101 protein-coding genes and 1 tRNA gene (1 of these 102 running past the window's edge) are annotated in these 114,125 nt (G+C 64.7%); 51 read left to right on the plus strand and 51 right to left on the minus strand.

What is annotated here, in order from left to right; all coding sequences use genetic code 11:
• Positions 1–1,201: autotransporter-associated beta strand repeat-containing protein (locus tag RA26_RS20245; RefSeq protein WP_039186963.1), on the minus strand; the 1,201-nt coding region annotated here is incomplete at its 3' end.
• A 329-nt stretch (positions 1,202–1,530) separates the two neighbouring features.
• On the opposite strand from RA26_RS20245, the gene RA26_RS20250 reads away from it, so the two are divergent.
• From RA26_RS20250 to RA26_RS20310, 13 genes are all read left to right on the plus strand, one after another.
• Positions 1,531–1,830 (plus strand): PAAR domain-containing protein, encoded by a 300-nt coding sequence (locus tag RA26_RS20250; RefSeq protein ID WP_039186965.1) that lies wholly within the window; start codon positions 1,531–1,533, stop codon positions 1,828–1,830.
• 208 nt (positions 1,831–2,038) lie between these two features.
• Complete coding sequence (locus tag RA26_RS20255) at positions 2,039–2,539, plus strand: DUF6931 family protein (protein ID WP_241482701.1); 501 nt, start codon at positions 2,039–2,041, stop codon at positions 2,537–2,539.
• Between the two features lie 53 nt (positions 2,540–2,592).
• On the plus strand, positions 2,593–3,846 hold the full coding sequence (gene tagH / locus RA26_RS20260; RefSeq protein WP_039186967.1) for a type VI secretion system-associated FHA domain protein TagH: 1,254 nt from the start codon (positions 2,593–2,595) through the stop codon (positions 3,844–3,846).
• 94 nt (positions 3,847–3,940) lie between these two features.
• On the plus strand, positions 3,941–5,293 hold the full coding sequence (locus RA26_RS20265; protein WP_039186969.1) for a type VI secretion system protein TssA: 1,353 nt from the start codon (positions 3,941–3,943) through the stop codon (positions 5,291–5,293).
• Positions 5,294–5,404: 111 nt separating this feature from the next.
• Positions 5,405–5,926 carry a type VI secretion system contractile sheath small subunit gene (tssB, locus tag RA26_RS20270; RefSeq protein ID WP_039186970.1) on the plus strand — a complete coding sequence of 174 codons (522 nt, stop codon included), beginning with the start codon at positions 5,405–5,407 and terminating at the stop codon, positions 5,924–5,926.
• A gap of 36 nt (positions 5,927–5,962) precedes the next feature.
• Positions 5,963–7,456 carry a type VI secretion system contractile sheath large subunit gene (gene tssC, locus RA26_RS20275; RefSeq protein WP_039186971.1) on the plus strand — a complete coding sequence of 498 codons (1,494 nt, stop codon included), beginning with the start codon at positions 5,963–5,965 and terminating at the stop codon, positions 7,454–7,456.
• Between the two features lie 49 nt (positions 7,457–7,505).
• Positions 7,506–8,003 carry an Hcp family type VI secretion system effector gene (locus RA26_RS20280; RefSeq protein WP_039186972.1) on the plus strand — a complete coding sequence of 166 codons (498 nt, stop codon included), beginning with the start codon at positions 7,506–7,508 and terminating at the stop codon, positions 8,001–8,003.
• A 126-nt stretch (positions 8,004–8,129) separates the two neighbouring features.
• The gene (gene tssE, locus RA26_RS20285) at positions 8,130–8,720 is read left to right on the plus strand and encodes a type VI secretion system baseplate subunit TssE (RefSeq protein ID WP_039186973.1); all 591 of its coding nucleotides are present in this window, start codon (positions 8,130–8,132) and stop codon (positions 8,718–8,720) included.
• Positions 8,717–10,639 carry a type VI secretion system baseplate subunit TssF gene (gene tssF / locus RA26_RS20290; protein ID WP_039186974.1) on the plus strand — a complete coding sequence of 641 codons (1,923 nt, stop codon included), beginning with the start codon at positions 8,717–8,719 and terminating at the stop codon, positions 10,637–10,639. The genes tssE and tssF overlap by 4 nt, the downstream gene beginning before the upstream one ends.
• Positions 10,636–11,727: a type VI secretion system baseplate subunit TssG gene (gene tssG / locus RA26_RS20295; protein WP_039186976.1), complete on the plus strand. Its 1,092-nt coding sequence runs from the start codon at positions 10,636–10,638 to the stop codon at positions 11,725–11,727. The genes tssF and tssG overlap by 4 nt, the downstream gene beginning before the upstream one ends.
• A 32-nt stretch (positions 11,728–11,759) precedes the next feature.
• Positions 11,760–14,408 carry a type VI secretion system ATPase TssH gene (gene tssH, locus RA26_RS20300; protein WP_039186977.1) on the plus strand — a complete coding sequence of 883 codons (2,649 nt, stop codon included), beginning with the start codon at positions 11,760–11,762 and terminating at the stop codon, positions 14,406–14,408.
• Between the two features lie 35 nt (positions 14,409–14,443).
• Entirely contained in the window at positions 14,444–15,202 is a 759-nt protein-coding gene (locus RA26_RS20305; RefSeq protein ID WP_039186978.1) for a hypothetical protein, read from the plus strand.
• Positions 15,202–15,582, plus strand: coding sequence for a hypothetical protein (locus RA26_RS20310; RefSeq protein WP_039186979.1), 381 nt, complete (start codon positions 15,202–15,204; stop codon positions 15,580–15,582). Before RA26_RS20305 ends, RA26_RS20310 begins: the two co-directional genes overlap by 1 nt.
• 5 nt (positions 15,583–15,587) lie before the next feature.
• Here RA26_RS20310 and RA26_RS22225 read toward each other — a convergent pair whose 3' ends face one another.
• The 3 genes from RA26_RS22225 to RA26_RS20325 all read right to left on the minus strand — a co-directional run bounded on the left by RA26_RS22225 (position 15,588) and on the right by RA26_RS20325 (position 19,262).
• Positions 15,588–17,369: a hypothetical protein gene (locus RA26_RS22225; protein ID WP_052272509.1), complete on the minus strand. Its 1,782-nt coding sequence runs from the start codon at positions 17,367–17,369 to the stop codon at positions 15,588–15,590.
• A 14-nt stretch (positions 17,370–17,383) separates the two neighbouring features.
• On the minus strand, positions 17,384–18,754 hold the full coding sequence (locus RA26_RS20320; RefSeq protein ID WP_039186980.1) for a hypothetical protein: 1,371 nt from the start codon (positions 18,752–18,754) through the stop codon (positions 17,384–17,386).
• A gap of 97 nt (positions 18,755–18,851) precedes the next feature.
• Positions 18,852–19,262 carry a DUF1036 domain-containing protein gene (locus tag RA26_RS20325; RefSeq protein WP_241482702.1) on the minus strand — a complete coding sequence of 137 codons (411 nt, stop codon included), beginning with the start codon at positions 19,260–19,262 and terminating at the stop codon, positions 18,852–18,854.
• A 152-nt stretch (positions 19,263–19,414) separates the two neighbouring features.
• Between RA26_RS20325 and RA26_RS22810 the strand changes: the two genes are divergently transcribed.
• The 6 genes from RA26_RS22810 (at position 19,415) to RA26_RS20355 (ending at position 23,245) form a co-directional block, all read left to right on the plus strand.
• Entirely contained in the window at positions 19,415–19,909 is a 495-nt protein-coding gene (locus tag RA26_RS22810; RefSeq protein ID WP_152612675.1) for a hypothetical protein, read from the plus strand.
• Positions 19,910–20,011: 102 nt separating this feature from the next.
• Entirely contained in the window at positions 20,012–20,452 is a 441-nt protein-coding gene (locus tag RA26_RS20335) for a hypothetical protein (RefSeq protein WP_039186982.1), read from the plus strand.
• A gap of 57 nt (positions 20,453–20,509) precedes the next feature.
• Positions 20,510–21,163 (plus strand): MotA/TolQ/ExbB proton channel family protein, encoded by a 654-nt coding sequence (locus RA26_RS20340; protein WP_039186984.1) that lies wholly within the window; start codon positions 20,510–20,512, stop codon positions 21,161–21,163.
• On the plus strand, positions 21,163–21,618 hold the full coding sequence (locus RA26_RS20345) for an ExbD/TolR family protein (protein ID WP_039186985.1): 456 nt from the start codon (positions 21,163–21,165) through the stop codon (positions 21,616–21,618). The genes RA26_RS20340 and RA26_RS20345 overlap by 1 nt, the downstream gene beginning before the upstream one ends.
• A gap of 2 nt (positions 21,619–21,620) precedes the next feature.
• Positions 21,621–22,025 carry a hypothetical protein gene (locus tag RA26_RS20350; RefSeq protein ID WP_039186986.1) on the plus strand — a complete coding sequence of 135 codons (405 nt, stop codon included), beginning with the start codon at positions 21,621–21,623 and terminating at the stop codon, positions 22,023–22,025.
• Positions 22,022–23,245, plus strand: a complete 1,224-nt coding sequence (locus RA26_RS20355) for a hypothetical protein (protein WP_039186988.1) — start codon at positions 22,022–22,024, stop codon at positions 23,243–23,245. The genes RA26_RS20350 and RA26_RS20355 overlap by 4 nt, the downstream gene beginning before the upstream one ends.
• A 17-nt stretch (positions 23,246–23,262) precedes the next feature.
• On the opposite strand, the gene RA26_RS20360 is transcribed toward RA26_RS20355, so the two are convergent.
• Positions 23,263–24,165, minus strand: coding sequence for a LysR substrate-binding domain-containing protein (locus tag RA26_RS20360; protein ID WP_039187114.1), 903 nt, complete (start codon positions 24,163–24,165; stop codon positions 23,263–23,265).
• 139 nt (positions 24,166–24,304) lie between these two features.
• On the opposite strand from RA26_RS20360, the gene ugpB reads away from it, so the two are divergent.
• From ugpB to RA26_RS20390, 6 genes are all read left to right on the plus strand, one after another.
• On the plus strand, positions 24,305–25,612 hold the full coding sequence (gene ugpB / locus RA26_RS20365; protein WP_039186989.1) for a sn-glycerol-3-phosphate ABC transporter substrate-binding protein UgpB: 1,308 nt from the start codon (positions 24,305–24,307) through the stop codon (positions 25,610–25,612).
• Between the two features lie 71 nt (positions 25,613–25,683).
• Positions 25,684–26,565: a sn-glycerol-3-phosphate ABC transporter permease UgpA gene (gene ugpA, locus RA26_RS20370; RefSeq protein WP_039186990.1), complete on the plus strand. Its 882-nt coding sequence runs from the start codon at positions 25,684–25,686 to the stop codon at positions 26,563–26,565.
• On the plus strand, positions 26,565–27,416 hold the full coding sequence (ugpE, locus tag RA26_RS20375) for a sn-glycerol-3-phosphate ABC transporter permease UgpE (RefSeq protein ID WP_039186991.1): 852 nt from the start codon (positions 26,565–26,567) through the stop codon (positions 27,414–27,416). Before ugpA ends, ugpE begins: the two co-directional genes overlap by 1 nt.
• A gap of 12 nt (positions 27,417–27,428) precedes the next feature.
• Positions 27,429–28,484: a sn-glycerol-3-phosphate import ATP-binding protein UgpC gene (locus tag RA26_RS20380; RefSeq protein WP_039186992.1), complete on the plus strand. Its 1,056-nt coding sequence runs from the start codon at positions 27,429–27,431 to the stop codon at positions 28,482–28,484.
• Entirely contained in the window at positions 28,484–29,434 is a 951-nt protein-coding gene (locus RA26_RS20385; protein ID WP_039186993.1) for a glycerophosphodiester phosphodiesterase family protein, read from the plus strand. The genes RA26_RS20380 and RA26_RS20385 overlap by 1 nt, the downstream gene beginning before the upstream one ends.
• 1 nt (position 29,435) lies before the next feature.
• Complete coding sequence (locus RA26_RS20390) at positions 29,436–30,320, plus strand: HAD-IIA family hydrolase (RefSeq protein ID WP_039186994.1); 885 nt, start codon at positions 29,436–29,438, stop codon at positions 30,318–30,320.
• 10 nt (positions 30,321–30,330) lie between these two features.
• Here the strand turns inward: RA26_RS20390 and tcuA are convergent, their stop codons facing one another.
• The 6 genes from tcuA to RA26_RS20420 are packed head-to-tail and all read right to left on the minus strand — an operon-like array spanning position 30,331 to position 41,137.
• Positions 30,331–31,806: an FAD-dependent tricarballylate dehydrogenase TcuA gene (gene tcuA / locus RA26_RS20395; RefSeq protein WP_039186995.1), complete on the minus strand. Its 1,476-nt coding sequence runs from the start codon at positions 31,804–31,806 to the stop codon at positions 30,331–30,333.
• Between the two features lie 4 nt (positions 31,807–31,810).
• Complete coding sequence (locus RA26_RS20400) at positions 31,811–33,493, minus strand: thiamine pyrophosphate-binding protein (protein ID WP_039186996.1); 1,683 nt, start codon at positions 33,491–33,493, stop codon at positions 31,811–31,813.
• Between the two features lie 4 nt (positions 33,494–33,497).
• Positions 33,498–35,909 (minus strand): GcvT family protein, encoded by a 2,412-nt coding sequence (locus tag RA26_RS20405; RefSeq protein ID WP_039186998.1) that lies wholly within the window; start codon positions 35,907–35,909, stop codon positions 33,498–33,500.
• Positions 35,902–38,307, minus strand: coding sequence for a GcvT family protein (locus RA26_RS20410; protein ID WP_039186999.1), 2,406 nt, complete (start codon positions 38,305–38,307; stop codon positions 35,902–35,904). The genes RA26_RS20405 and RA26_RS20410 overlap by 8 nt, the downstream gene beginning before the upstream one ends.
• Positions 38,304–39,593: an aspartate aminotransferase family protein gene (locus RA26_RS20415; RefSeq protein WP_039187000.1), complete on the minus strand. Its 1,290-nt coding sequence runs from the start codon at positions 39,591–39,593 to the stop codon at positions 38,304–38,306. Before RA26_RS20415 ends, RA26_RS20410 begins: the two co-directional genes overlap by 4 nt.
• Positions 39,590–41,137 carry a trimethylamine methyltransferase family protein gene (locus RA26_RS20420; protein WP_039187001.1) on the minus strand — a complete coding sequence of 516 codons (1,548 nt, stop codon included), beginning with the start codon at positions 41,135–41,137 and terminating at the stop codon, positions 39,590–39,592. Before RA26_RS20420 ends, RA26_RS20415 begins: the two co-directional genes overlap by 4 nt.
• Positions 41,138–41,242: 105 nt before the next feature.
• Between RA26_RS20420 and RA26_RS20425 the strand changes: the two genes are divergently transcribed.
• The 3 genes from RA26_RS20425 (at position 41,243) to RA26_RS20435 (ending at position 43,883) form a co-directional block, all read left to right on the plus strand.
• Positions 41,243–42,130 (plus strand): LysR substrate-binding domain-containing protein, encoded by an 888-nt coding sequence (locus RA26_RS20425; protein WP_039187002.1) that lies wholly within the window; start codon positions 41,243–41,245, stop codon positions 42,128–42,130.
• Between the two features lie 128 nt (positions 42,131–42,258).
• Positions 42,259–42,939: a D-lyxose/D-mannose family sugar isomerase gene (locus RA26_RS20430; protein ID WP_039187116.1), complete on the plus strand. Its 681-nt coding sequence runs from the start codon at positions 42,259–42,261 to the stop codon at positions 42,937–42,939.
• Positions 42,936–43,883 (plus strand): carbohydrate kinase family protein, encoded by a 948-nt coding sequence (locus RA26_RS20435; protein ID WP_039187003.1) that lies wholly within the window; start codon positions 42,936–42,938, stop codon positions 43,881–43,883. The genes RA26_RS20430 and RA26_RS20435 overlap by 4 nt, the downstream gene beginning before the upstream one ends.
• Positions 43,884–44,331: 448 nt before the next feature.
• On the opposite strand, the gene RA26_RS20440 is transcribed toward RA26_RS20435, so the two are convergent.
• Positions 44,332–45,426: a ParB/RepB/Spo0J family partition protein gene (locus RA26_RS20440; protein ID WP_039187004.1), complete on the minus strand. Its 1,095-nt coding sequence runs from the start codon at positions 45,424–45,426 to the stop codon at positions 44,332–44,334.
• Positions 45,404–46,828: an AAA family ATPase gene (locus tag RA26_RS20445; RefSeq protein WP_039187005.1), complete on the minus strand. Its 1,425-nt coding sequence runs from the start codon at positions 46,826–46,828 to the stop codon at positions 45,404–45,406. Before RA26_RS20445 ends, RA26_RS20440 begins: the two co-directional genes overlap by 23 nt.
• 592 nt (positions 46,829–47,420) lie before the next feature.
• Here RA26_RS20445 and RA26_RS20450 point away from each other — a divergent pair.
• Complete coding sequence (locus RA26_RS20450; RefSeq protein ID WP_039187006.1) at positions 47,421–48,704, plus strand: replication initiation protein; 1,284 nt, start codon at positions 47,421–47,423, stop codon at positions 48,702–48,704.
• 56 nt (positions 48,705–48,760) lie between these two features.
• A complete protein-coding gene (locus tag RA26_RS20455) occupies positions 48,761–49,165 on the plus strand; it encodes an OsmC family protein (protein WP_039187007.1) in 405 nt (134 codons plus the stop codon).
• Between the two features lie 5 nt (positions 49,166–49,170).
• Here RA26_RS20455 and RA26_RS20460 read toward each other — a convergent pair whose 3' ends face one another.
• The 5 genes from RA26_RS20460 to RA26_RS20480 all read right to left on the minus strand — a co-directional run bounded on the left by RA26_RS20460 (position 49,171) and on the right by RA26_RS20480 (position 52,151).
• Positions 49,171–49,992 carry an energy transducer TonB gene (locus tag RA26_RS20460; RefSeq protein ID WP_039187008.1) on the minus strand — a complete coding sequence of 274 codons (822 nt, stop codon included), beginning with the start codon at positions 49,990–49,992 and terminating at the stop codon, positions 49,171–49,173.
• A complete protein-coding gene (locus tag RA26_RS20465; RefSeq protein ID WP_039187009.1) occupies positions 49,989–50,372 on the minus strand; it encodes an ExbD/TolR family protein in 384 nt (127 codons plus the stop codon). Before RA26_RS20465 ends, RA26_RS20460 begins: the two co-directional genes overlap by 4 nt.
• A gap of 10 nt (positions 50,373–50,382) precedes the next feature.
• Complete coding sequence (locus tag RA26_RS20470; protein ID WP_039187010.1) at positions 50,383–50,760, minus strand: ExbD/TolR family protein; 378 nt, start codon at positions 50,758–50,760, stop codon at positions 50,383–50,385.
• Positions 50,761–50,764: 4 nt separating this feature from the next.
• Entirely contained in the window at positions 50,765–51,697 is a 933-nt protein-coding gene (locus tag RA26_RS20475) for a MotA/TolQ/ExbB proton channel family protein (protein ID WP_039187011.1), read from the minus strand.
• Positions 51,698–51,857: 160 nt separating this feature from the next.
• Positions 51,858–52,151 (minus strand): DUF2218 domain-containing protein, encoded by a 294-nt coding sequence (locus RA26_RS20480; RefSeq protein ID WP_039187013.1) that lies wholly within the window; start codon positions 52,149–52,151, stop codon positions 51,858–51,860.
• Between the two features lie 267 nt (positions 52,152–52,418).
• Between RA26_RS20480 and RA26_RS20485 the strand changes: the two genes are divergently transcribed.
• Positions 52,419–54,257: an ABC transporter ATP-binding protein gene (locus RA26_RS20485; RefSeq protein WP_039187014.1), complete on the plus strand. Its 1,839-nt coding sequence runs from the start codon at positions 52,419–52,421 to the stop codon at positions 54,255–54,257.
• Positions 54,258–54,345: 88 nt separating this feature from the next.
• Here RA26_RS20485 and RA26_RS20490 read toward each other — a convergent pair whose 3' ends face one another.
• The 10 genes from RA26_RS20490 to speA all read right to left on the minus strand — a co-directional run bounded on the left by RA26_RS20490 (position 54,346) and on the right by speA (position 68,971).
• A complete protein-coding gene (locus tag RA26_RS20490; RefSeq protein WP_039187015.1) occupies positions 54,346–55,185 on the minus strand; it encodes a sugar phosphate isomerase/epimerase family protein in 840 nt (279 codons plus the stop codon).
• Complete coding sequence (locus RA26_RS20495) at positions 55,182–56,477, minus strand: DUF6005 family protein (RefSeq protein WP_039187016.1); 1,296 nt, start codon at positions 56,475–56,477, stop codon at positions 55,182–55,184. Before RA26_RS20495 ends, RA26_RS20490 begins: the two co-directional genes overlap by 4 nt.
• Entirely contained in the window at positions 56,474–57,706 is a 1,233-nt protein-coding gene (locus RA26_RS20500) for an AMP-binding protein (protein ID WP_039187017.1), read from the minus strand. Before RA26_RS20500 ends, RA26_RS20495 begins: the two co-directional genes overlap by 4 nt.
• A 5-nt stretch (positions 57,707–57,711) precedes the next feature.
• Complete coding sequence (locus tag RA26_RS20505) at positions 57,712–59,424, minus strand: IucA/IucC family protein (RefSeq protein WP_039187020.1); 1,713 nt, start codon at positions 59,422–59,424, stop codon at positions 57,712–57,714.
• The gene (locus tag RA26_RS20510) at positions 59,411–61,180 is read right to left on the minus strand and encodes an IucA/IucC family protein (RefSeq protein WP_052272511.1); all 1,770 of its coding nucleotides are present in this window, start codon (positions 61,178–61,180) and stop codon (positions 59,411–59,413) included. Before RA26_RS20510 ends, RA26_RS20505 begins: the two co-directional genes overlap by 14 nt.
• Before the next feature lie 295 nt (positions 61,181–61,475).
• A complete protein-coding gene (locus tag RA26_RS20515) occupies positions 61,476–63,464 on the minus strand; it encodes a TonB-dependent receptor plug domain-containing protein (protein WP_052272512.1) in 1,989 nt (662 codons plus the stop codon).
• Positions 63,465–63,657: 193 nt separating this feature from the next.
• The gene (gene speB / locus RA26_RS20520; protein ID WP_039187022.1) at positions 63,658–64,518 is read right to left on the minus strand and encodes an agmatinase; all 861 of its coding nucleotides are present in this window, start codon (positions 64,516–64,518) and stop codon (positions 63,658–63,660) included.
• Positions 64,515–65,687 (minus strand): carboxynorspermidine decarboxylase, encoded by a 1,173-nt coding sequence (locus RA26_RS20525; protein ID WP_039187025.1) that lies wholly within the window; start codon positions 65,685–65,687, stop codon positions 64,515–64,517. The genes speB and RA26_RS20525 overlap by 4 nt, the downstream gene beginning before the upstream one ends.
• Before the next feature lie 109 nt (positions 65,688–65,796).
• Positions 65,797–67,008 carry a saccharopine dehydrogenase family protein gene (locus RA26_RS20530; RefSeq protein WP_039187028.1) on the minus strand — a complete coding sequence of 404 codons (1,212 nt, stop codon included), beginning with the start codon at positions 67,006–67,008 and terminating at the stop codon, positions 65,797–65,799.
• A 76-nt stretch (positions 67,009–67,084) separates the two neighbouring features.
• On the minus strand, positions 67,085–68,971 hold the full coding sequence (speA, locus tag RA26_RS20535; protein ID WP_039187031.1) for a biosynthetic arginine decarboxylase: 1,887 nt from the start codon (positions 68,969–68,971) through the stop codon (positions 67,085–67,087).
• A gap of 368 nt (positions 68,972–69,339) precedes the next feature.
• Between speA and RA26_RS20540 the strand changes: the two genes are divergently transcribed.
• Genes RA26_RS20540 through RA26_RS20555 form a run of 4 tightly spaced genes read left to right on the plus strand, consistent with a single transcriptional unit; the run spans position 69,340 to position 72,934 of the window.
• On the plus strand, positions 69,340–70,263 hold the full coding sequence (locus tag RA26_RS20540) for a siderophore ABC transporter substrate-binding protein (RefSeq protein ID WP_039187033.1): 924 nt from the start codon (positions 69,340–69,342) through the stop codon (positions 70,261–70,263).
• On the plus strand, positions 70,256–71,242 hold the full coding sequence (locus RA26_RS20545) for an iron chelate uptake ABC transporter family permease subunit (RefSeq protein ID WP_082015898.1): 987 nt from the start codon (positions 70,256–70,258) through the stop codon (positions 71,240–71,242). Before RA26_RS20540 ends, RA26_RS20545 begins: the two co-directional genes overlap by 8 nt.
• Complete coding sequence (locus tag RA26_RS20550; protein WP_039187036.1) at positions 71,235–72,179, plus strand: iron chelate uptake ABC transporter family permease subunit; 945 nt, start codon at positions 71,235–71,237, stop codon at positions 72,177–72,179. Before RA26_RS20545 ends, RA26_RS20550 begins: the two co-directional genes overlap by 8 nt.
• Entirely contained in the window at positions 72,176–72,934 is a 759-nt protein-coding gene (locus RA26_RS20555) for an iron ABC transporter ATP-binding protein (protein ID WP_039187038.1), read from the plus strand. The genes RA26_RS20550 and RA26_RS20555 overlap by 4 nt, the downstream gene beginning before the upstream one ends.
• A gap of 48 nt (positions 72,935–72,982) precedes the next feature.
• Here RA26_RS20555 and RA26_RS20560 read toward each other — a convergent pair whose 3' ends face one another.
• Genes RA26_RS20560 through RA26_RS20580 form a run of 5 tightly spaced genes read right to left on the minus strand, consistent with a single transcriptional unit; the run spans position 72,983 to position 78,036 of the window.
• Positions 72,983–73,870 (minus strand): glucokinase, encoded by an 888-nt coding sequence (locus RA26_RS20560; RefSeq protein WP_039187041.1) that lies wholly within the window; start codon positions 73,868–73,870, stop codon positions 72,983–72,985.
• Positions 73,867–74,964 carry an ABC transporter ATP-binding protein gene (locus tag RA26_RS20565; RefSeq protein ID WP_039187043.1) on the minus strand — a complete coding sequence of 366 codons (1,098 nt, stop codon included), beginning with the start codon at positions 74,962–74,964 and terminating at the stop codon, positions 73,867–73,869. Before RA26_RS20565 ends, RA26_RS20560 begins: the two co-directional genes overlap by 4 nt.
• Positions 74,965–74,968: 4 nt before the next feature.
• Positions 74,969–75,868 carry a carbohydrate ABC transporter permease gene (locus RA26_RS20570; protein ID WP_019296495.1) on the minus strand — a complete coding sequence of 300 codons (900 nt, stop codon included), beginning with the start codon at positions 75,866–75,868 and terminating at the stop codon, positions 74,969–74,971.
• A complete protein-coding gene (locus RA26_RS20575) occupies positions 75,861–76,733 on the minus strand; it encodes a carbohydrate ABC transporter permease (protein ID WP_039187046.1) in 873 nt (290 codons plus the stop codon). Before RA26_RS20575 ends, RA26_RS20570 begins: the two co-directional genes overlap by 8 nt.
• 58 nt (positions 76,734–76,791) lie before the next feature.
• Entirely contained in the window at positions 76,792–78,036 is a 1,245-nt protein-coding gene (locus RA26_RS20580; protein ID WP_039187048.1) for an ABC transporter substrate-binding protein, read from the minus strand.
• A gap of 228 nt (positions 78,037–78,264) precedes the next feature.
• Between RA26_RS20580 and RA26_RS20585 the strand changes: the two genes are divergently transcribed.
• A complete protein-coding gene (locus tag RA26_RS20585; RefSeq protein ID WP_039187050.1) occupies positions 78,265–78,999 on the plus strand; it encodes a response regulator transcription factor in 735 nt (244 codons plus the stop codon).
• A 5-nt stretch (positions 79,000–79,004) separates the two neighbouring features.
• Complete coding sequence (locus tag RA26_RS20590; protein ID WP_039187053.1) at positions 79,005–80,447, plus strand: sensor histidine kinase; 1,443 nt, start codon at positions 79,005–79,007, stop codon at positions 80,445–80,447.
• 2 nt (positions 80,448–80,449) lie between these two features.
• Here the strand turns inward: RA26_RS20590 and RA26_RS20595 are convergent, their stop codons facing one another.
• The 4 genes from RA26_RS20595 to ehuR all read right to left on the minus strand — a co-directional run bounded on the left by RA26_RS20595 (position 80,450) and on the right by ehuR (position 85,772).
• Positions 80,450–81,823, minus strand: coding sequence for an aspartate aminotransferase family protein (locus tag RA26_RS20595; RefSeq protein WP_039187054.1), 1,374 nt, complete (start codon positions 81,821–81,823; stop codon positions 80,450–80,452).
• A 188-nt stretch (positions 81,824–82,011) separates the two neighbouring features.
• A complete protein-coding gene (doeB, locus tag RA26_RS20600; RefSeq protein WP_039187055.1) occupies positions 82,012–83,004 on the minus strand; it encodes a N(2)-acetyl-L-2,4-diaminobutanoate deacetylase DoeB in 993 nt (330 codons plus the stop codon).
• 3 nt (positions 83,005–83,007) lie between these two features.
• Positions 83,008–84,195, minus strand: a complete 1,188-nt coding sequence (gene doeA / locus RA26_RS20605; RefSeq protein WP_039187057.1) for an ectoine hydrolase DoeA — start codon at positions 84,193–84,195, stop codon at positions 83,008–83,010.
• Positions 84,196–84,377: 182 nt separating this feature from the next.
• Positions 84,378–85,772 (minus strand): MocR-like ectoine utilization transcription factor EhuR, encoded by a 1,395-nt coding sequence (gene ehuR / locus RA26_RS20610; RefSeq protein ID WP_039187059.1) that lies wholly within the window; start codon positions 85,770–85,772, stop codon positions 84,378–84,380.
• Positions 85,773–86,057: 285 nt separating this feature from the next.
• On the opposite strand from ehuR, the gene RA26_RS20615 reads away from it, so the two are divergent.
• The 10 genes from RA26_RS20615 to RA26_RS20660 all read left to right on the plus strand — a co-directional run bounded on the left by RA26_RS20615 (position 86,058) and on the right by RA26_RS20660 (position 95,878).
• Positions 86,058–87,374 (plus strand): serine/threonine protein kinase, encoded by a 1,317-nt coding sequence (locus RA26_RS20615; RefSeq protein ID WP_039187062.1) that lies wholly within the window; start codon positions 86,058–86,060, stop codon positions 87,372–87,374.
• Positions 87,375–87,385: 11 nt separating this feature from the next.
• Complete coding sequence (locus RA26_RS23275) at positions 87,386–88,690, plus strand: FHA domain-containing protein (protein WP_052272513.1); 1,305 nt, start codon at positions 87,386–87,388, stop codon at positions 88,688–88,690.
• A complete protein-coding gene (locus RA26_RS20625; protein ID WP_039187064.1) occupies positions 88,674–89,645 on the plus strand; it encodes a PP2C family protein-serine/threonine phosphatase in 972 nt (323 codons plus the stop codon). Before RA26_RS23275 ends, RA26_RS20625 begins: the two co-directional genes overlap by 17 nt.
• Positions 89,642–90,856 (plus strand): hypothetical protein, encoded by a 1,215-nt coding sequence (locus RA26_RS20630; RefSeq protein ID WP_039187067.1) that lies wholly within the window; start codon positions 89,642–89,644, stop codon positions 90,854–90,856. Before RA26_RS20625 ends, RA26_RS20630 begins: the two co-directional genes overlap by 4 nt.
• Positions 90,857–90,932: 76 nt before the next feature.
• Positions 90,933–92,993 (plus strand): dynamin family protein, encoded by a 2,061-nt coding sequence (locus RA26_RS20635; protein ID WP_039187070.1) that lies wholly within the window; start codon positions 90,933–90,935, stop codon positions 92,991–92,993.
• Positions 92,990–93,952 carry a dynamin family protein gene (locus RA26_RS20640; protein WP_039187073.1) on the plus strand — a complete coding sequence of 321 codons (963 nt, stop codon included), beginning with the start codon at positions 92,990–92,992 and terminating at the stop codon, positions 93,950–93,952. Before RA26_RS20635 ends, RA26_RS20640 begins: the two co-directional genes overlap by 4 nt.
• A gap of 60 nt (positions 93,953–94,012) precedes the next feature.
• Entirely contained in the window at positions 94,013–94,390 is a 378-nt protein-coding gene (locus tag RA26_RS20645; RefSeq protein WP_039187075.1) for a hypothetical protein, read from the plus strand.
• Complete coding sequence (locus tag RA26_RS22235) at positions 94,390–95,157, plus strand: hypothetical protein (protein WP_052272514.1); 768 nt, start codon at positions 94,390–94,392, stop codon at positions 95,155–95,157. The genes RA26_RS20645 and RA26_RS22235 overlap by 1 nt, the downstream gene beginning before the upstream one ends.
• 126 nt (positions 95,158–95,283) lie before the next feature.
• Entirely contained in the window at positions 95,284–95,766 is a 483-nt protein-coding gene (locus RA26_RS20655; RefSeq protein ID WP_039187080.1) for a GNAT family N-acetyltransferase, read from the plus strand.
• 35 nt (positions 95,767–95,801) lie between these two features.
• Positions 95,802–95,878, plus strand: a tRNA-Arg gene (locus tag RA26_RS20660).
• On the opposite strand, the gene RA26_RS23045 is transcribed toward RA26_RS20660, so the two are convergent.
• The 3 genes from RA26_RS23045 to RA26_RS20670 form a co-directional block, all read right to left on the minus strand.
• On the minus strand, positions 95,841–95,984 hold the full coding sequence (locus RA26_RS23045; protein WP_193747648.1) for a hypothetical protein: 144 nt from the start codon (positions 95,982–95,984) through the stop codon (positions 95,841–95,843). The genes RA26_RS20660 and RA26_RS23045 overlap by 38 nt on opposite strands.
• Positions 95,985–96,418: 434 nt before the next feature.
• A complete protein-coding gene (locus RA26_RS20665; RefSeq protein ID WP_039187082.1) occupies positions 96,419–97,111 on the minus strand; it encodes an MOSC domain-containing protein in 693 nt (230 codons plus the stop codon).
• Positions 97,112–97,654 carry a MarR family winged helix-turn-helix transcriptional regulator gene (locus RA26_RS20670; RefSeq protein WP_039187084.1) on the minus strand — a complete coding sequence of 181 codons (543 nt, stop codon included), beginning with the start codon at positions 97,652–97,654 and terminating at the stop codon, positions 97,112–97,114.
• A gap of 85 nt (positions 97,655–97,739) precedes the next feature.
• Here RA26_RS20670 and RA26_RS20675 point away from each other — a divergent pair, with 85 nt between their 5' ends.
• Positions 97,740–98,489, plus strand: a complete 750-nt coding sequence (locus RA26_RS20675; RefSeq protein WP_039187086.1) for a hypothetical protein — start codon at positions 97,740–97,742, stop codon at positions 98,487–98,489.
• Positions 98,490–98,546: 57 nt separating this feature from the next.
• Positions 98,547–99,071, plus strand: coding sequence for a redoxin domain-containing protein (locus tag RA26_RS20680; protein ID WP_039187087.1), 525 nt, complete (start codon positions 98,547–98,549; stop codon positions 99,069–99,071).
• 138 nt (positions 99,072–99,209) lie between these two features.
• On the opposite strand, the gene RA26_RS20685 is transcribed toward RA26_RS20680, so the two are convergent.
• Positions 99,210–99,563, minus strand: coding sequence for a DUF3088 family protein (locus RA26_RS20685; RefSeq protein WP_052272515.1), 354 nt, complete (start codon positions 99,561–99,563; stop codon positions 99,210–99,212).
• Between the two features lie 122 nt (positions 99,564–99,685).
• Here RA26_RS20685 and RA26_RS20690 point away from each other — a divergent pair, with 122 nt between their 5' ends.
• Together RA26_RS20690 and RA26_RS20695 are read left to right on the plus strand one after the other, a co-directional pair.
• Positions 99,686–100,057 (plus strand): PadR family transcriptional regulator, encoded by a 372-nt coding sequence (locus RA26_RS20690; protein WP_206540446.1) that lies wholly within the window; start codon positions 99,686–99,688, stop codon positions 100,055–100,057.
• Positions 100,058–100,279: 222 nt separating this feature from the next.
• Positions 100,280–101,503 carry a MalY/PatB family protein gene (locus RA26_RS20695; RefSeq protein ID WP_052272516.1) on the plus strand — a complete coding sequence of 408 codons (1,224 nt, stop codon included), beginning with the start codon at positions 100,280–100,282 and terminating at the stop codon, positions 101,501–101,503.
• A gap of 414 nt (positions 101,504–101,917) precedes the next feature.
• On the opposite strand, the gene RA26_RS20700 is transcribed toward RA26_RS20695, so the two are convergent.
• The 10 genes from RA26_RS20700 to icmH form a co-directional block, all read right to left on the minus strand.
• Positions 101,918–102,661, minus strand: coding sequence for an SDR family oxidoreductase (locus tag RA26_RS20700; RefSeq protein WP_039187090.1), 744 nt, complete (start codon positions 102,659–102,661; stop codon positions 101,918–101,920).
• 160 nt (positions 102,662–102,821) lie between these two features.
• Complete coding sequence (locus RA26_RS20705; protein ID WP_039187092.1) at positions 102,822–103,367, minus strand: c-type cytochrome; 546 nt, start codon at positions 103,365–103,367, stop codon at positions 102,822–102,824.
• On the minus strand, positions 103,357–104,610 hold the full coding sequence (gene soxC / locus RA26_RS20710; protein WP_039187094.1) for a sulfite dehydrogenase: 1,254 nt from the start codon (positions 104,608–104,610) through the stop codon (positions 103,357–103,359). The genes RA26_RS20705 and soxC overlap by 11 nt, the downstream gene beginning before the upstream one ends.
• 92 nt (positions 104,611–104,702) lie before the next feature.
• Positions 104,703–105,752 carry a permease gene (locus RA26_RS20715; RefSeq protein ID WP_039187096.1) on the minus strand — a complete coding sequence of 350 codons (1,050 nt, stop codon included), beginning with the start codon at positions 105,750–105,752 and terminating at the stop codon, positions 104,703–104,705.
• A 55-nt stretch (positions 105,753–105,807) separates the two neighbouring features.
• Entirely contained in the window at positions 105,808–106,125 is a 318-nt protein-coding gene (locus RA26_RS20720) for an ArsR/SmtB family transcription factor (RefSeq protein WP_039187098.1), read from the minus strand.
• A gap of 649 nt (positions 106,126–106,774) precedes the next feature.
• Positions 106,775–108,853 carry a serine/threonine-protein kinase gene (locus RA26_RS20725; protein ID WP_082015899.1) on the minus strand — a complete coding sequence of 693 codons (2,079 nt, stop codon included), beginning with the start codon at positions 108,851–108,853 and terminating at the stop codon, positions 106,775–106,777.
• Positions 108,850–109,632, minus strand: coding sequence for a PP2C family protein-serine/threonine phosphatase (locus RA26_RS20730; protein ID WP_241482704.1), 783 nt, complete (start codon positions 109,630–109,632; stop codon positions 108,850–108,852). The genes RA26_RS20725 and RA26_RS20730 overlap by 4 nt, the downstream gene beginning before the upstream one ends.
• Positions 109,622–110,296: a type VI secretion system-associated protein TagF gene (gene tagF / locus RA26_RS20735; protein ID WP_039187102.1), complete on the minus strand. Its 675-nt coding sequence runs from the start codon at positions 110,294–110,296 to the stop codon at positions 109,622–109,624. Before tagF ends, RA26_RS20730 begins: the two co-directional genes overlap by 11 nt.
• Before the next feature lie 4 nt (positions 110,297–110,300).
• On the minus strand, positions 110,301–113,933 hold the full coding sequence (tssM, locus tag RA26_RS20740; protein ID WP_039187104.1) for a type VI secretion system membrane subunit TssM: 3,633 nt from the start codon (positions 113,931–113,933) through the stop codon (positions 110,301–110,303).
• Position 113,934: 1 nt separating this feature from the next.
• Positions 113,935–114,125 carry the 3' portion of a type IVB secretion system protein IcmH/DotU gene (gene icmH / locus RA26_RS20745; RefSeq protein WP_039187133.1) on the minus strand. Its footprint extends 1,366 nt past the window's final position, so only the last 191 of its 1,557 coding nucleotides appear in the window; its start codon lies off the right edge, out of view — the gene reads right to left on this strand; the stop codon is at positions 113,935–113,937.

A 114,125-nucleotide genomic window follows, 5' to 3' on the forward strand; every position in this document is an offset into this window, starting at 1 on the left:
CCCCCGCCCCCAGGGTCAGAGACGCCCCGCTTGCGTTGCTGATCGTCTCCGCCTCCAGCGACCCCCCGTCCCCGACAGAGACTACGCCACTGTTGCTCAACGCGCCGCTGCCGCCGGCGGAACTGGACACCGTCACCGCGGATCCGGCTTCCAGAACCAAACCGCCGCTTGCTGACGCATTGGTCAGCCCGCCCACGGTGGACCCGGCTGCACTGTCAAACGTCACCAGCGCATCCGGTGAGACCGATACGGATTGCGAGGCCAGGCTGCCGGTCACAGTCAGGCTGCCGGACTGGACATCCGTTGCCCCCGTGTAAGAGTTTTCCGCCGCCAAGGTGACTTCCCCGCCTGCGACAGCCAGTCCGCCAGTGCCGGAGATTTCACCGTCAACCGAGGAGGTTCCGGAGGTCAGCGTCAGACTGCCGGGGCTGAGCGTCACCGTGCCTGCACCGTTAAGGCGGGCGATGCTCTCATCACCGCCCAGCGAAACAGCGCCCTCGTTGCTGAGTTCAGTTCCTGCCGCCAGCGCGCCGCCATCGGTGGATAGGCTTGCTCCGGACGCCACGCTCACTGTTTCCGATGCCAGACTGCCGGTCACAGTCAGGCTGCCGGATTGCACCGTGGTGCTGCCGGAGTAGGTATTGCTGCCTGAAAGCGTGACATCCCCTTCGCCAATGGCTTCCACCGTCAAAAAACCGCTGCCGTCCTCAAGGGAACCGGAGAAGTCCGCTTCGGTGCCGCTTGCCGCGTTGATGGAGAGCGCTGCCGCGCCAGTACTGTTGATGCCGGCCGCTGCGGAGAAATCAGCATCCAGTGTCAGCTCCGCACTGCCGTCCAGTTGCAGCACCATATCATCAGCCAGCACATCGCCGGCAAAACTGCCGCCGTAGGTCAGGCCGGCATCGGGTCCGTCCAGCACCAGGGTGCCACCGGAAAGCTGGGCCTCGGATTGGATGTCTACCGAATTGGCCGTGTAGCTGGTGGTGGAGCCGTCGCCGTTTCTGAGCAGGATGGTTTCCGGTGCGCTGCCGCCAGAAATTTCAGCCGACGCAGAGCTGGAATCGGGCACTGTGCCAGCGTCCCAGTTTCCGGCTTCCCCCCAATTGGCGGTTCCATTGCCGTTGGTCCAGGTCTGCGACACCGCAGGGCAAGCCATCATCCCTGCGTAGATTGCAGTGGTTCCGAGCAGAAGAATGCGCATGTTTGAATACCGCTTTAAGATAAAAATTCAATCGGGGGTCGCAAGCAGATAGCTTTGTCAAATGCGCGCAAAATGCAATTTAAGCACGAGAAGTCAACTGGACATGGCGGGGAGATTTACAAAATATTCACCCTTCCACACGCAGGAGACGGTTGTTATTCTCCCCGCAGAATCTCCACAAGCTATTATGATAAAAGATGTATTCCAAAGACGGCTCAAAAAGCAGAGCGGCCGGAGAATAACTGCTTCAGCGCACAGGGTCAAAAAAGGCGCAATCTAAAGGCGTTTTACATAGCCCAAAGTCGGCCCGAAACCAACAGGAGAACGCAATGCCAGCGGCAACCCGCAAGGGTGACATAGGATCAGGGCACGGCTGCCATTTCCCGCCCTCCCCGGCCACGGGCTGCTCGGAAGACGTCTTCGTCAACAGCCTCGGCGCTGTGCGTCAAGGCGACGCTTATGCCGACCATGGTTGCGGCGTCTGCCCAGCCCCTGCCCATGGGCGCAGCTTGTCCGGCGGTTCCGGGAGCGTGTTCATCAATGGCAAACCTGCAGGCCGGATCGGCGACGCCATCGATTGCGGCGGTGCAGCTGAGACAGGGTCGGGAAACGTGTCTTTCGGCGGCTGAAACCACCACCCCCAAAAATCGCTGCCGTACGCCTCCCCAAGCGCGGCGGGAACCCCAAACATCCGGATGATCAGACAAATTGACCCCGAACAGCCACGAAAAGACACCCCCGGCAGGGCTGCCATACAGTGGCGGCGACGACGGTGAGAAGACGCAGCCGCCTATATCCGCCTTGCGGTTCGACACGCCTTACGCCCTTTATCAGAGCATGCCTCAACTCAGCCGCCTGATCCAGAACCGGCCCCAGGAGCAGGAGGACGGGCTCGCCTTTCTCATGCGGCTGCGCGCCTCAACCACACCCGAGGATGCCGTGACCTTCACTGCCTTTGCCGCGCAGCCCAAAATGGCAGTCTGGTGGGGCTACGAATGCATGCGGCTCGCAGCTGACCTGATAAGCGAGGATGACCGGCGCATGATGGAACTGGTGGCAACCTGGACAACATATCCGGATGACGAAAACCGCTTCCGTGCCGCCCGGGCGGCACTGTACGCTCCGGTGCGCAGCCCGGCAGTGTTTCTTGGGCTGGCGGTTGCTTGGTCCGGCGGAGCAATCGCGCCGAATGACCCCGCACCGGTGCCGGAACACCGCGCGCCGCGGGCGGTGAATTCCGCGGTGCTGTCCTGCCTGAGCAAGGCCGCCCTGTCAGACCGGCCGGTGCGGCTGGCACGTTTCATCGATTTGGCCGCGCCTCTGTTCCGCACCTACTAAGCCCGCCGAACGCCCGGCACGCGTTTCTGAAACCACCGAATACAGATCAGGCCATGACGCTGACATTGAGACTGGAAAACTTCGACCTGCTGGAAAATGGCGGTCCGGTCTGGATCACCCTGGACGGCCATGGCGCCAGTGCCGGGCGCAACAAGTCGATGGACTGGGTGCTGCCCGACGCAACCCGGCACGTCTCCGGACATCATTTTGACATCAGTTACCGCGATGGCTGCTATTGGCTGACGGACGTGTCGACCAACGGCACATTTCTGCAGGGACAGCCGCACAGGCTGCAAGGCCCGCTGCATCTGCGCGGCGGCGAGCGGCTGATCGCCGGCCATTATGTGATTGCCGTAGAAACCGGCGCCACTGCCCCCATTGCGCAATCGCGGGCCGACGAAGACGCCGATCCCTGGGATCTGGGGGTACTGGCAGGCGCACCGGTGAATCCGCTGCCGCACCGGGCTGCCGGCTCCAGGGCCTTCGACGATGCGGCGCAGCAGTTCCTGCAATTTGCGCCGCCCGCATCTGGCCCGGCTCATCCACCGCAGGCCGCCGGGCGTCCAGCAGCTGGTCCGGACGGCTATTCTCCGGTCGCGCCAGTCCCCATGCCATCCCCAGGGTCGCCGGCGCCCGCACCGCCGCTTGAGGCGCCTGCACCGCTGCCCCGGCCCGTTCCCACAGGCGCCCCCGCTGCCGCACCCGCTCCCGCGGCTGCGCCCGGTCCAGACATTCTGCTCGCCTTCTGCGAGGGAGCCGGACTGGACCCCGGCCTGGCGCAAAGCGCCGACCCGGAACAACTCGCCCGCTCAATGGGCCAGGCGCTGCGCGGGTCGGCCGGAGAAATCATGCGGATGCTGCAGGACCGGGCCAGCGTCAAGCAGTTCACCAAGGGCGGCGAGCGCACCATGCGCAATGCCCAAGGCAACAATCCCCTGAAGTTCCTGCCGGATGCAAACGAAGCGCTGGATGCAATGTTCCTGAACCCGCGTGAAGGCTTCATGGAGGGACCGGAGAGTCTTGCCGCTGCCCTTGCGGATCTCCGCAGCCACCAGCAGGCGGTCTTTGCAGCCCTGCAGCCAGCGCTTGCAGCCGTCTTGCAGGGCCTCGCGCCGGAAGAGATCGAAGCTGCCGCCGGCGGCTCCGCTCTGCTGGGTGGCAGCCGCCGCGGAAAACTGTGGGAGAGCTATGTGGACCGCTGGGACGAGAAAGCAGCGGAAGCCGAACACGGGATGCTGGACGTCTTCCTGAAAGCCTTTGCGCAGGCCTATCACGAGGCCGCGCAGCAAAATGGGAAATTCGACTGAACTGTCACCCTTGACGACATGTTAAAGTTGATTAAGTTCAGCGCAGATTTAAACAAGACAATAACTTCTGGTTGATTTTGGACAGGATTGATTGATGCACAGCAGCGCAATTGCCGCGCCCCTGTCCGTTAGTGCCCCCTGCGGGCCGGACCTGAACGCCAGCTTTGACCCGGAGTACGAGGAATACTATTTCGGCGCGGTCGGGCGCCTGCCCGGCTTCTACATGCAGCCCGGTGTCGAGCGCCCTGACGGCAGCCGTTCCCCGGACCGGATTTTCGACCCCAAGGATGTTGACCACCGCGCGGAGAAACAGGCGCTGGATGCGCTTCTGGCGCGCAGCCGGGATCTGCGCCTGCTGGTGCTGCAAGCGCAATGGGATGCGCTGGCCGGACGCCGCAGCGATCTGGCCGGCACCATCGAGACCATCGCCGACCTGCTGGAGCAGTACCCCGCGGAGGCGCATCCCGCATTGGATGACGGCGGCTCGGAACGCCGGGATGCGATCAATGACCTGAACCAGCCCGCGACAATGGTGCAGCCGCTGATGTTCATGGGGCTGGCAGGCACCACCGAAGTCACCCTGCGCAAGATCCGCGCCGCCAATGGCAGCGCCGCACCGCTGCAGCATGAAACCGATCTGGAGCTCAAACCGCTTCAGGACACCCTTGCCGCGCCTGCCAATGCCAGCAAGGTCAGCGCCTGCCACCAGGATTTCACCCGCATCTCCAACGCGCTGAACCGGATTGAAATTTCCTGCAAGAACAACGCGGAAAGGCCGTTCGCACCCAGCTTCGACCAGCTGCGCGCGGTGGTCTCCGAGATCCTGCAAACACTCGCCGAGGCCCGCCCGGAACTGAAGGCCGCGGAGGCTGACCCCGCTCCGCCAACAGAGACCGCAGCGGAGGAGCCGGCCAAGCCCGCCCTGCAGCCGCCGCCCGTGCTGGCGGCACCTGAGCAAGCGCCGCCGCCAAGCGCAATCGTCAGCCATCTCCACGCAAGGCGCACACTTGAGGCCTGTGAACTCTACTACCGCAAGGCCGAGCCCTCTTCCGCAGCCTTGCTGCTGGTCACCCAGGCGCGCCTGCTGATCGGCAAGCCGCTGGTGGAGGCGCTGCGTGCTTTGCTGCCGGCCCAGGCCGACACCGCCGTTGTGGATTTCGGCGCGCCGACCGGGTTTCTGCTGGGTGCCGGACGGCTCGAGGAGCTGAGCAACGCTCTGCCCGAAGGCGCCGGCACGGTGCCGGAGCTGCCCCAGGACCCCGGTCCGGAAACCAGAATCTCAACCGCGGCCCAGGCGGCCCAGGCAATCCGCTCTGTCGAGGAGTTTTTCCGCCGCAAGGAACGGTCCAGCCCGGTGCCGGTCCTGCTGCAGCGGGCGCAAAGTTACCTGGACAAGGACTTTCAATCACTGATTGAAGAACTTATACCGCAAGAAAAAACATCTTGAAGTAGCAAAATAGACATTTGATCCGATCGAAGGCCCCGCCCCGTTATTGGCATTCCAGCGTCAGCTGAAAGCGCGGGCCCCTTCGATCAGCACGTAACGGGAGTAGCACTCATGGCCTCAGATTCAGGCTCCAGCTTTATCAAACGCAACCGCCCTCCGCGCGTGCAGATCCAGTACGAAGACCCGTTCGACAGCGAGCAGATGATTGAACTGCCCTTTGTCATGGGGGTGATGTCGGATCTGTCGGGCAACAATCCGGGGGTCGAGAAGGACGCGGTCGAGGAGCGCGCCTTTGCCGATGTGACCAAGGACACCATGGATGACTACATGGCGTCGATCCAGCCCGGCATGACCTTCATGGCGGAAAACCGGCTGGGCGGCGGCGGCAACGACAAGATCGGCATCGAGCTCAAGTTCGAAAACATGGGTGACCTGGAACCGGCGGCCATCGCCCGCCAGGTGCCTGCGCTGAAAAAGCTGCTGGAGGCCCGCGAACAGCTGGCCAACCTGCAACGCTACATGGCCTCCAAGCCCAAGGCGCAGGACCACCTCAGGAAGCTGCTCGAGGATCCTGAGCTGATGGCAGCGCTGGCGGAACGCGCAGCACAAGACGAAACCGGCGACGACGCCTGAACGCCGCTTGGGCGATAGACGGGAACGGTGATTACCATGGATAACGAAGCACAGGTACTGGCAGGCGAGGCCCCTGCGGAACTGGATGAGCTGTCGGAGTTTTCCGACATCCTGAAACAGACCATCAAGCCGCGCAGCGACATCGCCGCCCGCGAGGTCGACAACGCGGTGGTAGCGCTGGTGCGCGAAGCGCTGGACGACCAGTCGGTTGTCGCCGATGACGTGATCGACACGGTCGATGCGATGCTGGCGAAACTGGACAAAAAGCTGTCCGACCAGATGAACGCGATCCTCCACAACGAGGAATTCCAGCAGTTCGAAGCCAGCTGGCGCGGCCTGGCCTACACGCTGAACAACGCCGAAACCGACGCTTCGCTGCGGGTGAAGGTGCTGAACGTCTCCAAGAAGGAGCTGCAGGCGATGATGCGCCGCTTCCCCGGCGCCAAATGGGACAAGTCCCCGCTGTTCAACATCGTCTACGAGCAGAATCTCGGCACCCTCGGCGGCAAACCCTTCGGCTGCCTGATCGGCGACTACCACTTCGACCATTCCTCAGCCGACGTGAACCTGCTGAACTCGATGGGCAAGATCTCCGAGGCGTCGCTCGCGCCCTTCATCTCCGGCGCCTCCCCAAACCTGCTGGGGCTGGACGAATGGAATGAAATCGCAGCGCCGCCGGATCTGTCGGAGATCTTCGAGACCCCGGAGTACGCCCAGTGGAACAGCCTGCGCGACAGCGAAAACTCGCGTTTTGTCGCCCTGACCCTGCCCCGCGTGCTGTCGCGCGAGCCTTACAGCCAGAACTCCAACTCGGTGGTTGAGGAGTTCAACTTCGAAGAGGAAACCGACGGCCACGCAGGCAACCAGTACGCCTGGATGAACTCCGCCCACGCGATGGCGGCAAACATCAACCGCGCCTTCAAGGAGCACGGCTGGACCGTCCGCATCCGCGGCGTCACCTCGGGCGGCGAAGTGGCCAACCTGCCGACCCATGTGTTCGACACCGGCGACGGCGCCAAGGATCTGAAGTGCCCGACCGAAGTGTCGATCACCGACCGCCGCGAAGGCGAGCTGAGCAAGGCCGGCCTGATCGGGCTGATCCACCGCCAGCACACCGACAAGGCCGTCTTCATCGGCGCCCAGAGCCTGTACCGGCCGAAAACCTATGTGGATGACCAGGCCACCGCCTCCGACAACATGTCGTCGCGCATCCCCTATATCTTCGCGGTCTCGCGCTTCAGCCATTACCTCAAGGCGATGGTGCGCGACAAAATAGGCCAGAGCCCCGATGTCTCCCAGCTGCAGCGCGACCTGCAGGCTTGGGTGAACAAATACGTGGCCGGCAACCCCGAAAGCGCCAGCGAGATGGAAAAGGCCAAGAAACCGCTGGCTGGCGCCAAGGTCGAAGTTGTCGAGGACGAGCTGAACCCGGGCTACTACCAGGGCAAGTTCTTCCTCAAACCCCATTTTCAGCTGGAAGGCATGGATATCGGCATGAGCCTGGTCTCCAAACTGCCCTCCGGGAAGTAATTCGTTTCCGCTATTTGGAAGCGATGTTTAACGCCTCAAGGAGTTATTCATGGCGATTGATTGTTTTTTGAAACTTGATAACGGCATCGTTGGCGAATGCCAGGACGATAAACACAAGGACTGGATCGACATCCTGTCCTGGGGCTGGTCGATGTCCCAGTCCGGCACCACCCACATGGGCGGCGGCGGCGGCGGCGGCAAGGTCGATGTCCAGGACATCCAGGTCACCAAATACGTCGACAAGGCGACCCACGACCTGATCAAGCGCTGCTGCTCGGGCGAGCACATCAAGTCCGGCCAGCTGGTGGTGCGCAAATCCGGCGGCACCGCGCCCGTGGATTACCTCAAGATTGATTTCGAGGATGTCCTGATCAGCAACTACCAGACCGGCGGCAGCAAGGACGGCCTGGACCGGGTCCAGGAAACCCTGACCCTGAACTTCCGCCGCTTCCAGGTGACCTACACCTTCCAGGAGCAGACCGGCGCCGCAGGCCCGGAAAGCCAGGCGGGCTGGGAAATCGCGGAAAACCGCGAGTGGGCCAAGTAAGCCCGGACCAGACCGGTCCCAAACAAAGGATCCCCGGGCACAGGCTTGCCCGGGAATTCAGCTGGCGGCGCGCCTCCCCTTGCGACCGCCAGCGTCTTGCAATGTTTCCAGATTCCAGGTGCAGCCATGTCGCGGGGTGACGCCGACAATTCCGATACCGCCCGGCGCCCTTGGCAAGCCGGCAGAAAGGCCAAGACCTCTCTGCTGCAGGTCTTCCGCGCCGCCCATCTGGAACATGATGCCCGCCGCAACCGCGGCAAGGCCGGTGACGGCACCGCGCAGTTGACAAAGGCGCGCAAGCAGCGCCGCTTCGGTGTATCCGAAAGCGAGCTGCGCACCCACCTCGAGGCCGATCTGGCGGCGCTGTTGAACACAACCCACCTGGAATCCGCTGTTCCGCTGGATGACGTGCCGCATGTGGCCGGTTCCATCGTGAACTACGGCTTCCGCGATCTCAGCAGCCTGGGCACGCGTGAGCTGAACACCCCCGCCGTTGTCGAGACCCTGCGCCAGTCGCTGCTGCGGTTCGAACCCCGTCTCATCCCCGCCAGCCTGGATGTGCAGATCCACGACGGTGACGGCCGCAAGCACCATCTGGCTGTGGTGGTGTCAGCCGAACTGATGGGCGATCCCGTCGACGTGCCGCTCGACTTCGATGCCGAGGTGGATCTTGGCGCAGGCAAGATGACGCTTTCCAAACTGCGGATGACTGCATGAAACGGGCCCTGCGCGACGCCTACAATCAGGAACTCGGGCTGCTCAAGGAACGCGCGGCGGAGTTCGCCGCGGAATATCCCGGCCTTGCCGACCGGCTGGGCGGCCTCTTGGAGGAAAACCTCGATCCTGCGGTGGCGGGCCTTCTGGAAGGCAGCGCCTTTCTGTCTGCCCGCGTCCAGGTCCGGATGGACGAGGAATACCAGACCTTCACCCGCGAGTTGCTAGAGCAGATCTTTCCCGATGCTCTCGCCCCGACCCCCAGCGTCATGCTGGCCCAGGCCCATGTTCCCGTGGACAGCCCCGACATCGAAAACGGCCTGCATTTCCAGCCCGGCAGTTACATGGACGCGCGCTTCCTTGATGCCCAGCAGCGGGTCTCCTGCCGGTTCGCCCTAACTGCCCCCCTGTCTGTCTGGCCGGTCGCGGTTACCCAGGCCGCCTATCACGCCAGCGCCGGGCCTATTGGCGCTCTTGGCCAGGAAATCGCCAGCGGCACCAAGGCCGGGCTGGTTGCGGAACTCACCCGGCTGGGCGGGGAAGACGCCGGCGCCGCCAGCTTCCGCACTCTGGCAATGGACAGCCTGACCTTGCATTTCACCGCCCCGATGGACCAAGCCGCGGCGCTTTATGAGCAGGTCTTCTGCAACTGCACCCGCATTTCGCTGCGCTGGCTCAATGCGCAGGGCGATCCAGTCTTTGCCCGCCTGTCCCCAAGCCAGCTGCACAAAATCGGATTCGACCCTGACGAGCGGCTGTTTTCCCATCAGAAACGCCTGTTCGGCGGCTTTGCCCGGCTGCGCGAATTCTTTGTTTTCCCGCGGAAGTTCCTGGGCCTGCGCCTCAGCGGCCTGCAGGATGTGCTGCCCCATGTCCGCGGCAGCAAACTGCAGATCATTTTTGAGTTCAGCACCGCCCGCCAGCGGCTTGCAACCGCGATGGAACCGCATCATCTGGCGGTGAACGCCGCCCTGGCAGTTAATCTGTTCGAAGAAATGTCCAGCCAGCTGCATCTCGACCGCAAGCGGCATGAATATGCGGTGGTGCCGAACTCCAGCCCGGTCACCCACTACGAGGTGCATCACGTCAGCCAGGCCTGGGCCCATTACAGCGACCGCAAGGGCAAGACCGAGGTTCATCCGCTCTATGCGCTGCCGCCCGACGGCAAGGACCCGCGCCAGACGCTTTATTACACCACCCGCCGCAAGCCGCGCCGTCAGACACTGAGCGAGCAGCGCAACGGCGCGCCGCGCAACAGCTACCGCGGCACCGAGACCTTCCTCAGCTTCTATCAGCCCGAAGGCCACGACACCCTGAACCGGCTGCAGGTCAAACTGCTCTGCTCCAACCGGCATCTGACCGAATACCTGCCGATCGCAGGCAGCACCGATACCTTCCAGCTGAGCGACGACCTGTCAGTGTCGCTGGCCTGCCTGGCCGGACCCACGCCGCCGCTCGACAGTCTCGCGGACAGGGAAACCGCAGCCAGCCACCGGGCCGGCGCGGGTGACACCTACTGGCGGCTGATTTCCTACCTGTCGCTCGGCACCCACGGGCTGCAAAGCCCTGATGGCGACGGCTCCGCCGCGGCACTGCGCGAGATGCTGTCCCTGTTTGCCGACCTGTCGGATACCGTCAGCGAAGCCCAGATCAGCGGCATCCGGCGGCTCGACTGCACCCCGGTCACCCGCACGGTCGCCGCGCCGGACGGCTATTACACCGCCCGCGGCATAGAAGTGCGCGTCACCTTTGACGAAACCGAGTTCGAAAGCACAGGCATCGTGCCGCTCGGCGCGGTGCTGGACCGTTTCTTCGCGGAATACACAGCCGTCAACAGCTTCACCCAAACCGTTATCGTCAGCCAGCAGCGCGGCGAGATTGCGCGCTTTGCCCCCTGCTCCGGTACCGGAGCGCTGCTATGAACGAAATCCAGCCCGTTTCCCAGGCGGCTGAAACCCTGACCCGGCGGGAACAGCAGCAACAGGCGGCCTCAGGCACTGGCCTTTTTGCCCTGCTGCGCGAGCTGGAGCGCCGTGCCGGCGCATCCGGCAAACCCCGCATCGGCAAGAACAGACGCCTGCGCGATGCCATCGTGCATCTGGGCCAGGACCCCTCGCTGGCCTTTCCGGCCCGCGATCTGGCACGGGTGGACCTGACCAGCAGCACGCCGCGGCTGCGCGCCCAGTTCATGGGCCTGTTCGGCGCTTTCGGCGCGCTGCCACTGAACTGGACAGAGGAGGTGGAATCCTGGTTCGCCGCCGGTGATGAAAGCTTTGTCGCCTTCTGCGACATCTTCACTGCCCGCTTTCAGGAGCTGTTCTTCCGCGCCTGGTCCGACGCCAAGGCGATCACCCAGTTCGACCATCACGACGGTGACCGGTTCCAGGCCTATATCCTGTCACTGCTCGGCTGCGGCACCCCGGCACTGCGCGGCACTGCAGGCCTCAGCGACATGGCGAAACTGCAGCTGGCACCGCTGGCCGCGGGCCGGGTCAAAAGCCCGGTGCGCCTGCGCCAGATGCTGGAGCTGCATTTTGCAGACCGCGCCGCCTTCCGCATTGAGGAACACGTGCCCTGCTGGCTCGACCTGGAACAGGACGCGCTGTGCCTTTTGGGCGAACAGGGCTGCACCTTGGGTGAAAACGCATTTCTCGGCGGCCATGTGCAATCCCTCAGCGCCAAGATCCGCATCCACGTGACCGTCAGCGGACCGGCCTCCTACCAGCGTTTCCTGCCCGGCGGCCCGGATCACGCCAGCCTGCGCGGCATTGTGTTCTGGTACCTCGGCCAGTCGGTCGATGTGGAAACCGCGCTCTGGATGCCGGAACCGGACATCCGCACCGCTGTTCTGGGCCAAAGCACCCAGGTCGGCTGGCTGGCCTGCGTCGGCCCCGCAGAAGAAGCCGCTGCCGCAGGCATCCCGCGGCGGGACGGCCACCTGCAGGTCAGCCGCTACCCGCTGTTCCCCGCCCCCTCTTCAGAAACCGCATTTGAAAGCCAGGCCGCATAAACCGCAGCCGCCCGTATTTGAGGCAAACCGAGATGACTGAAATCACCATTGAAAAATACGCGGGCAAGATGAACCGCGCAGGCTATGACGCCTTCCTGCAGGGCATGCGCCAGGCCCGCAGCGCCCGCAACCGCTATGTCGATCTCAGCCACTGGCTGTTCCATTCCGTCTCCAACCAGAACGCCGACATCTCTGTCACCCTGCGCCAGCTGGACCTAAACCGCGGCCGCATGCTCAAGGATCTGTCGGCGGCCATGGATCGGCTCGACAAGAACGTGACCGAGACTCCCGGCATCAGCGACCACCTGTCGGACGCGCTGAACCACGCCTGGACCTATGCCACGCTGTTCTTCGGCGAAGCGCAGATCCGCACCGGCCATGTGCTGACCGCGCTCCTGAACGACCCCGCCCTGCGCCGCCAGCTGCTGCGCTATTCGCCGCTGTTCGAGAGCATCTCCGCCGAACAGCTGGGCCAGGACAGCCGCACGCTCTGGGCCGGCAGCGAAGAGGAGACCATGCGCCCGATGGACGGCGCCAACCTCTCGACAGCTGAGGACACCGCTGGCGGCAGCCCGGCCAAGGGCGGCAGCACCGCACTGGACCGCTTTGCCAAGGACATGACCGCTGCCGCCGCAGAAATGGACCCGGTCAAGGGCCGCGACGAGGAAATCCGCCAGCTGACCGACGTGCTGCTGCGCCGCCGTCAGAACAACCCGATCCTGACCGGCGAGGCCGGTGTCGGCAAAACCGCCGTGGTCGAAGGCTTTGCCCAGCTGCTCGCCTCGGGCGATGTGCCGCCCAAGCTGCAGGGCACCCGCCTTTTTGAACTCGACATCCAGTCGATGCAGGCCGGCGCCTCGATCAAAGGCGAGTTTGAGCAGCGCCTGAAATCGGTGATCGACGAAGTACAGTCCAGCCCCGAGCCGATCATCCTGTTCATTGACGAGGCCCACACCCTGATCGGCGCAGGCGGCCAGGCCGGCACCGGCGACGCCGCCAACCTGCTGAAACCGGCGCTCGCACGCGGTACCCTGCGCACCATCGCCGCCACCACCTGGAGCGAATACCGCCAGCACATCGAAAAAGACCCGGCGCTGACCCGCCGCTTCCAGCCGGTCAACGTGGATGAACCCTCGGTCGAGATCTGCTGCGACATGCTGCGCGGCATTCTGGAGCCGATGCAAAAGCACCACAATGTGCGCATCTCGGACGAGGCCATCGTCAGCGCCGTCACCCTGTCGCACCGCTACATCCCGGCGCGGCAATTGCCGGACAAGGCAGTCTCGCTCCTGGACACCGCCTGCGCCCGCGTCGCCATCAGCCAATCCGCCGTCCCCGCCCGCATCATGGACACCAAGGCCCGCATCAGCGCATTGGAGGCCGAGCTGGAGGGCAAGACCGCCGCCCGCGACCTGGGCGAACCTGATCCCGAGCGCGAAGAGGAAATCCGCGCAGAAATCACCGCACTCAAAGCCGGCCTGGAAGATATCCAATCCAGCTACACGCGCGAAAAAGAGATAGTGGATCAGGTGCTCGCCCTGCGGGCTTCGCTGCAATCTGCAGCCAACCCGGACAGCAGCGAAGACGCCTCCCGCGAGCCGCTGCGCAGCGAGATGCACACCTTCATGGGCAAACTTGACGCCACCAGCCCCGATGACCGCATGGTCTATGCCCATGTGGACGCCCAGGCGGTTGCGGCTGTGATCTCCGACTGGACCGGTATCCCGGCGGGCCGCATGGTCCAGGATGAGCTGGCAGCGGTGCTGACCCTGCCGGACACGTTGCGTGAACGGGTGATCGGCCAGGACCACGGCCTGCGCACCATCGCCAAACGGATCGAAATCAGCCGCGCAGGCCTTGCCAACCCCAACAAGCCGATCGGCGTCTTCATGCTCTGCGGCCCCTCCGGCACCGGCAAGACCGAAACCGCGCTGGCGCTGGCCGAACAGCTTTACGGCGGCGAGCAAAACGTCATCACCATCAACATGAGCGAGTTTCAGGAGGCCCACACCGTCTCCCTGCTGAAAGGCGCGCCTCCCGGCTATGTCGGCTATGGCGAGGGCGGCCGCCTGACAGAGGCGGTGCGCCGAAAACCCTATTCCGTGGTGCTGCTGGACGAGATCGAAAAGGCCCACCCCGACGTGCATGAGCTGTTCTTCCAGGTCTTCGACAAGGGCGTGATGGAGGACGGCAACGGCCGCCTGATCAACTTCAAGAACACCCTGATCCTGCTCACCTCCAACGTGGGCACGGACGTCATCATGGAGATGGCCGGGAACGCGGACAGCCAGCCCGATCCCGAACAGCTGAACCTCGCCCTGAAACCCAGCCTGCTTGAGGTCTTCCCCCCTGCCCTTTTGGGCCGGATCGTGACGATCCCCTATTTCCCGCTCAGCCGCGCGGTGCTGGGCGGCATCACCCGTCTGAAACTCGCCGCCGTGGCCGAGCGGCTCAAGGGCGCCCACGGCACCGCTCTGACCTATGGCCAGGACGTGCTCGACCATATCACTGCCCAATGCAACGACCCGGACAGCGGCGGGCGGATGATCGACAACGTCATCACCAATTCGATCCTGCCGGACCTCAGCCGCAAACTGCTGCAGGCGCTCAGCTCCGGTCAGGAAATCGCCCGCGTCAGCGTTTCAGCCGGCCCGGACGGCTTTGAATACACCTTGTCCTGAATTTGAACCGCAATCCCTTTGTTGAGAGAGTACCCATGGCAGAAACCCTGGCCACCGGCCGCTGCACCGTCACCACTGACAGCCGCAAGATAACCATCGAGGAAACCCTGCTTTACGTGGCCGAGATCAACGACGAACTGGCCCAGGCCACCGGCGTCGATCTGGTCAGCGCCGCCACTGCGGGCATCGACAGCGCCGGTGCCGTCAGCATCGTGCGCCGCCTCGGGTTGACCGGCCGGGCCTACATCAAACATGTGAACGGCAAGGATTACATCATCATCAAAGGCTACCCCGGCCAGCGCGCCACCCTGCAGGGCACCCGCTATCTCGCCAGCAATCCCAAGGTCGCCAAACTGGTGCTCAGCGGCAAGGATCTGGCCAGGGGCGCCGCCAAAATGACCGGCATCGCCATTGTCGCCTTCACCGCGCTGCGGGTGGTGGAACATGTGTTTGCGGACAATGATCCGCGGCTCACACAGCTGATCGGCACCGTGGCCTCCGATGTGACCAAATTCGCCATCGCGGCGGGCGCCGGCTATCTGGCGGGTGTGGCCGTGGGCACCCTCACCACCATCGCCGCCGGACCGGTCATCGCGGCCATTGCCGTCGGCATCGGCATGTCGATCCTGCTGGACCGGGTGGACCGCAAATTCGGCCTGACGGAAACCCTGGTCCGCGCCATCGAGGACACGGTGGATTCCTTTGAAAACCCGCTGCGCAAGCTGGCCCGCCAGATCAACGCCTGGGAGCGGCACCTGGTCAATCAGGCCCTGCGCAACGCGCTGCCGCACTGATGCCCAGGGCCGCGGCTATCACCATTCTGGGCGGGTTTTCCCTGCTCGGCCTGCTGGCGGCAGGCTGGGGGCTGTCGGATATTTCCGCAGCCCTCACCGCCATGCGGGGCTGCGCTGCAAAAGCAGTGATCGACAACAGCGCCTTCTGGTTCCTCGGGCTCTCCGTGCTGCCGCTGTTCTTGCTGCTCGCCCCCTTGCCCCACCGCTGGCACACCCGTCTGCTGGCCGCCATCACCGCGCTGTTCATCTTGCTGCCCGCAGGCGGCTTGCTTGTATTTCAGCACAGTGCATCAGCAGCGGGCTATGTCTTCACCCCGGATCTCAGCCTGTTCGGCCTGCGTGAATTCTCCGCCCCCCGCCCGCTGGCTTGCAGCGGCTGAGCCCCTTAAAGCCCGCTCAGCACCGCATCAATCTGCGCCTTGTACGCCAGCACCCCGGCGGGCACCGCAGCCGTCTTGCCCCACCCCTGCATCTTGCGGTCGGCCCAGGCAAGCAGATCCGCGATCCGCTTGCCCTCCAGGAACGGATTGGCAGCCACCACTGCCGCGCCCATGACGTCGCCGACACCTAAGGCGGGATCACTGGACAGGGCCCGATGCGCCCCCTCGGCCCCCAGAAAATGCGCCAGATACAGGCGCCCGGCGGTGGTCTGATGCCCCCGCGCCTGCAGGTATTCCTCGTTTTCCCGTGCCAGGTTCCGCACCATTTCCCGGCTGAGATCCGGGTCCAGCCGCAGCGCCAGCAGCTCTGCCCGCGCCAGGCTCTGGGCCAGGTCCGGATAGTAACTGCGCATCATCCGCAACCAGGTGCCCTCAATGAACTGGCCCAGCCCGGTGGCCGTGGACAGCGGGTTTTTGGCATCGGCCCTCCCGGCGCTTTCCACCTGCACAATCCGGCCAACCAGCGCATCCACCGCCTCTATGCCCGCGGCGGCGCCGCCCGCGGCAAAGCTGAAACAGCCAAAACCGCTGTCCGGCCCGGTCCGTGCGGTCACATAACAGCGCATCTGCCCCGACGGGCCGCCGAGACCGGCAAACAGAACCTGGCCGGCCCCCTGCCCTTCCGGGCCGGGGTTGGCGGCAAGCACCAGCGTCAGCCGGTCCTCACCGGAAACCGGGCGCTCCAAATCAAAACGCCTAGACAGCATCACGATCAGCTCGCCGGCCAGATCGGTGGCCAGCCCGTTGCGCAGGGCCGTGGAGTAAAGCGCATCCAGCAGCCGCGGCTGCTGGCCCGGGCCCGCCTGCAAGGGCTTGCGGCCCGACACCTGAAGCAAATCCTCCGCGGCCCAGGGGTCTGCCGCGGCCTGAAACCGGCCCGGGCCGGTTTGCGCCATGCTGGCCAGGTAGCGCTGCGGCCCGTACAGGGACAGTTGCAGCAACTCCCGTCCCGCTTGCCCGAACGGCCTTGGCCGCCAGCGCACCGCCACCAGGCTGCCCGGCGCCAGCGCGCCATCAAACTTCAGCAGCCGCTGCGCCGCCGCGCCGATCTCCTCTGCCTCCTGCCGGGTGAAGCCGTGATCCTCCAAGAGACCGGTCAGGGTCTGGGACGCAGACAGGCGCAGCACCGTTTCCCTGAACAGATACACGCGCGCCTGCGCCGCGCTGACCACGGCGGCGCTGGTGGCCTCCCGAAGCCCGGCCAAAGCCTCTGCGCCCTGCTGGGCCGCCCCCGGCTCTTCCGCCGCAGGCAGCGCCCGCCGCCGATGGGCCTGGAACAGGGCAAAATCATCGCGCGCCGACGGCAGATGCACCATCAGCTGCTGCCCGGCGGCAAACAAATCATCCTGAACAACCGACAACCGGACCGGGCCGGGCGGACCTGCACGCTCTGGCAGAAAACCCGGCGGCCCCGGCAGCGTCCGGCGGCTGCCGCCCTGGCCCTCCTCCTTAAGCCGCAGCAGCATCGGTGCGCGGCGCAGGTTCAGCATCGCCCGGTTTTGCGCCTGCTGCCGGACCGGTTCTGCAGCGGCTGCTTCGCTCTGCGGAATCATGGTCAGGCTGGCGTCCGCCTCAATTCCGCGGTTCTGCGCCCAAAACAATGCCGCCGCAGCCACAGCCGCCAGCGCCGCGCCGCCCGCGCTCAGCCGGGCCGCCAGTCGCCGCCGCCGTCTGGCCGCCGCCTGGGCTTTCGCCCTCTTAAAGGCCGGATCAACCCGAATTCCCATCGCTGCCTGCCTGCCTAGCGGAACACACCGCCCAGGGCAGACCCGGGCGTGATGGTCTGGGCCGGCTGGATTGACGGCGCCTGCGCAGGCGCAGCCCGCCGGGCTTGGGTTTGCCGGCTGCCGCCGCTGTTTGCGTTTGCGCGCGGGGCGGCGGCTACCGGGCGGGTGCAAGCAGCGTCATCCCGGCTGATAATCAGGCGGAACAGCTCTGCCGTTGCCTCCAGACTGGCTGGACCGCCCCCGCCTGCGGCCTCGAAATACCGGCGTGCCGCAGCCTGCGAGCCGCGCCCCCAATCGCCGTCAATCCGGCTGGTATAACACCCCATGCGAGCAAGTTCGCTCTGCAGCGCCTGCGGCAGCAGCGGCGCCGGCGGATCAAACGCGCCGGCCGCAACCAGACTGGCGAACAAATCCGGATCGCCGCTGCGCAGACGCTGCCGCGCAGCCAGGTTGTCATAGGCAATTTCACTGCCCTGCAGATCCGCCGGGTCCTGCGCCGCCGCGAAATCAGCACCGCCCGCCCCCCCGATCACGCCGACGATGACTGAGGGCTGCGGCAATCCTTCCGCCCGCGGCAGCGCGGCGAACTGCGGCGCCGGAAGTGCCAGGGCCGCACCGCCCCCCTGCAGGCCGTTTGCCGGCACGGAAACAGGCCGGACCGCGGCCACCGCACGGGCCGGCGCCGGCGCCCGGGCGGGCATCAGCCGGACCGTATCCGCCGCCGGAGCCTGCGCGCGCCGGGCCGGGACCGCCTTCGCGCTGCCCAGGCCCGCCAGCACCTCCCCGGAACCGTTTCGCACAAAGGCCTGCAAAACATCTGCGGCGGCAGCGCCCTGCGCCTTGGCTGCCGTCTTCATCGCATCACTCAGCCGGCCGCCAGCGGCCGCCGCGGGGCAGGCCTCGCCCGCCCCGGCACTGGTGGCCAGCGTCAGCGTGACCCCCGCCTTTGCAGCTTCGACAGACAGATCCGGCAGCGCCGCAGCCTCCCCTGCGTTGCCTGCGCAATTCTCGACCAGCAGCAGCAAATGCGACAGCCCCGCGGCCGCCAGCGGCTCAAGCCGGGCGGCCAGCTCCAGCCCGTGCCCGTCCGCAAGCAGGCCGCCATCCGGCTGCACCGGACCCGCATAGTACAGCACCAGCCGCCCGGCTCCCTGCAGCCCGTCCAGCGCCTCCGCCGCATCCTTGTGCGCTGCATTGCGCAGCAGAACCGGCGCCGCGCCGCTCCAGCTCCGGATCGCCTCGGCTGCATAATACGCATCGGCAAAGGCCCGTGCCGCACCGCCGCCGGTGTCTCCGATCGCCAGCCCGCGCCAGTCCTGCGCCGCGGCTGCACCGCAACCAAGACCAGCAGCCGCAATCAGGGCCAGGGCGGCCCGGCGGGCCAAGTAATAAGGAACAGGCTGCAATACTTTCAACCTAAACGCGGAGATCAATACCGGCTTCATACCCTAAAGGGAGAGCGCTTTGGAGCAGAATATCCGCCTATTGCGCCCCTGAGCGCAGGAAAAATGTCCAGCTGTCCGCCTGCTGCGTGTCCACTTCATGAAACCGCGCGCCGGTGTAGCCCCGGACCAGGCAGTCCGACTCGCCGCGGATCCGGAACCGGCCGGCATCCACGCACATCGGCGCCGCGCCCTCCAGCAGAACCCGCCCGAACACGTCTTTCGCAAAGACATAGACATACCGCGACCGCAACTTATGGCTGATAAGGTCCGCGCATTGGCTTGGCCCGACAACCCACCAGCCCAGGGTTTCAAAAACATCCCCCTCAGAGACGCCAAGCGCCAGATTGGCAACATCCAAGGTCTGGTTGCAGACAGTGAACGCCGCCCTGGCCGGGCGCACGGCGATCAGGCTGACGGCAAGGCAGGTAAGCAGGAAAAGGCGCATCATTATAGGATTGCTGGAAATTTTCTATTTCCCCTACAGTAATCCCATCCGCGCGGCAGCGAAAGTGAGATAAACGCAACATTTTTTGGCCCCGACCGGAGGCCAGCGGCAGAATCCGCTGGCGCTGCACGGCAGCATGCATAAAAGTGGCCGCCATGGTACGGTATTTCGCGATAGGCGCAGGCCTTGTTTGTCTTTCAGTTGCCGCAGGGGTTGCATTGGTTCTCAGCCACGATGCCGCCTCCGGACAGCGGCGCCTGGCCTCTCTGGCGCCAGCGGTGCAGCCTGAACCAGCTGTGCGGCGTGACGCCAAGGCCGCGGCCGCTCTGCCCGGCACCCTGGCCGAACCGGTTTCCGTGCAGGCGGTGCAGCCCGCCGCCAGCGAACCGGCAGCGCCGTCCAGCTGCTGCGCTGCACCTCTGGAGCGGCAGGCCCCCGGCACAGTCCCGCAGCGCCGTGACACGGCCGCACCCGCTCTCCGCCCTGCCGTTCAGGATCCGCAGCTTGTGCACAAGCAAACGCAGGCTGAAAAGCCCGGCACCATCACCGTGGCCGGGGCTCAGCCGGCAGCGGTTTCCTTGCCGCCGCAGCTCCAGCGCCGGGACGCGCAGTCCGCACTCCCCGGGTTCTTCATCGGGGTCTTCCGCTGACTCGGCCATAACGGGTTTTTCCATCGAATTTTCCCGGTTGACCTGTGCTGCGGTTTAGCGCCCATATAGCCGCGATTTGATGACCAGACCCGTTGAGGAAAAATGCGCTTTTGTTCTGCTCTAAAACCGGGGGCTCTTGCCGCCGCCGCCCTTCTGGCCCAGGCCGCAGCCCTGACCGCCCAGGACACCGATCAGTTCCAGCTTGATCTGAACGCCGTCACCGAGACCGAAGCGGGTGACTGCCGCCTGACCTATGTTGCCGCGAACCAGTCCGGCACCGCCTTGGAGCGCGCGTCCTACCAGATCGCCCTGTTTGACGGCGAAGGCGTGGTCAGCCGCCTGCTGGTCCTGGAATTCGGCGCCCTGGTGGAAGGCAAAACCAAGGTCCTGCAATTTGACCTGACAGGCACGCCCTGCGGCGCGATTTCGCGGATTGTCGTCAACGACGCTCCGGCCTGCACCGCCAGCGACGGCAGCGAAAGCCCGCTGTGCATGTCCAATCTTGCAGCCAGCTCCCGCACGCCGATCCAGTTCGGCATCTGACACCCGCCGCCTTTCATTTAACGGCGCGCCGCCTGCGGCCAGCCAAGGAGTGTTTTCATGACCGGTTTCCGGGGCGATTTATTTGATCCCTTCACGCTGACAGTCTTTGCCGCTCTGTTCCTGATGTCCTTCACGGTGCTGTGCGTCTTTTTCTTCAAGCTGCTTCAGTTTTCCCGCCTGGGCGTGGGCAAACGCAGCATGGCTGAGAAAATCATCGATACCTGGCTGTCCGGCCAGGCCGAAGCCGCCATGCAGCAGGCTGCCGCGCGCCAGTCGGTTCTCTCCAGGGTTCTGCATGCCGTGTTTACCGGCCTCCAGGCCCGCCCCGGCGAAACGGCCTATGCCGAGGAATTGGGGCGCCAGACCGCCATTGCCGAACTCGCCACCCTGTCAGACCGGATGCGGGCCCTGGAACTGGCCGTGCAGGCGGCGCCGATGCTGGGTCTGCTGGGAACAGTGATCGGCATGATCGATGCCTTCTCGGTGCTGGCGCAGTCGCAGGCCACCGCGGATCCGGCGGCGCTGGCCGCTGGCATCTGGACCGCGCTCACCACCACCGCGGCGGGGCTTGCGATCGCCCTGGTGGCCTATTTCCTGGCCAATTGGCTGGACGCCCGGATCGAGCGGGAGCGCAACCTGATCGAGGTTCTGGTCTCGGCGGCCCTGCATGGCCGGGTCGGCCAGACGGCAAGCGCGCAGGCCCGGACCTGATGCAAATCAGCCGGCTTGGCCTCCCCGCGCCCCGGCAGCGCAGGGCATTTGCCCTCACGCCCTTGGCGGACATCATGTTTCAGCTGCTGATCTTCTTCATGCTGTCCTCCAGCCTGACCCCCTATTCGGTTCTGCCCCTGCACAGCAGCGGCCCGGTGGCGGACCGCCAGCCCGGCCCGGCGCAATCCGCTGCCGCCGAACAGGCCCCGCAGGCCTCCGTCCCTGGCGGCACGGCCTTGTGGAACCTGGAGGCCGGCAAGCTGCGGGTGCAGGGGCAGGACTTCCCCCTTGAGGCCCTGCCCGGCCTTGCCCACAGCTTGCGCGATGACAACCCTGAGGCAGCCGTTGTGGTCATCGTGAAGCCCTCGGCCCGGGTGCAGGACCTGACCACCGTGCTTGAGCAGCTGCGCACGTCCGGGATTGCATCGGTCCAGCTCAGTGCAGGAGCCGGCTGAAGATGCTGTCCCGGCGATCCCTGCTGCCGCCGCATAAGGCTCTGCGCACACCAGGCACTTCGCTTGCCATCGTCAATATCGTGCTGCTGCTGCTGTTCTTTTTCCTGGTCACCGGGTCCCTGGTGCCCGCTCCGGACACCCAGGTTCAGCTGCCTGCAACCCGGGAATTGCCGTCCGGGCATCTTCCCAGCCCGCTTCTGGAGGTCGAACCGAACGGCAGCTTGCGTCTCGACGGCAACGTGATCACGGCAGGCAGCTTGCAGGACACCCTGCCTGCCGGGCAGGTCCTGCATGTGCTGACCGACAGCACTGCCTCGGCGCTGGACCTGCTGCAACTGCTGGCGCAGCCGCCGTTTCCGGATCTGGACATCCGGCTGGTCACCCGCCACAGTCAGGCCGGCTCATGAGCACCCTTCCCTATGGCAGTCCCGCCAACAGAGGCTGGCTTGCCGCCGCCTGCAGCTCTCTAGCCGTTCATGCGGCACTGGGCGCGCTTCTCCTTGGCGGCCTGCAGCCTCTCATCGGCCGCTTCGCACCGCAAACCGCAGCCCCGCAGATCCGTGTCACCCTGCAGCGGCTGGACTCCGGTACGCTGGCCGGACTTGCCCTGCAGGATGGTATGGCGGGCGCAGAGACCCGGGCCGAAAGCGACCGCCTCTCGCCGCAGCTTACTCACGCAGCGGACGATATCTCTGACCTTGCGGACCCCGCCGGTGATGGAGCTTCCGGAATGCCGGCCTCTGCGGCGCAGCCGGTCCAGCAAGATCCCGGCCTGCTCATTGCCGCTCCCGCCCCGGCCGCCGAGGCTGCTTCGCCCCTTCTGCCGACAGAGACCGGTCCGCTGGTGCCGGAAACCCTTGCCCCGGTGGCGTCCGGCGGCGCCGCCGTGTCAACCGCCACCGTGAATGCAGGCCTCACCACCCTCCGGCCGCTGGCGGCCCTGCCCGGCGCAAACTCCGGCACCCCGGAAAAGCCAGCCGCAGCAAAGACCCCGCCGCCGCCCCGCGCGCAGGACCTTGCGGTCAAGGACCTGATTGCCCGGATCCGCGCAAACGGCGGGCCGGACTGCCTGCTGGCCTTGCCCCGCAGGGACGGCCAGGACAGCGCCGGCCTGGAAATGCTTGCCGCCCGCGATGCCGCCTTCGGGCAGTTCACCCGGTCAGTCTTGAGCGAAGACGACAGCGCCCTGCGCCAGACCCGGACGCTGCTAGATCCGCGCCAATGCCCGGCAGCGGAATACATCCGCCGCAACCGCGATTACCCGGCAACCCGGCTGGGGCTCCGGCTGGACTCCGGCAGGGTCGCCAGCGGCGGGCGTCTCACCGGTGCGCTGCGCGGCACTGCGGGAAAATACGTTGCGCTTTTGCTAGTGGACAACAATGGGGTGGTGCAGGACCTTCAGCGGTTCCTGACACAGACAGGCAATGTCACCCGCTTCGACGTGCCGGTGACACTGGCCGGCCCGGTCCGCGACACGGCGCAAATGCTGATTGCCATCGGCAGCACCCGCCCGCTGCAGCAAATCCGCAGCCGTGACGGGCGACTGGCCCAGGATGTTTTCACCGGCCTCACCGGAGATCTGACCGGGACTGCCGCCCTGGCCGTCACGGCCTTCGACATCAGATAAGCCTGTCCTGGCAAGCGTCAGCCCAGATCGGCACGGAACGGCTGCAGCGCCTCAATGAAGGCGTCGAGAAAATCCAGCGCCAGCAGTGACCGGCTGCCCGCCACCGGCCGCAGGATCGACAGCCTGTGGTGCAGCTCGGGTTGAAAGGGGACAATTGCGATATCCTGGCCGCGGAACTGCTCCGCATCCAGGGCGCTGACAACCGACGCCCCCTGCCCCTGATTGATGATGATGCAGGCGGTGGAAAACTGGCGCACCTCGATCCAGCTGTTCAGCTCTACCCCCTCTTCAAAGAACGACTTGTGCAGCTTGCGGAAAAACGGGCTGTCGCGCCTGGTATGGATGATCTTGCTATTCTGCAGGTCCCGCGGCGTCAGCACGTCCCGCTCCGCCAGCGGATCTTCCTTGGGCAGCACGCACACAGTGCGGATCGGGATGTCGATGTTTTCCACTGCCGGGTGCGAGGCAAAGCCGTCGGTGATGCCGCAATCGTACTGCTCGCCGATGATCCACTCCAGAATGCGCTCCGGCCGGTCCGGTTCCAGCGTCAGCCGAACGCCGGGGCGGTGCTCCAGAAAGCCCGCCAGAAGCTTAGGCAACAGCGCCGTGGCAAAGCCGGGCAGGCAGGCGATGCGCAGGTGCCCGGCAGTGCGCTCCTTCAAGTCCCGGTTGAGTTCTTCCAGGTGGTTCAGACTGTCGAAAACCCGCCCCACCTCGGACAGCAGATACCGCGCTTCAGACGTGGGAATCAGCACGCCGTCCTTGCGGGTGAACAGTTCCACCGCCACGGATTTCGAGAAATCCGACAGCAGCCGGCTGGCGGCCGGCTGGGATATCCCCAGTGTCTCGGCAGCCCGGGTGACAGAGCCAGTGCGGGCCACGGCTTGAAAAGCCTCAAGCTGGCGGAGTTTGAATTTCAAGGGGTTAGCCGCCTTCTCAATGAAATCATGACGGCTTCGCATAACATCATGTTATGAATCTTGTCAAAAAACTTTTGCTTGAATTATTTTCTTGCCCGGACAAAAGGTATTCGCAGAGCCAACTTTGGGAGAGAAGCTCATGTCCATTAAATCCTTGCTCTGCGCCTCGGCTGTTCTGGCCGTTGCTGGCAGCACCGCATTTGCAGAAACCGAGATTCAGTGGTGGCACGCCATGGGAGGCACCAATGGCGAACGCGTCAACAAGATCGCCGAAGACTTCAACGCCACTCAGGACGACTACAAGGTGGTTCCCGTCTACAAGGGCAACTACACCGAGACCATGACCGCGGCGATTGCCGCCTTCCGCGCCAAGGAACACCCGCAGATTGTGCAGGTCTTCGAGGTCGGAACCGCCACCATGATGTCCGCCAAAGGCGCCATCTACCCTGTTGAGCAGCTGATGAAGGATGCCGGCGAACCGTTTGACGGCGACGCTTTCCTTCCTGCCGTTGTTTCCTATTATGAGACCCCCGAAGGCGAGCTGCTGTCGATGCCCTTCAACAGCTCCACCCCGGTCCTGTGGTACAACAAGGACGCGCTGGACGCAGCCGGCGCCGACGTTCCGACCACCTGGGACGAAGTCAAAACCGCTTCGCAAAAGCTGGTCGATAACGGCATGAAATGCGGCGTCTCCTTCGGCTGGCAGTCCTGGGTGATGATCGAGAACTTCTCGGCCTGGCACAACCTGCCCACCGGCACCAAGGAAAACGGCTTTGCCGGTTTCGACACCGAACTCACCTTCAACAACGCCAGCGTTGCGGCCCGTCTGGATGACGTCGCCTCCATGGGCAAGGACGGCCTGTTCGTCTATGGCGGCCGCCGCGGCGACAGCCTGCCGATGTTCACCAATGGCGAATGCGGCATGTGGATGAACTCCTCGGCCTATTACGGCTCGATCTCCTCGCAGGCAGAGTTCGAATTCGGCCAGGCCATGCTGCCGCTCGACACCAAGGTGGCGGATGCACCGCAGAACTCGATCATCGGCGGCGCCACCCTGTGGGTTCTCGCAGGCCATGATGAGGCGGAATACAAGGGCACAGCCAAGTTCCTCAGCTACCTGTCCTCGCCCGAGGTGCAGGCGTGGTGGCATCAGGAAACCGGCTATGTGCCGATCACCACTGCGGCCTACGAACTGTCCAAGGAACAGGGTTTCTACGACAGCAATCCGGGCACCGACACGGCCATCAAGCAGCTGAGCCTGAACACCCCGACCGCCAACAGCCGCGGCCTGCGCTATGGCAACTTTGTTCAGGTCCGCGACGTGATCAACGAGGAGCTGGAAGCGCTGTGGGGCGGTGAGAAATCCGCGCAGGAAGCATTGGACGCTGCGGTTCAGCGCGGCAACGAGCTGCTGCGCAAGTTCGAGCGCACCGCCAACCGCTCCTAACCCATCCTGACGACCCGGCCCTGCCGCCCCTTCCCCGGGCGGCAGGGTCACTTTTCTGACTGGGGCCTTTCATGCTCAAACGGGTGCATTTCCCAACCTCGGCGCTGCCTTACCTGCTGGTTGCACCGCAAATCCTCATTACGCTGGTGTTCTTCATCTGGCCGGCCAGCCAGGCCATGTATCAGTCCTTTCTGATCGAAGACGCCTTTGGCCTTGGCACCGAGTTTGTCTGGTTCGAGAATTTTCAGATCCTTGCCACCGACCACCACTACCTGGCCAGTTTCCAGCGCACCGCTGTCTTCTCGGTTCTGGTTGCGGCGCTGTCGATGGGCTTTGCCCTGATCCTCGCGGGCTTTGCCCAGCGGGTGGTGCGCGGCGCCATGTTCTACCGCACCATGCTGATCTGGCCCTATGCGGTGGCGCCGGTTCTGGCAGGCGCGCTGTGGGTGTTCATGTTCAATCCGACCCTCGGCATCTTTCCCTATTTTCTGGAATTTGCAGGCATTACCTGGAACCACTACCTCAATGGCACCCAGGCGATGGCGCTGGTGATCCTGGCCGCCGCCTGGAAGCAGGTCGCCTATAACTTCCTGTTTTACCTCGCCGCCATGCAGTCGATCCCCAATTCCGTGATCGAAGCCGCCGCGATTGACGGTGCAGGCCCGGCACGGCGGTTTTGGACCATCATCTTCCCGCTGATCTCGCCCACCACGTTTTTCCTGCTGGTCATCAACATGGTCTACGCCTTCTTTGAGACCTTCGGCATCATCCACGCCGTGACCCAGGGCGGCCCCGGCACCTCTACCACCATTCTGGTCTACAAGGTGTTCAACGACGGCTTTGTCGGCCTCGACCTCGGCGGCTCCGCCGCGCAGTCGGTGGTGCTGATGGTGCTGGTGATCGCCATGACCGTGGTCCAGTTCCGCTTTGTTGAACGAAAGGTGGCATACTGATGGTCGAACACCGCCCCCTCACGGCATTCCTCACCCATCTGGTGCTGATCCTCGGCGTTATTGCCATCGCGCTGCCAGTGTGGATCACCTTTGTCGCCTCCACCCATGACGAGCTGCGCATGAACCAGGCGCCGCTGCCGCTGTGGCCCGGCGAGTACTTTCTGGAGAACATGAAGCAGACCCTGTTCGGCTCCGGCCTCAGCGGCACGGAATCCGCGCCGGTCTGGTTGATGCTGCTGAATTCACTGGCGATGGCGTTGATGATTTCAACCGGCAAGATCGCCATTTCGCTGCTGTCGGCCTTTGCCATTGTCTACTTCAAGTTCCCTTTCCGCATGGGCTTTTTCTGGATGATCTTCATCACCCTGATGCTGCCGGTCGAAGTGCGAATTCTGCCAACGTTTGAGGTGGTCGCGAACCTGGGAATGCTGAACAGCTACTGGGGTCTGTCGATCCCGCTGATCGCCTCGGCCACCGCGACCTTCATGTTCCGCCAGGTGTTTCTGACGGTGCCGGATGAACTCCTTGAAAGCGCCCGCATTGACGGCGCCGGGCCGCTCAGGTTCTTCTTCGACATCCTGCTGCCCTTGTCGCGCACCAATATCGCGGCGCTGTTTGTGATCCTCTTCATCTTCGGCTGGAACCAGTACCTCTGGCCATTGCTGATCACCACAGACACCTCGATGACCACCATCGTGATGTCGATCAAGCAGATGCTGGAAGCGGCCGAGCAGAGTCCGCAATGGAACATCATCATGACCACGGCCCTCCTGGCGATGATCCCGCCGGTGTTCGTGGTCATCGCAATGCAAAAGCTCTTTGTGCAGGGCTTGACGGAAACCGATAAGTAAGGCGCCTGACTGATGGCTGATATTCAACTCAAAGACCTGGTGAAATCCTACGGGCCGACCGAGGTGCTCCACCATATCGAAGGCGACATCAAGGATGGCGAATTCATCGTCATCGTCGGCCCTTCCGGCTGCGGCAAGTCCACACTGCTGCGCATGGTGGCGGGCCTGGAGAGCGTCACCTCCGGCGAGATCGCGATTGGCGGCCGCCGGGTGAACGAGCTGGAGCCCTCGGCGCGCGATATCGCCATGGTGTTCCAGAACTACGCGCTTTATCCGCATATGTCGGTGCGCCAGAACATGGCCTATGGCCTGAAGATCCGCAAACTCCCGAAGGACGAGATCAACCGCCGCGTCGAGGAGGCCGCCGAAATCCTGGAGATCAAGCAGTACCTCGACCGCAAACCGCGCCAGCTGTCCGGCGGCCAGCGCCAGCGGGTCGCCATGGGCCGCGCCATCGTGCGCGATCCGCAGGTGTTCCTGTTTGACGAGCCGCTTTCGAACCTCGACGCCAAGCTGCGGGTGCAGATGCGCCTGGAAATCCGCAAGCTGCAGCAGCGGCTGGGGGTCACCTCGATCTATGTGACCCACGATCAGGTGGAGGCGATGACGCTGGGCGACCGGCTGATGGTCCTGAACGGCGGCTATGTCGAGCAGTTCGGCACCCCGATTGAGCTGTACGACCGCCCCGCCTCGGTCTTTGTGGCCGGGTTCATCGGCAGCCCGTCGATGAACTTTCTGCCGGTGGAAATCAGCACCGGCCACGCCACGCTCCCCGGCGGCGGCCTGCTGCCCGTGGCCGCGGCTCATTCCGGCGCGGCCACCCTGGGCCTGCGCCCGGAACACTTGAAAGAGGACGAAAACGGCCCCCTCGCAATAGAGGTCGACATGCTGGAGCAGCTTGGCGCCAGCACCCTGATTCACGGCCGCCTGCACGGCACCGGACACAGCATCACCGCCAGCGTCCCCGGCCACGCTCATGACGGTATCGGCAGCATCCGCCGCTTCTCTGCGGCGCCGGAGCTGACCCATCTGTTCGACACCGTCTCCGGCAAACGATTGGCGGTCTGATGCCCTACCCTCAGATCCCGGCCTTTTCAGGCGCGCCAGGGGTGATCCGCCTGGCCGGCCATCGCGGCGCCCGCGGCGTCTTGCCGGAAAACACCCTGGAAGGCTTCGCGTTTGCCCTGAACGCCGGCGTGAAGCTCTTGGAGCTGGACGTCACCGCCACAGCCGACGGTGTGGTGGTGATCACCCACAACCACCGCCTGACCCGATCCATGGTGCGCGACGCCGCAGGCCATTGGCTGCAGGGCCCGGAACCCAAGGTCTCCGCCCTCACCTGGGCGGAGCTGCAGCAGTATGATGCCGGCGGGCTGGACGGCAGCACAGCTTACGGCCAACGCTTCCCGGACCAGGCATTTCTCAGCGGTGTGCGCATTCCCCGTCTTGCAGATCTGCTGGCCCTGCTGCAGCAGCCCGCGCATCAGGACGTCCACCTGTTCCTGGAGATCAAATCCGACCCGGACCTGCTGGACGACACGGCCGCGCGGCAATCGCTGGTCCAATCGGTTGTTGATGTCGTCCGCACCGCCAGGATGGAACCGCGCACCGTGCTGCACAGTTTCGACTGGGATCTGCTGGCGGACTGCCAGCGCATCGCGCCGGAAATGCCTGCCTCCTTTCTCACCCAGCTGCCGGAGAACGACAGCGAAGTCGGGGAGGATTCCTCCAAGGAGGTGAACCCGGTGGCCGGCTGCACGGCGCTTGATCTGCCGGCCCGCGTGGCGGATGCCCGCGGCCAGTTCTGGTGCCCCTATTTCGAGGACATAACCCCGGAGTCCCTTGCGCTGGCGCGCGATCTGGGCCTTCTGACCATGGTCTGGACGGTGAATGAACCAGCGGACATCGATCGCATGATCCGCCTCGGCGCCGACGCGATCTGCACAGACTACCCGGGCCGGGTCCAGCGCCGCCTGCTGCACCACGGCCTGCACTGGCTGCCCGAGGCCGAACGCTGAAATGCAGACCGTTCACAGCGTCTTTGCCCGCTATGAGGACCTGCGCGCCCGGCTGCCGGAAAACCGGACCACACCGGGCACCACGGCCATCGCATCGCTGCTGGAACTGCAGGATCAGGCAGAGGCCTTTGTCTTTGATGCCTTTGGCGTGCTGAACGTCGGCACCGAACCGATCCCCGGCGCGGCAGCGCGGTTGCGGCAGCTGCGCACCGCAGGCTGCGCCATCCGCATCCTGTCCAATGCAGCCAGCAACGGCAAGGCGCAGACCGTGGAGAAGTTCCGCGCCCTGGGCATTGAGATTGCACCCGGCGAAATCATAACCAGCCGAGACGCCGCCCTGAAATCGCTGGACAACCGCCTGTGGGGGGTCATCGCAGTCCCGGACGACAGGCTGGAAGACATCCCCGCCCCGGCCTTGCGGTTGGACCGCGACGCCGCCGCGTATGATCGCGCCGATGGTTTTCTGTTCCTTTCGAGCGCAGATTGGAACGCAGGCAAACAGGCCATGCTGAGCGCCAGCCTGCAGCAGTCACCCCGCCCGGTGGTGATCGCCAACGCAGATCTGGTGGCACCGCGCAGCGGCGGGCTGTCGCTGGAACCCGGCTTCTACGGCCACCAGCTGGCGGATCAGGGACAAACGGATGTACGCTTCTTCGGCAAACCCTACCCCGAAGTTTACGCTCTGGCGGCGCAGACGCTGGCGGACCTAAGGCCGGACCGCTTCGTGATGTGCGGCGACACGCTGCACACCGACATCCTGGGCGCCTCCGCCGCTGGCTGGCAGACAGTCCTAGTCACCCGCGACGGGGTGCTTGCCGGGCAGGAACCGCAACAGTTCATCGCGGCCTCGGGAATCTGGCCGGACTTCTGGCTGCCGCGCATTTGACCGCTGCCGCCTATCCGCCAAAGGCATGCGCCCCCGCCAGCCGGCCGAAGACGGATCCGCTGATCAGGCCGGTCCCGCCAGGATAGTTGAAATAGAACACCCCGCCGACCAGTTCGCCCGCCGCAAACAGGCCGGGGATCGGCGCCAGGTCATTGTCCAGCACCTGCGCGCTGTCCGGGTCAATCCGGAGGCCGCCGAAGGTGAAGGTGATGCCGCACCCCACCTGATAGGCTTCGAACGGGCCTTCGTCGATGGTGTTGGCCCAATTGGACTTCGGCACCGCCAGCCCCCGTGTCCCGCGGCCATCCTTGATGTTCGGATCAAACGGCGTGCCGGTGTCCACCGCTGCATTGTAAGCACGGATTTCCTCTAGAAAGCCCTGCGGGTCGACTCCCTCCAGCTTTTCCGCAAGCTCCTCCAGCGTCGGGGCGGTCACCTTGGTCACCCGCTTGATGCGGTATTCGTCGCGCAGCAGATGGGTGACCTTGGCATCGAAAACCTGCCAGGCGAACTGATCCGGCTGGTTCAGGATCACCCGGCCGTATTTGGCATAGGTGTAGTTGCGGAAATCCGCGCCCTCGTCGACAAACCGGTGCCCCGTGGCGTTCACCATCACCCCCCAAGGATAGGAATGCTTCTGAAAGCCGTCGCCCACATCCAGATCGCCGAACTCCGGCGCGTTGTAGTCCCAGCCGACCGCGTGGCAGCCCGACCAGTTGCCATAGGTGGAGGCGCCCGCCGCCATCGCCATCTTGATCCCTTCGCCGGTGTTGAAGCGGGAGCCGCGCACCCGGGCCATCTCCCACCCGGGGCCGAGGTAACGGGTGCGCATTTCCGGGCTGGCCTGAAAGCCGCCCGAAGCAATCACCACGGATTTCGCGCGCAAATCCTGAAGCTCCCCTCTGTGGCGAACCTTGACGCCGGTGACGGCGTGGCCGTCTGTCAAAATTTCCACGGCCCGGGTTTCATAGCGGATCTCGACACCGGCCTCTTTGGCAATTCTGGTGTGGGCATCCACCAGGCCGGGGCCGCCGCCCCAGGCCTCAAGCGTTAGCCCGCCCCAGAATTTGAATCGGCCATCGACCTTGAACGCCTGCCGCCCGTAGATCGGCATGAAGCGGATGCCCTTGCCGCGCATCCAATGCATGGTCTCGCGCGAAGTGGTCACCAGCCGTTCGCACAAGGCTGGATCTGTGCGGAAACGGGTAACGCGGAACATGTCGTCAAAGAACTGCTCCTGCGTGTAGGTGCCGAAATCAGTGATGGCGATCTGCTCTTCACTCAGGTCCGGGCACAACGCGCGGATGTCCTCCACCCCGTCATAGGCAAAGCGGATGGCGCCTGCGGTATAGCGGGAGTTGCCGCCGTTTTCCGCCTCGGGCGCGCATTCCAGCATCAGCACGCTTGCCCCCTTTTCCCGCGCGGCGTGGGCGGCGCAAAAGGCCGCATTGCCCGCGCCGATGACGATCGTGTCCCAGGTGGTCATGGTTTCAGTCCTCCTGCGGTGCCTTGAACAGATCCTTGCGCAGCGTCATCAGCGCACCCGGATCAATCTTGCCTTGAATAATTGTGGTTTCATTGCTGGCCAGTGCCGCCTCCAGCGCCGGACCCATTTCACCGGGACCATCCACCCAGATGCCCCTGCCCCCGCACAGTTCCGCAAATTTGTCATAGCGCGGCGAGGCGATCTCCGAGCCCAGCAGGCGGCCGCCGTAAAATTCCTGCTGATAGGCTTTCTCGGCGCCCCAGGCCTCGTTGTCGAGCACCACGATCACCACCGGCAGCTTGTGCTGAATGGCGGTCTGGATCTCGATCATCGTGTAACCAACGGCACCATCGCCCATCACGGCCACAACCGGGCGATCCGGTGCCGCGGCCTTCGCGCCGATGGCCGCCGCCAGGCCAAAGCCGACCAGGCCGAAATCCAGCGGAGTGATCAGGCTAATCGGCTCGCAATGCGCCAGCCGGTCGGCTGCCTGCAGGCAGGTGTTGCCGGTGTCGAGCGTAACGATGGCGTTCTCCGGCAGCGCAGCGCGGATCTCTGCCAGCGCCCGGCGCGGGTGCATCGGCAGGGTGGCGATCCGCGCTTCCTCGTTGCGTTCAGCGGCAAGGTCAGCCATGTCCGCCTTGAAGGCAACGCGCCATTCATCCGCCGCCGGTTTCGATGCCGCTGCGGCCAAGGCTTCGGCCGTCAGCCGGGCATCGGCCTGCACCGCGATCTCCGCCGGGAAATAGCGGCCCACGGCAAAGCCGTCTATGTCCACATGGGCGATGCGGGTCTCCGCGCCGACGTAATCATTGCTGTGAAAGGTGGAGTTGAAACCCAGCCGCGCACCCAGCACCACCATCACATCGGCTTCCCTGGTCAGGCGGCTGGCTACGTGGTTGCCGCGCGGCCCGGCCTGGCCTGCAAACCACGGATGGCCATGGCGCATCACGTCGGCATGGCCGGTCGAGGCCACCACCGGCACCTCCAGCGTCTCGGCCAGGGCGGTCAGTGCCGCACGCCCCCTGCCCCATTTGAACCCGCCGCCCGCAAAGATCACCGGGCGTTTTGCAGCAGAGAGCATGGCCGCGATGGCGCTGATGTCGTCCGGCGCCGCAGGCCCCGGGCGGGCGATGTTCACCGGCTTGGGATCAACGGCCGCAACTTCTGCTGCAAACAGGTCGCGCGGCACATGCAGAACCACCGGCCCGCGGCGGCCTGAATTGGCGAGCCGGATCGCGTCTTCCATCATCGGCGCCAGGCGCGCAGGATCGGTGACCATGACCGAGCGTTTGGAGATCGGCGCAAACAGCGCCACCTGATCCACCTCCTGAAAGGTGTCCTTGGCATGGTCAGCCCGGGTGATGGCTCCGGCAATTACCACCAGCGGCGAATAGGCCAGCTGCGCCTCGGCCACGGCGGTGACGATGTTGACGACCCCCGGCCCCGCCTGCGCCCCCAGCACCACTCCGGGCGTGCCGGTCATCCGCGCCCAGGCATCGGCCATGTGGCCCGCCGCGCGCTCATCCCGGGCACCGACATAGGCGATCTCCCCGCCCTGATACATCGCGTCGTACAACTCCAGCATCGACCCGCCCAGCAGGCCGAACACGGTGTCGATGCCATTGGCCTTCAATACGCGGTAGACGGCCTCGCCTCCGGTGATCTTGGTGTTGATTGTGGTCATGGTCTCAATCCTCGGAACGGGGCCGCAGGTTCTGCGGGTCAAAAACTGCTTCATCATGGATGGTGACGGCGAATTCCCGGTTCAGGATCTGCACGGTCAGCCCTTCACGCGGCGTGCCCTTGCGGACAAACAGCCAGCCCAGCGACTTGCCAACCGCGTAACCATAGCCGCCGGAGGTGGTGAGCCCGACCGGTTGACCATCCAGCAGCACCGGTTCGCCGCCGTGGATGTCGACGCCGTCCGCATGAAGTTCCGCATAAAACAGCTCCCATCCCGGAGCGCGGCCCAGCAAGGCTTCCTTGCCCAGAAACTCCCGGCCCTCGGCCACCACAAACCGCTCCAGACCCACATCCAGCGGGCCCGCGTCGGTGGTCAGCTCGCCGGAGGCACGATAGGCCTTCTCCATCCGCATCCCGTTGAAGGCATAGGAGCCAAGGTCGGCCAACCCGTGTTTTTCTCCGGCCTCAAAAAGCGCGTCGTATAGTTCGCCGATACGCTCCAGCGGCGCGTGCAGTTCCCAGCCAAGCTCGCCCACGAAGGAAACGCGCAGCGCATAGCAGGGGATGCCCGCCACCGTGATCTCCTGCCCCGACAGCCAGGGGAACGCCCGGTTCGAAAGGTTCGCATCCGTCAGCTCCGCCAGGATCCGGCGCGAGGCCGGGCCGGAGAGCGCCAGCATGCCCCAGTCGTGGGTGCGGTTGATCATTTGCACGTCTTCGCCGTCGCGGGTATGCGACTTGATCCAGTCAAAGTCCGGATTGGCGCGGGCGATGGGGGAGCCCGTGAAATAGCGGTCCTCAGCGATGCGCCAGATGGTGATCTCGGTCTCGAACCGGCCTTTCTCTGTCAGCAGGTGGTTGAGGCTCATCCGTCTGTCACGGGCCGGAATCCTGTTGGCCGACAACCGGTCCAGCAACGCGCCGGCATCCTTACCGGTGATCTCAAACTGGGCAAAGGCGCAGAGGTCGATGACACCCGCCGCCGTTCGCGTTGACCTGGCCTCCGCCATCGCGTTGGCGTGCCAAGGCTGATGGCCCCAGCCAATTTGCTCCACCTCGCCAAAGCTTCCGAAGTACCTGGGCCGCTCCCAGCCAGCGACCTCACCGAAAACCGCACCCTTGGCGGCCAGCCTGTCATACAACGGGTGACGCTTCAGCGGCCGCAAGCTCTCGAACTGCTTACCGGGGCACGGGGTGTCATGGCGGCGCATGAACTCATCCTTGGTGCGCTCAACAATGAATTGATCAGTGGAAAAATTGCCATAGCGGCGCGGATCAAGGCCGCGCGTGTTGATCTGGGTCTCGCCATGCACCATCCAGTCGGCCAGCACCTTGCCCGCACCGCCGCCCCAGGCAAGCCCGATGGAGGAGCCGCAGGACAGCCAGACATTCGGCGCGCCTGACGGCCCCACAAGCATACCGCCATCCGGCGTATGGGTGATTGCCCCGCGTACCACGCGCTTGATGCCGAGGTCTGCCAGCACCGGCATCTTCTCAAACGCCACCATCAGAAAATCGCCGATGGAGTCATAATCGGCCTCAAACAGCTCATTCTCCGCAGCCCAGGGCGCGCCCTGCGGCATCTCCCAGACAGTGGGGCAAGTGTGGCCTTCGTAGATGCCAATGAGGCCCGATTTCTGCTCCTGCCGGATATAGCCGCCATAGGCATTGTCACGCATCACCGGCAGTTCAGGACGGTCCAGAAACTCCGGTACAGTGTCGGTCACCAGATAATGATGCAGGCAGCTGACAGACGGGATTTTCAACCCGAACCATTCCCCCACCTGATTGGCATAAGACCCTGCTGCAATCACCACATGTTCGGCCAGAACGTCGCCTTTTTCCGTGCGCAACAGCCACATATCCCCCTTGCGGGAGGCGCCCAATACTTGATTGCGGCGCTCTATCCTGGCGCCGCGCGCGCGGGTGGCGGCGGCCAATGCCATGGTCACCGAGGAAGGGTCGATATGGCCGTCCTCAAAGGTCTGTACCGCCGCCTTTAAATCATCCACCCTGTAGAAAGGATTCACGCGGGCGACCTCCTCGGGGCCAACCAGCTCCATTGGCAGGTCCAGCAGCTTACCGACGCCCATGATCGACTTCATCCAGTCAACCTCGTCATCAGTGGTCGCAATGCGGAAGCCGCCGACCTCATGCCAGCCGATGCTCTGGCCGGTTTCCTGCTCGACCTTCTTGTAGGTCTCAATCGAGGTCTTATTGATCCATCCCATCAGCCGGCTGCCCACTGCATGGGTGATCTGCCCCGCCGCGTGCCAGGTGGAGCCGGAGGTCAGCTCGGCCTTCTCAAACAGGATCGTGTCGGTCCAGCCGTTCTCTGCCAGCTGGAACTGGGCAGCCACGCCCATGATGCCGCCGCCGATGATGGCGGCCTGCGTGGTGCGGGGGATGTCAGTCATCGGCAAACGCCTCTTTGGCGGATTTCAGTGACGCCTTGGCGCCATAGCGGGTGCAGGCGATTTCGACCTCGAAGCCGGAAACAACTGTGTTGCAGGCAAGCTGATCCAGCGGCGCATCAATCATCGCCAGCGCAACAGACCGCCCATAGCAGTAGCTCCAGGCCGCGGAGGTGATCTGGCCCGCAACTTGGCCGCCGTAGTAAACCGGCTCATCATGGATCGGGACCGCCTCCGGGTCGTCGAACAGGATCGAGACGATCCGGCGCTCCGGGGTATGGTCCTTCAAGCCCTTCTCGCCCGCGAACCCGGTGCCAAAGGCGCAGAATGCCCCAAGCCCTGCCTCCTGCGGCGTGGTGCCGGGGCCCAGTTCGTGGCCAAAGGCCCGGAAGCCGCTTTCGATCCGCAGCGAACCGCTGGCATAAAGCCCGGCGTGGCTTGCGCCCGCTGCCACTAGCGCCTCATAGGCCGCCATCGCCATGTCAGCGGGGATGTAAAGCTCATAGCCCTCCTCACCGGTGAAACTGAGCCGCCCGGCCCAGCCGCGCGCAAGGCCAATCTCGACAGGGCCAAACTGAAAGCGTTTCAGGTCCGGCACAGGGCTGTTGGTGGTCGCCTTCAGCACGTCGCGAGCCTGCGCGCCCGCCAGGCCAAGGATTGCATAACCGCTGGTCACATCGGTGAACTCCACGCAGAAATCCCCCTTGGTTTCCCGCATCCGCTTCATGTCGCGCACCACTTCCCCGGCACCCGCGATCAGCAGATAGGTCTCCGGCCCGTGCCGCTGCACCGTGACATCGCTTTCGATGCCGCCCTTGCGGTTCAGGATCTGGCTATAGGCGATGCGGCCCTCAGCGATATCCATCTGCGCTGCGCAGAGATGGTTGAGGAAGGCACAGGCGTCCGGCCCCTGCACCCAAATCTTGCCAAAGGCGCTCTGGTCCAGAATGGCGGCGCCGTTGCGGCAGGCTTCCACCTCTCGGCCCACCTGATCCCGCCAGGCAGGCACCCCGAAGGTCAGCGGCAGATGCGCGGCCTCGCCGCCGAAATGCACCGCCCGCTCCCAGCCGCCGCGGCTTTCAAACCTTGCACCGGCGGCAACCAGACCCGCGTGAATGGGAGTGCGCCGCTGACCGCGGGCGGTCTCCATCCACCGGCCCGGATAGGGATTGTCATAGTGGCGGCCCAGCACCTCCGGTATGCGGGCCTCCAGCGCGCCCAGCACGTTCATTTCCGGGCTGAAGCGGCGGATATCGGCCTCGTTCAGCTCCATCGTTGGCTCGCCCGCAATGATCCACTCCGCCATCGCGCGCCCTGCCCCGCCCGCCAGCGCGATGCCGGTGGAATTCATGCCGCCCATCAGGAACAGCCCCGGCACCTCCGGGCTTTCCCCCAGCATGAACTGGCTGTCGAGGGTGAAGCTTTCGGGACCATTGAGCAGCATCCGCACCTCGGCTTTTTCCAGTGCTGGGATGCGGTGCAGGGCGTTTTCCATCATCGGCATGAAGTGGTCCCAGTCCTCGTCCAAGAGGTCGAAGGAGAAATCCTTGGGCAGCCGGTCCAGAGGCAAGCCTTTGGCGTGGGGCTCGAAACAGCCGACCAGCAGCCCCTCGACATCGTCACGGGCGTATAGAAACGCGTCCTGATCGTTCAATGTCGGCAGATGCGCGCCCTTGCCAAGCGCCTGCACCTCCTGCAACGGCTTGGTCAGGATGTAGAAATGCTCGCAGGCGTAGAGCGGCATGTGCGCCCCCGCCAACGCCGCAACCTCGCGGGACCAGAGGCCGCAAGCGATCACCACTTCCTCCGCCTCGATCAGATGCTCACCTACCGCAACACCGGAGATCCTGCCGCCCTTCTTCTGCAGGCCCGTAACGGCGGTATCCTCAAAGATCTGCACCCCCCGCGCCCGCGCACCCTTGGACAGCGCCAGCGCCACGTCCGAGGGGTTCACCCGCCCGTCCGCTGGCGACCAGACCGCACCGATCACATCGCCCGTTTCAATCAGCGGCCACAGCTCCTTGGCGCGGGCGGCATCCACCACCTCGGCCTCCAGACCAAAGGCGCGTCCCAGCGACACTTGCCGCTTGATATTGGTCAGCCGGTCCGGATTGGTCGCCAGCGTCAGCGACCCGGTCTGGATCCAGCCGGTCGCCTGACCGGTCTCAACCTCCAGCGCGCCATACAGGTCTATCGAATAGTTGATCAGCCTGGTCAGCGTTGCCGAGGGCCGCAGCCGGCGCACCAGCCCCGCCGCGTGCCAGGTGGTGCCGCTGGTCAGCTTGGAACGCTCCAGCACCACGATGTCGGTCCGCCCCTCTCGGGCCAAGTGATAGGCGATGGAGCAGCCGATGACACCGCCTCCGACGATCACAGTGCGGGCGCGGGATGGCAGGGTCATTGCAGCACTCCGTCATGAACAAGCGCGGCAAACACCGCATCAAAGGCGTCCAGCGCCTCGTCTATCAGCTCCGGGGTATGCGCCGCGGAGGTCACGCAGGAGGTATGGCTCATCAGATCCACGCCGCGCGCCAGCAGGCCGCCGCGCAGGCCGGCCAACAAGGCAGGCGGTACGCTGCGGATTTCAGCCGGGCTCAGCCCTTCTGGGTCTGCTGCGCCAAACAGCAGATGGCAGGTTGAACTCTCTCCATAGGCGCATCCCGTGATGCCGTGCCGCGCCAACCCCGCATTCAGACCACCGCGCAGGCGCTCTGCCATGGCATCGGCCTGCGCCTGCACCTCTCCGGTGGCCAGCAGAGGCATCGCAGCGCAGGCCGCCGCGGCAATCAGCGGGGAGCCGTTGAAGGTCCCCTTGTGGCTGACCGGCGGCGACAGCCCGTCCCGCGTGGCGGCGTTGTTCATCAGTTCCATGATCTCCGCCCGGCCGCAGACGGCACCGCCCGGCAGGCCGCCGGTCACCACCTTGGCCAGCGTCGTCAGGTCCGGCACGATGCCGTCGCGCGCCTGCCGCCCGCCGGGCGACCAGCGCAGGCCGGTGATGATCTCGTCAAAGATCAGCACCGCACCGGCAGTCCGGGCTGCATCATGCAGGGCACGCAAAGTGTCCACAGGCAGCGGCACAGAGCCATAATTGGCCCCGGACGCCTCAATAATCACGGTGCCGATGCTGCTGTCCTGCAGGGCCGCCTGCATCGTCCCCGGATCGGCAGCACAGACCTCGACCAGGCCCGTGACCGCATCGGGCACCCCCAGCGACGCAGCTTGCAGACTGCCTGCCTTGGCCCCTTTCAGGTCGTGGTCGTGCCAGCCGTGGTAATGGCCGTCGACCCGCAGCACCTTGTCCCTGCCGGACCAGGCCCGGCCCAGCCGCATCGCCAGCATCGTCGCTTCGCTGCCAGAGGCGGTGAAACGGGTGCGCTCGGCGCAGGGAAACAGCCGGTTGACCCATTCCGCCCATTCGGTCTCGGCCGCGTGGCAATCGGCGCTGAAAATCGCTTTGTCGGCCTGCCGCTGCAGCGCCTCGACAACCGCGGGGTGGCCGTGGCCCAGCATCTGGCTGGCCGATCCCATCTTGAAATCAATGTAGCGGCGCCCCTCCGCGTCCCATTTCTCAGCACCTGCGGCGCGTTCGATATAGATGGGGTGCGGCGCGCGGTAGCGCAGCTCGTGGCTGACTCCGCCCGGCAGCGCCGCCCGGGCGCGGCTGCTCAATTCACTGTTGCTCATGCGGGCCTGCCAATCTGTTCACGGGAAAGCCGGATATCAAATGCCGCGCGCAGCGCGCGGTCGGTCTCATCGCTGACATGCTGAGGGAAATGCGCCCACAGAATTTCATGGGCTGTGTCCCGCGCCGCCTCGCCCACCGGCCGGGCGCCAGCCTCCTGCCATTCGCGCGGGGACCGGCGGTCGCCGATATGCGGATAGAAGTAGTCTGACTTCATACGCTCAAACGTGTGCTGCTGCCCCAGATAGTGGCCGTCGCCGCGGCACACCTGGGCGATCACATCGGCGGCAATGTTTTCCGGCGTGGCTTCGACCCCGCGGATCGTCCGCAGGATGTTGCCCAGCAGGTCGTTGTCGCTGACATAGGCCGCATGGCTGACGCCCAGCAGACTTGCCTGCATGCCCGCCGCCTGGGTCACAATGTTAGACCCTGCATGGGCGGCCATCGCCACGGCCAGCGATTTCTCAGCGCCATATTGCGCATCCAGGCATTTGGCATCGGTGATCCCCGCGATAGAGGAAACCGGCAAGCCGAAATGCCGCCCCATCTGCGCCGCGCCGGCCATCAGGATTGCCTGCTCGCCGCCGCCGCCGCACATCGCCCCAGTGCGCAGATCGGCAACCAGCGGCTTGGGGGCAAAGATCGCCTTGGCCTCCGGGTCCACCAGCCGGGCAAAGACCAGCCCGGCCAATGTTTCGGCAACCGCCTGCACCAGCGATCCGGCAACTGTGGCGGGGCTGGTCGCCCCGGCCTGTCCTGCGCTGATCAGCTGCACCGGAAACCCTGCCCTGATCGCGGCCTCCAGCACCTCGCAGGCCTCCTCGGCAAAGCGCATCGGCGGCACCACGTGGCAAACCATCACAGTCAGAAAGGGCCGCGCCCGGAATGCGGCCTCACCGCCGGCGATTTGATAGCAAAGGTCCGCGATTGGCCGCACGTTTTCTGGCGCGCTGATCGAGATTGAGACATGTTTTGAGGTGCCCATCAGGCAGGCATAGGCGGTGTTCAAATCCATCACCGCGCTGCCCTCGATGTCTCGCGCCACCACCGAGCGGCTGAAATGATGGATGTTCTCCATCCGGTCGACAATCCGCGCCGCGTCATAGAGATCCGCCAGCGTCGAGTCGCGGTAGGCCCCGGTGTCGAGGTCAAACACCCCCGGTGCCGCCCCGCCGGTCGACATATGGACCCGCGCGCCACTGATCTGCAGATCGTTTTCCGGCTCCTGGCCGCACAGCGTGAATGCCTTCTGCGCGCCCTCCACGGCCCAGTGCACCAGCGCCCGCGGAAACAGCAGCCTGCGGCCCTCGGTCAGCTGCCCGCCCGCGGCGCACACCTTGCCGGTCATGGACGGAATGGCCTGGCTCAGCCCCAGCGTTTCCAGAAGCGACAGCGCGGTCTCTTCAACCAGCGCAACCTCCTCCGGCGCAAGCGGTCTCAGCCGCCCGCCTTCAACGCCGGGCCACACCGGCCTGACGCTGCCAGCTTCGTCCGCTTCAAGGAGCCGTTCCTTGCGCCCGCGCCTTCGTTTTCCGGATGCCGCCATTTCATGAGTCCAGCTAACTTCTTTAAAACGGTGGCCCTTGAAGTTCCCATTTACAAATGGTCATTGCTCAGCAACTAATGAGTTGTACTCATCTATGGATTCCGCATGCTGCCGTCGCTCTCCGCCCTGCGCGCCTTCGAAGCCGCCGCTCGAACCGGCAGCTTCCGCGCCGCGGCGGAGCATCTGTCCGTGACCCCCACCGCGATCAGCCACCACATCCGCGGCCTCGAGGAGCAGCTCAGCACCAAGCTGTTCAAACGCTCCGGGCGCGATGTGGTGCTGACGGAAGACGGGCAGCGGCTGGCAGAAACGGCGGTTCAGGCCTTTGGCATGCTTGAAGATACGGTCCGCGCGCTCCGGCGCACCACGCGCAAGACCGTGCGCATTGCTGCCGGCCCCATTTTCACCGCCCGCTGGCTGATGCCGCGGATCAGCAATTTCTGGGAACAGCATCCGGGAACCGGGCTGGAGGTGGTGCCGACGTATCAGCCCGGCGCGCAGGACCGCGAAAACGTGGATATCGTGATCAGCTGGGAACGCATGTCAGAAATGCCCGAAGGCGCCGTCAAACTGCTTGAACTCAGCCCGGTGGCGATTGCGTCAGAGGATTTCCTCACCCGCTTTGGCCCGGTGGAAACGCCCGCAGACCTGCTGCAGCTGCCGCTGCTGCATCAGCGGAACCATTGGGGCTGGCTGGATTGGTTCTCGGCCATGGGCGTGCGGGTTCCGGGCACCTTGCGCGGGCCGGTGTTTGAAGACGCCAATGTTCTGCTGCGCGGCGCTGCGGAAGGCCAGGGGGTGATTGTCGGATGGCTGCCGCTGATTGACCAGGATCTGGCCGAAGGCAGAGTGGTGCGCCTGTTCAACGAGGACATCACGCCAACCCACGGGTATTTCCTGGACGCGCGCAAAGGCAACCAGGCGCGCCGGCAAACCCGGGCCGCCATCGGCTGGCTGACAGCCCAAAGCACCCGGATTGATCCTGGCCGCTGATGACAGCAGTTTCGCCAAGTGCCCCGGCCTCCGTTCAGGGTTGCGCCATGGGGCCGTCAGCGTGTTTGATGCGGGCGCAAGAGAACGGCTTTGGCCGTGCCCCTGCCCCAGCTGACAAAGGCCACGCCATGAAACGCTCTGCCGTCAATGACCTGATCCGCGAAGGCGCCGCCTTCCTCAGCGCCTTCAACGTGCACCTGCCGCCCTTCGCCTTCTGGCCGCCCGCCGAAATGGCGGTGCGGGACCACGCGATGATCGCCGCCCGCGGGCTGGGCTGGGATGTCACCGACTACGGCCAGGGCCGATTTGAGGAGTTGGGCCTGTTCCTGTTCACCCTGCGCAACGGCCTCAAGGAGGACCTGGCCGCCGGCTCCGGCATGCTCTACGCCGAAAAGCTGCTGATCAGCCGCAGGGACCAGCTGTCGCCGATGCACCGCCACATCCTGAAGGCTGAGGACATCATCAACCGCGGCGGCGCCACCCTGGTGCTGGAGCTGTTCGCCAGCGCCCCCGATGGCCGCATCTGCCGCCACAGCGAAGTATCCGTGCCCTGCGACGGACAGATCCGAACCCTGCCCCCGGGCGGCCGTCTGGCGCTGGCGCCCGGCGAAAGCGTCACCCTGCTGCCCGGCGTCTGGCATGCCTTCTGGGGCGAAGGCGGCGACGTGCTGATCGGTGAGGTCTCCACCGTCAACGACGACACCACCGACAATGTCTTCGAAATGGACATCGGACGGTTTTCGCAGATCGAGGAGGACGAGCCGCCGCTGCATCTGCTGGTCTCGGACTACGGGACCTGGCTCAGATGATCCTCTGCTGCGGCGAAGCACTGATCGACATGCTGCCTGCAACGGCCGCGGATGGCAGCGCCTGCTTTACCCCCTGCCCCGGCGGCGCGGTGTTCAACACCGCCATCGCGCTTGGCCGCCTCGGCGTGCCCTGCGGCCTGGCCGCCGGCCTGTCGTCGGACATGTTCGGGCAGACGCTGCAGGAAGCGCTGGAAGCCAGCCATGTCAGCACCGCGGGCTGCGTCATCAGCGCCCGCCCCTCGACGCTGACCTTCGTGACGCTGGAGCATGGCGAGGCGCGCTATGCCTTCTATGACGAGAACACCGCAGGCCGGATGCTGACGCCCCAGGAGCTGCCGCAGCCGGGGCCGGAAGCTGCCGTGCTGTTCTTCGGCGGCATCTCGCTGGCTTGCGAACCCGCAGCTGAAGCCTTTGAGGCACTGGCGCTGCAGTCCCACGCAGAACGGCTGGTGATGCTCGATCCCAACATCCGCCCCGCGTTCATTACCGGCGAGACCCGCTACCGCCGCCGCCTGGACAGGATGCTTACGGTCAGCGACATCGTCAAACTGTCGGAGGACGACCTGGGCTGGCTGTTGCCGGGCGCGGAACCCGCCACGGAAAAGCTGGCCCGGATCCAAGCCATGGGGCCGCCGGTGGTGCTGCTGACCCGCGGCAGCAAGGGCGCCGCGGCGCTGCTGCCCGGCGGGGACATTGTGCAGGTGCCTGCCCGCCCTGCCCCTGCTGCGGCATCAGGCGCAGGCGACACCGTGGGCGCCGGCGACAGCTTCAACGCAGGCTTCCTGGCGGCGCTTGCGCCGGACGGGCAAGCCTGCAAACAGGCGGCCCGGAGCCTGGCGCCAGAGGCCGCAGAGGCCGCCCTACGCCATGGTGCAGCGGTTGCCGCCGTCACCGTTTCGCGCACCGGCGCCAATCCGCCCTGGCAGCATGAGCTGGACCTTTGACCCAAGTCTGAGACGGCAAATCAACACCTTTTCAGCCTGTTACCCGGAACATGTGGCCTTCGGCGGCCTGAAACGGAAGGGCCGGCACGCCCGCAGGCAACCGGAGGAACCGGGGATGTTTCGCAGCGAAACCTAAGCAACGCGAAGTGCTGGCGGCACGTTTCGAAACCGGTTTAATGGCGCATGCCGCTGGCCGGTCCGCGCACAAGGACAGTGCGACTGGTTAAGGTTTCGCTGCGAAACATATGACGAATGGATCCGCGCGGACAGGCTGAAACTCCGTGCCCGCACTGGGGAGGTCCCGCTGCCCTGCCCTAAGGACGCCCGGATGTTTCGCAGCGAAACGTCCCCCTCCCTGGCGTCATTTCCCCTGTGTTCCAGGCAACGAAAAACCCCGGCCTTTCAGCCGGGGTTTCGCTGCGAAACCTCTGATGCGGCCCCAGCCCGCTCAGGTCTGTTCCAAAAGGTGGCGGACGTTTTCCATCACCGCATCGACCAGGTCCGAGGTGACGTTGTTGCCGTGAAAGCGGATGGCATAGCCATTGGGGCCGTGTTCGCGTTCAATGGAGATGCCGTTGGCCAGCCGGGTGCGGCGGCTCTTCTCGACCTTCTGCGCGGTCTTGGGACGGCCGCCGCGGGCGGGGTCCTGCGGCGCGCCTTCGGCCTGTTCCACAAATTGCAGCAGCGCGTCCCATTCCTCTGCCGCGGAGCGCGCGCCTGCCGCCTCCAGCGCTGCGCGCATCACCTCAGCCGTGCCGGTTCGCAGGGCTGCGGCCAGGCGCAGGCACTGGCGCTCATTTAGGCCGGTGGCATAGGCCAGCATGTCGCCCAGCTCCTCGTGGATCAGCGCGAAGGAGCGGATCTTGGAGCGCTTGGCGCGGGAGGCGTGCTGGAACAGCACCGCCACCGCGTCGTCGACATTCTGGAAGATGCCGTCATGCACCGCCGAGGCAGCCGCCCGGCCGCGCTCATACTGGCTGAGGCCGGAGCGGATCTCGTTCTCCTCGATCATCGAAACCAGCGCATTGGCGATGCTGCCGGGCTCTCGGATGAAGGCGGGGATGGTCTGGAACCGTTCGCCGCCGCTGATGGCATTCAGGCGGCGGACCGCGGTCAAGCGGCGGTAGCCGGACACCAGCGCGTATTTACCCGCATCCTCCGGGTTCAGCGGCTCGAAGACCTCGATCGGCAGGCGCAATCCGCTGGCGGAGATCGAGGCCATCAGCTCCTGCATTTCGTCCTCGTCCAGCACGATGCGGTCGCGGTTGAGGGCGTCGGCGGTGATCTCTTCCAGCGGCAGTTCCACCGCCACCAGGCCCTTGCCCTCGGCGGCGCGCAACCGTTCGGCGTCAACCTTGTCCCGCGCCGCCGCCTCGCGGTCAGCCTGGGGCAGCGGGCTGGCGTGGCGGGCGGCGTCGGCCACCACATCGGCGATTGGCGGCCGCAGGCCGCCGGGGCCGCGGGCCAGGTCGCGGTCGATGCCGGCCTCGATTTCCTTCAGCGCCTCGGGCGAGGGGGTCTCAAGCTGTCTGCGGCGTGCCATCTGCTCTGTCCTCTTTCTGGGTCTGTTGTGCCTGCTCCATCTGCTGATCGCGCCACCAGCTGCCGATCAGAAGCTCCTTGAATTCCGCATAGGTCCGGTCGAACACCTCGCGGCCGCGCACATAGGTCTCGCGGTTGAAGTTGCGGTAGTCCGCCTCGTAGATGCCGGACACGCTTTCGCCGGCCTGGCCGACCAGGGCGGTGTAGTCCTGGCGGTAGGCGTTCATCATGTCGCCGAAATAGGCCTGGATCACATTGGCCAGGTCGCTTTGCTGGCTGGCGTCAAAGCGGGTGATCAGGGCGCGGACCACGTCCCATTCGAACTTCATCTCCGGCAGCCCGGCGCGGCGGCGGCCGGCGTTTTCGCCGTCCTCGATAGAGGCGAAGGTGGAATAGAGCATGTCAAAGAAACGGCCCGTCGAATCGAACTCCAGGAACGACGCGCCCAGCGGCACCATCAGGATGTCAGCGGCGGCCAGCGCGTTGATCGTGAGATAGCCGAGGGCAGGGGGGGTATCCAGCAGCACGATGTCATATTCATCGAGCGCGCCACCCGCCTCCAGCGCGTTGGTCAGCGCGTCCCACAGCGCCCAATTGCGCAGCCCCATGCGCCAGACCGGGATCTGAAACTCCGCCCAGTAGAGATTCAGCTGGGCGCCGATGAGGTCGATGTTGGGCCAGTGGGTTTTCTGCACCACGTTTCGCAGCGAAACCTCCCGGGCCTCGGTCAGAGTCTCATCCAGCGGAATAGAGTCTAATCCAGAGGCTACGCGGACCTTGTTCTCGGCCTCCACCGCCTCGGCGTAGTCGCGGGCAAGAAGGGGGAAAACGGTCTGCCATTCATCGGCCACCTGGCCGCCGAGGATCGAGGTCATGGAGCCCTGGCTGTCGAGATCGACCACCAGCACCTTGTAGCCGTCGAGTGCGGCGGACATCGCCAGATGGGCGGCAGTGGAGGTCTTGCCGACGCCGCCCTTGAAGTTCGCCACGGCGACGACCTTGGCGGGCAGGCCTTCGGGGCGGTAGGGGCGGTATTCCTTGGTGGCGATACCTTCGGAGGCGAAATGGTCGCGCAGCTTCAGCACCTCCTCCAGCGTGAACCATTTGGAGCCGCTGGCGCCCTCGCCCTGGGGCAGATCGGGGTGTTTGTTCAGGACCCGGCGCAGGTGGGCGGGCGCGACCGGGATCAGGTAGCGGGTGATCTCCCAAGTGGAGAACTTGCGCAGCCGCTTGCGGCCGTCGGGGGCGTAGCCGCGCTTGGCCAGATCGTCGCGTCCGCGGCCCGCAAAGGCGGCGGCCTTGGCAAATCTGGCGGTGTCCACCAGTTCGCCAAGCTTGGCCGCTGCTGCCTCCGGATCCAGGTTGAAATAGGGGGGCAGGGGGGTGTCAGGTTTCTTTGCCATGTGCCGTTTGCCTCGGGTAGATCGCCTGTTCGGCGTGTTATCCCGGTTTTTGTCGCACATCCTGGGCAGAAGGTGAATCATTATCTGGCAGCGCATCTGTTTTCCGCTGCCGTCCGTATCCCGCGGAATATATGACTCTTTCCCCCAATATTGACTATGGCACAAACAAGTTGAAATGTTGTGAATCTTTGATTCAGTTTAGAGTCTTTGCGGTCAATAAGTGTATGTTAATCAGATAGTTAGATATGTTTTGGGACCTGTTTCCAGTACCGAAGGAACCCGTTTCCAGGAGCATTGGTACCCGTCTGCAGGAACAAGGGGCCCGATTCGCAGGAGGACAGGCACCTGCGACTCAGGACGGCCAAAACGGGCGGTTTCGGGGGCCAGAATAGCCCGGAACGCGGGGTTTGGGGGGCTGATTTGCGGGAAATTCCGTATGCCCCGCCTAAAGGTACCCGTTTGCGGGATGGTCCTCTCCCGTAAAAGGGTGCCCAAAGCAGGATTGAGCGCGGGTGCCTTTTCCGCCATAGTACCCCTGAGAGCAGAACCCGGAGAGTCGCAAAGACCGGAGCGGGCGCAAAAGGGCAGGGCGATGGACGCTGACAACATCCCGCACAGCAAGCTGACAGGCCCCCTGCGCCGGGGCTCAGTGAAGAAGAACGTGGCCGCCATCCATGTCTCCGGCAAGCTGACACTGCTGCAGCGCAAGCTGTCGAATGTGCTGTTGCTCAATGCCTATGACGCGTTGGTGACCAAGCCCAAGCACCAGATCGACGCACAGACGCTGTGCCTGATGGTGGGCTATAACTCCAACGACATGGAGACGCTGAAACAGTCGCTGCGGTCCCTGGCGGAGACGGTGGCGGAATGGGACATGCTGGATGAGCAGGGGCGGCAGGAGTGGGGAGTCAGCTCGTTGCTTTCCTATGCTAAGCTGTCCGGCGGGGTCTGCGAGTATGCCTATAGCCCCGCGCTGGCGGAGAAGCTGCACGACCCCAAGGTCTTTGCCCTGATCAATCTGAACATCCAGCGGCGGTTCACCTCCGGTCATGCGCTGGCGCTTTATGAGAACTGCTACCGCTTTGTGCGGACCGGTTCGACCGGCTGGTGGGACATTGCACTGTTCCGCCGCCTGATGGGGGTGGATGGCAGCGCCTATTACGAGAGTTTCAAGCATCTCAATGCCAAGATTATCAAGCCGGCGGTGGCGGAGGTGAACAAGACCTCCAACATCCTGCTGACGCCGGAGTTCAAGAAGATGGGGCGGCAGGTGGCGGAGGTGCGGTTCCGGATCAAGGAGAACCCGCAGCTGGCAATGCTGGATATCGACGATGGCGCTGGGGTCCGTCAGGGGGCTGTCTATGGCCAGCTGATGGACCTGGGCGTCAGCGACCGGCTGGCGCGGCAGTGGATTGCCGAGCATGGCGAGGATTATGTCGCCGAGAAGGTCGGTTATCTGAAGGGGCAGAAGGGGGTCGACAGCCCGGTGCGCTATCTGAGTGCGGCCCTGCGTGATGATTATAAGTCCGGGCCTGCGGAAGCGGTCAGGGAGGTCCCGCCGGAGGTGATGGCGGCGGCAGAGGCGCGCAAGGCGGCGGAGGCCGAGGCGGCGCGGGCCGCCGCGGCAGAGGATGCGGCCAAGGCGCGGAAGCGCTCCCTGCGGGCGCAGAAGCTGGAGCGGATCCGGGAGCTGGCGGGGGGGCGCTCACCCACCCAGAGGGATGCGGACAAGCGGCTGTTCCTGAGCCGCCTGGAAGATGAGATCGACCGTGAGGAATTCCGCAACCGCGGCTGGGCGGCGGCGCTGCTGGCGGCGGAAATGGCCGCGTTCTGGGAGGAGCTGGTTCCGGGCGCCTTTGAGGATCTGCCTGTTTAGAGCCTGTTTTCCGGGGGTGATCGGGTGTGGCGTGCAGAAGGGAAAGGGAGGCGAGCGTGGCCCTGAAAGTCAAACCCAAGCGCTATGGCCCGGTGTTCGTGATCTTTGATGGCGGCGCTGCGCTGCGCTATGCAAGCAGCGCCGGTGCGGACAGTAGCCCGTACCCGCCTGCAGGCTCCCCCGTGGAGACGATGCTGGCCGCGCTTGGCGCCTGTATCGTGAGGTCGCTGGAATGGACGGCCGGCCGGCAAAAGCTGCAGCTGCCGCCGTTTCAGGTGCGGGTAGCCGGGGTTGGAGCGCCGGAACTGCCGGGGCGGCTGGAAACGGCAGAGGTGACCGTGATTTGCAGGCTTTCGGATGATGCGGCGCTGGCCGGGCAGATCGTGGCGCAGGTCAAGTCCGCCTGCACCGTCAGCAACTCGATGAACAGCGTGGTGACGGTGAGGCTGGACGAGGGCTGACGGCGCTACTTGGTGAAGCTGACGGGCAGGCTGAGGCGGATTTGGACAGCCTGCAGCTTTTTCGGGGCGGGCGGGAATTTTCCGGCGCGGGCGACGGCGTCCAGCGCGGCCTGATCAAACGCGGCAATTCCTGAGGATTTGGCGATGCGGTGGTCCAGCAGCCGGCCGTCGCGGGCAACCGTCAGGCGAAGTACCACCTGAGCCCGGCCTCTGGCACCGGAGGGGTAGCGCTTGCGCCGTTCGATGCGGGCGCGGATCTTGTTGCCCCAGACGGTGCGCAGTTTGGCCTCGCGGCCCGGGTCGGCGGTGGCGGTCCGGGCGCCGCCGGATTGGCCCGCCTCGGCGCCGCCGCCGGCACCCGCGGCGCGCTGTCCGGCCTGTCCGGCCGCATTGCGGTTGGAATTGGCCTTGGGCGGCGGTGTCTGTTGTGGCTTGGCCTGCGGTTCCGGCTTTGGCGCTGGTTTGCGCGGCTTTGGCGGCGGCGCCGGGGCGGTGTCGACCTGCACCGGCTGGGCCGCAGCGGGCTGGGCAAGCGGGGCCAGCAGCGCGGCGCGCGGCGCCTGGGCCAAGTCGATTTGCGGCAAGGCAGGGGCCTGGACCTGCGGCAGGGGCTCTGCTTTCTGTGTTTCGATCTGCGGGGCTTCGGGCGGTTTCTGCCAAGCCTCGGCCATGCGGGCGACCTCGGCGCTGGCGGGCTGCAGTGAGACCAGCGCCTCGCCGCCTGCGCCGCTGGATTGCGCGCCCGTTTCCGGCGCGCTGGCAAAGAGCGCAATGTGGATAAGGCCCGCGAGGCCCGCAAAGACGGTGAACTCAGTGGTGCGCTTCATGGCTGGCGCACCACCAGTTCGGCGCGGGCCAGGCCCGCTTCCGCCAGCTGGCGCAGGATGCGGGCCAGGGCCTTGGCTTCCAGCCGTGCGTCGGCGCGCAGCTGGATTTGCGGGCTGTCCGCGCTGGCAGCGGCGAGGCGGGTGAGGGCAGCATCTCCCTCGGCTCCGTCGAAAAACATCCGGCCCTCGGCGCTGATGTAAAGCACCGGCTGGGCCTCTGGCGCGGCCTCGGAGGCGGCCTCGGGCGGGGTCACGTCAAACGGGTCGGGCTGCGCCAGGCGCGAGGTCATCAGGAAGAAGATCAGCAGCAGGAACACCACGTTGATCATCGGCACGATGGATTCGGCGCGGGGGCGTTTCGGGGGATCGCTCAGGTCCATGGGCGCTGCCTCATTCCACCAGTACGACGTTGCTGAGGCCCGCCTGCTGCAGCAGCGCGGTGATGTCGGTGATGCGCTGCAGCCTGGCACCGTCGCGCCCGCGCAGGATCAGCATGTCGGCGGGGGATTTCATCAGGGGCGCCAGCGCCTGGGCTAGGTTCGCCTCTGCCACCGGCACGCCGTTCACATCCAGGTTGCCGGGGCCGACGCCGATCAGGCGCGGCGGACCGTCGTAGGTGCCGCCCTGTCCGGCCAGCGGCAGTTGCAGCACCGTATCCATGCCAAAGCGTGAGGCCAGCATGAAGAACACCAGGAGCAGGAACACCACGTCGATCATCGGCGTCAGGCTGGGTTTGCGCCGGGGGCGCGGGGCGGGGGCGAGCTGCATAAGGCTACTCGGCGGCCAGCGCCAGCTGATCGGGCTGGGAGGCGACGAAAATGCGGGTGGCGCTGTCCTCCAGATCACGGCGGATGCGGGAGATTACTGCTTCGAACCAGGTTAGGGCAGCGGAGGCGGGGATCGCCACGGCCATGCCGGCGGCGGTGGTCAGAAGTGCCTCCCAGATGCCGCCGGCCAGCAGGGCGGGGTCGGCCTTGGATCCCGCGGCCTGCAGCGCCTGGAAGGCGGCGATCATGCCGAGAACGGTGCCGAGGAGGCCCAAAAGGGGGGCGATGGTGGCAATCAGCTCCAGCGCGCCGAGGCCGGTGGCGGCGCTGGCGAGGTGCAGCTTGGCGACGCGCGCGGTCTCCTCGCGGGCGCGGTCCTCAGGCAGGCTGGCGCTGGCGGCGAGGGCGGCAGCCACCACCTTGGAGCGCACCCCGATGCGGGTCTGCACGATGGCAAGCGCGGCGGCGCGGTCGCCGCGTTCATAGGCCGCGACGGCATCGGCGGCCTTGCCGCGGGACCAGGCTCCGATGAGGGCCAGCCGCCAGATCTTCCACAGAATCAGCGCCAGAGTGATCACGGACAGGGCCGCAATGGCCCAGATCGAGGGGCCGCCGTCGCGCAGGAACTTCAGGGCTTTGGCAGAGGCGTCATTGGCCATCTGCGCCAGTTCGGGCGGGGCGGCGGGCGCTTCAGCCGCAGGCTGCGGGGCAGGGGCGGCTGCAGGGTCCGCTACCGCGCTGTCTGCGTCTGATGGAAGGACCGGGGCCGGAGGCACAGGGGCCGGCGCAAGAGGAGCCGACGGCGCTGGCGCTGTCTTGATGGCGGCGGGCGTGTCTGCGGTAATGGCAGGGACTGGGGCTGCAGGGCTTTCCTGAGCCGCAGCAAAGGGGGCCATGAGCAGAAGGGCAGCCGCAGCTGCGGGCAAACGAAGGGTCATGGACCTGTCTCCAGCCAGAAGCGCCGCAAGGGGCGGCGCCGGTTTCTCGGAAATGGCTGGGCGGCCCCTGAGGGAGCGGGGAATGCCTTGCTGGGAGGTTTCGCAGCGAAACCTGCGGCCACGGGTAGGAAAACCAACCCGTTTTGTCAAGATTTCGGGATCAGGCGGTTGCGGACTGCCAGTCCATCGCCTCAAACGCCTCGCGGAAGGCGAAGCGCGCCAGGTGGCGGTCGATGATATCGCGGGCCTCTGCCAGGTCTGCGGCATCCGGCGCGGTGACCTCTGCGGTCAGGGTGTTTTCTGTGGCCTGCAGGGTGGCCGGGCCCATTCCCAGCGCGACAGTGCCGCGGGTTTCGTCGTGGTCCACGGGCACCTTGTGCGCAAAATGCTTGCACAGCTGCTGCAGGTATCTGGAGGCGTTCGGGGTCTCAAAGCGGCCCTGATCGGTGAGCATGATGTAATCCTTAGTGTTTTACTCAGATTGCGGCACAATAGCGGGCTGCAGGCCTGCCGCAAGCGGAAACCCGGGGTGTATTTTGCCGCCGGGGCGTGAATTTCGCTGCTGACAAGCGGGGCAGGGACCCCTAAAAGGGGCGGGCTGCGGTGCAGGCAGGATCCGCGCCCCTGCCCTTGTTAGACTCTGTTTTAAGGGCTTCGGGCGGGCGGATACGGCGACCCACATCTCAAGCGGTTCCATGAAAATCCTTGAGAGGCCTCCAAAATGTTCCGGGCTTTTGAAAACCTTGTCGATCCCTTTGCGCCTGCGCATCAGGCGCCGCCGCGGCCCGCCTTGCGGGCCTATCTGGCGCAGCAGCTGGCGCCCTACCGCAAATGGCTGCCGCTGATGTTTGCCACCGGCGTTCTGACCGCGCTGATGGAGAGCGGGCTGATTTTCTATTCCGGCCGGGTGGTGGACCTGATGGCGGAGACCGGCGCCGGGGCGTTCTGGGCTGCGCATGGGACGGAGATGCTGCTGGCGCTGTTCTGCGTGCTGATCGTGCGGCCGTCGCTGGTGGGGCTCAATCACCTGCTCTTGGAGCAGACGCTGTCATCGAACCTGCAGGAGCAGGTGCGCTGGCAGGCGCACAGGCATCTCTTGGGGCAGTCGGCGGGGTTCTTTCAGAACGATTTTGCCGGGCGGCTGAGCAACCGGGTGATGCAGATGGGGCCTGCGGTGCAGGACAGCGTGCATATGCTGTTCGAGGCGGTGCTATTTGCCGTCACCTACATGATCGGCGCGGTGGTGGTCCTGACGCAGATCGACTGGCGGCTGGCGGTGCCGCTGGTGGCCTGGGTGGGGCTTTATGCGCTTTATGTGCGCCATACCGCGCTGAATGTGGCGGCGACTGCTGAGAAATGGTCTGATGCGCGCTCTGCCGCGACCGGGCGGATTGTCGATGCCTATGGCAATATCGAGACGGTGAAGCTGTTTGCCCGCGACGGGCAGGAGCAGGCCTATGCGCTGTCGGCGCTGCGGCGGCTGCGGACGCGCTATCAGCGGTTTTTGCGGATGATGACGCGGCTGGCGTTTGGCAGCATCGCCATCAATGGCGTGCTGATCCTGATCGTGGTGGCGCCTGCGATCTGGCTGTGGATGTGCGGGGCTGTCAGCGTTGGCGAGGTGGCGGCGGTGTCGGCCCTGACGATCCGGCTGAACGGGATGAGCGGCTGGATCCTGTGGGTGACGATCCGGCTGTTTGAGAACATGGGGGTGATCCGCGAGGGGCTGCGGTCCTTGTCGGCGGAACATGAGGTGACGGATGCGCCGGCGGCAAAACCGCTGGAAGTGGCCCGTGCCGAGGTGCGAATCGAGGATCTTCGGCACCATTACGGTAACACGGCTGGCGGGGTGAACGGCATTGATCTGCATATCCCGGCGGGCCAGCGGGTGGGCATTGCCGGGCCGTCGGGGGCGGGGAAATCGACCCTGATCAACCTGCTCTTGCGGTTCCGCGACCCGGAAGGCGGGCGCATTCTGATCGACGGGCAGGACATCCGCGGGGTGACGCAGGAGAGCCTGCGCAGCCGGATCGGGGTGGTGACGCAGAACACCTCGCTCATTCACCGCTCGGTGCGGGCCAATATCATGTACGGCAACCCCGGTGCCACGGAGGCGGAGATGATCGCTGCCGCTAAGCGGGCCGAGGCGCATGAGTTCATCATGGGGCTGCGCGACCATGCGGGGCGGACCGGCTATGACGCCCATGTAGGGGAACGCGGCGTGGCGCTGTCGGGCGGCCAGCGGCAGCGGATCGCGATTGCGCGGGTGGTTCTGAAGAACGCGCCGGTCCTGATCCTGGATGAGGCAACCTCGGCACTGGATAGTGCGGTGGAGGCGGCGATTCAGAAGACGCTTCTGGATGTGATGCAGGGCAAGACGGTGATTGCGATTGCCCACCGGCTGTCGACGATTGCGCAGATGGACCGGATCGTGGTGCTGCAGGAGGGGGAGGTTGCCGAGGACGGCAGCCACGCCGAACTGCTGGCGCGGCAGGGTGTCTATGCCGGGCTGTGGCAGCGCCAGGCGGGCACGGCGGAGCGGGTGGCGGAGATGGTGTGATTTCACACAGGCTGGATGCGGAAACAGAAAACCCGGCACGTTAGCCTGCGTGCCGGGTTTCTTGTGCCAGGATCGGGGGCCGACGTCTTCAGACCGCTTCCGCGGTTTCGGGCTCCGCCCGCCGGATCCGGGTGCGAATCTGGGCAATATCGCTTTTCAGGGTCTGGAAAACCGCATCCCCGAACCATTCCAGCGAGGCCTCGCAGGCTGGGTCCTGGGCCATTTCTGCCAGCAGCGGGCCATAGTCATAGGCACCTTGGAACAGCGGCACCATGCCGTCGCGGCTGCCTGCGGCGCTGTAGACGTTGCCGGGGGCAAACACGTCCAGACGGTCGCGGGCGGAGACGTTCTTCAGGTGGTAATGGGCGATGCGGGGCAGGAGGATGCGGCGGGCCTCTACCGGGTCATCGCCGCCCTCCCAGACGTGCAGCGCGTCGAAATTGATGGCGAGCGCGTCGTGGTCCGTGGCGCCGATCAGATCGCAGGTGGCGGAGAGCGTGTCGGCCAGGGTGCCGGGATGGGTTTCGACCAGCAGGCGCAGCCCGTGATCCGCGGCGATAACGCAGGCCTCGCGCAGGGCGCGGATGGTCTGGCGGCGTTCTTCCGCTGTGGCGTCGGCGCTGGCCTGCTGGCCCGCAAAGGTCCGCATCTTGGTGGCGCCCCAGGTGCGGGCCTGGGCGCAGAGCGCCAGGGTGCGGCTGCGCAAGAGGTCCGGGTCATGCAGCGGCAGGTAGTCGCTGATCATCGGCACCGACAAGCCCTGCGCGGCCATCCACTGGGCGTTGTGAATGGCCAGAGGCGGCTGGCTGCGGGCGTGCACACCCCACAGCTCAATCCCCTGAAGCCCGTTGTCGCGGGCCCAGAAGGCGATGTCCTTGAGCCCGATCAGCTGGTGGCGGAAAGAAATGGTGCATAGGAATATCTTCATGCCGGAACCTCCTGCGGCTGGGGGCTGGCCGGGCGGCAATTCTGGGCTGGCAGGTTGGCGGCGCACCAGGTGTCAAACTGGGCGTGCAGCGCCGCTTTGATGGTGAATTCGAGCTGGTCCAGCGCATCGAGGGCTGCGAACAGGTCGGGGATCATGGCGCGGTCGCCGGTATGGGCGATGCGGGCGGCCAGAAAGTGCAGGCTGCGGAAGCCTTCGCACAGCGCCTCGACCCGGTCGCATTCGGCGTCGAAGGGTTCAAACGGTGTGTCCAGCTCTTGCCAGAAGAAGGCAAAGGCGTGCTCATAGGCGTATTTGCGCAAGGAGAGCACCGGCATTTCCCGCACCGCGCGTCCCAGGTCGGCCAGCGCCAGCGGGCGGGCGGGGTCGCAGTGGTAGGTGAAGATCCGCCGCAAGGCGGAGGTCAGCAGGTTGTCGTCTGCGCGGAAGTTCTCGGTGAAATAGGCGGCCAGATCCTGTGGCTGCGGCGCCTGCGCGTTGCCGCTGTTCAGGATGTATCCGCCCGCCACCGTGGGTTGCGCCATCGCGTTCAGGATGGTTTCGCGCGGCAGGTCGCCGCGCCAGCGGTAGTCCGGGTCATAGAGGTGCCAGAGGTCCGGATCATCGGTCAGCTCAATGATGACATAATGCGGGAAGGGGTTCTGGTTGTACTTGTTCTCGCGCTCCGGCAGGTGGAACATGTCGAGGAAGACCACCAGCTGCTCGTCATCGGATTTGGTTGAGAGGAGCTGTTCGAAGCGGATCAGGTTCTGTTCCTTGGTCCGGCTGTGGTCGTACCATTCGCGCACCGGGATGTTGTAGAGCCGTTCGACCCAAGCCGCGAAATGGTCCTGGGTGATCTCTTCGCTGTGGTAGGCGAGCTGCATCGAAGGCGTCACCGCAAAACTGCTGTCCCAGGTGCCGAAATAGAACGGGCGGAAGTTCAGATGCGCGTGGCGCCGGATCGCGGCGCAGAGGCAGCTGACGAAGCAATGCACGGTGATTTCGCTGGGGGCGGGGGCGTTGGAGGTGTCTTCGGCGGCTTCAGGGGCCTCGCCCAGCAGCATGCGGATCAGCCCGTCGACGGTTGCGAAATCGCTCTTGGACAGCTCGCGTTCGGGCATCTCTATGCCGTGGTCGGTCTCCAGATGCAGCATCAGGTTAATGAGGATCACCGAGTCGATGTGCAGGTCATCGTTCAGCACCGCCTGTGCGGAGAAGTTCTGCATATGCGGATTGGCGAGCGGGCCGGAGAGGGTCTGGCGGATGGCCTCAAGGATCATGTCGTAGGTCATGCGTCCGCACTCTCCGGTGTGAATTTTGCGGCGATTTCGCGGCGGCTGATTTTGCCGTTGGCCTGGCGGGGCAGGGCGGGCAGGTGCTGGATCAGCGCAGGCTGCTGGTAGTCGGCAAGGGCTGCGCGGCAGGCCTGGCGGATGGTGTCTTCGCTGGCGGTGCCGGCATACAGGAGGCCCGCGCGGGCGCCGGAGTGCGGGTCGGGCAGGCGGAATGCGACGGCGTCACTGACGCCGGGCAGGGCCATGACGGCTTTTTCCACGTCCTGCGGATAGACGTTGAGGCCTGCGACGTTGATCATGTCATCGGCGCGGGCAGTGAAGACCAGCATGCCGCTGTCATTGAGGTGGCCGAGGTCGCCGGTGTCGATCGTCTGCCCGGCGATGGTGATGCGGATTGCTTCGGGATTGCTGCTGCATCCGGCGGCCAGGGCCACATGCGGCAGCGGCTGGCCGACGTCATAGGGGTTTTGCAGATCCTGGTTGATGGCGACGCAGCCGGCCTCGGAACAGCCGTACTGCTGGAACAGATGGGTGGTGCGGGCGCGGATCACCTGGAACCAGGCCTCTGGCAGCACGGTGCCGGAGGTGTTGGCCGCGTAGAGGCGCTGGCCCTCGGGCAGGAGGCGGGCCAGCGTGTGCAGCATCGCAGGCGAGGTATAAAGCAGCGGCTGACCGGTTTCGCGCAGGCGGCGCAGGATGTATTTCGGGTTCAGGCTGTCGAGCACCACCGGCACATGGCCGCGGTGCAGCGCCACGAAAACGCCGGCAATCAGCCCGTAGGAATGGGTGACGGGGCAGGCGATCACCGGCGTCATCGCCGCACTGGCGGTGAAGAAGGCGGCGTAGCTTTCGACCTCTGCCGCGATTTCGTCCCAGGTGCGGGTGATCACCTTGGCGGCACCCGTGGTGCCGGAGCTCATCTGCACCAGAACGCCGCCGCGCGGGGCGGTGTCCGTCTGAGGCAGGGTGGTCTGTTTCAGCCCGTCGCTGAGCATCACGTCGCAGCCCGCCGCCTGCGCCATTTCGCGGGCGGTTTCAGGCGGGATGCCGGCGTGAACCGGGAAGACGCCGGCGCCTTGCGCGCGCAGGTACAAAAGCGCCGAGAGCGCGGCGCCGGCGTTTTGCATGTGCAGGCCGTAGCGATGCGTGGCGGGATCCATCAGCACGCGGTCCAGCCGCGCGGCTAGGTCTGAGGGGTCGATAGTCGTGTCGTTCAGAACAAACATGGCGGTTATCCTTTGTCGGTGGCCAGGGCGTTGGCGATCAGGTGGCCGTGCTGCGGGTTTTCAGGCTCTAACTTGTGGGAAATCAGGCTTTCGGCGCGGATTTGCGGGGTGAAGGGTGCGAAAATCGCCTGCCGGTCCTGCATTCCGTGCTCAGCCGCGTAGCGGTCCAGCCGGCTGCGGACGCGGCGCCAGAAGGTGGCCTCTGCCAGCCCGTAGTGGCGCTGCAGAAGGTCGGAGAGGTCGGCGAGGTTGAAGACAAACAGCGTGTCCATCACCAGCCAGCGCAGCTCCTCAGACGCGGACATGCGGTGGAACTTGTCCAAGGGCGCGTGTTTGTAGGCCGCATCTATTTGCGACAAGTCCGGGCAGAGGTTCGGGCGCGAGAGCAGCTCCGGCACGTATTCCAGGCTTTCGTGGAAATCGCGGGCGATGAGGCCGGTTGGCCAGCCGTTTTCGTGGTGCAGGATCAGGTTCTGGCCATGCGCCTCCAGCCCGATGCCGTGCGCGACCATCAGGTGCCAGACGGGCAGCACCGCAACCTCGATCAGCCGGGCAAGCCAGGCGTCGAGGCCGTGGGTTTCGATCCAGGGGGCAATCAGGGGGCGACCGTCGGGGTCTGTGAGGGCAAGGCCGTTCACGGGCATCATATGTTCCGCGGGCAGGCCAAGCGCTTCGGGGCTTTGCCGCCAGATCGCGGCCAGATGCCCGTCGAGCGCGGTGCCGCGGCCGGCGGTGATGGCGGCGTATTCCGGCAGGATGGTCAGCGGGTAGCGGCTGGTGAACAGCGGGTCGCTGTCCAGCACCAGCGCCAGCCAGTTGGAGATCGCGGGCGCGACGGCAACGGATTCTGGCGCGAGGGTGCGCAAGGCCGAGGTGTTGCGCATCGCCATGGCGGTTTTCACATGCGCGCGGGCGGGGTCTGCGGCGTTCATCAGGGTGCGGATCGACTGGGTGGCGCGGCAGGGGGTGCCGATGGGGCCAATCTCTGCGAGCCGGCCTGCGTTGCGCCATTTGGTGAAAAGCGGGTCTGATTGCAGCTTGGCGTGCTGCCAGGGATGCAGGGGTAGCAGGCGGAAGCTATCCAGAGGCGCGCCGTTCTGCTCTGCCAGTGCGGCGATGCGCTGCCATTCGGCGGTGCCCAGTTCGTGCTCCCAGAAATCCGACGAAGGCAGCACCTGCTCCACCAGAGACTGGTGCTGCAGCACGCCGACCAGGCGGAAGGTTTTACCGCCTTCCGGTCCGTAGGCGAGGTGGTCGGCGTCGGTGAAGCCACTGCGGGCCTTGTAGCAGGGGTGATAGGGGTGGCCCTCGTGCAGGGCGGTTTCCAACGCGGAGATGCCCAAACGGTACCGCCGGGTTGCGGCGGGGATGTGCAGCGCGGTCAGATCGCTGAGGTGCTCAGTGTGCCGAAGGTCGGCGCGCAGGATGTCAAGCGCAGGGGAGGGATCCGCCACCGCAGTCAACACGTCTTCGGTGGTGGCGGGGCGCCATGTGTTGCTGCCCTGCACCTCGATGCTGCCCTCCTGCAGCCGGTAGCGGCCAAAGGCACCGCGGCGGCCGCGGGCGCGGAACTGGTTCTGGCGCAGGGACCAGTGGATGGTCTGGCTGCGGTTCAGTTGCAGCGATGCGGCCCAGCCCTCGCTGAGCAGCGCCTCGCACAGCTGGCGCAGCACGCGGGGGGCGGACGACGCGCGGCTCAGGGTCTCATGTAAGGACATCGGTGCGCTCCTGCACGGGCTGCGGCTGTGCCGCGGCAATGGGGTTCGGCATCTGCAGAAACAGCCCCTCCTGCGCTTCGGTTTCCAGCTCATCCACGTTGCGGGCGCGGGTCAGCAGGTTGGCCTTGGCGCTGAGCGCAGGGGCGGTCAGCAGGTAGCGGGCGAAATCCGCCCCGGCGCCGCTGAGACGGCTGGCGGCCGTAGTCAGGCGGCGGCGCAGTTGCAGCAGCAGATCAGGCTCCGGCGCCAGCCCGTCGCAGCCCAGGCGGCGGATTACTGCAAAGATCTGGTTGACCACCAGGTAATAGGCCATTCGTTCATTGATGTGGGCGCGCGGGTAGACCAGTGCGGGCTGCTGTGTCAGCGAGGGTTCCAGAGCGTTGAGGCGGGGCAGGGCGTCCTGGGCGATGAAATAGCCCTGATTGTCGCGGTAGTAGCCGCGCGACGGCAGGCCGGTGCTGAGGTCCAGAAGGCTGTTCTGCTGATGCGCCTCCAGCGCGATGCCGTGGCGGTCATAGAGATCCAGCACCGGGTCGAGCATGCAGGTCAGGTAGGCCTCGAACCACAGGCGGGCGGTGTCTGCCGGTGTCTCACCGTGGTCTGCCGCCAGCTGCTGGATGAGGCGTGTGAGCAGCGCGGTGCGGCCCGGAAGCGGGTCGGCGGTGAGGGCTGCGAGGTTGTAGATGCCTGTTCCATCAGTCCCTGCAAAGGGGTTTTCGCGGAAGATCACCTCAAAGCCGCTTTCGCTGCGGCCGGGCAGGGTCAGGGTCAGATAGGCCGGGTCGTTGAGGATGCGGAAACGGGGGCCGTCGGCGTCCAGATGTTTCAGCAGCCGCGCCATCAAGACGCCGGTTTCCAGCTCGTTATGCTTGGTCACGCGGAGGGAATTGGTGAGCCGAACCGGGACCGAGAATTTCAGCATCCAGCGGCAGCCCGGCGCATAGAGTGTGCGCAGGGAGGAGGTGGCGTTGAACGCGCAGCCGGCCTCGCCCAGGTCGCGCAGGCGGCCTGTTGCCAGCAGGGCCTGCACCTGCGGATCCAGCCGCAGCATCTGCGCCTGCAGCGGGTGGGCGGGGATCATCACCTCATCAGGGCGCAGCCGGAAGGCGCCATCGAGGCCGGGGATCTGGCGGAGCATGTCCGCGGGGGCCTGATGGGCGGAGCCTAGGGTGACGAGGCTCTGGTCCGCGGCAAAGAAGGTGAGGCGGAATTCACCTGCGTATTCAGGCGCATAAGCCGCCTGCTGCCAGGTGGTCAGCCCGTCGCGGCTTTTGGGGGTCGGGTGCAGCCAGTGGCCGAAGGTGAGCGCTTGTTCTGCGGCCAGAAAGCCGTCGGGTTCCGGTGTCCCCGCGTGGCGGATCAGGTTCTGCTCGATCCCGGCGTTGCTGTTGAAGAGGCCGCGCAGGAATTCCGGCAGCTGGCCCGCATCGCGGCTGTTGAGCCGCGTGAAACACTCCTGCGCGATCAGGGTGAGGACCTGAACCGGCGGCGCGGAGTGCCAGGTGCTGGAGCCATCAAACAGGATTTGCGCCGGGCCGAAGCGGTGGGGGCCGGTTGCAGAGAAATAGGTGATCCGCACCCGCAGCCGGGCGGGGATATGGCTGAGCGGGATTTCCACCGTGCTGCGGTCATCGGCCAGCACGGCGCTGCCGGGGGCCATTTCGCGCAGATAGGTGTTGAGGAGCGCCTGAAGCGAGGCGGCCTGCGCGGCCGTTGCGGCGCAAGCAGGGGCGTCAATGCTCTGCTGGAGGCTCATTGCGGGCCTCCCGTTAGGGGGCGGGCAGGGTGCATGGGGTCTTCCCGTAGCCGTGCCGCGGCGCAGGCGGTCCCCGGCGGAGCCGGGCCGTCGGGCCGGGTCAGTTTTAGACAGGAACTAGCGGGATAGCTGGCTGCGAAGCGGCGCGGGCAAAAGGCTGGCCGCCGACTGTGAAAAGGGTTTCACGCCCCGTACTTAGCCTGTGCGGCGGGGCGGGGAAAGGAATTTCTGACTATTTTACTGTGTTTTGCAGTGCCCGGCGGAGAACCGCCGGGCACTGCAAGCCCGCGGAGGCTTAGAACTTGAGCGTTGCAACGACCGAGATGTTGCGGCCCGGTTCGTTGAGGGTGGCAACTTCCGAGGAGATGTACTCGGTGCCATAAGTGGCGCGGTCGGCGTATTGCTTGTCGAACACGTTGTCGATGGCGGCCCGGATGGTCAGGTTGCCCAGCGATGGCGGGCTGTATTCGGCAAACAGGTTCAGCACGCCATAGCCGGGCTGTTTCCGGGTGTAGCTTTCGTAGACGCCGTTGTCGTTTGAGAGCGCCGCCTCGACGCTGCCGCCGACCAGCAGGTTCATCGCTGCGATCTCCTGCTGCACCTCGAACGCCAGCACCTTGCCGACCGGGGTGCCGGAATCGACCAGGAAGAAGCTCTCTGCCGCCTCGCCATTGAAGGAGACGTCGGCGTTGTTCATGGTGAAGCGGGCAAAGCCGCTGTTCCAGCCGTAGGTGGCGGCAATGTTGAAGCCTTCGCTTTCGAAATCATTTCCGGAGACAACGCCGCGGCGGGACACGCTGCGGACATTGTCGATATTGGTTTTGAACAGTTCGCCGCCCAGGGTCCAGTTGCCGCGCTGCCAGTCGGCGCCGACCACGATGTTTTCGGCACGGGACGAGCGGATGTCCGTGTAATCCCAGGTCCGGAAGAACAGGAAGTTGTCTTCAAGGTCATAACCACCGAACACGTTTGAATAGCCTGCCCGCAGCGACAGGGAGTCTGTCACGTCATAGACCACCGACAGGTTGCCGCTTGCGCCGGAGGCTTCGTCAGTGAAGGCGGTGCCGGACTGGGCGAAGTCCTGGCCGGTGAAGTCCTGCCAGTCATAGCGCAGACCGGCTGAGACGCTGAGCCGGTCGGTGGGTTCCAGGCGGGCCTGGGCGAAGATGCCGAGGTTTTTGCTTTCCTCGCCGGTATTGCCGTTGGTCCAGGTTGCGTTCACCGAGCTTTCGCGGATCTGGTAGTCCACCCCGGCGGTGATCGTGTTGCTGTCCGACAGGTGGAAATCGTTCTGCAGCGTCAGCGAGTAGGTCTTCGAACTGGTGGAGGTGGAGTCGCCCCACGGATCAGACGGGCGGTCGACATTGATTTCGGAGAAGCCGAGGGTGGCCGAGGGATCCCAGAGGCCGGATTCATTGCCGCTTTCATAGCGCAGCGAGGCGATGCGGCGTCTGGTGTTATAGGTGGCAAAGTCGGCGCCGCTGCTGGGGCCGAAGTTGGGCCGGATGTTGCGAAGCTCGTTGTCCTGCGCCTCCTGGAAGGACAGCTCGATCCGGTCGCCCTGGTCGCCTTCATAGGCAAACTTCAGCAGGCCCGCGGTCAGGTTGGCGGCGGAGCCGGAGATCTCAACGCCGCCGCCGTCCTCGTAGTTGCTGCCGGTGGCGCGTTTGGCGTAGCCGAGGATTTCGAAACCGCCGCTGCGGCCCGCCAGGGTCAGCGACCCCTGGGCGGTGTTGCCGTTGCTGGAATAGGACAGGCGGGACTGGCCGCCGAAGGTTTCGCCGTCTTCCAGGATGTCTTCGGCGTCGATGGTTTCCATCACCACCCGGCCGGCCAGCGCGCGCGGGCCGGCGTCGGCGGGGGCAACGCCGGGATCGACGCGTACCGATTTCATCAGACCGGGGTCGAAGGCGTTGGCGCTGACGTGGTGGAAGGTGCGGTTGTTCTGGCTGATGCCGTCCACCTGCACCGCGAGGTTCAGCATGTCGACGCCGTTGACGAAGATCTTTTGCGCAATCGGAATGCCGCCGCCGACGGAGACCGAGGCGATGCCGGCAAACAGGTCCTTGAGGTCGCCCATTGCGGCGCGTTCGATCTCGGCGTCGGCCACATAGATCGAGGTGGCGCGGTCTGCGGCGTTGCCGATGGGGTCGCGCTGTTTGACCACGATCGGGTCGAGCGACAGGACCTCGTCTTCCTCGGCCAGCGCGGCGGAGGCGGTGATGAGTGTGAGCGCGGTGCTGCAGAGCAGCCCGGACAGGCGGATGCTGGAAGTTCGTGCCATGATTAACCCGTGTTCTTGGAGCTGTTAGCTTGGGTTAAATCCTGGCTCGCCTTTTCAAAGGCTTGGGCCTGATAGGGAGGTGTTGCGCCGGGCGCAAGAGGGTAATGTTGAGTAAATTAGTTTGTTATTTGCTGTTGCAGTTTTGCCGCGCACGCGCGGCGGCCGGAGGCGGATGCCCCCGGCTGCCAAAGCTCTATTTGGCCGCTGCGAAGGACATCAGCGCATAGGTGATCTGGGCGGTGGTGAATTCCGACACCCGGCTGTCCTCAGTCGGGGCCAGTTCCACCACGTCGCAGCCGGCCAGATTGCGGCCCGCCAGCGCTGAGCGCACGATGTTGAGCGCCTGATAATATCCAAGGCCGCCAGGGACGGGCGTGCCGGTGGCAGGCAGGATCGCCGGGTCCAGACCGTCCACGTCAAAGGAGACATAGACGTCCTGCGGAAAATTTTCGGGCAAGGTAACCGACTGGATGTTGCCGGTGACCAGCTCCTCTGCGTCGATGGAGATCACCTGGCAGGCGGCGCGGCGGTCGACCTCTTCCTGGCTCATGGCGCGGACGCCGTACTGGGCGATGCGGATCCCGTCTTCCTCGGCCAGCAGCTGCATCACCGAGGCGTGGGAGTGGCGTTCGTCCTGATAGGCCTTGCGCAGGTCGGCGTGGGCGTCGATCTGGACGATGCCCACGGGGCGCCCCAGCGCGCGGGCCACGCCGCGCACCGCGCCGTAGCTGAGCGCGTGTTCGCCGCCCAGCGTCACCGGCACCGCGCCTGCGGCCACCGCGGCCTCGGTGCGGGCGGCGATGCGCTCCATCACCTGGGGCAGCGGGCCGGTGCAGTCGATGGCGTCCTCGGTCACGATGCCTGCGGAGCAGGGTTCTGCGTCGCGGTAGAGGCGTTCCAGCTCGACGCTGGCTTCAAGAATGGCCTCAGGCCCGCCTTCGGTTCCGCCGCCGTAGGAGACGGTGCGTTCCAGCGGCACCGGGATCACCCGGAAGCGCGCGGTGGCGGGGTCGCGTTCGGCGTCGCTCAGTTCGCCTTCGAGAAAGTAGGTCATGACAGGCGGTCCTTGAAATCATCATAGGAGGGGGTGCGCAGGAGTTTCAGCGCGTCCGTTTCGGAGTTCCACAGCGCAATCGCGGGCAGGGGAACGCCGTTGAAAGTGTTGGTTTTGACCATCGAGTAATGCGACTGGTCAAGGAAGGCGATGCGGTCGCCGGGCTGCGGCGGCGTCGCAAACGCGTAGTCGCCGATCACATCGCCCGCGAGGCAGGACGGCCCGCCCAGCCGGTGCGGCGGCACGTCTGAGACTTCGCCCAGGAGGTCGGGGCGGTAGGGGGCCTCGATCACGTCGGGCATGTGGCATGTGGCGGAGATATCTGTGATAGCCAGCGGCATGGCGTTTTCGGCGACGTCCAGAATCTCGCCCACCAGAATACCGGAATGCAGCGCCACCGCCTCGCCCGGTTCGATAAAGACCTCGACATCGTAGGTTTCGCGGATGTGGCGGATCAGGGCGATCAGCCCGTCGCGGTTATAGTCCGGCATGGTGATGTGGTGGCCGCCGCCGAGGTTGATCCATTTGAGCTGCTTGAGGCGGGCGCCCATCTTCTCTTCCAGTGCAGCGAAGGTGCGCTGCAGCGGTTCGAACAGCTGTTCGCAGAGCGTGTGCATATGCAGGCCCTCGACGCCTTCCCAGTCCTGATCGCTCAGCTGCGACACCGGCGTGCCGAGGCGCGAGCAGGGGGCGGTGGGGTCGTATTTCTCGTTCCAGCCTTCGGAATGCTCGGGGTTCACGCGCAGGCCGATGGAGATGGTCTCACCCTTCGCGCGGGCCTCTGCGATCAGGGGGGCGAAGCGGCGGTGCTGGGCGGGGGAGTTGAAGATCAGGTGATCCGACAGGCGGATGATTTCCGGCAGGTCCTCGGCCTTGAAGCCCGCGGAATAGGTGGTGACCTCGCCGCCGAATTCCTCGCGCGCCAGCCGCGCCTCGTAAAGTCCGGAGGCGCAGGTGCCGGACAGGTAGCGCCGTACCAGCGGGGCAACGGCAAACATCGAGAACGCCTTGAGCGCCAGCAAGACATTGGCACCGGAGGCATCCGCCACCTGTTTCAGGATCGTCAGGTTACGCTCCACCGCGACCTCATCCACCACGAAACAGGGGGAGGGCACACGGTGCAGGTCGAAACGGGCAAAGCTTTCGGTGGAGAGTGCTTTGATGTCCATGGCGGGGTCTTTCGTTGCGGCGGGAACGGAAAGGGCCGGCTTCTGAAGAAACCAGCCCGAAATGTCTGGCCGCGGGCAGTGGATGCCCGCAGCCGGTGTCTTGGAGCGCTTAGAACTCCGGGTGGCCTTCCAGTTCGACCACCTGCCAGGGCAGGCCGTCGGTGTTCAGCATGTCCATGAAGGCATCCGGGTCCAGCTGTTCGGTGTTCCACACGCCCGGCTCGCGCCAAGTGCCGTTCATCACCATCGCCGCGCCGATCATCGCCGGCACGCCGGTGGTATAGGCCACCGCCTGGCTGCCGACCTCGGCATAGCATTCCTCGTGGTCGCAGATGTTGTAGATGTAATAGGTCTTCTCTGCGCCGCCGTCCTTGGCCGGGCCGGTGATGATGTCGCCGATACAGGTCTTGCCTTTGGTCAGCTCACCCAGTTCGGAGGGGTCCGGCAGCACGGTTTTCAGGAACTGCAGCGGGATGATTTCCTGGCCGTTGTGCATCACCGGCTCGATGCCGGTCATGCCGACGTTCTGCAGCACGGTGACGTGGTTGATGTAGGCATCGCCGAAGGTCATCCAGAAGCGGGCGCGCTCGATCTCGGGGAAGTGGGTCGACAGAGACTCCAGTTCCTCGTGATACATCAGGTACATGTTTTTCTTGCCCACGGCGGGGAAGTCGAATTCGTACTTATGGGTCATCGCCGGGCTTTCGACCCAGGCGCCGCCTTCCCAGTGGCGGGCCGGGGCGGTAACTTCGCGGATGTTGATTTCCGGGTTGAAGTTGGTGGCAAACGGTTTGCCGTTGTCGCCGCCGTTGCAGTCCAGCACGTCGATCAGGCGGATGCCCTCCAGCTTGTGCTTGCGCACCCAGGTGGCCATGATCGAGGTGACGCCCGGGTCGAAACCGGCGCCCAGGATCGCAGTCAGGCCCGCTTCCTTGAAACGCTCCTGATAGGCCCACTGCCATTTGTATTCGAACTTGGCCTCGTCTTCGGGCTCATAGTTGGCGGTGTCGAGATAGTGAATGCCGGCCTCGAGGCAGGCGTCCATCAGCACCAGATCCTGATAGGGCAGGGCGAGGTTCACCAGCAGCTCAGCGCCGGTTTCCTTGATCAGCGCCACGGTGTCGGCGACGTTCATTGCGTCCAGCTGCGCGGTGCGGATGGTGACGCCGGTGCGTTCCTTGACGTTGGCGGCGATCTCTTCGCATTTGGAGACCGTGCGGCTGGCCAGGGTGATCTCCTTAAAGATCTCCGGGTGCATGGCCATCTTGGTGACCGATACGGATCCGACGCCGCCGGCGCCAACAACCAGAACCTTTTCCATGTGTATTTTCCTTTGCAGATGGGGCCGGGGCCCCGGTGTTCCGATGTGCCCCTGGGTGGTCAGCCGGGGGGCGGCTTCAGTCGAAATAAGTGCTGCCCGCAAGGCTGTCCTTGTAGGCGGCAATCATCTGGCGTCGCTCCGCGGCGTTGACCTTGCCGGATTTCACGGCGCGTTCCACCCGCTTGCGGAAGGTCTCCAGGCACTGGCGCGGGTCGTATTCGACATAGGACAGCACCTCGGCGATGGTATCGGCCTCGGTCTCGTGCTCGATATCAAAGCCGCCCTGGCCGTCCAGAGAGATGGTGACCACGTTGGCATCGCCAAACAGGTTGTGCAAGTCGCCGAGGGTTTCCTGATAGGCGCCAACAAAGAACACGCCGATCAGGTAGTGCTCATCCTCGCGCAGGTCGTGGACCGGCAGCGCGTTGGAGGTGCCGTCGGCCAGGATGAAGTGATCCAGCTTGCCGTCGCTGTCGCAGGTGATGTCGGTGATCATCGCGTTGCGCGACGGCATCTCGTTCAGGCGCTGCAGCGGCATCATCGGGTGCAGCTGGTCGATCGCCCAGACGTCCGGCAGCGACTGGAACAGCGAGAAATTGCCCTGATAGTGGTCGGTGAAGGCGCCAAGGGCGCTGGCGGCCTCCGTGAGGCTTTCGTCGCCGCGGGCGGCGGCCTTGAAGAGACCCGCCAGATAGAGGAACGCCTGCTCGGCGCGCGACAGCTGCGCCAGCCCGATCTGGCCGCGGCGGAACAGCGCCCGCAGTTCATCGCGGTAATAGATCGCGTCGTTCAGCGCCTCCTGGAAGCGCGGTGCGCCGATGTAGGCCTCTACCGCCATCAGGTCGGAGACCAGGTGGTGGTCGTCGGGCTGCACCTCCGGCTTTTGCGGCGCGTCATAGAGCGTGGCGCCCAGCACCTCGAAGATGAAGATCGAGGAATGCGCGACAACGAAGCGGCCGCTTTCGGTGACGATGGCGGGGTGGGGCAGGCCCGCCTCATCCAGCGCGTAGCGGATGGTTTCAACGATGTTGGTGCAGTATTCGTTGACGGTGTAGTTGACCGAGTTGTCGTCGGGACGGCGGGCGCCGGTGTAGTCGACGCCCAGGCCGCCGCCGAGGTCCATATGCGTGAGCGGCGCGCCCATGCGGGTCAGTTCCACAAAGAAGCGGCAGGCCTCATCCGCGGCGCGGCGGATGTCGAAGATGTTGGGCACCTGGCTGCCCAGGTGGCTGTGCTGCAGCACCAGGCAATCCAGAAAGCCGCTGTCGCGCAGGCGGTCCATCAGGGTCACAAGATCATGGGCGCCAAGCCCGAAGGTGGAACGGTCGCCGGAGCTTTCCTGCCATTTGCCGGTGACGCGCTCGGTCAGCTTGACCCGCACCCCCAGGAGCGGGCGGATGTCCAGATCTTCTGCCACCCGGCGGATGATGTCGAATTCATCCAGCGTCTCAATGACGATGACGGTGTTGTGGCCCAGCTTGCGCGACAGGATCGCCAGCCGGATGAAGGCCTCATCCTTCGATCCGTTGCAGATCAAGAGCGCGTCTTCGGGCAGGGGCTGCGACAAGGCAATCATCAGCTCCGGCTTGGAGCCGGCCTCCAGCCCGTAGTTGAATTTCTGGCCCGCAGCCATCAGATGGCCGATCACCTCGGCCTGCTGGTTCACCTTGATCGGGAACACGCCGCGGTACTGGCCCTTGTAGCCCGCAGCCTCAATCGCGCCGTTGAAGGCGTCGTGCAGCTGGTTCAACGATTGTTCTAGGAACTGGTGCACCCGCAGCACCACCGGGGCGGAAATGCCGCGCGCTTCAATCGCTGCGATCACTTCCGGCAGCGGGGTCGGCTTGGCGTCCGGGTCCTGCGGCAGCCGCAGCGCCACGGCACCGTCCGGGGTGACCTCCAGCATGCCGCCGCCCCAGGCATCAAGGCCATAAAGGCCTTCGAAGGTTTCGCCGCTGCTCATCGGCTTTGCGCCTGTGCCGGGCGTTTAGGGAATTCGGAGAGGGGGAGCCGGTGCGGCATCGCGGGGCCTTTCTGTCCAGAGTTCGAGGGAGCTGGGAGGTGCAAAGCTGACGGTTCGGGTCGAAGCCTTATCAGGTGCAGGACCGTGCGGTGGCCGCCTCCTTACAATCGGGGGTCCGCTGCATCAAGAGGTTTTCTGCAGGCAGGGCGGTGATTTGCGCGCCTTCGCCGGGCGGGCGCATGCGCTGGCTGCCGCCGGGGCAGCGAAATGGCGCGTCTGGACTTTTGCCGCATGTGCCGGTAAGCCCCCCTTGATTTTCAGCAAGCCTTCGTCAGCCAGCCGAATTCCATCTCATTCGAGGACAGGAAATGGCACATTGGAAGGTTTTGCAACTGGCCGCGCCGGTTTTTTTCGCCCTGGCGGGTGCGGCATCGGCGCAAGGACTGGCGGTGGAGACCGCACGCGGCAGGGTCGAGCTGCCTGAAACTCCTGAAAGAATCGTGGTTCTGGATGTGGCTGCGGCGGACACGCTGGGCGCGCTCGGGGTTCAGCCCGTGGGCCTGCCTGCCGAGATGTTCGTGAGCTATCTGGATGATCTGAAGGAGCATGCCGAGTCTGCCGGCACGCTGTTTGAGCCGGATTTCGAGGCGATTGCCATGCTGGCGCCGGACCTGATCGTGGCGGGCGGGCGGTCTTCCACCCAAGTTGAGCCGCTGGCGGAGATTGCGCCGGCCATCGACATGACGATCTGGGACACCGATCTGGCAGAGCAGGCACTGGCGCGGCTGCGCAGCTATGGACAGCTGACCGGGCGCGAAGACCGGGCGGCAGAGCTGGAAGCGGCGTTCAACGCCAAGCTGTCAGAGGCCAGGGCGGCAGTGGCCGGGCGTGGCGATGCGCTGATCGTGATGACCAACGGGCCGCGGGTGTCGGCCTACGGGGCGCAGTCGCGGTTCGGCTGGCTGCATCAGGCGCTGGAGCTGCCGGAGGCGGTGCCGGATCTGGATGCGCAGACCCATGGCGAGGCCATTTCGTTCGAGTTCATTGCCGCCGCAGATCCCGACTGGCTGATCGTGGTGGACCGGGCAGTGGCGCTGGGGCAGGGCAATCAGGCGGCAGCAGTGACGCTGGACAACGCGCTGGTGGCGGGCACCAAGGCCTGGGCCGCGGGGCAGGTGATTTATCTGAACGCCGCCAATATCTATGTGGCGGGCGGCGGCATCCAGTCGATGAACGCGACATTGGAGGAAATCAAAGCCGGGTTTTCGCAGGGCGTCAAAGCCGGTGGCTGATCTGGCCGCCCCCAATACGCCTGCGCCGCGCCGCTGGCTGCTGCTGGCGGCGGGATTGCTGGTGCCGCTGGCCGCGGTCAGCCTGCTGGTGGGGGCCGGGCCGCTGCCGCTGGGCACGCTGCTGAGCGATCCGCAGGCGCTGCAGGTGCTGGCGGTCAGCCGCATCCCGCGCACCGCCGCGGTGCTGCTGACCGGTGCGGCGATGGCTGTGGCCGGGGTGATCATGCAACTGCTGGTGCGCAACAAGTTTGTCGAGCCGGGCACCACCGGCACCGGCGAGGCAGCGATGCTTGGCCTTCTTGCGGTGACGCTCCTGGCCCCCGGCGCGCCCATTCTGGTCAAGATGCTGGCGGCCGCCGGGGCGGCGCTGGCGGGCACCGGTGTCTTCATGCTGCTGGCGCGGCGCATCCCGCCGCATCAGGTGCTGCTGATCCCCCTGTCCGGGCTGGTCTATGGCGGGCTTCTGATGGCGGTGGCCACCTTCATCGCCATCGAGGGCGGGCTGCTGCAGTACCTTGGTGTGTGGATGAGCGGCGAGTTCTCGGGCATCCTTGCGGGCCGGTATGAGCTGCTGTGGCTGGCGGGCGGGCTGGCGCTGCTGGCCTATTTTGCCGCCGATCAGTTCACCATTGCGGGGCTGGGGCGCGATGTCAGCCTGAACCTGGGCCTGCGTTACGGGCAGGTGCTGGGGTTTGGCATTGTCACCGTGTCGCTGGTGTCATCTCTGGTGATTGTGACAGTGGGGATGCTGCCCTTTATCGGCTTGGTGGTGCCCAATCTGGTGTCGCGCCTGATGGGCGACAACCTGCGCGAAAGCCTGCCGGTTGTGGCCGCTGCAGGGGCAGGGCTGCTGCTGGTCTGCGATATCCTGGGGCGTGTGCTGCGGTATCCCTATGAGATCCCGGCAGGCACTGTCTTTGGCATCTTTGGTGCTGCTGTTTTCCTGTACCTTCTGCTGGGGCGGCGGGCCAATGGCTGACCGGCGGCTGATTGTTCTGGGCTGCTTGTTGGCGGCGACGGCGGCGCTGTTCCTGTTCTGGGGCTTGCGCGGGCCAGCCGCCTACATTCTGGAGCTGCGGCTGGTCAAACTGACGGCCTTGCTGGCGGTCGGCGCCTCAGCAGGCGTGGCAACGGTCCTGTTCCAGACCATCAGCCAGAACCGTATCCTGACGCCCTCGATCATGGGGTTTGATGCGCTGTTTCTGCTGCTGCAGACCGGGCTGGTGGCAGGGCTGGGCGCTGCGGGCGCCAGCCGGATAAGCGGCCTGTCGGGCTTTGCGCTGGAAACCGCGGTGATGCTGGGAGCGGCGCTGGTGCTGTTCACCAGCCTCCTTAGCCGCACCCGCCACGATATCCAGCTGATGGTGCTGGCGGGCGTGGTGCTGGGGGTGATGTTCCGCACCCTCACCGCCTTTTTGCAGCGGCTGATGGAGCCTTCGGAGTTCACCATGGTTGAGGCGCGGATGTTTGCCCAGTTCAGCGGCATCGACCGCTCCGCGCTGATGGCGGGGCTGGCGCTGATGGCGCTGGCTGCCCTGTGGCTGGTACGCAATCACCGTGTCCTGGATGTGGCCGCGCTGGGGCGCACCCCGGCGCGCAGCCTTGGCGTGGGTTATGACGGGCTGCAGCTGCGGGTGCTGTGCCTGATTGCGGCGCTGGTTTCGGTTGCGACCGCGCTGGTGGGGCCGCTGGCCTTCCTTGGCCTGCTGGTCACCAGCCTTGCCCACAGCCTGATGCAGAGCCACCGCCACGCGCTGCTGTTGCCCGCCGCCGCCTTGATAGGCGCGCTGATCCTTGTGGCCGGGCAAACGGTGTTCGAGCGGCTGCTGCATCTGCAATCCACCCTGGCCGTTGTCATCGAGTTCTGCGGCGGTCTGTTGTTCCTTGTCCTGCTGGTGAGAGGAAAAATCCGGTGATCCAAGTCTCAAATCTCAGCTACGGCGCCGCGGGAAACCCCATCCTGCAAAACGTGAGTGCTGAAATCCCGCCGGGGCGGGTGACGGCGCTGATCGGTCCCAATGGCGCGGGCAAATCAACGCTGCTGAATCTGATCGCCCGGCAGCTGACCGCCGCGGGCGGCAGCATCCGCATGGATGGGATGGATCTAGTGCAGGCAGCACCGGCGCAGCTGGCGCGCAAGATGGCAGTGGTGGCGCAGCATCTGAGCGTTGCCAGCCGGGTCCGGGTGCGCGACCTGATCGGCTTTGGCCGCTGGCCGCACAGCGCGGGGCGGCTGAGGCCTGCTGATCATGCTGCCATTGACGGGGCGGTGGCGCTGTTTGATCTGGGCGGCCTGCAGACCCGGTTCCTGGATGAGCTGTCCGGCGGCCAGCGGCAGCGGGCCTTTATCGCCATGGCCTATGCCCAGGACACCGACTGGCTGCTGCTGGACGAGCCGCTCAATAACCTCGACCTCAATCACGCCCGCAACCTGATGGCGCAGCTGCGGCATCTGGCAGAGGCGCAGGGCAAGGGGATCGTGATCGTGGTGCATGATCTGAATTATGCGATCAGCTGGTCCGATCACGTGGTGGCGCTGCGGGACGGGCAGGTGGCCTTTCAGGGTCCGGTGGCAGAGGCTGCTACTGCGGAGCGCCTGACCGCGCTGTACCAGACGCCGGTGGCAATCACGCGGCTGGAGGGTCAGGTGTTTGCGCAGTACCACCGGTAAGGTTGCGGATTGTAATAATGGTTATGTTGAATTTGAGGTGCCAACCCATCATACCGGCAGGCGCAGGGCCGCGCAGCCTTTCAGTGCAGCGGCATCATCCAGGATGACATGCACCGGGGCGGCGATGCGGGCGTCGAGTGCGAAGGGCTGGCGGAAGTGCTCTGCAAAGACAGCCCGCGCCGGGGATGAGAGAATGCTGCGGGCCACGGCACCTGCGAAATACATGCCCTGCGCGGGCAGGAAAGCCAGCATCAGGTTGCGGGCCAGCAGCGCCAGCAAGTGTGCATAGAAGGCTTGGAAGTCCGGTGTGCCGGCGCCGCCTTCGGGGAAATACGCGCGCACCGCTGCATGGCCGCGGCCGGAGAACAGATGTTCGACCGTGGCAAATGCCTCTGCCTCCGGCACATGGCCGCGCAGGTGCTGGGCCACGTCCAGCGGCAGGCTGACATGGCCGTATTCCACGTTCAGGCATTGCACCTGGCCGCCGGCGTGCAGCACCGGCGACAGGTTGAAGCCGGTGCCGATGCCCACCACCAGCCGCTGGCCGTCTTTGCCCGGAGCATCCGATGGCGCGGTCACCGTATCGAGGCACTCAGCGCCCAGTTGCGGACAGGCCTGCCCCAGTGCTGCGAGGTCGTTCAGCAGATGCACCTGCGCGCCATTCAGATGCCGCGACAGGGCCGCGGCGTCGAAATGCCAGTCCCGGTTGGTGAGCCGCGCGGTGGTGCCGGTGACCGGTCCGGCGATGGCAATGGCGACCTCTGCCACGCCGCCGGGGGCGGCGGTTTGCAGGTAGAGGTTCATCACCTCGGCAAAGCTACCAAAAGCGTCGTTGCGGAAGCTTTGCACCGTGTCCGCCAGCAGCACGCCGTCTCTCGCCAGCCCCAGTCTTGTATTGGTGCCGCCCACATCGGCGGCCAGCCGCAGCCCGGTCAATTCAGCCGCTCGCCGGTTGCGGGCGAGAAGTAGGAGACCTTGGACAGGTCAAATGCCAGATCCAGCATCTGCCCCGGCTGCGCCCGCGTCTCCGCATGCAGCCGCGCGGTTACCTGTTTACCGCCGAGGTTGGAGACCACATAAGTGTCCGCACCTGCGGGCTCCACCATGTCGATCAGACAGGCGGCCTCCTGCACGCCTTCGCCTGCGCGGAAGCCTGCCTCGGCAATGTCCTCGGGGCGCACGCCCAGGATCACGTCCTGCGGCAGGCCGGTGGCGCGGCTGTCCTTCAGCACGATCGGGGCGCTGCCGCCGCAGTCCATCTCGATCCGTGTGCCCTCGCCGTTGCCCTCAGCCCGGGCCGGGATCAGGTTCATCGCCGGGCTGCCCATGAAATCGGCCACAAACAGGTTGGCGGGCTTGTTGTAGATCTCGGCCGGCGTGCCGATCTGCTGCACCACCCCGCCCTTCATCACCACGATCTTGGTTGCCAGCGTCATCGCCTCGATCTGGTCGTGGGTGACATAGACCATGGTGGCGCCGAGGTTGTGGTGCAGCTTCTTGATCTCGGTGCGCATCTCGACCCGCAGCTTGGCGTCGAGGTTCGACAGCGGCTCGTCGAACAGGAACAGCTTGGGGTCGCGCACCAGCGCCCGGCCCATTGCCACCCGCTGGCGCTGGCCGCCCGACAGCTGGCCAGGGCGGCGGTCCAGCAACGCCTCGATCTGCAGCTGTGCTGCCACTTCTTGCAGCTTGCGGTCCTGAGTGGCGGCATCGGCGCCGCGCACCTTCATGCCGAAGGTGATGTTCCTGGCAACTGTCATCGTCGGGTAGAGCGCATAGGATTGGAACACCATGGCAATGTCGCGGTCCTTGGGGCTGACATGGGTCATGTCGCGGCCGCCGATTTCGATCTGCCCGCCGGAGATCGGCTCTAATCCGGCGATGCAATTCAGCAGCGTGGACTTGCCGCAGCCGGAGGGGCCGACCAGCACCAGGAAGTCGCCCGGCTCGATGCTGACGTTGATGTCCTTCAGGATCTCGGTTGCGCCGTAGTTTTTGCGCAGGTTGGTGATGTCCAGAATGGGAGCCATGAGTTTACCCTTTCACAGAGCCAGCGGTCAGGCCGCGGATGAAGTATTTGCCGGCGACGGCATAGACCAGAAGTGTCGGCAACGCGGCGATGATCGCGGCGGCCATGTCGACGTTGTATTCCTTCACGCCGGTGGTCGAATTGACGATGTTGTTGAGCGCCACGGTCACCGGCTGGGTGCCCGCCTGGCTGAAGGAGACGCCGAACAGGAAGTCGTTCCAGATCTGGGTGAACTGCCAGATCACGGTCACCACGATGATCGGCAGCGATAGCGGCAGGAAGATCGACCAGAAGATCCGGAAGAAGCCTGCGCCGTCCACCTTGGCCGCCTTCACCAGATCCTGCGGGATGGTGACATAGAAGTTGCGGAAGAACAGCGTTGTGAAGCCGATGCCGTAGATCACATGGACAAAGATCAGCCCCGGAATGCTGCCCGCCAGCCCCATCAGACCCAGCATCCGTGCCATCGGCAGCAGAACCACCTGAAACGGGATGAAGCAGCCGAACAGCATCAGCGAGAAGATCAGGTTGGCGCCGCGGAACCGCCATTGCGCGATCACATAGCCATTGGCCGCGCCCAGCATGGTGGAGATCGCCACCGCAGGCACCGCGATCACGACGGAGTTCCAGAAGAACGGGCGCAGGCCCTCGCATTGGATGCCGGTGCAGGCCTCCGACCAAGCGGTGCGCCAGGCGTCGAACGTCACTTCGCGCGGGAAGGCGATCAGGCTGCCGGTGCGGATTTCCTCCAGGCTTTTGAGCGAGGTGGTGATCATCACAAAGAGCGGCATCAGGTAGAACAGGGCAAACAGGCCCAGGAGGGTGAACAGCGTCCAGCGCAGGGCGAAATGGCTCCAGTTGCGGCGGCTGGCTGCGGCGGCGGGGGCAAGCGTCACATCAGTCATGTTTGGCCCTCAGCTCAGAGTAGAGATACGGAACGATGATCGCGAACACCACGCCCATCATCACCATGGCGGAACTGGCCGCCTGGCCGATGTCGCCGCGGGAAAAGGCCATCGTGTACATATAGGTGGCGGGCAGATCGGTGGCATAGCCGGGACCGCCGCCGGTAAGGGCAATCACCAGGTCGAAGCTCTTGATCGCCAGATGCGCCAGCACGATGAAGGCGGAGAGGAAGATCGGCGCCATCGAAGGGATGATGATCGCGGTATAGATCCGCCAAGCCGGGATGCCGTCGACCTGCGCGGCCTTGATGATCTCGCCATCGACCCCGCGCAGTCCCGCCAGGAACAGTGCCATCACGAAACCTGACGCCTGCCAGACACCTGCGATGACCACCGCATAGATCGCCTTGTCCGGGTTGATCACCCAGTCGAAGGTGAAGCTGTCGAACCCCCAGCCGCGGACCATCGCCTCCAGGCCGAGGCCGGGGTTCATGATCCACTTCCAGGCGGTGCCGGTCACGATCAGCGACAGCGCCATCGGGTAGAGGTAGATGGTGCGCAAGACGCCCTCGGTGCGGATCTTCTGGTCCAGCAGGATAGCCAGCATCAGGCCGAGGACCATGGAGATCAGGATGAACAGCGTGCCGAACACAAACAGGTTCGACATCGCGGTATCCCAGCGCGGCGCGTTGAACAGGCGCTCGTACTGGATCAGCCCTTCGATTTCGTATTTCGGCAGCAGGCGGGAGCGGGTCAGCGAGACCCAGGCGGTCCAGGCGATGAAGCCGTAGACAAACACCAGCACCGCGGCGAAGGACGGTGCCAGCACCATCTTCGGAATATGACGTTCAAGCCATTCAGTCATGGTAACGGCCCTTGAATAGGTGGCCCCGCATCCCGGAGGACGCGAGGCCTGGGGGAGATCAGAGCGAGTTAGCGACAGCGTCAGCCAGCATCTGCACGGCCTCAGCCGAGGACATTTCGGAGTTGAAATGCGCGGTTACCACGTCGGTGATGGCGCCGGCCTGCGCGCCGCGCAGGGCCATGCCGTGGGCATAGCTGGGCAGCAGAGAGCCGCCCTCGGCACTGTCGCCCATGTCCTTGGCCGACAGATGCGCGCAGGTGTCAAACGCATCCAGTTTCACGTCCACCCGTGCCGGGATCGATCCCTTGTTGAGGTTGAAAACCTCCTGGAATTTCGGCCCGACGATCAGCTTGGCCAAAAGGTCCTGCCCGGCCTGCTTGTCTTCGCCGTCCACCTCGAACATGGCAAAGCTGTCAACGTTATAAAGGAACCCGTCGCCAGGCACCGAGGCGCAGAGGAAGTCCTTGCCCGGCTCCTTGCCCGCGGCCAGGAACTCGCCCTTGGCCCAGTCGCCCATGATCTGGAACGCCGCCTCGCCGTTCATTACCATCGAGGTGGCCAGGTTCCAGTCGCGGCCCGGGAAGTTGGCGTCCACATAGCCGCGCATCTTGCGCATCTGGTCGAAGACCGCCGCCATCTTGTCCGACTTCAGCGTGTCCATATCCAGGTCGACAAAGGCCTTGCGGAAGTCTTCCGGGCCCAGGATCCCAAGCGCCACGGCTTCAAAGACGGTGGCGTCCTGCCAGGCCTGGCCGCCATGCGCCAGCGGGGTGATGCCCGCGGCCATCAGCTTGTCGGCGGCAGCGTTGAAGTCTTCCCAGGTCTGGGGCATTTCGATGCCGTTGGCCTCCAAGAGCGCGGCATTGGCCCAGATCCAGTCGACCCGGTGCACGTTCACCGGCGCCGCGCACCATTTGCCCTCGCATTTCATATGTTCGGCGATCGAGCCGGGCAGCACGTCCCCCCAGCCCTCGGCCTCCGCGACAGAGGAGATATCGGCCAGCACGCCTTCCTCGTACCATTCCTGGATGGCGGGGCCTTTCAGCTGCACTGCGGTGGGCGCGTTGCCGGAGAGCACCCGGGCGCGCAGCGCGGTCATCGCCGCATCGCCGCCGCCGCCGGCCACCGGCATGTCGGTCCAGGTGCCGCCGTTGTCAGCGAATTCCTGTTGCAGCACCGCGGCGGACTTGGCCTCGCCGCCGGACGTCCACCAGTGCAGAACTTCGGCCTCCGGTCCGGCCGCTGCCGGTGCCGCACAGGCCAGTGCCACGGCCGATACGGCCGCAAAAGCGGTGTATTTCATCGCTCATTCCTCCCTTGTGTGACGGCTGCTCCCCGCAGCCTTCGCCAATCAGCTTGCCCGGTCCCGGTGCTTCATTTCAATTGCCCGGCAATGGTCCGGACGCCTGCAGCAGCAGTTTTTCCGTCCGCCTGTTACCTGTTGTTACGCAGCAATTGATTTTGTTGCATGATGTTACAAACAAACAGGCGGGACAGCCGCAAGGGGCGGTTTCGGGGAGGAGAGCAACAGATGGCGATTCCGCGGCTTCTGGTGGTGGATGACGACGTTGAGACGCGCATGATGCTGACCCAGTACCTGCGCCAGAACGGCTTTATCGCCCTGCCCTGCGGCAGCGAGGCGGAGATCCGCGAGCAGATCGGCGCGGGCCGGATCGACCTGATCCTGCTCGATGTGATGCTGGGCGATGAAAACGGGGTGGAGATCTGCACCCGGCTGCGTGCCGAGCAGGATGTTCCGATCATTCTGGTGTCGGCGCTGTCCGCCGATCACCAGCGGATGGCGGGGTATGAATCCGGCGCGGATGACTACATCGCCAAGCCGTTCAACCCCGATCTGCTGCTGGCCCGAGTCCGCGCCGTGCTGCAGCGGGCACGGCGGTCGTCGTCGCTGATCTACCGGCGCAGCGTCGCAACCTTCCGGTTTGCCGGCTGGACCTATGACGCCAAGCGGGACGAAGTGATCTCTCCCGCAGGCGTGCAGGTGGCGCTGTCGCGGCGCGAGACCGGCTTGCTCAAGGTGTTTCTGGCAAACCCGCATATTCCGCTGACGCGTGAAGAGATCGCCGCGGCGCTGGATGTGACCGGCGACGGCGGAACAGAGGAGGGTTCAGGCCGCGCCATCGACGTGCTGGTGGGCCGGCTGCGCTCAAAGATCGAAGACACCCCCAAGGCGCCAGCGCTGCTGCGCACCGAGCGCGGCACCGGCTATGTCCTGTCGGTGGATGTCGAGACCGGCGGGGATTGAGGCAGGTGGCGCTGCGGCTCAGAACCCGGGGGCTGATCCTGCTGCCGCTGGCCTTTGCCGCCGGGCTGGGCGGTGCCTGGGGCTGGTTCCATTCGGGTGCCAGCTGGCAGGCGCATCTGACCCGCGCGGCCATTTCCGGCATTACATTGGACGCCACCCTGCGCCGCGCCGCGCCGCCGCCTGCGGGGGTGACGGTCACGCTCGTGGGGCCGGAACAGGCCGCGTTTCTGGCGGCGGGTGATTATCTGCGGCTGCAGGGGATCGCGAAGCCCTCCCTGTTCACCAATGTCTCGATCCTGGACAGCGGCCCCGATCCCCTGTCGGGGGAGGTTCTGGCGCTGGTTATCGCCTCCCCCGCCCTGCGGTATCCGGTGGCGGAACTGCCGCCCGCAGGCGGCGCCACCGCGGCAGAGAAACTGGGGGCGGTAACCCGGCTGCTGGCCACCTATTGCAGCGAGCCGGTGGTCTTCGCGCGCGCGGGCTATGGCCCCTGGCAGCGGGTCGACGGCACTGCTGTCTGGGGCTGTTCCGCCACGCCGCGCGACTTGCGCCTGCCGACGGTTCTCTTGTCGCTGCTGGCCCTGGCGGTGCTGGCGACGCTGGTAATGGACACCTCGGCCCATTTCGACCGCTTCGCCCGCGCCCTGCGTCACCGCCGCCGACTGGGCGGGCCGGATGCTTATGCGCTGCAAGGCCCCGGCGAGCTGCAGGAAATCGTGACGGCGGTGAACAGCTATCTGGAGACCGAGCGGGAACAGCTTGCCAGCCGTGCGGCGGTGCTGTCCGGCGTCAGCCATGACCTTGGCACCCCCGCGACCCGGCTGCGGCTGCGCGCGGCGCTGATCCAGGACACTGAACTGCGGCAGAAGTTCGAGGCAGATCTGGACGCCATGACCGGGATGATCGAGAGCGTGCTGACCTACACCCGCGCCGAGATGAGCGCCGAAACCCCGCGCCGCCTGTCGCTCAGTTCCCTGGTGGAGGCGCTGGCCGCCGATTATCAGGACACCGGCAAGCCGGTGGAGCTGCTGCCGCCGGAACCGCAGGTGGCGTCGGGCGGGCGGTCCGTCTTCACCTCGGCGCCGGGGCACAGCGCGGTGCCGGAGGGCCAGCCGATGCTGGTCGTGGCCCGCCCGGTATCACTGCAGCGGGCCGTGACAAATCTGATCGACAACGCGCTGAAATACGGACGCCGCGCCGCCATTGGCCTCAGCGCCACGGCCGATCACGCGATCATCACGGTGGAGGACGAAGGGTCCGGCATGACTGCGGCGAAGATCACCGAAGTGATTGCTCCGTTCCAGCGCGGCGGCAACACGCGGGCCATCGACGGCTTTGGCCTGGGGCTGACCATCGTTGCCACGGTGGCGGAACAGCACGGCGGGCGGCTGTACTTCGAGGACGGCAGGCGGGGATTGCGCGCCGTCCTCGAAATTTGCCGGAACTGACGCTAGCCCAGCACCGCCTTCACTGCGCGCAGGGTGGCGGCGACCACCTGATCGGCCTCGGCGCGGGTCAGGCAGAACGGCGGTGCAAAACCCAGGATGTCGCCCTGCGGCATGGCGCGGGCGATCACCTTGTCCTGCTCCAGCAGCTTGGCTGAGATCTGCGGCCCGATCTTGTCCGCGGCGTCAAAGAAGGTGCGGCTGTCCTTGTCCTTCACAAATTCCACCGCACAGAGCATCCCCTCGCCGCGAACTTCGCCAACATTGGCATGGCCCGCCAGCGCCTCTGTCATCGCAGCGTTCAAATAGGCGCCGGTTTCGCCTGCGTTGCTGACGAGGTTCAGTGCGTCGATCAGCTTGAGATTCGCCACCCCTGCCGCTGCCCCGATCGGATGCGCCGAATAGGTCCAGCCATGGCCGATTGGGCCATTCTCGTCGGTGCCCTGCTCCAGCACCTTCCAGACCTTGTCTGAAACGATGGAGCCGGACAGCGGTGCATAAGCTGACGTCAGACCCTTGGCGATGGCGATGATATCCGCCTCGATCCCGTAATGGTCAGAGCCGAACATGGTGCCAAGCCGTCCGAAACCGGTCACGACTTCATCCGCCACCAGCAGGATGTCATGCTTCTTCAGCACCGCCTGAATGGCCTGCCAGTAGCCCGCGGGCGGCGGCACAATGCCGCCGGTGCCCAAAACCGGCTCGCCGATGAAAGCCGCAATGGTGTCCGCGCCCTCGCGCTCGATCAACGCTTCCAGTTCGGCGGCGCAATGGGCCACGAACTGTTCTTCGCTTTGCTCCAGATTGTCGCGGCGGTAGTAATACGGCGCCTCGGTGTGGATCACCTGCTCCACCGGCAGGTCGAACTTCTTGTGGAACAGCTCAAGGCCCGTCAGCGAGCCGGTGACGAGGCCGGAGCCGTGATAGCCGCGCCAGCGGGAGATGATCTTCTTCTTTTCCGGGCGGCCCAGAATGTTGTTGTAATACCAGATCAGCTTGACGTTGGTCTCATTGGCGTCAGAGCCGCCGAGGCCGAAGTAGACCTTGGACATGTTCTTGGGCGCCCGGTCCAGAATCATCTTGGCCAGGGTGATCGAAGTCTCGGTGCCATGGCCCACATAGGAATGGTAATAGGCCAGCTCCCGCGCCTGATCCGCAATGGCTTCGGCGATCTCCTGGCGGCCATAGCCCACGTTCACGCAGTAAAGCCCGGCAAAGGCATCCAGCAGCTTGTTGCCGTCCCGGTCCTCGATAAAGACGCCGGAGGCGGTTTTTATGACCCGGTTCGGGCTTTCACCGCGGGCGTGCTGGGCAAGATGGGTTGAAGGGTGGAAGAAGTTTTCGCGGTCCCAGTGGTCAAGCTGGTCGTTCTTCAGCATCGGTTATCCTCACAAATAAGGCGGCGCGCCGCCGGTTGATTTTCGGGAGGAAGGCTGCGCGGATCCTGCGCAGGTGTTGCGCGGGATAGGCGGGCATCTCCACCCGACCCTCAGCAGCAGCGCGCAATGCCTTTATTGCCAGGGTAAGACAGGCCTACACGGCCCATCCGTTTATTTCCAGTTTTTGTTCAGCTGCCGATCACTCCAATCACCGCCACGCAGTCACCGGATTTGATCAGGCCGGGGAAGTGGCGGCTGATCACCAGCCCTGCACGGAGGGCGCGGTATTCCACCGGCGGCTGGCCGGTGCGGTCCAGCGGCCAGACCCGCGCCAGCAGGTCGCCCTTGGCCACCGGTGCGCCCAGATCTGCCATGATCTCAAACAGCCCGCCACCTTCGCTGAACAGGAAGCAGTCGTCGTCCGGCATGGTCAGGCTGATGGTGTCATCCATCTGCATTTTGCCTTTCAGGATGCCTGCATGGATCAGCACATTGCGCAGCCCCTTCTTGGCAATGGCATTGCTGCGCGCTGTCGAAGACCCGCCGCCGCCCAATTCCGTGGTGACCAGCACCTTGCCCATCTGCTCGACCGCGGTGTCATACATGCCTGCGCTGTCGATCTCCAAAAGCTCGACCGAACAAGGCGCATTGAATGCCCTCATCGCGGCAAAACACGCCTCCTGCGTGGCCTTGTCCTCCAGGATATGGGCGGCGGCGAAGGGCACGAAGTCCAGCGTCTTGCCGCCGGAGTGGAAATCCACCGCCAGATCCGCCAGCGGCAGCAGGGTGCGCTGGAAGTAATCGGCTATCTTTTCAGTCACAGTGCCATCAGGGCGGCCCGGAAACGCGCGGTTCATATTGCCCTTGTCGATGGGCGAGGTGCGGGTGCCAGCCCGGTAGGCCGGGTAGTTGAAGGCAGGCACGATGATCAGCCGGCCGGTCACATCCTCAGCCTTGGTGGTTGCGGCCAGTTCCTGCAGCGCAATCGGGCCTTCGTATTCATCGCCGTGGTTGGCGCCGGTCAGCAGCGCGGTCGGCCCCTCGCCGTTTTTGATCACCGTCAGCGGGATCATCACCGACCCCCATGCGCTGTCATCCCGGCTGTAGGGCAGTTTCAGAAAGCCGTGATGCACCCCGTCCTGATCCAGCGGGATGGTGGGAGAGATTGGGTTTGCCTTCATGGATCAGTCCTTTACCAGCATCTTGCGCGGCACATTGGACAGGCATTCCGGCCCGCTCTCGCCGATGCGGATGCTTTCGGTGATTTCAAACCCCCAATCCTCCATCCAAAGGCCGGTCATGAAATGGAAGGTCATGTTCTCCTGCAGCACCGTGGTATCGCCCGGGCGCAGCGACATGGTGCGCTCGCCCCAGTCCGGCGGGTAGCTGACCCCGATCGGATAACCGGTGCGGTTGTCCTTTTCGATGCCGTTTTTTTTCAGCACCTTGAAAAACGCTTTGGCGATATCCTCGCAGGTGTTGCCGGCCCTGGCCCTCTCCAGCCCTGCCTCCATGCCCTCGAGCACTGCCTTTTCCGCGTCCAGAAAGGTCTGCGTTGGCTTGCCCAGGAACACGGTGCGCGACAGCGGGCAGTGGTAGCGGTGCACAACGCCCGCGATTTCAAAAAACGTGCCCGCGCCGGATTTCATCGGCAGGTCGTCCCAGGTAAGATGCGGCGCGGCGGCGTCGGAACCGGAGGGCAGCAGCGGCACAATCGCGGGGTAGTCGCCGCCAAAGCCCAGATCGGCGTCATAACGCAGGCCCGCGTCATAGATATCCGCCACCAGGTCGCATTTGCGCATTCCCGGTTCGACCTTGTCGAAAATCCGCTGATGCATCCGTCCGACGATCTGCCCCGCCTGCCGCATATAGGCGAGTTCCGCCTCGGACTTCACCGCCCGCTGCCAGTTCACCAGCGCGTTGGCATCGGCAAAGCGCGCGTTGGGCAGATGCTTTTGCAGCGACGCATAGGCGGCGGCTGTGAAATAGTAATTGTCCATCTCGACGCCGATCACGCCGCCGTCCAGCCCGCGGTCCCGCAGTTGCGCCGACAGGTAATCCATCGGGTGGCGTTCGGTGGACTGCACGTAATGGTCCGGGTAGCCGATGATATTGGCCGGATCCATGAAACAGGTGCGCAGCGCGCCGTTGGCGTCCTGGCTACGGCCATACCACAGCGGTTCGCCCTCCAGCGTCAGCACCACGCATTGATGCACATAGAAGGACCAGCCGTCATAGCCGGTAAGCCAGTTCATGTTCGAGGGATCGGTGACGATCAGCAGGTCAAGCCTGCGGCGGGCCATTTCGGCCCGGGTCTTGTCCAGACGCGCCTGGTATTCGGTGCGGGTGAAATACAGCGTCGGCTGTGCCATTTCGCGGCTCCTGGTTGCTCAGCGGGCAAAGGCGCACCGGTTACTGCCGCAGCAGCAGGGCGGGCGGTGATTCCCTCGGCTGCCTGCACCAGACCCACCGGTTCCGGCACTGGCCCGGGGCCTTCTGGCCAGCCTTGTGACGACTTGTCCTGCGAGTCAATTTTTTTATTGTCACGCGACAATCAGAAGGCCAGCGAAGCGGCCCCTTCCGGCGGCTGGCGCAGCATTCCGGCCAGCAGTTCCAGCGCCTGCCGGAAGCGGGCCGGATCCTGCACGCTGCCAAGCGAGATCCGCACCGCGTTCTGCGGCGGCACCCGCGGTGCCAGGAACGGGGTGTCCGGCGCCACTGAGACCTGCAACTGCCGGGCGTAGGCGGCAAAGCCTTCACTGGTCCAACCGTTTTCCAGCGGCAGCCACAGGTGCAGCGCTGCCGGGTGGCCCTGCCAGTGCCAGCCCTGCAGCACCTCGGCGGCGATGGCGTGGCGCTCCGCCAGCGCCCGGCGCTGCCAGCGAGCCAGTTCCAGCGCGGTGCCGTCCTGCACCCAGCGGCTGGCCAGCTCACCCATCAGCGGCGTTGCCATCCAGCTGAACACCACGATACGCCCGGTGAGGGCCGGCAGCAGATGCTCCGGCGCCGCCAGATAGCCCGCCCGCAGCCCCGGCAGGGTGCATTTGGTGAAACTGGTCAGATAGACCGTGCGCTCCGGCGCCAGCGCCGCAACCGGGGTTGGGCGGTCTGCGGCGACCGGACCCAAAGCGTCGTTTTCGATGATCAGCAGATCATGCCGCCGGGCCACATCCGCCAGTGCCTGGCGGCGCTCCAAGGGCATCATCCCGGCGGTCGCATTGGCCAGGGATGGCAGCAGAAACAAGAGCTTGGGACTGTTCCTGCGGCAGTACTCCTCCAGCGCATCCGGCAGCATTCCATCGCCGTCCGTCTCCAGCCCACCCAGCGTCAGGCCCAGGCTGGCACAGGCGGGGATCAGCAGGTGATGGGTGATCTTCTCCGCCACCACCGTGTCTCCGGGGCGGGCCAGCGCGGTCAGTGCCGCCGACAGCCCGTGGCTGACTCCGTTGGTCACCAGAATGCGTTCCACCGGTGCCTCCAACCCGCAGATCCTGAGCCATTCAGCACCCGCCTTACGGTGCGCCTGATGACCCGCATTGGGCCGGGTCGACAGGTAGCAGGCAGGGTCCAGCCCTTCCGGCAGCTGCCGAAGCGCCTGCTGAAACCGCTCCGCGTGCAGCGGTGCGAACAGCGGCCGCGAGATCGACAGGTCGTAGCCGCCGCCAGTCTCCGGTTGCAGCCGGTAAGGCGGGCTGCCGCCTGCCTCTGCGCCTGTCACGAAACTGCCGCGCCCGACCTGGCCGTCAATCAGCCGCTGCCGCCGCAGGCTGTCATAGGCCTTGCTGACCGTATGCACGCTGAGACCCAGCTCCTGAGCCATCCGCCGGTGGGTCGGCAGCTGTGCACCCGTTGCCAGGCGGCCGTCGGAGATCGCCCTGGCCAGGGCCTGCGCCAGGCTGGCATGCAGCGGCGGCGTGAGGGTCTCGGGATCGGGATACCAGATTGTCATGCGTCAATCCTACCTTTGCGCAGCGGGAATGCACAGCCCTCCCCGGCCTGGCGGTACCGGCCCCGCAAACGGAATAGCGCCCCAGTTTAACTAACTTCAAGGCAACTCTCCGGCCTGCCGTTAACCCAATGTTTGCTGCCCTTTGGCAAGGATTATGGCGGAAATACGGCGGCTTTGCCGCAATTGCCCGAATGGGGCCGTGAACATTCCCCATTCCGCCGGCAGCTTAAAGGTCCGCCCGCGCCCTTCCGGCCCGGGACCGAGCAGCCAGGAGGAACAGACGCCGTGCCGCACGACCCATCTTCCGCCGATCCGGCGCAGACCTGCGAACTGCCATGCGGCTTCAAGCTGCTTCAGGGCCAGTACCAGATTGAGCGCCCGCTGATCAGCGGGGGCTTCGGCATCACTTATCTGGCGCGCGACAGCCTGGAGCGGCGGGTGGTGATCAAGGAATGCTTTCCCGCGGGGCTGTGCCGCCGCAACGGCCCGGAGGTGGAACCGGCGACGCCGGAGCACGGCAAGTCCTGCCGCAACGTGCTGCGTGCCTTCTTGCGTGAGGCACATCTGCTGGCCCGCGCCGAGCACCCCGGCATCGTTGGCGTGCATCAGGTTTTCAAGGAAAACCAGACCGCCTACATCGCGATGGAGTTCATTGACGGTCTTGACCTGCTGACCGTGCGCGAGGAACAGCCTGAGCGGCTGACCGCACCGGTGCTGCGGCAGATTCTGACGCAGGCGCTGGAGGCGCTTGGCTGCCTGCACGGGATTGGCATCCTGCACCGCGACATCTCGCCCGACAATCTGCTGCTGGGCCAGGACGGCATCCTGACCCTGATCGACTTCGGTGCTGCGGCTGGCAGCACCCCCAAGGACGACACCGCGCTGCCGATGCTGTTGGCGGTCAAGGACGGTTACTCGGCGCATGAGCTGTATAAGCCCGACCTGCCGCAGCGCCCGGCCTGTGACATATACGCGCTTGGTGCCACCTTTTATTATCTGATCACCGGCGCACCGCCTCCGGGCAGCCAGCAGCGGCTGAACGCGGTGATGGCCGGCAACCCGGATCCTTGCCGGCCGTTGCTGGGCGGGCCCTGGGCGGCGGACCCTGCGCTTCTGGCCACTGTTGATCAGGCAATGTCGGTGCCGCCCGCTGAACGGTTTCAGTCAGCCCGAGCCTGGGCAGAGATGCTGGCGGAGTATGAGGCCGAAGAGCTGGTGCCTGCCACCGCAGCGACAGAGGCAGCACTTGAATCCTTTGATAACGGTGAACTGGACGCAACCATCGCCGATCTGGTCGCCTCGACCAATTCCAGCCTGACCCCGGGCCAGCCGCGCATTGTCCGGGCGGAGACTGCACCCGGACCGGCACCGCAGGAACCCCGCCAGATGGTCAACCTGTTCGGTGAGCCGGTCAGCGACCTGGAAGCCTGGCTGGCGGAAGAGGACTCCCGCAACAGGCGCAGCAGAAAAGCCCCCGCCGCCGGACAGCTCCCCGCGGCCGCGGCAAGCAGCATCGCAAGTGCAGACAAACCAACATTCGCAGGCCGCCTGCGCAAGATTTTCGGGTTCCAGAACGGCACCCCGGCAACCGTTAAGAACTGAAGGAAACCGCAATGAAGTTCATCAAGGATATCATCGGCGAAAAACGGGAACGGGTGCGGGCAGAAGCTGCTGCTGTCCCCGCTGCCGAACCGGTGCAGCCGCCGGCACGGGACCCGTTCGACAGCCTCGCGCAACAGCAGGAAGCAGAACCTTCCGCGCCGCCGCTCAACCTGGACCTCGGCTTCAATCTGGACCCGGAACCGGAGGCCGCTGAGGACGGCTATATTCTGCCGGAGGATTTCCTGGAGGAAGATGAGCCGGAAGAAGAAGACAGCGCGGAAGCCTGCCTCGACAGCCTCGGCAGCGAAGCGCCGGAAGAGGATGCCATCGCCGCTTTCTTTGCCCGGGAACAGACACAAGAGACCCTCGCAGAGCCGGAACACGTTGCGGCAGCCCCGGAGTATGCGGAAGCCGAGGACCCCTTTGCGGCAGAGGATGCAGAGCCGGAGGCAATTGCTGCTGAAGACTATGCAGCCGAAGAAGATGAGGATGCGCCGGAAGTGCTGGCGCAAGAGCCTGATTTCGGCCGCCTGCAGCAACCGGAGGCCGCCGCGGATCAACCCGGCAGCTACCGGGTGTTCCACCGCAAGCCTGCCGCTGCAGCACAAATGGAGCTGGAGGCTGACGCGCAGCCGGAACCACAGCCTGATAACCATGCGGATCTTCGTGAAGATTTGCGGTCTGATCCCTGGCCCGAACCGGTCCGGCAGGCTGAGGCCCAGCCCGCTCCGGCGGCGCAAATGGCTGCCCAGGCGCCCCAGCCGCAGCAGGAGGAGGCCGCCACCGTGGCACCCATTGACGTGCCTGCGCCCTCGATGGGCCGCGGCGCCAGCCGCGCAGGCCGGGTAAAGACCCGTCTGCTTGGCTTCAGCCCGGCGCAGGCGCCCGGCAGCGATCCGTTCTCGCGCGGCACGGAGGCAGCCGGGCCCGGCTACACCCAGTTCCCGGTTGGCTGGCTAGCAGTGGTGCAAGGGCCGGGCCGCGGTGCCGCCTTTACCCTGTTCAGCGGCGTCACGGTGATCGGCCGGGGCGAGGATCAGACCATACGTCTCGACTTTGGCGACAACAGCATCTCGCGCGACAACCATGCGGCCGTCGCTTATGACGCTGAGCAGAAGGCGTTTTACATCGGCCACGGTGGCAAGGCGAACCTGGTACGCCGCAACGGCCGCCCGGTGCTCAGCACCGAGGAACTGGCTGCGGGTGACGAGATCCGCATCGGCGAAACCACCCTGCGGTTCGTGCCGCTCTGCGGTGCCTCTTTCGGCTGGGACCAGCCGCATCAGGACGAAAGCGCCCATGCTGCATTCCGCTGAACTTGAGTACGACGCTGCGACGGCCATCAGTCAAGGCCGCCGCGAGCGTCAGGAGGATGCCGTCGCCGCCGATTTCATGGCTGGCGCCGGTGCCGGCTTTGCTGTGCTGGCCGATGGGATGGGCGGCCACGCGGCTGGCGATGTCGCGGCCAAAATCGTGGTGACAGAGGTGTTTGCAGAACTGAAGCTGCGCACTGGTGAGCCGGACTTGCTGGAGCCCGCCATCGGCGAAGTGCTGCACGGTGCGGTTGATGGCGCCAACGCCTGCCTTGGCGAATATGCCAGCCACCAGCCCCAGGTGCAGGAACGGGGCATGGGTGCTACCCTGCTGGCGCCGGTGCTGTTCCGCGACCGGCTTTATTGGATTTCGGTCGGCGACTCGCCGCTGTACTTGTTCCGCGACGGCGCGCTGATCCGCCTCAACGCCGACCATTCGATGGCGGCGGAGCTGGAGAAGCTGGTCGCCCGCGGCCGCATGGATCCGGCAGAGGCCGCCGCCCACCCGGACCGCCACTGCGTGACCTCAGTGCTGACCGGTGCGGATATCCCGCTGGTCGATTGCCGCAGCGCACCTGTGCGGTTGCAGCATGGCGATATCGTGTTGGCCGCAAGCGACGGGCTTCTGTTCCTGGAAGAGGAGGAGATTGCCGCCGTGCTGGCCGCCGAATGCCACAGCCCCAGCGCCCGCATCGGTGCAGCGCTGATGCGGCGGCTGGAGGCGCTGGACGCGCCGGAGCAGGACAACGCTGCCTTCTGCGTGATCAAGCCGTTCGACCCGCAGGCGCCTCGCCCTGCCGCAGCAGAAGCCGCCGTGCCGGCTGCGCCGGAGCAACAGCCGCTCGAACCCGCCGCCGCCCGCCAGCGTGCCGGCCGACGGGTTGTTACCTTCATGGCCGCATCCTCCTGGCGAGACGCGCCGGATGCGGGCCGCAGCAAGACGGATGCATCCGCGTGAGCCTTCCTCAAAGAGACATAAGCCCGCTGGCAGGCCAGCTGGAACAGACCCTCAGCGCCGGGCGTCTGCCGTCCGAGGTTTCCGGATGGGGCAGCCAGCTGCTGCAGCGCCTTCGTCAGCCGGTGCAGGTGGCGGTTGCAGGCACCCCCGGCAGCGGCAAATCCGCCCTCATCGACATGCTGCTGGGCCGGGTTGTGATTGGCCGCAACGGCGGTGGCCTTCTGGTTGATGTCTGCCATGGTGCGCAGGAAATGGCGGAGGTCGAGACCGCCGCGGGCGAGCGTCTGCAAATCCCCGGACTGCTGGCGCAGATGGAGCTGCCGCAGGACGCCCGCCGGGTGCGCCAGATCCTGCCCGACCCGCGCCTGCGCTGGCACAGCTACCGCGAGTTGCCACTGACAGGACCGCTGGCAACGCAGCAGGAGATGCTGCAGCAGGCCGCAGGCAGCGCCGACATCATCCTGTGGTGCAGCCAGGAGTTCGCCGCAGATGAACGGGCGCTCTGGGCCGAGGTACCCGACAGCACCAAGGATCACAGTTTCCTGGTCCTGACCATGGCCGACCGCCAAGTTATGCGCGGCACCCTGCCCGGGCTGATCGAGACGCTGGAACCCATCGCCGCTGAGGAGTTTCTCGGCGTCTACCCGGTGGCAGCAATCCAGGGGCTGACCGCCCGCACCGCTGAGGCGCCGCAGGATGGGCTGTGGCAGTCCAGCGGCGGCAAGCAGCTGGCCGGGGACGTGCAGCGCCAGGTCGATCTGGGCCGAGCCTCTGACGTTGATCAGGCCGAACTGCTGATCCGCCAGTTCGGAGGCAGCCTGCCGGCTGAGGCCGCCCCCGACGTTCCGGCCCCTGCTTCTGCAACACCCCCTGTGCCGGCGATTGCCGCCGCCCCGCAAGCTGCCAGCCTGGGAGCCGCGCTGGACCAGCTGCAATCCGGTGCCGAGGCGATGCTGGCCGAGGCCGAAGCCGCCGGCGGCCCGCAGGCCGCCCCGGTCCTGGCGCAATGCATGGAGATGATCCGCAACCTGTCGCAATCGCTTGATGCGATGCCCGCCAGCGCCGCGGTGGAGGCCGCCCGCGAGGCCGCGCAAGACGGTGAGGAGATGCTGATGCTGTGCCAGCTGGAACAGGATGAGGACGCCGCCGTGGATGCGGTGACCCTGCTGATCCAGCTGAAGAAGGAACTGATGGTAGAGCCGCCCGGATAGGGGCGTAAAACCCCAAGACCCGCGTGCCGGGCAGCAGACCAAAACTCCGAAGCAGGACACAAAAACAGGCCCCGCCATGAACATGGAAAACCAGATCGAGAGCGCCACCGACATCCGCGCCTCCGCCCGCCCCACAAACCTCGGCGCCGGGCTGGAACCGCTGGCGGATTTCGCCCGCAAGGCGCGGCGGCTCGACGGTGCGCTGGCCACCCTGCATGGTGTCTCCGGCGAGCGGGTGCAGCGCAGCCTCACCCGCCTGCAGGACGAGCTTGGCACATTTGAACCCAGTGTCACCCTGCTGGGGCAGGTGAAATCCGGCAAAACCTCGCTGGTCAATGCGATGGCAGGCTGGGCCGATCTGCTGCCTTCGGACGTCAACCCCTGGACCTCGGTTGTCACCTCCTTGCATCTGGAACCGGGCGAGACCCGCACCGAGAACAAGGCCTGTTTCCAGTTTATGACCGAAGAGGAATGGGACCGGCTGACTACCAAAGGCGGCCGCATCGGTGAAATGGCGGGCCGCGCCGGTGCTGACAGCGAGCTGCAGAAGATCCGGACCCAGATCGAGGAGATGCGCGAACGCTCCCGCCAGCGGCTGGGCCGCAAGTTCGAACTCCTGATGGGGCAGAAGCACGATTACGGCTACTTCGACAAGAACCTGATCGAACGCTACATCTGCCTCGGCGATGATTTCGATGACGCGGACCTGGGCGAGGTCGACGAGCAGGGCCGCTTTGCCGATATCACCCGCGCTGCCGACCTCTACCTCAATTGCCGCTCGGTGCCGCACCGTCTCTGCCTGCGCGATACGCCGGGTGTCAACGACACCTTCATGATGCGTGAGCAGATCACCATTCAGGCGATCCGCGACAGCCGCATCTGCGTGGTGGTGCTGTCAGCGGGCCAGGCGCTGACCTCGGTCGACATGGGGCTGATCCGGATGATCTCCAACCTCAAATCGCGTGAGGTGGTGATTTTCGTCAACCGCATCGACGAGCTGGCCGACCCTGCAAACCAGATCGCCGAGATCGAAGCCAGCATCCGCCAGACCCTGGAGACCCACCACGGGCCGCAGGAGGCGGAAATCATCTTTGGCAGTGCCTATTGGGCCAACAAGGTGCTGACTGGCGGGATGGAGGACATGGATCCGACCAGCTCCGCCGCGCTCCTGAATTGGGCAGAGGCCTCGGTCAACGCCTCCCACGCCAAAGCAACGCCGCAGAATATGGTGTGGGAGCTCTCGGGCCTCCCGGCTCTGAACCGTGCCGTGTCCGAACGGATCGTCGCCGACCTTGGCACACCGCTGTTGCAGCGCATTGCCGCCACCGCCACCACCGCCGCCACCGGCCAGCAGGCCGCCAATGCGGTCATGGTGCAGGGCGAAGGCAGCAGCGGCGGCGCCAACATGCACGATGTGCGCACCGCCTTCGAGGACATCTGCCAGACCCATATGGAAGCGATGGAGGCAGAGGCCGGCCAGGTGCTCGATTCCTTCCGCGAGCGCGCCGACCGTGCCCATGCCACCTTCACCGACCGCGCCACCCATGCGCTGATCGACCATCTGGAGAAATGGGGCGAGGACTGCCACTGGGAATACGATCCGGCGGGTCTGCGGATGCTGTTGCGCTCTGCCTATTCGGTGATGACCAGCCGCATGCAATCCGCCGCGCAAGGCCGGTACGAGGCCGCGGTCAGGGACGTGGCAGAGCTGCTTTATGACGGCTTCGGCCCGGCAGTTGAGGGCATCCAACTGGCCGTGCCCGAGGTGCCGCAGCCCGCTTCGCCGGTGGCGCTGGCACAGTCCATTGCGCTGGATTTCAACGACAGCTGGTGGGCCTCCTGGTGGCGCCGAACCCGCGGCTACAAGGCTTTTGCCAAACAGTTCCGCAAGCTGATCGCAGGCGAGACAGAGGATTTCATGACCCAGCTGAAGACGGTGCAGACTGCAGAGGCCCGCTCCGCCATCCTCGCCCGTCTGCAAGGATTCTTTGACGATCAGCGCGACATTCTGCTGGAGATTTCCGCCTGCCGCCGCGGCGGTGGAGACATGCAGGCCCTGTTCGCCGGGGACGAGGCCAACCGCCGTCAGACTGAAACCGCCACTGCATTGGAAACACTCAGGAGTTTCACAGCATGACCTATCAAACTGCTCAGCACGCCCCGGCCTCTGCCGCCCTCCCTCCGGCGGCCGCCCCGGCCCGCAAGCCGCGGCTGGCGCTGATGGGTGAATTCAGCGCCGGCAAGAGCACTCTCACCAACCTGCTGGTGGGCCAGCAGCCGCTGCCCACCCGCGTTACCGCCACCCGCCTGCCTCCGGTCTGGATCTCTCACGGGGCCGAGGGCGCCTGCCTGACCGGCACCGACGGCAGCGAGACCCCGGTGCGGCTGGAGGACTTGGACGATGTGCCGCTGGAAACCACAGCACTGATTCGCCTGACGCTGCCAGCCGAGGCGTTGGAGCTCTGCGACCTGATCGACATGCCGGGGATCTCCGATCCCAACATGCCGGCCGGCGTCTGGCAGAACCTGCTGCCAGAGGTGGACAGCGTGATCTGGTGCACCCATGCCACCCAAGCTTGGCGCCAGTCGGAGGCCGCCGCATGGGAGGAAATCTCCGCCCGGCTCGACGCTCCCAGCACCCTGCTGATCACCCATTTCGACAAGCTCAAGACCCCGCGTGACCGCGACCGGGTGCTGCGCCGGGTGCAGAAGGAAACCGGCGATGGTTTCAATGCGGTGTTTCCGCTGTCGCTCAGCCAGGCGCTGGCCGCAGGCGAGGACATGGAGGCCTGGAAGACCAGCGGCGCTGACGGGTTCATAGAATATCTGGTCGACCTGCTCTTGAACTGGTCCCAGCCGGACCGTCCCCGCCCACTGGCTCAGTCTGCCGCCGCCGCCCAAGCGCTGCAGCCCGAGCAGCAGTTGCGGGCAGATGTGCTGGACATCGGCGGAATCCGCGACAGCGGCCCGCAGCCAGATCCGCAGCTGCAGGTTGCTGCCGCCGGTGCAAGTGGCGGTCCCCGTGTGATGCCGCGCCGGGTCTCGGCCCCGTCCCGCCGCAGCCAACGCCCCGAAACCCCTTCTGACGGAGACTGAGCCCGCTATGCTGCCAGCACACGCGCTTTGTAAACACATGCCCCGCTGCGGGGGCTGCCCATGACCCTGGCTCTTCAGCTCGACGCCTTGCGCGAGTTTGAGCCCGGCTGCCGCCTGGCTGCCTTTGGCGATCTTGGCGCCAGCATCGTGCTGCGCAGCAGCAGCGGCAGCGGCCACCCGCAGGAATACCTCGACGATCTCTGCCAGCAGGCCCGCCGCGGCTTCCTGGCGCTGGATGCGGCGGTTCAGGCCGGCGGTGTGGCAGCGGCGCCTGCGGACGATGTGATCCTGCTTGCCCCTGGCGAAGCGCGGCTGTTCGTGCGCGGCTCTGATGGCTCCGGCGATGCAGTGCTCTGTGTCTGCGACGATGCGGATGCCGCCGCCCGGCTGGCCGCGCCGGCCCGGCAGATGCTGGCCTGTCAAATCGGGGGGACGTGATGGCAAAACCCGCGCAGCAGACCCGGCAAACCAGTCCCGGCGCCACCTCCGGCCTGCACCAGGCGCTGGTCCGGTTGGCTCAGCCCGCCCGCGCTGCGGCATCCAGCACCGGTGACAGCCTGACCGCCGCAGTGCTGCGGGAAATCCGCGAGACCGTGCTGCCGCGCGAAATCACCCTGTGCATCAAAGGCCGTGCCGCCGCGACCCTCACCGTGGCGCAGCGCCGGATTGCGGGCCTCAGCCTTCCGGACAGCGCGGACCCCTCCTCCGTCGCGGAAGACCCGGAGACCGCAGCCCAGATCTTTGCCACCCGCTTGCGACAGTTGAAAGCGGCCAGCAAGAGCGGGGATTTCAGCTTCCGCCGCCGCCCCTGCCCTGCACCGCAGGGCACCGGCACCTGCTCTGTGGGAACCCTTGCCGCCGCCCTCGCGGCGGCAAGCGGCGGCCGCCTTGACCATTTCCGCGCCCGGGCGCTGCCACAGGCCGCAGCCTGGCTGCATTGCCCTCAAGGCGGCGGCCAGATACGAGGCGACGGGCCGGAAGCGCTGCTCACCCGGCTGGATGCGGTGCGCCAGACGTTGGCCTCCAGGGCGGCCCGCCCCGCCTCGGCCCGGATGCCGGTGCCGAAACCGGACTGCCTGCTGCTGCCGGTCTCGCCGCAGCTGCACGTCCTCGCCGCCTCCGACGGCGGCGCCCTGCTGCTGCTGGCCCTGCCGCCGGAAGCGGCCCGCGCCCAAGCCGCGGCCTGGGCGGGCATTTACGGCTGACCCTTTGCGGTTGCCCAAAAAACGGGCACATCTTCTGCCAGGGGGTGCCGCAGAACACTTGCCCGATTGCTATCCGCTGCAGGCCGGGCAATATCTTGGGGCAGCCAGCCCGAATGGATCCGGACAATGACCGCCACAGCCTTTGAAATCGCCGCCGCCCGCCCTTCGGACCCCGAGGCCACGTCCCTGATCCGCCGCCACCTGGCGCAGATGGCGGCACAATCACCGGAGGAAAGCTGCCACGCCATGGACATCAGCGGCTTGGAGGGGCCGGAGGTGCAGTTCTTCCTGCTGCGCCGGAACGGGCAGGCGCTGGCAATGGGCGCTCTCAAGGACTTGGGCGATGGCAGCCGCGAGCTGAAGTCGATGCACACCCTGGCAGAGGCCCGCGGCAGCGGCGCAGGCCGCGCCTTGCTGGGCTTCCTGCTGGACCTTGCCCGCCGTGGTCAGGCTGTCGCGATCTACCTGGAGACCGGATCCACTGAAGATTTCCTGCCGTCGCGCCGGCTCTATGAATCCTTCGGCTTTGTCCCCTGCCCGCCGTTCGCCGATTACGCCGAGGATCCGTGGTCGGTCTTTATGCATCTGGATCTGCGCGCCGCGGCTTGACCCCTGGCCGCAGCCTGTCATAACTGGCGCCAAGCGGTCCCTTAGCTCAACTGGATAGAGCAGCTGACTTCTAATCAGCAGGTTGAGGGTTCGAGTCCTTCAGGGATCGCCATTTTCTCCTTTAAAATCTGTTGATAAGCGGTTTCACTCAACTTGGAGTGTGTATAGCAGGCCCATACAGGGGCCGAATTTGAGGCCGCAGAGATTTCAGCGGTCATTCATGATCTCCCTCGTCCTGTCCGCAACACCCCTTTGGCGTACTTTTGAGTCTGGGTCTAAGTGGCGTGTCCGAGAAGATGGTAGACCTCCACCAGACTTATGCCTCAGTTCAGCATCCGGGTAGCGTAAGTATCCCGGCAAGAGTGCAGAGTTGCCTTGTCCATGGATTGGAAGGGCTGAGGCTGATCCTGCAGTCGTGTCAGGACGTGGTGCAGCCTGTTGCTGATGAGTACAAAGACTGCCTTCTGTGTCTTGTGGTTTCAGTTGTCGATCCTCATCTTTTTTCGACGAGTATCTCTTTGTGCTCGCTGCCTGTTTTGCAGCCTCTACCTGCCACCACTGGTCTCTGCCGACCAATATCCGTCAGTGCATTCCGCGGCGGTGTCCCAAGATGAATTCAGGCTGCCCCCTCGTGGAGACTTGTGCGCGATGACTATGCTCCCAGCCTTTCGCGGGTGTCCTCATCCTGATCGCCTTCTGCAATCCGCCCGAACGCCTGCCGCCACCCTGATGCCATATCCGCCATTTGCGACAGAACTTCCGCATCATCCCGGGAAATCCTGCGGGTCAGGCGGGCTCGGGTGACCCGCAAAACGCTCCAGTCCGGATTGCGCCTTTCGACCAGCGTAATCCGGTCGCCTGCAGCGGCATCCCCTTCTTCCAGAACGCGGTAGTACCACCCAGTGCGGCCCGATTTCTGAAACAGGTAGGGCATCTTTGCGTTGCCTGTATGCAGCCCCAGTTTCCAGCACGGCTGGCGGCCCTGGCTGATCTGCACCGTCGCAGACCCCAGCCTGAGGATATCGCCGATGCAGAGATTTTCTTCGGTCAGGCCGGTTGTGCTGATGTTCTCGCCAAAGGCTGCCGCTTCTGTGCCAGCAGCCATAATCCCCTCGCTCTGCCAGGCGGCATAGTGATCGAAGGCATAGTGATGAACCGCCTTTTCTTCGCCGCCATGCACCGTCAGGTCCGCCTGCGCATCGCCTGAAAACCCGGTCAGCGTAACGACCTGGCGGCCGGACACTTGGTGCTTTTGAATGGCCGAAGGCGCTTTCCCGTCCCAGCGGTTCCGGACAGCGCCAAAGAAAATGCCGCCGATTTCAGCCGACAGGTCAGGATGTGTCATTCAGGCCTCTTTGTGCTCAATGCAAATCTTGTGTTTTTCCCCGGCCGCCAAAGCCAACCCCAGCAAGGTGCAGAGCCCGTGTTCTGAGCCGGCATCATGATAAGCGCAGGTCCGGCAACGGCCGAATGAGTGGCCTCCGTTGGCGGCCAAGGCCAGTTTCAGGCTTTGCATCAGGCCATCTTCCAGACTGTGCCGAACATCCGGCGGCAAGCTGCCGATGGCCTTGGCGATCGGGTTCGCCTGCTCCACTGCTGCAAGACCTGCCTCAGTGAGCGCATAGGATATTGACCGCTGGTCGGATTCTTGCCGCCGCTCGGTGGCATACCCCTTGCGCACCAGAGCTTTCAGGGTCTGGGACATCGTGCCGCGCGTTGTTCCGAGATACTCCGCCACATGTGACGGGGACCGGGAAAACTGATTGGCTTCAGACAGATACTCGAGCGCGGCCTTTTGAGTCGGATTCAGGTCCCCGATCCAGCCGCTCGCGGAATCTATCCTGGCAAGACGGTTGATGAGGATGCGGATGCCGTGATCGGTTTTCATAGGCAATCAATAGCGAGTCGAAATTAAAGTTGCAATCCGCTCTTCCATTTAGTAGCGAGTCGCTATCAAATAACAGGAGACGATCATGAAACTTTCCTTTGCAGTGTTTGCCGCTGCTGCCTTCGGAGCCTCTACCGCCCTCGCCGGCGGAGACCACGCCCTGCATCAGGAGGGGGCCGTCATGTCACCTGCCGATCCTGGAACGGCGGCGGATTTTGACATTCTGGCCGCGCATGCGCATCGCGATGGCAATACCGTGACCTTCCACATGACCACTGCCGGCACCGCAGGCGCTTCGGTCCCGGATGCGGGCGGGACAGTTGGCGGTTCGGATGTCTGGTCTTATGTGTGGCCGACCTCTTTGGACCCTTCTGCAGTGGGGTTCGAGGGCGGCACCGGAATTCTTGCGCTGGCCGCAACCAGCCACCCGGATTTCGACGATACACCGCTTTATGATGAGAACGGCGACGGCGACACGGCCAATGACGGTGTCGAATGGCACAGCCATTGGGTCGTGCTGACTCCGTCAGAAGCCTGCGGCCCGGGTGCGCTGTCCGTGCGCGACATTCCCGAAGGAACCTCGCCCAGTCTGCCCGCGACATGGCCGGGGTTCCCGGTATTCCTGGACAGCCCGGGCTTCACACCGCTGTTTGACGGGCCCGAAATCAAGGTGAACGCCGGATTTGCCAGCGATGTTCAGCTGGATGGCGTTGCCTATGACGGTGTCACATCCGCCTTGCGGGTGAATGCAAACATTCATGCCCCGCTGCTCTGTGTCACCAATGTCTTCGATGTAGCCTCAGGCGACCTGAGCCTGCCCGGCACGCTTCAATAATCCGCACCGGGCAGCCGCCGCAAGCAAAGCGGCTGCCCCTCATTGAGGAGAAAGCAAATGCAAGCGCCAGAATTGCAGGTATCCGAATGGTTCAACACTAATGAAGACCTCAGGCTTTCAGATTTGAAAGGGAAGGCCGTGCTGATCGAGGCCTTCCAGATGCTGTGCCCCGGGTGTGTCATGCATGGCATTCCACTGGCGCAGAAGGTACAGCGGCACTTTCCGAGCGATAAAGTTGCGGTGATCGGTCTGCACACTGTTTTCGAGCACCATGACGCCATGACACCTGTATCGCTGAAGGCCTTTTTGCATGAGTACCGCATCACGTTCCCTGTGGCGGTCGACACGCAGGGGGCTGGCCCGCTGCCGGAAACCATGTCCGCCTTCGGGATGCGCGGGACGCCCAGCCTTATCCTTCTGGATCAGGCCGGCCGGATTGCGGCGCATCATTTCGGCCAGGTTTCAGAACTGCAGCTAGGGGCAGAGATTGGCTATCTGCTTGCAGGCAGGGCTGCCTCAACTACCACCTCGCCCAGGACCGAAGTTTCCGGCAGGTGCGATGACAGCGGCTGTCCGGTGTGATTGGCTTGCCGGACACTCTGTTTGGAGGGAACACTGTTTCACCGGGACCTGCTGCTGGAACCTGAAAAGCCCACGGCCCATCTGAAGCCCAGTGTGCCGGGCTGACAGCAGGGCAGCGTTATGCCCTGCCCGCAGTGATCAGGGATGCGGATGCGAAACGCCGAAACGGTTGATCAGGTAGGAAAAAATGTCTTCATCTTTCTCGATCCTGCGCACATCTCCCACACCCGCTTCGCTGAGGTCAGCTGAATGCGTGTCATCCCCGTCCGGCAGGACAATATGCGGGCACCCCTGGCGACCGCCGGTGTAGCCGGGCAAGTCCCCGCGCGGGTGGGCGAAATCCACATAGCGCACGTCAAGCTCCTGACGGATTTTCGGAAACATGCTCAGAAGACCTTCAACTTTCAGGCAAGCCGGGCAGTAGAATAGCATATCGCCATATTCCGGATCGTTAAAGTCTGATTTCAGAAGGTACAGGATGGCTTCCGCCATGGATCATTCCTTTCAGGGTCCGCCGCTGCAGGTGGTCAGGCTGGCTGCCGGTGTGCTTTTTCCGCTCGTGTCGAGCACTGAATGTGCTTGACGTATCGAACATCGATGTATAGTGCAACAGCATGAGCATCAATAGCAAATCTCCGGACCTCCTTAGCCCCGGCTACTGGAACAGCACCATCAGGATGAGCTTGTCTAAGTTCTTCATTCTCTGCGTTCTGTGCGACCGCGACTTGCATGGCTATGACATCGCCAAAGAAGTCATCAACAGAACAAAGGGGTGCTGCGCCCCGAAGGAAGGCACAATCTATCCGGTTCTGAAGCAGTTTACTGAGGGCGGTTACGTCACCTATGAAACGGAGACCGTCTCCGGCCGGGAACGCAAGATTTACACGGTCACAGACAAGGGCCGTGAAGCCTTCAAAGTCGGGCTCGGAGAATGGATGAAAATCACACAGGCCCTGAACGATTGTGCGGGCAAGGCTGAAGCTTAGTCTCAGCTGTACTCTTTTGGCCTTTGACTTTGATGGTCGATGCATCGCTCTGCTATACATGAGACAGTTACCCGATACCGCACCCGGGGATGCGTTTTCCGCCGGGCAGGTTGCCAAGCAGATGCGCGCAACCTCCCACAAGAAGCCTGCGCTATGCCCGCTGTTTTCATCTCCAACCGCAACTCAGCCACTAACAAGGCCCCGGCCTGAAGGAGAACTTCCATGAGCATCTTTGACACCGCTCCCGAAAAGACTGGCGACAACTTTGTGCGCCACAACCCGAATTTCCTGAAAATGGTTTTCGGCAACGAAGAGATGGCCCCCTTGTGGGTTGCCGATATGGATTTCGCTATCGCAGACCCGATCAAGAACGCCATGCTGCGGATCGCAAACCGCGGGCAGTTTTGCTATGAGTTCAATGCCAAAGGCGTGTTTGCTGCGATCTCCGGCTGGTATGAGCGCCGCCACGGTCTGACGCTGAACCCCGAAAACTTCGAGCAGGTGACCGGTGTGCTCACTGCCGTGTCGATGCTGATCCGCGAACTGACTGAAGCGGGCGACAGCGTGGTGATGCAGATGCCGGCCTACCACCAGTTTGGCAAGGTGATCAGCGGAGCCGGACGCCAGGCCGTCAAAAGCCCGCTACGCAACACAGACGGCGTTTACGAGATGGACTTTGGCGATCTCGAGGAGAAACTGAGCGCGCCTGACGTCAAAGCGATGATCCTGTGCAACCCGCATAACCCGGTTGGCCGCGTCTGGCGCGAAGATGAGCTTACCAGGCTGGCAGCGCTGGCCGCCAAACACGGTGTGACCATCATCAGCGACGAGATCCACGCAGACATCATCTACAGCGGCCACAAATTCACCAGCCTGATGGCTGTTGACGCAGCGAACCACGTGGCGGTGATCGGCTCTCCGGCCAAGACTTTCGGCCTGCACAGCATCTCGAATGGTTACGTCTATACAGAGAACGCGGGTATTCTGGAGCGCTTCAAGAAAACCGCCGACTCAATGTATCTGACGCACAGCAACGCCTTTACCTTGGCAGCAACCGTTGCGGCCTATGAAGAAGGCGATGCCTGGGTGGACGAACTGATCGCATATCTGGAAGGCACTGTGAACTGGATCGATGGTTTCTTGAAAGAGGAACTTCCTGCAATCAAGATGTCACCGGTTGAAGGCACGTATCAGGTTTGGCTCGACTGTTCGGCAACAGGCCTTGAGGGCGACGCCTTGAAGGCAAAACTCAGCGAGTCCGGATTTGGTGCCACACCTGGCACATGGTTTGATCAGGAGGCCACCCGGTTTATACGGGTGAACATCGCAGCCCCCCGGGCCGATATCGAAGCCGCATTCAAGCAGTTCAAAGCGGTGATCGACAGCTCTGGCGCATCTGATTGCGCCCCGGCTGCCTGCACGCCCAAACCGGACAGCTGCTGCTGAGACTGCCCCCTTACTTTCATAGCCAGCAGTCAACTTGGGCTGGGAGATCCGAAAAACACGTTTGCAATCTCCCGGCCCCTTCGGCCTTAGAGTCTTACGATCCGCCCGTGCGGGACGCAGCGACCTTTCCACGCAGGTAGCTCGGCCTTCAGCCTCCGGTAACTGCCTAAGTGAGTGGCGCGGCCCTTCAGGCGCAGCTGTTATGATTGCTGCAACGGCTTGACGCTGAATGGTGTGAGAACAGAGAGACTGCCCCCAATGATCGCGGAACCCGCCGGCTGGACAGTGCCTGAAATGCGGCAACAAGATCAGAGTTTACAGTCAAACGAGCTTGATGACCGGCTGTGAATACCTGAACATGAGACCAGAACCGGAACCGGAAAGGCTTCGGCCCTGGCGAGGCTCATTTGGGCTTTAAAGTTCCGCGCGGCCGCCATCCACCACAATCTCGGCACCCAGCATGTAACTTGAGGCGTCGCTGGCCAGAAACAGGCCCGCGGAAGCAACCTCTTCCGGCTGGCCCATCCGGCCCGCAGGCACCTGCGTGCCGATCCGTTCTACGTAGGCCCGGAAATGGTCATCCGTCTCATTCTTTCCGCGGTGAATCGGCGTCACGATGGTACCGGGGCTGACGCAGTTCACGCGGATTTTGCGGTCCAGCAGCTCCGCTGACATGACCCGCGCAAAGGAACGCACCGCCGCCTTGGAGGCCGACAGCAACGCCTTGCCTGGAGTGCCGATTTGGTTGAGCCAGGAGGTGTTCAGGATGATCGAGCCGCCTTCCGGCGTCAGGGGCAGCACGGATTGGACAGTAAAGAAGGTGCCTTTCACATTCACATCCGTCAGCCGGTAGTACATCGCCTCATCTGTCTTGCCGAGCGGCGAATTGAATGCGGCGCCTGCATTGGCAAAGAGGATATCAACTTTGCCGAACTGATCTGCAAGTGCCGCCTGCATGCGCTCCAGATCATGCGCCTGGCTGATGTCAGCCTGAATGGCAATTGCATCGCCGCCAAGTGCGGCGCAAGCGGCTTCCAGTTTATAGGTGTCCCGTCCCGTGATAGCGACGCGGGCGCCGTTCTCTTGCAGCATTTTCGCGGCGGCAAGACCAATTCCGCTGGAGCCGCCGGTGACAAGGGCGGTTTTTCCGTCGAGCATGACGTATGTATCCCGATTGATGGTGTTGAAAAGACCCGGAGCGAATCGGCTCCCGCATGATGGGGGGGCGGAAACAGCGGTTTCTGCTCCGGGCAAGGGCAAACCCGGTTTGCCCGGCTGGATCGCGGCAGGCCGCAATCCAGCCTCTCTCAGCCAGGTCTCAGCGCTGGCTTTCCTCTTTTTCCCAAAGGCTGCCAAAGTAGTCCTGCGCGGGCATTTTCACCCTCGGCAGGGTCTCCTGGCTCACGCTGCCATCCTCTGGCAAAAAGCCGTTCAGATGCAGGATGTAGGCAGTGACCGCATAGGTCTCCTTGTCGCTCAGCTCTTTCGGGTTGAACGGTGGCATGGCTACGCGAACGTAGTCGAAAATTGAGGTCGCGTAGGGCCAGGAATGCCCGGTGGACCAGAGGAAGCCGTGCTCCGGCTTGCCCTCACTGGCAAGGATAGGAATGTACTTGCTCATATCCCCCTCGCCCTTTTCACCGTGGCAGGCGGCACATTGCTCCTCATAGACCACTCTGCCGTCCTGGACCGTTCCGCCGCCGGGCGGCAGGCCTTCGCCGTCGGGAAAGACGGTGGTGTAGAAGTTTGCGAGTTCCTCTGCCGGAACCTTGATTCCAAGGGCGGGCGTGTCTTGTGCTGCGGCAACATCTGCCGTCAGCAGGACAAGTGCGGCAGCCCACGCCAGTGCGTGATTAGAAGACATTGGCGATGGCTCCCTGTCCGTCGACTTGCCAGGCCTGAATGGCGTTGTAATGGTTACGGCTTCCCTCAAGGTAGCGGCTCTTCCATTCCTGATGGGTGGGCTGGGTGTTGCCCCATTCATCTGTTGCCCGGCTTTGCAAACGCGCGGGATAGCCGTTCCAGCGCCACGGCAGGGTGAAGCGGGTCAGCGCTTTGCTGAGCACCGGGCCTTCCAGCTCCGCAGGCACCCAAGTCTTGCCGCCATTGTCGGAAACCTCAACCTTGCTGATCCGGCCATAGCCGGACCAGGCGAGGCCAGTCACCTGGTAATAACCCGTGTCGTGCAGCGTCTGCCCCACTGCCGGAGAGGTGATGACTGACTTGGTCCGCATGTACATGCTGAACCCTTCGATCGAACCGTCGGCAAGGGTTTCGCTGTAGTGGCGGCTTTCCTCGCGGGGGTAAGCCGGGCGGTCGGAGACTTCCAGCCGGTGCAGCCACTTGACGCTGGTGTTACCTTCCCAGCCAGGCAGGAACAGGCGCATCGGGTAGCCCTGAGCCGGGCGCAGCCGCTCGCCGTTCTGATAGAGCGCAATAATCGCATCATCCATCAGCTTCGCCAGCGGGATGCTGCGCGCCAGCCCGCCCGCATCCGCGCCAACGGCAATGACCCATTTGGCCTTTGGGTCAATGCCGGCCTCTTGCAGCAGCAGCTTAACCGGGACACCAATCCACTCGGAGCCGGAAAGCAGGCCGTAAAGGTATTGCAGCGGCATCTGCTGCGGCTCCGAGTGATAGCCATTGGGCGCAGTATTGCCGCCGCATTCCAGGAAATTGATCCCGCCCGTCATCGGATATCGCAAAAGATTGCTGGCTTTGAATTTCAGCGCGCGTTCGGTCATTCCGTGGATGATGAGTTCATGGGTTTCCGGATCGACATCCGGCACACCTGAATGGTGAGCGCCGAAATGCAAGCCTGAAGGGGTGATAATCCCTTTTTGCACATGAAGGGGCGAGAAAGACGCGGTCAGCGTTGACTGCCCGTGCTGTGGAAAGATCTTCCGGACAACACCGGACTCGTGTTGAGACGGGCTGCCGTAGGCTTCATCTTCGGCGCCTGGATACAGCATGTTGTCCGGGAATTCCCTGGCCTGTGCGGCACCTGCCGCGAGGGCCGCCGGAGCAGCCGCGGCGCCGGCGGTCAGAAATGTGGCGCCTGTTTTCAGAAAGTCGCGCCTCGCCAGAAAACCTGTGTTGCGTGTCATGAGTTTCCTCCTTCTTTGCAGCCTTGCGGCGGGCTTTACGAATGATGCGCGTGGCCTGGCCCGGACGGAGGTTGCGCCCGGGCCGTAGTAGATCAGACTGCGTTCCAGAACTGGTAGAGCAGGCCCACGGCAAAGGCGCCGGAGAGCGACAGGCCGAGGTAGAGGGCAAAGACCTTGGGTTTTGCCAGGGCCCAAACGGCCATGGCAGCAGGGATCGAGGTGACGCCGCCGGCTACCAGGAAGGCAAGGCCAGCTCCGGGTGCCATGCCCTGTTCGATCAGACCACCGACCAGCGGCAGCGCCGCATAGCCATTCAGATAGGCAGGCACGCCGACCAGCGTTGCGGTGACAATCGGCAGCAGGCCTTCACCGCCCAGCGTGGAGGTCACGGTCTCCGCGGGAACCCAGGCCAGCATCAGGCTTTCCAGAATGAAGGCCAGCAGCAGCCATTTGGCCAGGAACAGGGTTGTGGTCCAGGCGGTCGCGGCGAATTTTGCCCGGCGCTCCGCCTCGTGCCAGAATTTCCAGACCACCGGCTTGGGCGCACGCATTTTCGAGCCGCCGCACCCACCGTTGCCGACACCTTCGCGCAGCGGGTCTTGCAGAGCGCCGCCGTGGCTCAGCAGATGGACTGTGAGGCCGCCGAACAGACCCAGGCCAACGGCTGCAAGGGTCTTGGCCACGGCAAATTCGGCACCCAGAACGCCGGCGGTCAGGAAAAACATCGAGGGGTCCATGATCGGCGACGCCAGCCAGAAGGCCATGACGGCAGACAGCGGCACACCCATCGACAGAAGCGCCGCAATCAGCGGGATCACTCCGCAGGAGCAGAACGGTGACAGCCCGCCAGCCAGTGCACCAAGGGCGATCATCAGGAGCGGTGAACCGGTAAAGGCCTTTGCCACCAGGTTGTCCGCTCCGGTTGCCCCGGCCCAGGCTGCGACGGCAATGGAAAAGAGCAGGTACGGCGCTGTATGGGCCAGCGCCGCACCGGCGAAGGCCGCGCTGTCTGCGGATTGCGCCGGGTCGAACAGGGTAAGCAGCAGCAGGATGGCCGCGGACGCTGCCCAGACCCGCTGGTCCTTGGCGAACTGCCTGACGGCAGCGCCGGGCCTTGATGTGTTTTCAGTTGTGCCAATCATTTCTAAACCACCAGTTTTGTAGTTTCTTTTGATCCAAGAAAAGGCCGCCTGCGTCTCAAGCGGTCTCCTCCTTTGCCGTCAGGGCCACACCCGCGCAGCATTCCGACGTCAGAAAGTTCACGACAGACAGCATGACGGGATAGTCGACCCGGTTGAACACTTCGCGCCCGCGCTTTTCCTGCACCACCAGGCTTGCATCGACCAGCGTCGAAAGGTGATGCGCAAGGGTAGAGGCCGCCAGGCCCAGATGGTCTGCGATGTCGCCGACCCGAAGCCCGTCCTCCCCGGCTTTGACAAGCAGACGGAAGATGGCCAGGCGGGCGTCGTGTCCGAGGGCGGCAAGAGCGCGTGCGTTAGAGCTTGAAATAGTCATGAGACATGAAATAACTAATAATCCGGTTTTGTCAATATGTTTCTATGACATTTCTCTAACCGTATGGATGAACACACTTTTGAGGGTTCAGAAAGCAACGGGGTGCGAGAAGATATCAGTCGGAAAATGCACAGGTCGGCCAAAGATCAACAATTAAAGAGACGATCATGGCCCGGAATTTTGTCAAAGGCTTTAAGGACACGATGACTGAAGCAAACAGCATGGTTGCCGTCATGCCGATAGACTAAGCAAAGAAGAAATACGCCGACGGATACTACCTGTTCGTTGATATTTGCGATGGCACTGCAGTGCAGCGGACCGGGCTTATTCCCGGCATCGTTCATTGCTCACGAGGCGCTATGGAGTTTCAGATCGCCACGGACAGCCCGCACCACAAACCCGTGTTCAACCAGGACACGACCTAAGTGTTCTCCTTCAGGCTTCATCCGCGAAGCCCTCGCGAACAACATACCAAAGCTTGCCGGGCTTCTGCCGCCACAAGGCCGGCCCCGGCATTTCTCGTTTGCATTGGGGCTTGCACTACGTCACCCACGAACGTTGCGTTTGTGCCTTCGAGCGGTCACCGGCTGTCTCATTCGTCGGAACCGGATCTCCCTGCTAACGTGGTTTCGAGCTCAAATTTTAAGGTTCAATCTCCCAAGGGAGGAGCCAGGGAACCCCGTTCTGCGTGAGAGGCGGCATCAGGGGCCGTCAGCAGAACATAGGAAAGGGCTGCACTGGCCTGGCCGCTGGCCGACCGGATTTCTGCCAGCACCTGCGGCAGCAGTTCCGCGGCATTTTTGCCGTCCGACGCGGTGGCGGCGCGTACCACGGGCGTGTCGCTTGCAACTGCCAGAACGAGTTGCGGAGCTGTTTTGGCTTCTGGCGCCATGGCCAAGGCGAATTCCAGGTGTTGGTTCGCGCCGTGGCCTGGGGCCAGCCGGCTGGAGAGGTTGTAGACTTTGCCCTGGTCGCTGATCAGAACCACCCAGACCGATTGGCCTGAGGGTACCCGGACTGCGGCTGACAGAGCTTCGCCGCTGACAGCCTGATCGCCTGAAAGCGTCAACTGCACCGGGTCTGGCTGGCGGCCCTGGAGGGCACGGGCCAGTTCGGCCGCCGCGCATTGTTCCGGGGTGATTGCGCGTTGCAGCAGCGCGGAACGGGAGCCAAAGCGATCCTCATAAGCTGCAGGCAAAGCGTCAAAACCGCGGCCGTCCGCCGAATAGGTTTCCACCATCCCGGCGCTGGGGCCGGCGGCAAGCCGGGTGGCAAAGCTGCAGCCGCCTGCGTCGAAGGTTGCAAGAAACCCTTCGCGGGTATCAGCGGAAGGCAGCGGGATGTCCGGGGTGGGCGGCTGTGCCGCGGGCTGCCGGTCACCGAAGGCTTGAGAGGCAAGCCCGGACTGCAGCAGGCCTGTTCCCCAGGCATACCAACCGGATGCACCCGCAAAGGCACACAGCAGGATAGCTCCGAACACGGCGCTCTTGCGTCCCTTGGTGTTTGTCGGCACCAACCCTGCGTGGGTGAGCGGCAGGGGACGGCTGGAGGAGCCGGCAGATGCGGGACCCTGCAAATCCGGTATGACTGCCCGCGGCGGCAGAGCCAACCCGGCCGCAGAGACTTGCACCCCTGGCACCGGATGCAGAATGCCGGTGGCGCCCCTTTCAGAAGCCGCTGCAGGTGCGTCCAAACCGTCAGACAGCTGCAAAACATCCTGCATCGTTGCGGGCCGCTTGGCCGGATCGGGCTGCAGCATCCGCGCCAGCAGTGGCTGGAACTCTTCCGGCAGCCCGGACAAATCCGGCACCTCACGGCGGGCCTCGACCGCTTCGGAGATTGAGCTGCCCATTTCCAGCGGCTTGCCGAGCAGCGCAGCTGCAGTCAGCAGTGCCAGCCCGTAGATATCGGTTGCCGGGCTGGTGCTGCCGCCAAAGTGGCCCAGTTGCTCAGGTGCAACGTATTTGAACTTCCCCGCGAACTTCCCCGCGGCGGCCCCCTCCGGAATGGTCTGCGCTCTGGCGATGCCAAAGTCGATCAGGCGTGCCTCGCTCACGATGCCATCGGGCAGCATCACGTTATCCGGAGACAGGTCCCGATGCACAACGCCCTTGCTATGCGCCTTGGCCAGCCCTCTGGCTAGGCGCTGCAGCAGGATCTTGGCAGTTTCGCCGGGCAGAGGTCCGAACTGGCGCAGGTAGTCCGACAACGGGATGCCACCAATGAATTCCATCACTAAAAAGTAACGGTCCAGATCACGGTCGTGGACGTAATTGTAGTAGCGGACGATGGCATCGTCAGTCAGCAGCCGCAGAGTGCGGGCCTCGCGCCGGAACATGTCGCCTGCCTGCACATCGCTGATCAGCTCCGGCCGGATTGCCTTGATCGCCACTGGATCTTCGGTACCGATCTCTATGCCCCGGTACACTTCGCCCATGCCGCCGGATTGCAGCACCGCCTGAATGCGGTAGTTGTTGTTGATCACGGTGCCGGGCATGAGCCCGGAAGCAGCCGCGGCGGCGGTTGCCGGGCAGACCAGCGGACCGGGCACGGCACTTGCACGGACGGGCAATTCGCTCTCAGATGTCGTCTGCGGACGTTCCTTAGACACAGCAGGCTTGTGCGGCATGCTCAGCGCCTGCACCTCACTGATAACCTGCGTCCGGTCGTCAGCATCGGCAGCAGCGGATGTGTCAGCCTGAGGACTTTGAGGGGCTGACCTGGTCATGCCAAGTCGTCCAGAATGTCGCCGGCTGGCCAGCCGGTGCCGCCTGCAGCAGCAGAGCAACGGACCGCAACGACCGTTACATTATCCCTGGCACCGCGTTTCCGTGTTTCTCGGATCAGCGCATCACAGGCCTGTTGCGGTGGCAAGGATGCTAGGCAGTCAGCAATTTCGCGGTCCTGCATATGTTCAGTCAGCCCATCTGAGCACAGACAAAAAACATCGCCCGGCTCAATCCTGCCGCTGACCTGGTCGCACTGCGGTTCACTGCCGGTTCCGACAGCCCGCGTAATGACATTCTTGCGCGGCCAGTTTTCGGCCTCTTCCGGTGTTATCGTGCCCGCGGCGAGCAGGGCGTTTGCCTCGGTATGGTCGCGGCTTTGCTGTACCATCTGACCGTTGCGCAGAAGGTAGGCGCGGCTGTCCCCCGACCAGATGCAGGTAAAGCGGCAACCATGCACAAGCAGAGTGACCACTGTGGAGCCGACTGTGCTGCCGCCCAGTTCCGCCCCGCGCGCCCGGATCAGCCGGTTGGCCTGGAGCAGCCGGTCCATCAGCCGGGACGTCAGATCCTCGCCAGAGGCGGCATGACCGATGGTATCCAGCTGCCGGACAATGGCGGAGCTGGCAAAGTCGCCTGCCTCATGGCCGCCCATGCCATCCGCCACTGCCCACAGCCCCCAGTCAGGGCGCACCAACAGGGCGTCTTCGTTCACATCGCGGCGGCACCCTACATCCGTGGCCGACCCGGTCTCAAATTCAGGGCAGAACTCAGCTGTCACCGTCCGCATCCTTTGTGCTGCCCGGGGTGCCGGCCAGCAGCCAGTGAAGGGCCGGTGCCGCGGGCATGCCGCTGCAACCAAGCCAGATGGCGGCCTTGGCGCCGCTGGCAGGCGCCCACCAGTAGCTGCGGGTCAGCAGAGCGCGTTCAGCGTCGGCTGCGCTGGCCGCCTGGAGCAGCTTCAACAGATCGCCGTTTGGCTGATGCGCCCACAGCGTGCCGCCCGTCTGCGTGGCAGCGTCATCTTCGGCAGGCAGCTGCAGATGCAGACCATCCAGTAATGCCGCCCCGCCCTGGCCCGGTTGCATGACCGAGAAATGCGCGGCCAGCGCCTCATAGGCGGATTGGTCCGTGTCTTGCAGCGGTGCAGGCACCGCGGCCCCCTGGGCAACCAGAAACAAAGGGTATCGCCGCCCGGCACGGTCGCGCGAACAGCGCAGCACCCCCATCAGGCTGCGCCCCAGCACGGCACGCCCGATCCAGAACCTCAGATCCTGCGCCTGCTCCCAGAAAGCCGGCCAGTCCTGCCCCCGCTGGTCGCGGATCTCCGGCAGGCAGCTGTCCAGCCAGGCTTCCAGCTGCTCCGCCACTTGGGGTGCCACATTGGCACGGAGAAAATCACCGTATCCGGGATGTTTGCCTAACAGGCCGATGTCCGCTTCCATACAGTTACTCCAAAGTGACCGGACAGGAGAAATCCGCCAGTTCCGGCATCAGGAACGGCACTGTGGTGCTGTCGAACTCAATCCGGTAGCTGATCGAACGGCCGCCGATTTCATGGCGCACGTCCACCACATTGCCCCTGGCCTTGGCGCGGCCCTGACGCAGGAAGGTGACGATATCCCAGCGCCCGTCGGTGAAGCTGAGCGCCGACTGCCGCTGCCGTTTCTGCGGGAACAGCTCCACCGAAACACCGGAGGCCTGCCCCGGCCAGGACAGCGCCGCCGGGGTGCTGCCGGGCTGGGTGCGGACGGAGGTGCCGTTGACCGACAGCACCGCCAGCTCCACCGACGGAGAGGAGTCCGCATGCACAATGGACATCCCCACCTCCGGCTCCGGCGCGCCGGAGGCAAAGAAGGCCAGCTGAATGGCCTGGGCATTGCTGAACTGGCGCAGAACCTCGGGCGACAGCCGCTGCCCGGTTGCGCTGCCCGGTGCGGGCTTCAGCCCATCCGGCGAGCGGACCACATGCGGCTGCAGATAGGACGTGTAAAACCTGTCCATCCGGCCGCCGGGTCCGAAGAACTGGCCGAACACCGCAGGCGAGACATGCCGGCCGCCGCCAAAGGGGTAGAGCGGTGCAATGAAATCCCGGCAGAACTGAGTCACCTCGTCGTTCAGCGCCCGGTTCAGCTGTGTCATCGCCGCGTCCTGGGCCTCGGCACGGAATTCGCTTTCAGCCTCATTCAGAAGTTGCGCCAGAGGGGCAGGCAATGCCGTGTTGTTCATTGTTAGTGCCGACAGTGACTGACTCAGCATCGCTTCGTCTGCAGGGGTCGGTGCAACTGCCGCTTGCCGCCGGTTCTCGCGCAGGTCGCCAAGCACGGCGAGAACTAGATCAATCGGGCGCTGCCCCGGCTTCCCGTTCAGCAGGCTGTGCCATTGCGCAAAGTCATCTGAGATGCGTTCCACCTGCCGCCGCTGCAAGTCCTCGCCATGAGCCTGGCCAGCCGCGCCTGCCTGGGTCTGCACCTTGGCGCGAGCCTTGAAGCTGTCCAGTGCCACTTTCTGGAAGACGCCGGATTTGCTGTAGATGCGCTTGAACACCGCATCGCCCATGTTGGCGCCCAGATCGCCGCCCGAGGCCGCGACTGCCGCCGGATCCAGCGTGTCGAGCTGATCATAGAAGCGGGACAGACGGGTTTCTTCCTCGACCGCCTCCACCAGTTCCAGCAGCGGCGAGGCGACCTGAGACGACGCCGCAGCCAGGGCTGCGTACTGCGGTGCATCCGCCGACATCCGCGCCAGTCCGATCTGCGCGAACATTGCCTTCCAGGCGGCGCTGAATTCCAGCCGGTAAACCCGGTGCAGCTCTGCCTCGAGCCCGGCAAGTTGGGTTTCATAGCCGACCCGCCCGGCTGCCTCGCCCAGAACCCATTGGTCTTCGCGCAGGCGGGTGCGGGCCGTGGTCAGCTCTTCCAGGAAATAGCCCCAGTACCCTTCAAAGGTGTAGAGCGCCGGCACGCCAACCGACTGGAGCGGCGTGCCGTTCGTGGTTTCCAGCACCTGGGCCACCTGGCCGGACAGCCGCTCAGCCAGGCCGAAGTCACGGATGCCGGAGGTTGCCGCACGCTCCTTGATCAGGGCATAGGCCTGTTCAGCCAGCGGCAGGTTGACGATTGCCTCGCGCGCCTGCCGCACGATCTCCGGGTCGATGCCGATCACCGGTTTGCGGTCCCCGTCCAGATCCAGCAACGCCTCCAGATGCGCCAGCAGCTGCTGACGCTCGTCAATCTGGCCCGCTGCGTTGAACTGGCTTCGCCACAGTTGCTCAAAATAGCTGGTGACAGCAGCGTCATTGTCAGCGGCATTGCCCTGCCCCGTCCCGCCAAGAAGAAGATAAACCTTGAGCGCACGGTAGACTTCGGCGGTGTTTTCATCGGCGATGAGCTGCGGGATGGCGTTTTCCAGATGCAGCACCAGGCGCGGCCGCAGCATGCGTTCCAGCCCATCAGAATAGGCCCGGTGCGTCGCCCCAGACAGTTCCGCATGGCGCGACAGGCCAAGCCCCTGCCAGAACCCCGGCTGTTCAGGGTCGCCGTACCCTGTTGTCATGTCGCGCAGGTCCTGCAGATGCGGCATCACCGGCGAGGGGTCGGTGCCGTCAATCACGGTGCGGGACAGTTCATTTCGGGCCGCATCGAAAAACGCCACCGCGTCATGTTCCGCATTGCGGGTCAGTGTGGCGTTCTGCCAGTAGCTGTAGCCGAAAGCACCCATTGAGCCTGCCGTGCCCAGCAGAATGGCGGCAAAGGCCGTGCTGCGAAGAAGCGCCGTCCGGCGCATGGCAGCACGGTCGAAGCCGACCCAACCGCGTTCTTCAAAGATCACCTTCTTCATCAGATCATGCAGGAAATATGACTTGCCCTTGCCCGACATGAAGGCAGGCTGAAACAGGCCCGCATCGCCGCTGTTGCGGGACATCTCACCCAGCACCTGATCGACCGGTGTGCCTTCCTGGGTGCCGGAAGTGAAGTAGAAGCCGCGCAGCAGCGCGCTGGTCTTGTAGCGGGTGGGTTCGAACACGACACGCAGGAATTCGCAGATGTTTTCCCGCAGCATTGCCATCTGCCCCGGCAAGCCGAATATCGCGATGCGGCTGGCGCCGTCGGGTTCCTCGTTCATCCGGTCGATCACCTCGTCAGACAGACGGCTGATCAGCTGGTCAATCTCCGCACCTGCCTGTTTGTAGGTTTCCACGCTCCGGTCCTTGGTCTGGAACGTCACCCCCCAGACGGATTTACGGCGGCTTTGGCTGAAGCTGGCAAAATATTCGCGGAAACCCGAAATCAGGTCTGCCTTGGTGAACAGCACGTAAACCGGGAAGTCGATCCTGAGGGTTTCGTGGATCTCTCCCAGCCGCGTCCGCACCGTAGCGGCATGGTCAGCAATCGAGGCGGGGGAGGCAGACATCATGTCCTCGACCGAAAAGGCCAGAATGACGCCGTTCACCGGCTGGTCGGGGCGCCCCTTCTTGAGCAGGCCCAGGAAGGCATCCCAGCTAGCTTTGTCCGCCGCCGCATCACTGTCGTGCATGGTGTAGCGGCCGGCGGTGTCAATCAGCACCGCGTCCTCGGCGAACCAGAAATCGCAGTTGCGGGTGCCGCCGAACCCCTGCGCCTTGTCCGGCAGAATGTCCTGGCCCGGGAATTCGATCCCGGCATTGGACAAGGCTGTGGTCTTGCCCGCCGCGGGCGGACCGATAATCACATACCAGGGCAGATCATACAGGTAGTTCCTGCCGCCCGCCTTCTTCAGTTTCGCCATCGCCTCCTGCAGGCGTTCGCTCAGAACCGCGGCATCGCCCGCAGGTTCCTGCAGCAAGCTGTCCTCCAGATCCTGCGCGCGTTTCCGGCGCCGCCGCCAGCGCAGCCCGTAGTACAGCGCCAGCGCAAACAGAATTACGCCAATCACCGCGGCGCGGAACCAGACCGCAGCAAACAGGGTCAGGCCGGTCATCGGGAACCCGAACCAGATGGCAGCAAACAAGGCAAGGATGCCGGTCACGATCAGCGGAATGCGCATCCAGGGCTTGCGCAGCAGCTGGACTGGCAGGCTGAGAAAGGAAAGGAACCGGAACATTCTAGTTTTCTCTCGGAATCATGATTTCGACGCGGCGGTTGCGCGCCCTGCCGTCACGGCTGCTGTTGTCAGCGATCGGGTCGACTGCGCCCTTGCCCTCGGCCGAAATCCGGCTGGCGTCGGCCAGTGCCGCGCCCAGAACAGTTGCGACAGTTTCCGCCCGGGCCAGTGAAAGCTGCTCATTGGTTTTGT

This window comes from Leisingera sp. ANG-M7 (assembly GCF_000813965.1).
Classification (GTDB): domain Bacteria; phylum Pseudomonadota; class Alphaproteobacteria; order Rhodobacterales; family Rhodobacteraceae; genus Leisingera.

Excerpts from the sequence above, each read along its gene's own strand:
- RA26_RS20625 (WP_039187064.1), top strand. The coding sequence starts at position 88,674 with ATGCTGCATTCCGCTGAACTTGAGTACGACGCTGCGACGGCCATCAGT.
- soxC (WP_039187094.1), bottom strand. The coding sequence starts at position 104,610 with ATGACACGCAACACAGGTTTTCTGGCGAGGCGCGACTTTCTGAAAACA.
- doeA (WP_039187057.1), bottom strand. The coding sequence starts at position 84,195 with ATGGCACAGCCGACGCTGTATTTCACCCGCACCGAATACCAGGCGCGT.
- RA26_RS20705 (WP_039187092.1), bottom strand. The coding sequence starts at position 103,367 with ATGTCTTCTAATCACGCACTGGCGTGGGCTGCCGCACTTGTCCTGCTG.
- ugpE (WP_039186991.1), top strand. The coding sequence starts at position 26,565 with ATGGTCGAACACCGCCCCCTCACGGCATTCCTCACCCATCTGGTGCTG.
- RA26_RS20355 (WP_039186988.1), top strand. The coding sequence starts at position 22,022 with ATGAGCACCCTTCCCTATGGCAGTCCCGCCAACAGAGGCTGGCTTGCC.
- RA26_RS20335 (WP_039186982.1), top strand. The coding sequence starts at position 20,012 with ATGCGCTTTTGTTCTGCTCTAAAACCGGGGGCTCTTGCCGCCGCCGCC.
- RA26_RS20570 (WP_019296495.1), bottom strand. The coding sequence starts at position 75,868 with ATGACTGATGTGACGCTTGCCCCCGCCGCCGCAGCCAGCCGCCGCAAC.
- speB (WP_039187022.1), bottom strand. The coding sequence starts at position 64,518 with ATGACCTACTTTCTCGAAGGCGAACTGAGCGACGCCGAACGCGACCCC.
- RA26_RS20415 (WP_039187000.1), bottom strand. The coding sequence starts at position 39,593 with ATGAGCAACAGTGAATTGAGCAGCCGCGCCCGGGCGGCGCTGCCGGGC.
- RA26_RS20410 (WP_039186999.1), bottom strand. The coding sequence starts at position 38,307 with ATGACCCTGCCATCCCGCGCCCGCACTGTGATCGTCGGAGGCGGTGTC.
- RA26_RS20390 (WP_039186994.1), top strand. The coding sequence starts at position 29,436 with ATGCAGACCGTTCACAGCGTCTTTGCCCGCTATGAGGACCTGCGCGCC.
- RA26_RS20505 (WP_039187020.1), bottom strand. The coding sequence starts at position 59,424 with ATGTCCTTACATGAGACCCTGAGCCGCGCGTCGTCCGCCCCCCGCGTG.
- RA26_RS20345 (WP_039186985.1), top strand. The coding sequence starts at position 21,163 with ATGCAAATCAGCCGGCTTGGCCTCCCCGCGCCCCGGCAGCGCAGGGCA.
- RA26_RS20640 (WP_039187073.1), top strand. The coding sequence starts at position 92,990 with ATGACCTATCAAACTGCTCAGCACGCCCCGGCCTCTGCCGCCCTCCCT.
- tcuA (WP_039186995.1), bottom strand. The coding sequence starts at position 31,806 with ATGACCACCTGGGACACGATCGTCATCGGCGCGGGCAATGCGGCCTTT.
- RA26_RS22810 (WP_152612675.1), top strand. The coding sequence starts at position 19,415 with ATGGTACGGTATTTCGCGATAGGCGCAGGCCTTGTTTGTCTTTCAGTT.
- RA26_RS20485 (WP_039187014.1), top strand. The coding sequence starts at position 52,419 with ATGTTCCGGGCTTTTGAAAACCTTGTCGATCCCTTTGCGCCTGCGCAT.
- RA26_RS20490 (WP_039187015.1), bottom strand. The coding sequence starts at position 55,185 with ATGAAGATATTCCTATGCACCATTTCTTTCCGCCACCAGCTGATCGGG.
- RA26_RS20690 (WP_206540446.1), top strand. The coding sequence starts at position 99,686 with ATGAGCATCAATAGCAAATCTCCGGACCTCCTTAGCCCCGGCTACTGG.
- RA26_RS20255 (WP_241482701.1), top strand. The coding sequence starts at position 2,039 with ATGCCTCAACTCAGCCGCCTGATCCAGAACCGGCCCCAGGAGCAGGAG.
- RA26_RS20495 (WP_039187016.1), bottom strand. The coding sequence starts at position 56,477 with ATGACCTACGACATGATCCTTGAGGCCATCCGCCAGACCCTCTCCGGC.
- RA26_RS20575 (WP_039187046.1), bottom strand. The coding sequence starts at position 76,733 with ATGACTGAATGGCTTGAACGTCATATTCCGAAGATGGTGCTGGCACCG.
- RA26_RS20675 (WP_039187086.1), top strand. The coding sequence starts at position 97,740 with ATGAAACTTTCCTTTGCAGTGTTTGCCGCTGCTGCCTTCGGAGCCTCT.
- RA26_RS22225 (WP_052272509.1), bottom strand. The coding sequence starts at position 17,369 with ATGGGAATTCGGGTTGATCCGGCCTTTAAGAGGGCGAAAGCCCAGGCG.
- RA26_RS20635 (WP_039187070.1), top strand. The coding sequence starts at position 90,933 with ATGAACATGGAAAACCAGATCGAGAGCGCCACCGACATCCGCGCCTCC.
- RA26_RS20585 (WP_039187050.1), top strand. The coding sequence starts at position 78,265 with ATGGCGATTCCGCGGCTTCTGGTGGTGGATGACGACGTTGAGACGCGC.
- RA26_RS20595 (WP_039187054.1), bottom strand. The coding sequence starts at position 81,823 with ATGCTGAAGAACGACCAGCTTGACCACTGGGACCGCGAAAACTTCTTC.
- RA26_RS20440 (WP_039187004.1), bottom strand. The coding sequence starts at position 45,426 with ATGGCACGCCGCAGACAGCTTGAGACCCCCTCGCCCGAGGCGCTGAAG.
- RA26_RS20385 (WP_039186993.1), top strand. The coding sequence starts at position 28,484 with ATGCCCTACCCTCAGATCCCGGCCTTTTCAGGCGCGCCAGGGGTGATC.
- RA26_RS20580 (WP_039187048.1), bottom strand. The coding sequence starts at position 78,036 with ATGAAATACACCGCTTTTGCGGCCGTATCGGCCGTGGCACTGGCCTGT.
- RA26_RS20465 (WP_039187009.1), bottom strand. The coding sequence starts at position 50,372 with ATGGACCTGAGCGATCCCCCGAAACGCCCCCGCGCCGAATCCATCGTG.
- RA26_RS20265 (WP_039186969.1), top strand. The coding sequence starts at position 3,941 with ATGCACAGCAGCGCAATTGCCGCGCCCCTGTCCGTTAGTGCCCCCTGC.
- RA26_RS20725 (WP_082015899.1), bottom strand. The coding sequence starts at position 108,853 with ATGACCAGGTCAGCCCCTCAAAGTCCTCAGGCTGACACATCCGCTGCT.
- ehuR (WP_039187059.1), bottom strand. The coding sequence starts at position 85,772 with ATGACAATCTGGTATCCCGATCCCGAGACCCTCACGCCGCCGCTGCAT.
- ugpA (WP_039186990.1), top strand. The coding sequence starts at position 25,684 with ATGCTCAAACGGGTGCATTTCCCAACCTCGGCGCTGCCTTACCTGCTG.
- RA26_RS20420 (WP_039187001.1), bottom strand. The coding sequence starts at position 41,137 with ATGGCGGCATCCGGAAAACGAAGGCGCGGGCGCAAGGAACGGCTCCTT.
- RA26_RS20500 (WP_039187017.1), bottom strand. The coding sequence starts at position 57,706 with ATGTTTGTTCTGAACGACACGACTATCGACCCCTCAGACCTAGCCGCG.
- RA26_RS20510 (WP_052272511.1), bottom strand. The coding sequence starts at position 61,180 with ATGAGCCTCCAGCAGAGCATTGACGCCCCTGCTTGCGCCGCAACGGCC.
- tagH (WP_039186967.1), top strand. The coding sequence starts at position 2,593 with ATGACGCTGACATTGAGACTGGAAAACTTCGACCTGCTGGAAAATGGC.
- tssM (WP_039187104.1), bottom strand. The coding sequence starts at position 113,933 with ATGTTCCGGTTCCTTTCCTTTCTCAGCCTGCCAGTCCAGCTGCTGCGC.
- RA26_RS20680 (WP_039187087.1), top strand. The coding sequence starts at position 98,547 with ATGCAAGCGCCAGAATTGCAGGTATCCGAATGGTTCAACACTAATGAA.
- RA26_RS20665 (WP_039187082.1), bottom strand. The coding sequence starts at position 97,111 with ATGACACATCCTGACCTGTCGGCTGAAATCGGCGGCATTTTCTTTGGC.
- RA26_RS20340 (WP_039186984.1), top strand. The coding sequence starts at position 20,510 with ATGACCGGTTTCCGGGGCGATTTATTTGATCCCTTCACGCTGACAGTC.
- RA26_RS20525 (WP_039187025.1), bottom strand. The coding sequence starts at position 65,687 with ATGGACATCAAAGCACTCTCCACCGAAAGCTTTGCCCGTTTCGACCTG.
- RA26_RS20530 (WP_039187028.1), bottom strand. The coding sequence starts at position 67,008 with ATGGAAAAGGTTCTGGTTGTTGGCGCCGGCGGCGTCGGATCCGTATCG.
- speA (WP_039187031.1), bottom strand. The coding sequence starts at position 68,971 with ATGAGCAGCGGCGAAACCTTCGAAGGCCTTTATGGCCTTGATGCCTGG.
- tssF (WP_039186974.1), top strand. The coding sequence starts at position 8,717 with ATGAAACGGGCCCTGCGCGACGCCTACAATCAGGAACTCGGGCTGCTC.
- RA26_RS20250 (WP_039186965.1), top strand. The coding sequence starts at position 1,531 with ATGCCAGCGGCAACCCGCAAGGGTGACATAGGATCAGGGCACGGCTGC.
- tssG (WP_039186976.1), top strand. The coding sequence starts at position 10,636 with ATGAACGAAATCCAGCCCGTTTCCCAGGCGGCTGAAACCCTGACCCGG.
- RA26_RS20445 (WP_039187005.1), bottom strand. The coding sequence starts at position 46,828 with ATGGCAAAGAAACCTGACACCCCCCTGCCCCCCTATTTCAACCTGGAT.
- RA26_RS23275 (WP_052272513.1), top strand. The coding sequence starts at position 87,386 with ATGAAGTTCATCAAGGATATCATCGGCGAAAAACGGGAACGGGTGCGG.
- RA26_RS20435 (WP_039187003.1), top strand. The coding sequence starts at position 42,936 with ATGATCCTCTGCTGCGGCGAAGCACTGATCGACATGCTGCCTGCAACG.
- RA26_RS20695 (WP_052272516.1), top strand. The coding sequence starts at position 100,280 with ATGAGCATCTTTGACACCGCTCCCGAAAAGACTGGCGACAACTTTGTG.
- RA26_RS23045 (WP_193747648.1), bottom strand. The coding sequence starts at position 95,984 with ATGACCGCTGAAATCTCTGCGGCCTCAAATTCGGCCCCTGTATGGGCC.
- RA26_RS20425 (WP_039187002.1), top strand. The coding sequence starts at position 41,243 with ATGCTGCCGTCGCTCTCCGCCCTGCGCGCCTTCGAAGCCGCCGCTCGA.
- RA26_RS20280 (WP_039186972.1), top strand. The coding sequence starts at position 7,506 with ATGGCGATTGATTGTTTTTTGAAACTTGATAACGGCATCGTTGGCGAA.
- RA26_RS20715 (WP_039187096.1), bottom strand. The coding sequence starts at position 105,752 with ATGATTGGCACAACTGAAAACACATCAAGGCCCGGCGCTGCCGTCAGG.
- RA26_RS20645 (WP_039187075.1), top strand. The coding sequence starts at position 94,013 with ATGACCCTGGCTCTTCAGCTCGACGCCTTGCGCGAGTTTGAGCCCGGC.
- RA26_RS20470 (WP_039187010.1), bottom strand. The coding sequence starts at position 50,760 with ATGCAGCTCGCCCCCGCCCCGCGCCCCCGGCGCAAACCCAGCCTGACG.
- RA26_RS20430 (WP_039187116.1), top strand. The coding sequence starts at position 42,259 with ATGAAACGCTCTGCCGTCAATGACCTGATCCGCGAAGGCGCCGCCTTC.
- RA26_RS20405 (WP_039186998.1), bottom strand. The coding sequence starts at position 35,909 with ATGACTGACATCCCCCGCACCACGCAGGCCGCCATCATCGGCGGCGGC.
- RA26_RS20540 (WP_039187033.1), top strand. The coding sequence starts at position 69,340 with ATGGCACATTGGAAGGTTTTGCAACTGGCCGCGCCGGTTTTTTTCGCC.
- ugpB (WP_039186989.1), top strand. The coding sequence starts at position 24,305 with ATGTCCATTAAATCCTTGCTCTGCGCCTCGGCTGTTCTGGCCGTTGCT.
- tssE (WP_039186973.1), top strand. The coding sequence starts at position 8,130 with ATGTCGCGGGGTGACGCCGACAATTCCGATACCGCCCGGCGCCCTTGG.
- tssH (WP_039186977.1), top strand. The coding sequence starts at position 11,760 with ATGACTGAAATCACCATTGAAAAATACGCGGGCAAGATGAACCGCGCA.
- tssB (WP_039186970.1), top strand. The coding sequence starts at position 5,405 with ATGGCCTCAGATTCAGGCTCCAGCTTTATCAAACGCAACCGCCCTCCG.
- tssC (WP_039186971.1), top strand. The coding sequence starts at position 5,963 with ATGGATAACGAAGCACAGGTACTGGCAGGCGAGGCCCCTGCGGAACTG.
- RA26_RS22235 (WP_052272514.1), top strand. The coding sequence starts at position 94,390 with ATGGCAAAACCCGCGCAGCAGACCCGGCAAACCAGTCCCGGCGCCACC.
- RA26_RS20475 (WP_039187011.1), bottom strand. The coding sequence starts at position 51,697 with ATGACCCTTCGTTTGCCCGCAGCTGCGGCTGCCCTTCTGCTCATGGCC.
- RA26_RS20685 (WP_052272515.1), bottom strand. The coding sequence starts at position 99,563 with ATGGCGGAAGCCATCCTGTACCTTCTGAAATCAGACTTTAACGATCCG.
- RA26_RS20450 (WP_039187006.1), top strand. The coding sequence starts at position 47,421 with ATGGACGCTGACAACATCCCGCACAGCAAGCTGACAGGCCCCCTGCGC.
- RA26_RS20720 (WP_039187098.1), bottom strand. The coding sequence starts at position 106,125 with ATGACTATTTCAAGCTCTAACGCACGCGCTCTTGCCGCCCTCGGACAC.
- RA26_RS20670 (WP_039187084.1), bottom strand. The coding sequence starts at position 97,654 with ATGAAAACCGATCACGGCATCCGCATCCTCATCAACCGTCTTGCCAGG.
- RA26_RS20310 (WP_039186979.1), top strand. The coding sequence starts at position 15,202 with ATGCCCAGGGCCGCGGCTATCACCATTCTGGGCGGGTTTTCCCTGCTC.
- RA26_RS20565 (WP_039187043.1), bottom strand. The coding sequence starts at position 74,964 with ATGGCTCCCATTCTGGACATCACCAACCTGCGCAAAAACTACGGCGCA.
- RA26_RS20655 (WP_039187080.1), top strand. The coding sequence starts at position 95,284 with ATGACCGCCACAGCCTTTGAAATCGCCGCCGCCCGCCCTTCGGACCCC.
- RA26_RS20380 (WP_039186992.1), top strand. The coding sequence starts at position 27,429 with ATGGCTGATATTCAACTCAAAGACCTGGTGAAATCCTACGGGCCGACC.
- doeB (WP_039187055.1), bottom strand. The coding sequence starts at position 83,004 with ATGAAGGCAAACCCAATCTCTCCCACCATCCCGCTGGATCAGGACGGG.
- RA26_RS20305 (WP_039186978.1), top strand. The coding sequence starts at position 14,444 with ATGGCAGAAACCCTGGCCACCGGCCGCTGCACCGTCACCACTGACAGC.
- tagF (WP_039187102.1), bottom strand. The coding sequence starts at position 110,296 with ATGGAAGCGGACATCGGCCTGTTAGGCAAACATCCCGGATACGGTGAT.
- RA26_RS20550 (WP_039187036.1), top strand. The coding sequence starts at position 71,235 with ATGGCTGACCGGCGGCTGATTGTTCTGGGCTGCTTGTTGGCGGCGACG.
- RA26_RS20700 (WP_039187090.1), bottom strand. The coding sequence starts at position 102,661 with ATGCTCGACGGAAAAACCGCCCTTGTCACCGGCGGCTCCAGCGGAATT.
- RA26_RS20480 (WP_039187013.1), bottom strand. The coding sequence starts at position 52,151 with ATGCTCACCGATCAGGGCCGCTTTGAGACCCCGAACGCCTCCAGATAC.
- RA26_RS20460 (WP_039187008.1), bottom strand. The coding sequence starts at position 49,992 with ATGAAGCGCACCACTGAGTTCACCGTCTTTGCGGGCCTCGCGGGCCTT.
- RA26_RS20350 (WP_039186986.1), top strand. The coding sequence starts at position 21,621 with ATGCTGTCCCGGCGATCCCTGCTGCCGCCGCATAAGGCTCTGCGCACA.
- RA26_RS20325 (WP_241482702.1), bottom strand. The coding sequence starts at position 19,262 with ATGATGCGCCTTTTCCTGCTTACCTGCCTTGCCGTCAGCCTGATCGCC.
- RA26_RS20515 (WP_052272512.1), bottom strand. The coding sequence starts at position 63,464 with ATGGCACGAACTTCCAGCATCCGCCTGTCCGGGCTGCTCTGCAGCACC.
- RA26_RS20400 (WP_039186996.1), bottom strand. The coding sequence starts at position 33,493 with ATGACCACAATCAACACCAAGATCACCGGAGGCGAGGCCGTCTACCGC.